The following is a 103377-nucleotide window of genomic DNA, read 5'->3' on the forward strand; positions in this document are numbered from 1 at the left end:
CGCTGAGCAAGCGGAAGGGGCCCGGCGCACTCGCGCGCAGGGCCCCTTCCACGTGCTCCCGCTACTTGTTCAGGCTCGCCCAGAACTCGTCGAAGGAGAGACGCTTGTCCTTGTCGGTGTCCTTCGTGCCGATCACGGCCTCGGCCACCGTCTCGGTGACGTAGAAGTCCCCCATCTTCGCCATGGCCGACTTCCACTCGGCCGCCGTGATGAAGCCGTCGCCGTCCGCGTCGAACTGGTCGAACGTCTTGCGCGCTTCCTCGATGTCCGCCACCGGATCCACCCCTTCTTGGTGCACTACTGACGAGGGTTAGGGTATCGGCCGTCCGGGGACGCGATCGCAAGGAGTACGCCCATGGCCAGCACCCCTGCCACACTCGCGGCGATCCTCGACGCGGCGGCCCACGGGCGGTTCCCGCCGCCCGACGGCACCACCACCGTCGTGCCGCAGCCCTGCCACCGCGACGCGGGCGTGATCGCCTTCACCGCGCACTCGGTGGTCTTCACGGACGAGGACCCCACGTGGGTGCACGACACCCTCGCCGCGCTCGACTGCGATCCGCTGGCCGCCACGATGAACCCCCTGTTCCTCGCCGCCTTCCTGCGGCGGACGGGACGCGCGACGGACACCACCGACCTCCTGACCGTGGCCGACGCCCTGCCGGGCGGGCCCGAACCGGCCCTCGGCCTGCGCGAGCTCGACGACCCGGACCACCCCCGGGTGGCACGGGCCCGCAAGCGCCGCGACGACGTGCGGGTGTGGGCGTCCGCCGAAGGCGGCGTGCTGGTCCTCGGCCGGGGACTCACCGGGCGCTGGGAGGCGGCCATAGAGGTCGACGAGGACGTACGCCACCGGGGCCTCGGCCGCGCGCTCGCCCTCGCCGCCCGCCACCTGGTGCCCGGTGCGTCCCACGTGTGGGCGCAGCAGTCGCCGGGCAACGCTCGCAGCGTGCGGGCCTTCCAGGCGGCGGGGTACCGGCCGGTGGGCGCGGAGGCGCTGTTCGTGGCGCGGTGAGCGCTTCGGCGGTTTCCTCGGCAGCAGGCAGCAGGCAGCAGGCAGCAGGCCTCAGCACTCGATGATGTTCACCGCGAGCCCGCCCCGCGCCGTCTCCTTGTACTTCACGCTCATGTCCGCCCCGGTCTCCTTCATGGTCTTGATGACCTTGTCGAGGGAGACCTTGTGGCTGCCGTCGCCGCGCATCGCCATCTTCGCCGCGGTCACGGCCTTGACGGCCGCCATGCCGTTGCGCTCGATGCACGGGATCTGGACGAGGCCGCCGACCGGGTCGCAGGTCAGGCCGAGGTTGTGCTCCATGCCGATCTCGGCCGCGTTCTCGACCTGCTCGGGGCTGCCGCCGAGCACCTCGGCGAAGGCGCCGGCCGCCATCGAGCAGGCGGAGCCGACCTCGCCCTGGCAGCCGACCTCGGCGCCGGAGATCGAGGCGTTCTCCTTGAAGAGCATGCCGATCGCGCCGGCCGCGAGCAGGAAGCGGACCACGCCGTCCTCGCGCTCCTCCTGGGAGGAGCCGCTGGCCACGAAGTTCATGTAGTAGTGCAGGACGGCCGGGATGATCCCCGCGGCGCCGTTCGTCGGGGCGGTCACGACACGGCCGCCCGCGGCGTTCTCCTCGTTCACCGCCATCGCGTACAGAGTGATCCACTCCATGGCGCGGGCCTGCGGATCGCCCTCGGCGCGCAGCTGGCGCGCGGAGTTCGCAGCGCGGCGGCGGACCTTGAGGCCGCCCGGCAGGATGCCCTCGCGGGACATGCCGCGCGAGACGCACGCCTGCATCACGCGCCAGATGTCGAGCAGGCCCTCGCGGATCTCCGCCTCGGTGCGCCAGGCCTTCTCGTTCTCCAGCATCAGCGCGGAGATGGACAGGCCGGTCTCGTCGGCGAGACGGAGCAGCTCGTCGCCGGTGCGGAAGGGGTGCTTGAGGACGGTGTCGTCCGGCACGATCGGGTTCTCACCGGCCACGGCGTCGTCGTCGACCACGAAGCCGCCGCCCACGGAGTAGTACGTCTTCTCCAGGACGAGGGCGCCCTCACGGTCGTACGCGAAGATCGTCATGCCGTTGGCGTGGTACGGCAGGGCCTTGCGGCGGTGCAGGACCAGGTCCTCGTCGAAGTCGAAGTCGATCTCGTGCATGCCGAGCAGGTTGAGGCGTCCTGCGCTCTTGATCTGCTCGACGCGGTCGTCGGCGAACTCGACGTCGACCGAGCGCGGGGATTCGCCCTCCAGGCCGAGGAGGACCGCCTTCGGGGTGCCGTGGCCGTGGCCGGTGGCGCCGAGGGAGCCGTAGAGCTCGGCCCGTATGGCGGTGGTGTGGGCCATCAGGCCCTCGTTCTTGAGGCGGCTCGCGAAGATGCGGGCGGCGCGCATGGGCCCGACCGTGTGGGAGCTGGACGGGCCGATGCCGATCGAGAACAGGTCGAAGACCGAGAGGGCCACGAGAAACTCCAATGATGGTTGGTAGACGCCGTTGTCTGCCGGGGTGGTGCAGAAAACTACGAACGCGGGGCATGAGCCGGGGCACCGCACTCACTGTCTTCACTGTCCAGTGTGCGCGGTGCCCCGAAGATTCGTACGAAGGAAAGCGTACGAAAATGCTACAGGTTGGGGTACAGCGGGTGCTTGGCTGCCAAGGCCGAGACGCGGGCCTTGAGCGACTCCGTGTCGACGTCGCCCGGCTTCAGCGCCTCGGCGATGACGTCGGCGACCTCACGGAAGTCCTCCTCCTGGAAGCCACGGGTCGCGAGCGCGGGCGTACCGATCCGCAGGCCCGAGGTGACCATCGGGGGGCGCGGGTCGTTCGGGACCGCGTTGCGGTTGACCGTGATGCCGACCTCGTGGAGGCGGTCCTCGGCCTGCTGGCCGTCGAGCTCGGAGTTGCGCAGGTCCACCAGGACCAGGTGCACGTCCGTGCCGCCGGACAGGACGTCGACGCCGACGGCCTTCGCGTCGCCTTGCACCAGGCGCTCGGCCAGGATGCGGGCGCCGTCCAGGGTGCGCTGCTGGCGCTCCTTGAACTCCTCGGAGGCCGCGACCTTGAAGGAGACGGCCTTGGCCGCGATCACGTGCTCCAGGGGGCCGCCCTGGAAGCCGGGGAAGACCGCGGAGTTCAGCTTCTTCGCGAACTCCTTGCTGCGGGCCAGGATGACGCCGCCGCGCGGGCCGCCGAGCGTCTTGTGCGTGGTGGAGGTGACCACGTCCGCGTACGGCACCGGGTTCGGGTGCAGCCCCGCGGCGACGAGTCCGGCGAAGTGCGCCATGTCGACCCACAGGTACGCGCCGACCTCGTCGGCGATCCGGCGGAACTCCGCGAAGTCCAGCTGGCGCGGGTAGGCGGACCAGCCCGCGATGATCACCTTCGGGCTGTTCTCCTTGGCCAGGCGCTCGACCTCGGCCATGTCCACCAGACCGGCCTCGTCGACGTGGTACGCGACCACGTTGAACTGCTTGCCGGAGAAGTTCAGGCGCATGCCGTGGGTGAGGTGGCCGCCGTGCGCCAGGTCCAGGCCGAGGATCGTGTCGCCGGGCTTGGCGATCGCGAAGAGGGCGGCCTGGTTGGCGGAGGCGCCCGAGTGCGGCTGGACGTTGGCGTACTCGGCGCCGAACAGGTCCTTGATCCGGTCGATCGCGATCTGCTCGGTGACGTCGACGTGCTCGCAGCCGCCGTAGTAGCGGCGGCCGGGGTAGCCCTCGGCGTACTTGTTGGTGAGGACCGTGCCCTGGGCCTCCATGACGGCGACCGGAGCGAAGTTCTCCGAGGCGATCATTTCCAGGGTGGACTGCTGGCGGTGGAGCTCGGCGTCGACGGCGGCGGCGACGTCCGGGTCCAGCTCGTGGAGAGGGGTGTTGAGAAGCGACATCAGGTGGTCCCTAGGGGTCTTCGGGGGGCTTCAGCTGCCGGAGAACTCGGTGTACTCGTCCGCGGAGAGCAGGTCCTTCGGCTCGTCCGTGATCCGTACCTTGAAGAGCCAACCACCCTCGAACGGGGCGGAGTTGACCAGCGACGGGTCGTCCACGACGTCCTGGTTCGACTCGACGACCTCGCCGGTCACCGGCGAGTACAGGTCGCTGACCGACTTGGTCGACTCGAGCTCGCCGCAGGTCTCGCCCGCGGTCACCGCGGTGCCGGCCTCGGGAAGGTCGGCGTAGACGACGTCACCGAGCGCGTTGGCCGCGTGCTCCGTGATACCGACCGTCGCCACACCGTCCTCGGCGTTCGAGAGCCACTCGTGCTCCTTGCTGTAACGCAGCTGCTGGGGGTTGCTCATGACCTGAATTCTCCTGTACGCGGGGGAGTGCTGATGAACGAGGCTGTTGTGCGGGGTGTCACTTCTGGCGCTTGTAGAACGGCAGCGCCACGACCTCGTACGGCTCGTGCGTGCCCCGGATGTCCACTCCGACACCCTCGGTGCCGGGCGCCGCGTGCGCCGCGTCGACGTACGCGATGGCGATCGGCTTGCCCAGCGTCGGGGACGGGGCGCCGGAGGTGACCTCGCCGATGACCTTGCCGTCGGCGACGACGGAGAAGCCCGCGCGCGGGACGCGGCGGCCCGAGGCGACCAGGCCCACCAGCTTGCGCGGGGGAGCGGTCTCGGCGCGCTCGGCGGCGGCCGCGAGCGCCGCGCGCCCCACGAAGGTGTCGGACTGCGAGGTCTTCTCGAACTTCACGACCCGGCCGAGACCGGCGTCGAAGGGCGTCAGCCCGGCGGTCAGCTCGTGCCCGTACAGCGGCATGCCCGCCTCCAGGCGGAGCGTGTCGCGGCAGGAGAGCCCGGCCGGGACCAGGCCGACGGGCTTGCCCGCCTCCATCAGCGCGCCCCAGAGCTTCTCGGCGTCGCCGGGGGCGACGAAGAGCTCGAAGCCGTCCTCGCCGGTGTAGCCCGTGCGGGCGATCAGCGCGGGGACGCCCGCGACCGTGCCCGGCAGGCCCGCGTAGTACTTCAGACCGTCCAGGTCGGCGTCCGTGAGTGACTTCAGGATGCCGGGGGACTCGGGACCCTGGACGGCGAGCAGCGCGTACGCGTCGCGGTCGTCGCGGACCTCGGTGTCGAAGCCTTCGGCGCGGGCGGTGAGCGCGTCGAGCACGACCTGCGCGTTCGAGGCGTTGGCGACCACCATGTACTCGGTCTCGCCGAGGCGGTAGACGATCAGGTCGTCCAGGATCCCGCCGTCCTCGGCACAGATCATCGTGTAGCGGGCGCGACCGACACCGACGGAGCCGATGTTGCCGACCAGCGAGAAGTTCAGGAAGTCCACGGCCTGCGGTCCTGTGACCGTGATCTCGCCCATGTGGGAGAGGTCGAAGAGACCGGCCTTGGTGCGGACGGCGATGTGCTCGTCGCGCTCGCTGGCGTAGCGCAGCGGCATGTCCCAGCCCGCGAAGTCGGTCATGGTCGCGCCGAGCGCGCGATGCACGGCATCGAGGGCAGTCAGACGGGGGGCGGTACTCATACGTGGAACTCCCAGGGCATGACGGGCGAGGTCGATCCTCCCCATCTGTCATCGGAACCTGAGAGGTTCACCACGACCCGCTCGTATAAGGGGTCATGACTTGCACCTTGGGTGGAGCCACCGGGGCGGCCCGCTTTTCAGATGTGCCTCGCCCGCGCGGTACGGGGCCTGAGAGATTCAAGGGAGGGACTTGCTCCTTCGGCGCCCCGGGGCGTCGTACGACTCGTACAACGGTGACCGGGAACTCTCCCGCGCGGATTCAAACGGCCTGTATGGAGTTTGCGGGCACATCATTGCACGCGCCTGCGTCACAGGGCAGTGCCAGTCCAGTAATGCCCTTGTGCCGCATTACCTTCTCTTTACACTTGCCGGGGAAGCTGCGGGAAGCAGGTACGTGACCGCTATGGGGAGGCCGATCACGGTGCGCAGGACGAGTGTCTACGCGACCAACACAGGGGTGGCCCTGCCCAAACAGGCCGCCACCCCCACCAGGGAGAGCTGCGGCCCCCTGCCGGCGGCCGTCGTCCGCGACCTGCGGCAGCGGACCGGTCACAGTCCGCATCGCCTCACGTTCGGCGAGGGCGATCTGATCGTCGTCTCCGGGCTGCCGGGCAGCGGCAAGTCCACGCTGATGCGCAGAGCCGTCGCGGGCCCGCGCATCGACTCGCAGGACACCCGCGACCGCTGGGCCCGGCGCATGCCGGGCCTGCTGCCGTACGCGGTGTACCGCCCCCTGGTGCGCCTCGCGCACTACGCGGGACTGCGCAGGGCCCTGCGCTCCGGCGAGAGTGTCGTGGTGCACGACTGCGGAACGCAGGCGTGGGTGCGCCGCTGGCTGGCCCGCGAGGCCGCGCGGCGCGGCACGACGCTGCACCTGCTGCTGCTCGACGTGCCGCCGGACACCGCCATAGAGGGCCAGCTCTCGCGCGGGCGCGGCGTGTCGCGCTATGCCTTCGCGCGCCACCGCAGGACGGTCGGCCGCCTGGTCGGCGCCGCCGAGCGGGGCGATCTGCCGCGCGGCTGCGGCTCGGCGGTGCTGCTCGACCGCACGGCGGCGGGCGTGCTGCGGGGGATCGGCTTCGGCGACTGAGCCGCCCGCCGCCACGTTAGGGTCGTGCCGCAGGCAGAGCGGGACCGAGCAGGGGTTGAAGAGATGGACTTTCCGGCGCAGGCACACGCCCATCCCTACGGAGGATGGCCGGGCAACGAACTCGAAGAGGTGCTCGCGGCATCTCTCGGCACGCCGGGGGCGCCGCAGGCCTCCGCGGGGGCCCGCATCGTCGAGGTGCTCGGCCGCAGCCACGTCTGGGTCCCGCTGCCGAACGGCGGAGCCCCGGACAGCGGCACCCTCGACCTGCCCACGCTGGAGATCGACGGCCAGGCCTACGTCCCCGTCTTCAGCTCCGAGCAGCAGTTCCAGCAGGCCACCGGCGGCCGGATGGGCTGCACCGTGGCGCCCGCCGTGGAGTTCGCGCGCGGCCTGCCCCCGCAGCTGGGCATCGCGGTCAACCCGGACGGCACGATCGGGGTCCCGCTGCCGCCGCCCGCCGTCGCCGAGCTCTGCCGCGCCGGGCGCACCCCGCTGGACGGGCCCGCGAGCGGCGGCCGCGTACGCCTCTTCGAACCGGACTGGCAGGAGGACCCGGTGGACTTCCTGTCCGCCGCCGCCCGTGAGTTCGAGGCCACCGGGGTCGTCCTGAGCGCGCGCCGCTGCCTGGCGAGCGTCGAGGGCGAGGACCCCACGCTGTTCGTCGGCGTCGAACTGACGTCCTGGGAGGGCAACGCGCGCGAGCTGCCGATGGAGGCCGTGGGGCGGGCCCTGGGCCAGGCCCCGGTGGCCTGGCCGGTGAACCTGGTGCTGCTCGACGTGGCCCAGGATCCGGTCGGCGACTGGCTGCGCGAGCGGGTCAGGCCCTTCTTCGGCCGGGGCCCGGGGCACGAGCACGGACATGCGTAAGGACATGTGCAGGTACGTGTGTGAGGGTGCCGTACGTCAAGTCGGTGTCAGGATCGCCGCTTAAGCTGGTTTCATGACCCGGGGCCACCGGGTCAGCGGGTCATCGCGAAGGGGCGGTTAAGGGTGAGTGCGTCGGGCACGGCTGCGGCCGGGCAGGTCGAGCACATGCTGCGCCAGGTGACGCCGGGGCGCTACGACGCCTACGAGGCGCTCCTGCGGGCGCTCGCCGCCGACCAGGTGTGGATGCTGCTCTGGCACGGCCAGGCCGGATCCCCCGACGCGCAGTACGGAAACATGGAGGTCGAGGGCCTCGGGTACGCGCCGTGCGTGACCTCCGCCCAGGAGCTCTCCGCCAGTGGCTGGAACCGCTCGTACGAGGTGGTCAGCGGGCTCGACATCTCCCGCACCCTCTACCCCGACCACTACGGCCTCTGGCTCAACCCGCACGCCCCCGGCGGCGGCGTCGGCATCCCCTGGCTCGACCTGCGGCGCATCGCGTCGGGCCTCGACCTGCTGCCCGCGGGCCCGCTGCGGCTCACCGAGCCGGCCATCGAGATCCCCCAGTTCTACGCCCTGCTCACGCAGAACGCGCACCGCACCCCCGCCGTCCGCTCGCTGCGCCGCGCCTGGGTGCAGCCCGCGCTCGGCGCGCCGTACCTGGCCATCGGCCTCGATGTGTACGACACGTCGCCGTCGTCGGTCGACGGGGTGCGCACGATGATGCAGCAGTCGATCGCCGCCGTCCCCGACGGCCTGCCCGTGTCGACCGTCGCGATGTCCGACGCGTACGACCCGGTGGCCATGTGGCTGCGCGCCAACGTCAGGCCCTTCTACGACCGCGAGGCCCAGCCGGCCCCGGCACCCGCGGGCGGATACGGCTACCCCGCGCAGTACTGAAGCGGCCGAGACGCGGCACCCTCAGGGCCCTGACGGGGTCTTGAAAGGGTCCTGACGGGGCTCTGAAAGGGTCCTGAACCGGCCACCGCGGCTCGTATACCTGCCCCGACCGTCACGATGTCCGTTCTGATGGTGGAGGGGCCCTATGGGCTCCCGTGGCACCTTGCGACCCAACTGCCCCGTGTTCGCCCCTCGTTCACGTGCGTCCGGATAACGGAACACCTCGATCAGCATCACGGTTGCGCATCCATTGGCCGTCAAGGCTGGTAACAGATCGCGACCCCGATGAAGACTCCCGCACCAGGGGCGCTTCGCCCCTGTGTACGACGGACTGATCACATCGCTACAGCGACAAGTGCGGGCCGGTCACCACCGGTTGAGAGGGGTCCCTGCCACGATGACGGCACCATTGCATGACACACCTGCGGACGCGGACCCGACAGCGGACGTCGCTCCCGCAGCTGATGCAGGGGTGAAGAAGGTCGAGGGGCGGTCCCTCAAGCAGATCGCCTGGAACCGCCTGAAGCGGGACAAGGTCGCCCTGGCCGGCGGCATCACCGTGCTCGTCCTGGTCCTTGTCGCCGTCTTCGCACCCCTGATCGTCTCCCTGCTGGGCCACCCGCCCAACGAGTTCCACCAGGACGAGCTGGAAGACCTGACGAACCTGCCCAAGGGCGCGTTCGGCGGCATGAGTTGGGACTTCCTCTTCGGAGTGGAGCCCAACAAGGGACGCGACGTCTTCAGCCGGATCGTCTACGGCGCCCGGATCTCGCTCCTGGTGGCGTTCCTCGCCGCCGTGGTGGCCGTGGTGCTCGGCACCTTCTTCGGGATCATCGCCGGTTACTTCGGCGGCTGGATCGACGCCCTGATCAGCCGGGTCATGGACGTGCTGCTCGCCTTCCCGCAGCTGCTCTTCGTGATCTCCCTGGTCTCGGTCCTCCCCGACGACCTGCTCGGGCTCACCGGCAGCGGCGTCCGCATCGCCGTACTGATCCTGGTGATCGGCTTCTTCGGCTGGCCCTACGTCGGACGTATCGTCCGCGGCCAGACCCTCTCGCTGCGCGAACGCGAGTACGTGGAAGCGGCCCGCAGTCTCGGCGGCGGTCAACGGCACATCCTCTTCCGTGAGTTGCTGCCGAACCTGGTCGCGCCGATCACCGTGTACGCCACGCTCATGATCCCCACCAACATCCTCACCGAAGCGGCACTCAGCTTCCTCGGCGCAGGTGTACGCCCGCCGACGGCATCCTGGGGCGGCATGCTCCGGGACGCGCTCGCGACGTACGAGCACGACCCGATGTTCATGGTCTTCCCCGGCCTGGCGATCTTCGTGACCGTGCTTGCCTTCAACCTCTTCGGTGACGGGCTGCGCGACGCCCTGGACCCCAAGGGAACTCGGTAAACAGCTCCAACTGACTTGCCCCTGCCGCAGCGTCAGGTGGCTCTTCCCATGGTTCTTAAGGCAGTCAAAGCCAAGGACCGCGAATCTCGGAGGATGCGAGAAATGCCCACAGGTTCCTCTAAACGACGGTTGACCGCAGGCGCGGCCCTCGTCGTGGCGGCGCTGGTGACCACCACGGCGTGCGGCGGCGGCAGCGACGACGACGACAGCAAGGGTGCCGGCTACAACGCGGCCATCGGCAAGGTCGCGAACAAGTCGGCGAAGAAGGGCGGAACGCTCAAGTTCATCGCCAAGCAGGACCTGGACTCGGCCGACCCGCAGCGCGCGTACTACGGCATGACGTGGGACTTCATGCGGTACTACACCCGCACGCTGATCACGTACGACACCAAGCCGGGCGCCGCGTCCAACAAGCTCGTCCCCGACCTCGCCGAGTCCACGGCGAAGATCAGCGACGACGGGAAGACCTACACGTACAAGCTGCGTGACGGCCTGACCTGGGAGGACGGCTCGAAGCTGACCTCCAAGGACATCAAGTACGGCATCGAGCGCATCTGGGCCACCAAGGTCATCACCGGTGGTCCCGGCTACCTGAAGTCGACGCTCGACCCCAAGGGCGAGTACAAGGGCCCCTACGAGGACAAGTCCAAGGACAAGCTGGGTCTGAAGGCGATCGAGACGCCGGACGACACGACCATCATCTTCAAGCTGCCCAAGAAGAACGGCGACTTCGAGCAGATGCTCGCGATGCCGTCGGGCACCCCGGTGAAGCAGTCCGAGGACACCGGCGCCAAGTACACCCAGCGCCCGTTCTCCTCCGGCCCGTACAAGTTCCAGAACTACAGCGCGGGCAAGAGCATCACGCTCGTCCGCAACAAGAACTGGAAGAAGTCGTCCGACCCGGTCCGTCCCGCCCTGCCGGACAAGATCTCGGTCACCATCTCGGCGAACCTCGAAGAGAACGACAAGCGCCTGATGGAAGGTGACTACGACATCGACATGAATGGCACGGGCATGACCCAGTCGGGTCGTACCACCGCCATTCAGGATCACAAGGACAACGTCGACAACATGCAGACGGACTTCGTCCGTTACGTCGCCCTGGTGACCAAGACGAAGCCGTTCGACAACGAGGCCTGCCGCAAGGCCGTCTTCTACGCCACGGACTTCGCGAGCCTGCAGAAGACCCGTGGCGGCGAGGTCGCCGCCGGTGAGATCGCCACCAACGTCTTCCCGAAGTCGATCAAGGGTCACGACGACTACGACCCGTACGGCATCAAGGAGCGCAAGGGCAAGCCGGACGTCGCCAAGGCGAAGGCTCAGCTCAAGGAGTGCGGCAAGCCGGGCGGCTTCTCGACCAAGATCTCGGCGCGCACCAACCAGCCGGGTGAGGTGGACGCCGCCACGGCGCTCCAGGAGCAGCTGAAGAAGGTCAACATCAACGCCGACGTCGACCAGATCGACGGCGCCGACTCCTCCAGCATCACCGGCTCTCCCGCGGTGGTGAAGAAGCGCGGCATCGGCATGACGATGGCGGGCTGGGGTCCTGACTTCCCGACCGGCCAGGGCTACGCCCAGCCGCTGTTCGACAGCCGTTTCATCAACGAGAACGGCAACTACAACGAGTCGCAGATCGACGAGCCGAAGGTCGACAAGTACTTCGACGACGCGATCGGCACGGTCGACCCCAACAAGGCCGGTGAGATCTACACCGACCTGGCCCACGAGATCGTGGACAAGGCGTACTGGATGCCCTTCATCTACGAGAAGAACATCTCGTGGCGTTCCTCGCGGGCGACCAACGTCTACTCGTCCGCCGCTTACAGCGGTCGTTACGACTACGTCTCGCTCGGTGTGAGCGACAAGAAGTAGTCCCCGCCGCAAGGCAGCCGCCGCAAGGCAGTCCCACCGCCGAATCCCGCCAGTCCGAAGGGCAGGTGATGGCCCCGGGCGGCGGCCGGGGCCCCTCACAAGGGGGCCCCGGCCACCGCCGGGCCGCGCACAGTGCTTGCTTATCTCATCCGGCGCCTGATCGCCGTTGTCGTCATGGTGCTGGTCGTACTGCTCGCGACCTTCACCGTCTTCTTCATGCTGCCCAAGTGGGCGGGACAGGACATCGCCGTCCTCTTCGCCGGCAAGTCGTCCGGAGCCGAGCAGCTCGCTGGCATCCGGATCAAACTGGGTCTGGACGACCCTCTGCTCGTCCAGTTCTGGGACTTCGTCAAGGGCATCCCGATGGGGCGTGACTACGCCAACGGGGCCGACGTCACCCACTGTCCGGCCCCCTGCTTCGGATATTCCTTCCGTACCGAGGCGCCCGTCTGGGAGACCCTCAAGGACGCCCTGCCCGTCACCGCGGCGCTCGCCGCCGGTGCCTGTGTGCTGTGGCTGGTCGCCGGTGTCGCCACCGGTGTGCTCTCCGCGCTCAAGCGGGGCACCATCTGGGACCGTTCCGCGATGATCACCGCCCTCGGCGGCGTCTCGCTCCCGATCTTCTTCACCGGCATGATCGCGATGGGGCTCTTCGTCCACACGCTCGGCTGGGTGAAGATCGAGGACACCCTCACCACGGACGATCCGATCAACATCTGGTTCGAGACCCTGATCCTGCCCTGGATCGTGCTCGCGTTCCTCAACGCCGCCATGTACGCGCGACTCACCCGCGCCACCATGCTGGAAGTGCTCGGTGAGGACTACATCCGCACCGCGCGCGCCAAGGGGCTCGGCGAGGCCGTCGTCATCAGACGGCACGCGCTGCGCTCCGCCATGACGCCGATCCTCACGGTCTTCGGCCTCGACCTCGGTGTGCTCCTCGGTGGCGCAGTCCTCACCGAGTCCACGTTCAACCTGCCGGGGCTCGGCCTGGAGGCGGTCAAGGCCATCAGCAACAAGGACCTGCCGGTGATCCTCGGCGTGACCTTGTGCGCGTCGCTCGCGATCGCGCTCGCCAACCTCGTCGTCGACCTTCTGTACGCCGTCATCGACCCGCGAGTGAGGCTGGGATGACCGAACTGCACAAGACCGGAGCGGCCGTCGGAGAACCCGTCGCCGATTCGGTCGCTCCCACCGCCTTCCTCGAGGTGCGCGACCTCAAGGTGCACTTCCCGACCGACGACGGCCTGGTCAGGTCCGTCGACGGGCTCAGCTTCCAGCTGGAGAAGGGCAAGACCCTCGGTATCGTCGGCGAGTCGGGATCCGGCAAGTCGGTCACCTCGCTGGGCATCCTCGGCCTGCACACCGCCGGGCAGTACGGCAGCCGCAAGGCGCAGCTGTCCGGCGAGATCTGGCTGAACGGCACGGAGCTGCTCAGCGCGGACCCGAACCAGGTGCGCAAGCTGCGTGGCCGCGACATGGCGATGATCTTCCAGGACCCGCTGTCCGCGCTGCACCCGTACTACTCCATCGGCAAGCAGATCATGGAGGCGTACCGGGTCCACAACAACGTGGACAAGAAGGTCGCCCGCAAGCGTGCCATCGAGATGCTCGACCGGGTGGGCATTCCCCAGCCGGACAAGCGGGTCGACAGCTACCCGCACGAGTTCTCGGGCGGCATGCGCCAGCGCGCGATGATCGCGATGGCCCTGGTGAACAACCCCGAACTGCTCATCGCCGACGAGCCGACGACCGCCCTCGACGTCACCGTCCAGGCGCAGATCCTCGACCTCATCCGGGATCTGCAGAAGGAGTTCGGCTCCGCGGTCATCATGATCACGCACGACCTGGGCGTGGTCGCCGAGATGGCGGACGAGCTGCTCGTGATGTACGGCGGGCGCTGCGTCGAGCGCGGCACCGCCGAGAAGGTCTTCTACGAGCCCCAGCACCCCTACACCTGGGGCCTGTTGGGGTCGATGCCGCGCATCGACCGCGAGGAGACCGACCGTCTCGTGCCGGTCAAGGGCTCCCCGCCCAGCCTGATCAACCTGCCGGACGGCTGCGCCTTCAACCCGCGCTGCCCGTACGCCGACATCCCCAAGGACCAGATCACCCGCCGTGAGCGCCCCGACCTGCACGAGGTCGCACCGGGTCACTTCACCGCCTGCCACATGTCGCAGGGCGAGCGCACCCGCATCTGGACCGAAGAGATTGCGCCGAAGCTGTGAAAGACGATGCGAAAGATCAGGCGAAGGGCCAGGAGATGACGATCCCGGCGCAGACGAAGAGTTCCTCCGAGTCGCCCGAGCCGCTGCTCAAGGTCGACGGCCTGGTGAAGCACTTCCCCATCAAGAAGGGGCTGCTGCAGCGCCAGGTGGCCGCGGTGCAGGCCGTCGACGGTCTGACCTTCGACGTGCGTCCCGGTGAGACGCTCGGCGTCGTGGGCGAGTCGGGCTGCGGCAAGTCGACGATGGGCCGTCTGATCACGCGCCTGCTCGAACCGACCGCGGGCCGCGTGGAGTTCGAGGGCGTGGACATCACGCACCTGAACACCGGCAAGATGCGGCCGCTGCGCCGCGACGTGCAGATGATCTTCCAGGACCCGTACTCGTCGCTGAACCCGCGGCACACCATCGGCACGATCGTCGGTGCGCCGTTCAAGCTGCAGGGCGTCAAGCCCGAGGGCGGCCTGAAGAAGCACGTGCAGGAGATGCTGGAGCGCGTGGGGCTCAGCCCCGAGCACTACAACCGCTACCCGCACGAGTTCTCCGGCGGCCAGCGCCAGCGCATCGGCATCGCCCGTGCGCTCGCGCTGCGGCCCAAGCTGGTCGTGGCCGACGAGCCCGTGTCCGCCCTGGACGTCTCCATCCAGGCGCAGGTGGTCAACCTCCTGGACGACCTGCAGGACGAGCTCGGCCTCACGTACGTGATCATCGCGCACGACCTCTCGGTCATCCGGCACGTGTCGGACCGCATCGCGGTGATGTACCTCGGCAAGATCGTGGAGCTCGCGGACCGCAAGGACCTCTACTCCACGCCGATGCACCCGTACACCAAGGCGCTCCTGTCCGCCGTTCCGGTGCCCGACCCCAGGCGGCGCGGCGTCAAGAGCGAGCGCATCCTGCTGCGCGGTGACGTCCCCTCGCCGATCGACCCGCCCACCGGCTGCCGTTTCCACACGCGCTGCTGGAAGGCGACGGAGATCTGTGCGAAGACCGAGCCGCCGCTGATCGCCCTCGCCTCCGGCCACCAGGTGGCGTGCCACCATCCGGAGAACGCCGAGGACCAGCAGCCGGGTGACACCAAGCTGCTGCAGGTCGCCAAGGAGGCGATCGACGTGGTGTCGGTGGTGAGCAAGGCGGAGGAGACGGCCGAGGAGGCCGCGACCCCGAAGAAGACCGTCACGAAGGACGACGCCTCCAAGGGTGACGTCTCCAAGGGCGAAGTCTCCAAGGATGAAGCCCTGAAGGCCGCTCCGGAAGCGGAAGCCGCGGGTCAGGAGTCAACCGGCAAGTAGTGCCTGATGACTTGGTAAAAATCAGTCACCAGGTCATGTACACGCCCATACGGGAGAGTGCAGAGTCTGCGTGTCCGTTTCATCGGAACATGCGCGAAGGGATGACTCATGGCACTCTCCCGTTCGGCACGTCTGGGGGCGCTGGCCACCGCCGCCGCCTCCTTCTGCTTGATCGCCGCCGCACCCGGCCCCCACCCGGGCTCGGACGGCGTCGGAGACCCGTACTTCCCGCAGCTGGGCAACGGCGGATTCGACGTACGCCACTACGGCCTCGACGTGGCGTACAACCCCGACTCCGACCGCCTGGACGGCCGCACCACGATCACCGCGCGCGCCACCCAGAACCTCTCCTCCTTCGACCTCGACCTCCAGAAGCTGGAGGTGACGAGAATCGAGGTGAACGGAAGACGGGCGCACTTCACGCGCAAGGGCGACGAGATCCGCATCAGCCCGCGCGACAGTCTGCGCAAGAACAAGAACTTCACCGTGAGTGTCACCTACGGCGGCGTGCCCGAACCGCTGAGCGGCCCCATCGTCTTCGGCTCCGACTACGGCTGGATGAAGACCACCGACGGCGTCTTCGTCGCCTGCGAGCCCAACGCCGCCTCCACCTGGTTCCCCTCCAGTGACCACCCGATGGACAAGGCCGCCTTCGACATTCGCATCAAGGCGCCCAAGGGCCTGACCGGGGTCTCCAACGGCCGCCTCGTCGACACGTACGACAAGGGCGGCCAGACCGTCGCCCACTGGCGCGAGTCCAAGCCCATGGCGACCTACCTCGCGACCGCCACGATCGGGAAGTTCGACGTGAAGAAGGGCAGGACCCCGGCGGGGACGCCGATCTACGTCGCCATCGACCCCGTCCTGGAGAACAGCAACAACGTCGATGTGTACGGCGTCACCGCGGAGGTCACCGACTACTGGTCGAAGGTCTTCGGCCCCTACCCCTTCGAGGAGACCGGCGCGATCGTCGACGACATGCCGCAGGCCGGCTTCTCCCTGGAGACCCAGACCAAGCCGGTCTACTCCGCGATCCGCAGCGAGTCGACCATCGCCCACGAGCTCGCCCACCAGTGGTTCGGCGACTCCGTGACGCCCGATAAGTGGAACGACATCTGGCTCAACGAGGGCTTCGCGACCTACTCCCAGTGGCTGTGGAGCGAGCACAAGGGCACCCAGACCGCCCGTGACGCCTTCCTCGCGGGCTACAACTCGCGCCCCGGCGACTCGGCCTTCTGGCAGACGGTCGTCGGCGACCCGCAGCGCGACACGATGTTCGCGTCCGCCGTCTACCAGCGCGGCGCGATGACGCTCCAGGTCCTGCGCGAGCGCATCGGCGACAAGGCGTTCTTCAAGCTGCTCCCGGCCTGGGCCGAGCAGCACAAGTACGGCAACGCGAACACCGCCGACTTCATCCGGCTCGCCGAGAAGATCTCGGGCAAGCAGCTCGACGCGCTGTTCGAGACGTGGCTGTTCACGAAGGGCAAGCCCGCCCTGTAGCCGCCGCGCGGCGCCGCCCTGGCGAGGGCCCCGGCGGCGGGCAGGTAAGAATGTCGCGTGATTCAGGATCTGTTCAGTCCCTCCGTCCAGCACGCGCTCGACATCGTCGGGATCTTCGTCTTCGCGATCTCCGGGGCGCTGCTCGCCGTGCGCAAGAACTTCGACGTGTTCGGCATCGCCGTGCTCGCCGAGGTCACCGCGCTGGGCGGAGGGCTCATCCGTGACGTGGTCATCGGGGCGGTGCCGCCCGCGGCCTTCACCGACCTCGGATACTTCATCACCCCGCTGTTCGCGGCCCTCCTGGTGTTCTTCCTGCACCCCGAGGTGGAGCGCACCCAGCTCGCGGTGAACGTCTTCGACGCGGCGGGCCTCGGCCTCTTCTGCGTCACGGGCACGACCAAGGCGTACGACTACGGCCTCGGGCTCACCGCGTCGGCCGCCCTGGGGCTCGCCACCGCGGTGGGCGGCGGCGTGCTGCGCGACATCATCGCCAACGAAGTGCCCTCACTGGTGCGCTGGGACCGCGACCTGTACGCCGTGCCCGCGATCGTCGGCTCCGCGATGGTCGCGCTCTGCATCAACTACGACATGGTGAACGCCTTCACCAGCAGCCTCGCCGTGGTCACGGCCTTCGTCCTGCGGCTGCTCGCGCTGCGCTACCACTGGCGCGCGCCGCGTGCCTGGCACCGGCGGTCGACCGCGGTGGAGGTGGAGGACGCGTCGTAGGAGTGGCGCGAGGTGCTGCCGCGTCACCAACTGCCCGTACTCCTTCGCTAGTTGAACACCATCAGCCTCTCCTGACCCCTTGGCGCGGCCGCCGGCACCCTCGCGATCATCACTGTCCAGAGCGCCGACGCCGGTCAGGAGCCACCCCTGGCAGGACCGGCCCGAAAGAAAAAGCTACCGCTCAGTAATTAGATGTTGTACGTTGCCGGTATGGCAGAGGCAGCATCCATACCGGCAGCGGTGCCCGCGAGCATCGGCGACAGCGAGTTCGACCGCGACACCGCGGTCACCCGGCGGGAGCCCGGTGTCTATGACATCGAGCTCTCCGCCGGGTGGACGATCATCAACGCCGTCAACGGCGGCTATCTCCTCGCGGTCATCGGCCGTGCGCTGGCCGACGCCCTGCCGCACGCGGACCCCTTCACGGTCTCCGCGCACTACCTCACGGCGTCCCACCCCGGGCCCGCCGTCATCCGCACGGACACGGCGCGGGCCGGGCGGACCCTGTCGACCGGGCAGGCCTCCCTCTTCCAGTACGACGACGAGGGGCGCGAGGTCGAGCGGATCCGCGTGCTCGCCTCGTACGGAGATCTGGCGGGGCTCCCCGACGACGTCCGCACGACGGCCAAGCCGCCCGCCCTGCCGCCGATCGAGCAGTGCTTCGGTCCGCAGGACGCCCCGGACCACCGCCCCGTGCCCGGCAGTTCGGCGATCAGCGACAGGCTCTTCCTGAAGCTGGACCCCTCCACCGTCGGGTGGGCCGTCGGCCAGCCGTCCGGCAAGGGGGAGATGCGGGCCTGGTTCGGCCTCGCGGACGGCCGTGACGCCGATCCGCTGTCGCTGCTGCTCGCGGTGGACGCGCTGCCGCCGACGGCCTTCGAACTTGGCCTCTCCGGCTGGGTGCCCACCGTGGAGCTGACGGTGCATGTGCGGGCCAGGCCCGCGCCGGGTCCGCTGCGGGTGTCCATCACCACGCGGAACCTCGCCGGGGGCTTCCTGGAGGAGGACGCGGAGGTCTGGGACGCGGCCGATCGCCTGGTCGCCCAGTCGCGCCAGCTCGCCAGGGTCCGGCTCTCCTGACGGGGGCCCACAAGACGGGGGCCTGTCCGGCGGGTCGGCGCCGGACAGGCCTTCATTCCCCGGTCAGGGCTTCCTGCCCCGGTCAGGCCGTGAGGACGACCCCCGCGTAGGAAACCCCCGCCACCACCACCCACGCGGAGAGCCCAAGTGCCGCAACGCGCCCGCCCGTTCGGGTGAGCGAGGGCAGATCCACCGCGGCGCCCAGCCCGAACAGGGCTGCCGCGAGGAGGAGTTCCTGGACGTGGCCCGCCAGGTCCAGGACGGATCCCGGCACCCAGCCGGTGCTCCGTACCGCGACCATCCCGAGGAACCCCGCCACGAACAGCGGCAGCACCGGCGGCCTCCGATTCCCCGCGCCAGCCCCCGCCCCGCGCGCGGCGGACCGCGCCCGCAGGGAGAGCCCCACCGCCGCCACCAGCGGCGCGAGCACCGCCACCCGCATCAGTTTCACCAGGACCGCGTCGCCCAGGGCCCCCGCCCCCGCGGTCTGCGCGGTGGCCACCACCTGCCCCACGTCGTGCACGCTCGCACCGGCCCACCGCCCGAACTCCGCGTCGCTCAGCCCCAACGGCCCCTGCAGCAGCGGCAGTACGGCGATGGCGAGCGTCCCGCAGAGCGTCACGAGCGCCACCGAGACCGCCGCGTCCCGCTCCTCGCTCTCGGTCACCTCGCTGACCGCGCCGATCGCGGACGCACCGCAGATCGAGTAGCCGGTGGCGATCAGGAGCGGCTGGTCGCCGGGCAGGCCGAGGCGGCGGCCCAGCCACCACGTGCCGAAGAACGTCGCCGCGACCACTCCGAGCACCATCGCCACCGTCGCCCAGCCGAGGCCAAGGACGTCGTCCAGGCTCAGCTTCAGGCCGAGCAGGACGATGCCGAGCCGCATCAGCCGCTTTCCGGCGAGGGAGAGGCCCGCCCTGCCCCGGCCGCGTACGACAGCGCGCACACCCGGGAGGTGCGCCGCCGCGAGGCCGAGCACCACCGCCGCCGTCAGCATCGGGACGGCGGGCAGCAGCGCATGCGTCGCCCAGGCCGCCGCGACACCGAGGGCCGCGAGAGCGAGTCCCGGCAGGGGGCCGCCGGTGCGGGGAGGCGTGATGGCGGCGGCGCGCGGCCGCTGCCCGAGCAGCGCCATCAGCGGTCGGCCGGCAGCTCGTACACCCGGCGCACGCTGGTGCCCAGGCGGGAGATGTCCGCGCCGTAGACGTGGAGCGAGATGGCCCGCTCCGTACCGGCGTTCCAGACCCGGTGGATGTCGCCGGGCGGCGCGAAGCCGCACACCGTGCCCTGCCCGTTGACCAGGTCCTCCGTGGCGACGAGCCGCGCCGGGGCGCCGGAGGAGGCAGGGACGAGGCGGTAGCGCCGCTCGTGCTCCGCGCCCTCGTGGACGCCGGTGACGCACCAGGAGACGTGGTCGTGGACCGGCGTGTGCTGGCCCGGCAGCCAGACCAGGCCGACCACCGAGAAGCTGCCGTCGCGCTCGGCGTGCAGCAGGTGCTGGCGGTAGCGCTCGTCGTCGCCCTCGCACTGCTCGTCGGTGAGCAGGTCGGCCGCGCCCAGGTGGGGCGCGAGCCGCTCGCCGACGAGGTACGCGGTCAGATCCGGCGGCAGGCCACGGCCGACGGCCTCGCGGACGCCGGCGACGAGGTCGTTCAGGCGCCCGGTGGTGCGGGCTGCGCGGTACGCGGTGGTGGAGGCGCTCATACAAGCAGCGTCCTGCCGCTCTTCCATCACGTCCAACGACAGTTTCTAAGCCTCGCCCCAACTTCTGCTTATGGATCGGGGTGTTCGAGGCGCGGCCGGGCGCTCCGGCGCCTCAGCAGCCCACCCGGTTCGCCGCGACCGCCTTCAATTCCTGGAGGACCAGCGCCGTCGCGGGGATCCGCAGGTGTTCCCGGAGCGCGTACGCCGAGACCTGCCGCCGCGACGCCGGATCGAGGGCCCGGCCCGTCACCTCCCGGTGGCGCAGGAAGTTGAGGACGAGCCCCGGCATCATCGCTATGCCGAGCCCCTCGGCGACCAGGCTCTGGATGACGAGGTTGTCGTCCGTGGTGAAGGCGATGTCCGGCGTGAAGCCCTGCTCGGCGCATTCGTGCAGGAAGTTGGCGCGGCAGCGCAGGCAGCCCGCGATCCAGCGCTCGTCAGCGAGGTCGACGAGCCGGACGGAGCGGCGCCTGGCGAGCGGGTGGCGGGCCGGCATGAGGACCGTCAACTGGTCCTCCATCAGCGGGATCTCCACCACCTCGTCCGGCACGTCCTCGTGCAGGCCGGGGTAGTGGAAGGCCAGCGTGATGTCGCAGTCGCCGTCCACCAGGCGCTGGAGCGACTCGGGCGGTTCGTTCTCCTGGAGTTCGACGCGCACACCGGGATGACTCCTCGCGAGCCCGGCCAGTGCCTCGGGGATGAGGGTGGCATTGGCGCTGGGGAAGGCGCAGATGCGGACGCGTCCGGTGCGCAGGCCCGTGATGGCGTTCATCTGCTGCTCGGCGGCGTTGATGTTCCCGAGGATGATCCCCGCGTGCCGGGACAGCGCCTCGCCCGCCTCGGTCAGCCGCATCCTGCGGCCGACGCGGGTGAACAGGACCGTGCCGACGGACCGTTCGAGCGCCTTCATCTGCTGGGTGATCGCCGGCTGCGTATAGCCGAGCGAGCGGGCGGCGGCGGAGTAGGAACCGGTGCGGACCACTTCATGGAATGACCTGATGTGCCGGGAATCGAACACGCCTGAATCATAGGCAGGCCCCCGGAAGAGCCGACAGGTCCCCCTTCCCGGCGCCACCTGACAGCCGTCGACGGCGTCGTCCGTCATCCTTGGCTGCGTGAAATCCGATCGGCTGCTCTCGATCCTGCTGCTGCTCCAGACCCGCGGGCAGGTCCCCGCCCATGAACTCGCCGACCGTCTCGAAGTCTCCGTACGCACCATCTACCGCGACATCGAGGCGCTCTCCGCCTCCGGCGTCCCGGTGTACGCCGAGCGCGGGCGGCACGGGGGCATCGCGCTCCTGCCCGGGTTCCGCACCGACGTCACGGGGCTCACGGCGGACGAGTCGCGGGCGCTGTTCATCCTGGCCGCCCAGGGCGCGCACGCCGCGCTCGGACTCGGGGACGCGATCGGCTCGGCGCTGCGCAAGGTCATGGCGGCCCTGCCCGCACCGCACCGTCCCGCCGCTGAGTTGACGAGCCGGCGCATCCTCGTCGACGCGGCGCGCTGGATGCCGGGGCCGCGCGGATCGGATCCGGTCACCGCAGACCTCGACGTGCTGCAGGACGCCGTCTTCTCCGACCGGCGGCTGCGGCTGCGCTACCGGCACAGCGGCGACGCGGAGCCGCGCACGTACATGGTGGATCCCTACGGCCTCGTCTCCAAGGCGGGCGTCTGGTACCTGGTCGCCGACCGGCGCGGCGCCCCCCAGCTCTTCCGCGCCGACCGGGTGCGGGCGGCGACCCTCACGGACCTGCCCGTGCAGCGCAGGCCAGGTGTCGAACTCGCCGACGTCTGGCGGGTGCTGAAGCGTCAGGTCGAGGACCGTCCGGTCGGTGTCGACGTGACGGCGCGGGTCTCGCGCGACCGGTTCGCCCAATTCCTGCGCCTGAAAGGTCAGTTCCTCAGCGCACGTCCCGAGGACGACGGGGAGAGCGAGTGGATCACTGTCCGGCTCGGTTTCGGTGACGTCGGTGACGCCCGCACGCTGCTTCCGTTCGCCGCGAGTGTGGAGGTGCTCTCGCCGCCCGAGGTGCGGGCCGAGCTGGAGCGCGCCGCCGCCGCGGTCACCGATCTGTACGCAGGAAGCGGGCGAGCTCGCCGGTGAGTTCGGCGGGCGCGTCCTCCTGTACGAGATGTCCCGCGCCCTCGATCAGACGCAGCCGGGCGCCGGGGATCAGCTCGGCGAGCTCGTGGCCGCGCTCGACCGGGATCCAGGTGTCGTCCGTGCCCCAGCAGATGAGGACGGGCAGCGCCAACTCCCCGTACCGGCCCTGGATCTCATCGGTGAACCGCTGGTCGTTCTGCTCGATCTGCCGGTAGAACGCGGGCCTGCCCTCCTGGGTGCACCAGGGCCCGACCAGGCGGTCGAGCACCGCGGGGTGCAGTCCGCGGTGGCTCGCCGAGGAGACGTACTCGCGCACCAGTGCCTCGTGCAGGGCGGGCGGCAGCTGGGCGAAGACGTCGGCGTTCGCGCCGAGCAGGCGGTAGGCGGGGGAGCCCCAAGGGGCGAGGGCCACCGGGTCGACGACGGCGAGGCGTTCATAGCGGGCGCCGTGCAGGAGGTGGGCGCGCAGGGCGACGCAGCCGCCGAAGTCGTGGGCCACGACGGCGGGTGCGTCGAGGCCCCAGTGCGCGAGGAGTCCGGTGAGGACGCGGGCCTGCGCGGCCAGGGTCACGTCCTGCCCGGAGCGCATCTCCGACGTGCCGTAGCCGGGCAGGTCCCATGCGTACACCCGGTGTTCGCGGGAGAGCGCGCGGGCCACGCCCCGCCAGACGTACGACGAGAAGGGCGTGCCGTGGACCAGGACGACGGGCGGCGCGTCCTTTGGGCCCAGTGCGGTCCAGCGGACGGTACCGGTCGGTCCTGCGAAGGTCTGGTCGAGCGTCCAGTCGCGGTCGGTCGTCATGACCGTAAGGCTAGTAGCTCCTTACGGGGGAGTCGAGGCTCGCGGGGTGCCTGTCGCTTCCCCGGTCACCGCGCGTCCAGCCAGTGGCGCCGGCCGAGCGACACCAGGCGCAGCTGCCGACGGGCACTGGCCGCCACCCGCTCCTCGGTGTCGGGCGACGCCTCCAGGAGCGCGGACGCGGTCATCACCATGTGGTCGACGTACATCCTGGCCAGCATGAGGAGGTCGTCCTCGTCCCAGCCCGCCGACTCGGGCTCCCGGGCGAACTGGTCCTTCACCTCCCGTGCGAACAAGGTGAGTTGATCGCCTATCGCGGTGCGCACGGCCTGGACTCCGCCGTGCTGCTCGCGGGCGATGAAGCGGACGTGCGCGGGGTGGGTGCGCACATAGGCGACGATCAACTCGACCGTGGCCGCGATGCGTTCCTCGCCCTCGTCGTCGCCCTCGCTGTCGCCGGTCGCCGCCAGGAGCGCGACGAGCGTGGTGTGCAGGCTGCTCAGCGCCTCCTCGACCAGGGCCACGCCCAGGTCGGCCATGTCGCGGAAGTGGCGGTAGAAGGCGGTGGGGGCCACGCCCACGGCGCGGGTGACCTCGCGCAGGCCCAGGCTGCTCAGGCTCTGCTCCTCCAGCAGCTGGAGCGCCGCGTCCAGGAGTGCCTGCCGGGTCTTCTGCTTCTGGGCCTGCCGGATGCCGAGAGTGTGACTCATGCCATGCAGTTAACAACTGTTCTCCGAGATTGGGAAGCCGGAGAGGCGGTAGACTCCAGAGTCAGTGAACAGTTGTTACCACAAGCGTTCACCGAATACTCAACGAGAGGCATCCCATGCTGTTCCTCGTCGCCGCTCTCCTGCTGCTCGGTGTGGCACTGGGCTCCGTGGCCCACGCGCCGCTCCCCGTCACCCTCGTCGCCGCCGTCGTCATCGGCGTCTGGCTCATGGTGTTCGCGGTCCGCGAGCGGCACACGCGCCGCCGGTCCTGAGCGTCTCGCCGGTCCTGGGCGCGCCACCACCCCGCTGCGCGTCACCACTGATCCGTACGGCACCTGCAAGGAGTCGCACCATGGAACTCACCACCCTCACCCGCAAGCCGACCACGGCTTCCGCCCCCACCCCTGCCCCCGCCCCCGTCCCCACCGGCCGGCGTGACACCGACGGCATGGCCGTCGCCTCGTTCGTCCTCGGCCTGCTCGGACTGCTCGTCCTCAACCTCTTCCTCGGCCCGATCGCGATCGTCCTCGCGGGCATCGCGCTCGTGCGCGGGACCAGCCGAAAGGGCCGCGCGCTCCTCGGACTCGGGCTCGGTGTGGCCGATCTCGTCGTCCTCGCCGTGCTGATGTCCATGGACAACACCGTGTCGTGGGGTCTCGCGGGCTGACACCGCTTGGACGCGGGGCCCCGCGAGGCTCGTAGAATCGTGCCCACCATGGCCTACCTCGACCACGCAGCGACCACTCCGATGCTCCCGGAGGCGATCGCGGCGATGACCGCCCAGCTCGCCGTCACCGGCAACGCGTCCTCATTGCATGCCGCGGGCCGCCGGGCGAGACGCACCGTCGAGGAGGCCCGCGAGACGCTCGCCGAGTCGCTCGGCGCGCGCCCCAGCGAGACCGTCTTCACCGCGGGCGGCACCGAGGCCGACAACCTCGCCGTGAAGGGCCTGTACTGGGCGCGGCGCGACGCCGACCCCGCGCGCACCCGGGTCCTGGCCAGCCCCGTCGAGCACCACGCCGTCCTCGACGCCGTGCACTGGCTCGGCGAGCACGAGGGCGCCACCGTCGAGTACCTCCCCGTCGACACGTACGGCCGCGTGCATCCCCAAGCGCTGCGCGAGGCGATCGAGCGCAACCCCGACGACGTCGCCCTCGCCACCGTCATGTGGGCCAACAACGAGATCGGCACCCTCCAGCCGATCCGTGAACTCGCCGACGTGGCAGGGGAGTTCGACATCCCGCTGCACGCCGACGCGGTGCAGGCCTTCGGTCAGGTGCCCGTCGACTTCGGCGCGTCGGGCCTCGCCGCGATGACCGTGTCCGGACACAAGATCGGCGGTCCGTACGGCATCGGGGCGCTGCTCCTGGGCCGCGAGTACAGCCCCGTGCCCGTCCTGCACGGCGGCGGGCAGGAGCGTCATGTGCGCTCCGGGACGCTCGACGTGCCCGCGATCGCCGCGTTCGCGGTGGCGGGGCGGCACGCCGCCGGGCAGCGCGAGTGGTTCGCCCGCGAGATCGGCGCGCTGCGGGACGAGCTGGTCACCGCCGTGCGCGAGGCGGTCCCCGGCGCGATCCTGGGGGGAGACCCGGTCGGCCGCCTGCCCGCGAACGCGCACTTCACCTTCCCCGGCTGCGAGGGGGACTCCCTTCTGCTGCTGCTCGACGCCCAGGGCATCGAGTGCTCCACCGGCTCGGCGTGCACGGCGGGCGTGGCCCAGCCGAGCCACGTCCTGCTCGCCACCGGGACCGCCCCCGACCTGGCCCGCGGCACGCTCCGCTTCTCCCTCGGGCACACCTCGACGAAGGCGGACGTGGCGGCGGTGGCCCAGGCGATCGGCCCGGCGGTGGAACGGGCGCGCACGGCGGGGCTGAGCTGAGCCCGGCCCCCTCCGGCCTGAGTCCGGCCCCTCCGGCCTGAGTCCGGCCCCCTCGGGCCTGAGTTCCGGCCCCCTCCAGCGCCGGTTTGGTCCCGGTTCGGGATGACACGTGACGAGGGTGACGCACGACTCGGCTGATCCCGCCCGGAGTTGATGCCGGTTTCGGCCGCTATCGGGCGGACAGGCACAGGAGCGGGATACGGCGCCCACAGTCCGCCGATCTATGCTTGCCGCTCGCGAGTCCGCTCCGCGCGTTCGGGGCTGCACGACAACCCCCCTCTTCGGGGCTGCACGACAACCCCCTCATGGAGTTCACATTGAAGGCGAACCTCCGCTCTCGCATCGCCGCGCGGATCGGGCGCATCTATCTCTCCAGGATCCAGAAGAACGGGATCAGCGCGTCCGCGATCTCGCGGCTGCCCGAGCCCCTGCTGGCCCCGATGCGCCGCGACGGTCTCGACCCGGTGGCCCGGCTCACCGAGCACCAGGCGGAGCAGCCGATCTCGAAGGTGCCGCTGCCGTTCGGCATGGACGCCTGGGTGGTCACCGGCTACGACGAGGTGAAGGCCGTCCTCGGCGCCACGAACGGCTTCAGCAACGACTTCACGAACCTCGCGGGCAACGCGGGCGTGGTCGAGGACCACAACCCCGGCGGCCTCGGCTTCAGCGACCCCCCGGTCCACACGCATCTGCGCCGCATCCTCACGCCCGAGTTCACGATGCGCAGGCTGCGCCGCCTCACGCCCCGGATCGAGGCCATCGTCGAGGAGCGGCTCGACGCGATGGAGGCCGCCGAAGGGCCCGTCGACCTCGTCGAGGCCTTCGCGCTGCCGATCCCGTCGCTGACGATCTGCGAGCTGCTCGGCGTGCCGTACGAGGACCGCCACGACTTCCAGCAGCTGGCCATGGAGCGCTTCGACCTCTTCGGCGGGGCGACCGCGCCCTTCGGGGCGATATCCGCCTCGCTCTCGTACTTCCGGGACGTCGTCAAGAAGCAGCGCGAGAACCCGGGCGACGGGCTGCTCGGCATGATCGTGAAGGAGCACGGCGACACGGTCGACGACGAGGAGCTCGCCGGTCTCGCCGACGGCATCCTCACCGGCGGCTTCGAGACCACCGCGAGCATGGTGGCCCTCGGCTCCCTGCTGCTCCTGCAGGACCCGCGGACCGCCGCACGGCTGCGGGACGACGAATCGGCGGCCGCCACCTTCGTCGAGGAGGCCCTGCGCTACCTCACCGTCGTACAGGTGGCCTTCCCGCGCTTCGCCCGCGAGGACATCGAGATAGCCGGGGTCCTCATCCCCAAGGGCGACCTGGTCCTTTGCTCCCTCAGCGGCGGCAACCGCGACGCCAAGTACACCCCCGACGGCGGCGGCTTCGACCCGCACCGCAAGGCCTCGGGCCACCTCGCCTTCGGCTACGGCATCCACCGCTGCATCGGCGCCGAACTGGCCCGCATGGAGCTGCGCGCCGCCTACCCGGCCCTGGTGAAGCGCTTCCCGGGGATGCGGCTCGCGGTCGACCCCGAGGAGCTCACGTTCCGCAAGCTGTCGATCGTGTACGGGGTGGAGTCGCTGCCGGTGCACCTGCGCTAGCGGCGGCGGGGCTCACCCGAGCGCGGTGCGCGCCTTCCGCACCAGCCGCAGATACCGGTCCCAGTCCCAGTGCGGTCCCGGATCCGTGTGGTCCGTGCCCGGCACCTCCACGTGCCCGATGATGTGCTTGCGGTCCACCGGGATGTCGTACCGCTCGCAGATGCCCGCCGTGAGGCGCGCCGATGATGCGTACATGGCATCGGTGAACGAGGACTTCCGGTCGACGAAGCCCTCGTGCTCGATGCCGATGCTCCGTTCGTTGTAGCCCTTGTTCCCCGCGTGGAACGCCACGTCCAGCTCGCGGATCATCTGGGCGACGTGCCCGTCCTTGCGCACCACGTAGTGCGCCGCCGCGCCGTGCGCCGGGTCCTTGAACACCCTCAGCGCCGTCGCGTACCCGCCCTGCACCACGTGGATGACGACCATGTCGATTCCGTAGTCGTCGGGGCGGTCGGCGCGGCGCCAGTTGTAGTCGGACGCGGCGATCCACTGGGCGCCCCGGGCGTCGACCTCGCCCTCCTTGCGCTTCTTGACGACGCCGGGCAGCCGCCACCACAGGCGGCCCAGCTGGTCCGATGCGAGCGCGGCCGCGCCGACGGCCGCCGCGGCGCCGCCGATCAGGAGCGTCCGACGGTTGACGCCCCGGCGTCCCCGATCCTGCCCCGCCGTCGTGTCCTGTTCTTCCCCCATGTGATCGTCAACGCTTACTCACGGGCGGCTGGTTCCCGCGGGCCCGTACCCTGTTAGAGCTATGACTGAGAACCGGACCCCGCAGCGCCCCCGCCCCCTTCGCGTACTCGCCGCCATGTCGGGCGGCGTGGACTCCGCCGTCGCCGCCGCGCGCGCCGCCGAAGCAGGCCACGACGTGACCGGAGTGCACCTGGCACTCTCGGCGAACCCGCAGTCCTTCCGCACGGGCGCGCGGGGCTGCTGCACCATCGAGGACTCCCGCGACGCCCGCCGCGCCGCGGACGTCATCGGCATCCCCTTCTACGTCTGGGACCTGGCCGAGCGGTTCCGCGAGGACGTCGTCGACGACTTCATCGCCGAGTACGAGGCGGGGCGCACCCCGAACCCGTGCCTCCGCTGCAACGAGAAGATCAAGTTCGCCGCGCTCCTGGACAAGGCGCTCGCGCTGGGCTTCGACGCCGTCGTCACCGGCCACTACGCCACGGTCGTCGTGAACGAAGACGGCACGCGCGAGCTGCACCGCGCCTCGGACATGGCCAAGGACCAGTCGTACGTCCTGGGGGTCCTCGACGACCGCCAGCTCGCCCACGCGATGTTCCCCCTCGGTGACACGCTCACCACCAAGGAGGAGATCCGCGCGGAGGCCGAGGAGCGCGGCCTGGCCGTCGCCAAGAAGCCCGACAGCCACGACATCTGCTTCATCGCCGACGGCGACACCCAGGGCTTCCTCGCGGACCGCCTCGGCAAGGCGGAGGGCGACATCGTCGACGCCGACGGCAACAAGCTGGGTACCCACGAGGGTGCCTTCGGCTACACCATCGGCCAGCGCAAGGGCCTGCGGATCGGCACCCCGGCCCCCGACGGCAAGCCGCGCTACGTCCTGGACATCTCCCCGGTGAACAACACCGTGACGGTCGGCCCGGCCGCCGCCCTGGACGTCACGGCGCTGACGGCCATCAAGCCCCGCTGGTGCGGAGTGGCCCCCTCCGGGCCCGGCACGTACACCGCGCAGCTGCGGGCACACGGCGGCGAGACGCCGGTGCACGCGGAGCTGGTCGACGGCTCGGAGCTGCGGGTCTCCTTCACCGAGCCGGTCCGGGGCGTGGCCCCCGGCCAGGCGATCGTGCTGTACGACGGCACGCGCGTGGTGGGGTCGGCGACCATCGCGACGACGGAGAGGGCCACGGCGGCGGCCTAGGCCCTCCGTCCGCCCCGCGCGCTATGCGGCCGCTTCCACCTCGTACGCGTAGAAGCAGAAGTGGTCCTTGATCTGCGCCACCGCGTCCTTGGGCTCGGGGTAGCCCCACACCGCGTCCTTGCCGTCCTCGGCGCCGGGCAGCGACCAGTAGGACGCCGTTCCCTTGAACGGGCAGTACGTGGTCGTGTCCGAGGGGGTCAGGAGATCGGTGCGCACGTCCTCGGGCGGGAGGTAGTGGCGCACCGGGTAGCCCGTCTCGCGCAGCAGCAGCGGGCGTCGGCTCTCGGCCACGACCTGGCCGTCCCGCACCACCCGTACGTGCTCGGTGCCCTGCTCGATGGTGATCTTGTGTCCTGCTGTCACCGTGGTCTCCTTCCGTGAGCGGCCGCGTCCCACCCAGTCTGTGCCGGATCGTACGGTGAAGCCATGAACATCTGTGTCTTCCTCTCCGCAGCCGACCTCCCCGACCGCTACACGCGCCCCGCGCGTGAATTCGCCGAGCTGCTCGGCAGGGGCGGCCACACCCTGGTGTGGGGCGGTTCGGAGAGCGGCCTCATGAAGGTCGTCGCGGACGGAGTGGAAGAGGCGGGCGGGCGTCTTGTCGGCGTCTCGGTGGACTTCCTCGCCGCCAAGGCCAGGGACGTCTCCGCGCCCGACGAGATGGTGATCGCGCGCGACCTCGCCGAGCGCAAGGCGCTGCTCCTGGAGAAGTCCGACGCAGTCGTGATCATGGTCGGCGGCACGGGTACGCTGGACGAGGCCACCGAGATCCTCGAACTGAAGAAGCACGGCAAGCACACCAAGCCGGTGGTCCTGCTCAACTCGGCGGGCTTCTACGACGGCTTGAAGGAACAGTTCCAGCGCATGGAGGACGAGGGCTTCCTGCCGGTGCCGCTGACCGGTCTCGTCTTCTTCGCCGAGGAGCCGGTCGGCGCGCTCGCCTACCTGGAGGAGGCCATGGGTACGCGCTGACCTGCGCCTGCCGGGGTGCGACGATGGACGCATGGCAACACATGTGATCACCGGGGCGGGCTCCGGCATCGGCGCGGCCGTCGCCCGCCGCCTCCACGCACGCGGCGACGCCCTCGTCCTGCACGCACGGGACGCCGGCCGCGCGAAGGAACTGGCCGCGCAATTCCCCGGGTCGGCCACGCTCGTGGGCGACCTCTCCGACCCGGACAAGCTCTCCTGGGCCTTCGGCCACCAGTCGCTGCCCGACCGGGTGGACTCCCTGCTCCACATCGCGGGCGTGGTCGACCTGGGCCGGGTCGGTGACCTCACCCCCAAGTCCTGGCGCCACCAGCTCAACGTCAACCTCATCGCCCCCGCCGAGCTGACCCGGCACTTCCTGCCCCAACTCCGCGTCGCCCAGGGCCACGTGGTCTTCGTCAACTCGGGCGCGGGCCTGAGCGCGCACGCCGACTGGTCCGCCTACGCCGCCTCCAAGCACGGCCTCAAGGCCCTGGCCGACGCCCTGCGCGCCGAGGAGCACGCGAACGGCGTCCGCGTCACCTCCGTCTACCCGGGCCGCACGGCGAGCGCCATGCAGGCCAAGGTCCACCAGCAGGAGGGCAAGGAGTACGACCCCTCCCGCTTCATCGACCCGGAGTCGGTCGCCACGACGATCCTGATGGCGATCGACCTGCCGCGCGACGCCGAGGTCAACGACCTGACGGTGCGGCCGGGACAGTGAACGCCATCAGTTGGGGCCCGGCCACCGGCATCGGGTCCATGCCGGGCGGCGACGCCCGAGAGGCCGCGAAGACCGTCACCGGCAGTTTCGAGGAGTTCCCGTACCTGGCGGAGCTGCCCGCGCGGGGGCCGGGCGCCGACATGATCGGCCGGACCGCCGGAATGCTGGTCGAGCTCTACGCGCGCGTGGAGCCCAGCGGCTGGCGGATCGGCGACCGGCCCGGACGGGACACGCGCCGCGCGAAGGCGTGGCTCGGCGAAGACCTCGACGCCCTGGAGGAGTTCACCCAGGGGTACGAAGGTCCTGTCAAGGTGCAGGCCGTCGGGCCGTGGACGCTGGCGGCAGCCCTGGAGCTGAGGAACGGCGAGTCCGCGCTCTCCGACCCCGGCGCCTGCCGTGACCTGGCCGGATCCCTCGCCGAGGGCCTGCGTACCCACCTCGCCGACGTACGCCGAAGGATCCCCGGCGCCCAGATCGTGCTGCAGCTCGACGAGCCCTCGCTCGTCGCCGTCCTGCGCGGACACATCAAGACGGCGAGCGAGTACCGCACCCACCGCGCCGTGGACCGGCAGCTCGTGGAGAGCACCCTGCGCGACGTCATCGGCGTCCACGCGGACGGGCCCGCCGTCGTGCACTCCTGCGCGCCCGACGTGCCGTTCGCGCTCCTGCGCCGAGCCGGGGCCGACGCGATCTCGTTCGACTTCTCACTCCTCACCGAGCGTGACGACGAGGCGATCGGTGAGGCCGTCGAGGGGGGTACGAAGCTCTTCGCCGGTGTCGTGGCGGGCGTGGACGGCCCATTGTCAGACCCTGCCGGTAGCGTCATGGGTGTCAGGACGCTGTGGCGCAGGCTGGGGCTGAATCCGGGTTCTCTCGCGGAGTCGGTCGTGGTCACCCCGTCGTGCGGGCTCGCAGGGGCTTCCCCCGCGTACGCGCGCGCGGTGCTCGCCCACTGCGCCAGGGCGGCGAGATCACTCGCGGACAACCCTGAGTAATTGGGTATGACGTAACGGGAGGACGAAACGGTGGCTGTCGAACAGCAAGGCTCTGTGCCCGCCGAGGCACGGGATCAGCACGCCCAGCTGGCCGAACAGATCGAGGAGCACCGCTTCCGGTACTACGTGAACGACCAACCGGTCGTCAGCGACGCCGAGTTCGACAAGCTCCTTCGTTCGCTCGAGGCCCTGGAGGAGCAGTATTCCGAGCTGCGCACCCCCGACTCGCCCACCCAGAAGGTCTCCGGGGCGTACGAGACCGAGTTCACCTCGGTCCAGCACCGCGAGCGCATGCTCTCCCTGGACAACGCCTTCGACGACGAGGAGCTCGCCGCCTGGGCCGACCGCGTGGCCAAGGAGGTCGGCACCGGCGACCACCACTTCCTGTGCGAACTGAAGGTCGACGGCCTCGCCGTGAACCTCACGTACGAGGACGGCAAGCTCACCCGCGCGGCCACCCGCGGCGACGGCCGCACGGGTGAGGACATCACGCCGAACGTCCGCACCATCGCGGACATCCCGGACCGCCTCAAGGGCGACAACATCCCCGCCCTGGTCGAGATCCGCGGCGAGGTCTTCTTCCCCATGGAGAAGTTCGAGGAGCTGAACGCCCGCCTGGTGGAGGCGGGCGACAAGCCCTTCGCCAACCCGCGCAACGCGGCGGCGGGTTCACTGCGCCAGAAGGACCCGCGCGTCACCGCGACGCGCCCGCTGCACATGGTGGTGCACGGCATCGGCGCCCGCGACGGCTTCGACATCGACTGCCTCAGCCACGCCTATGAGCTCCTCCACGACTGGGGCCTGCCCACCGCCCAGCACAACAAGGTAGTCCAAGGGCTCGACGGCGTGCGGGAGTTCATCACGTACTTCGGCGAGAACCGCCACTCCGTGGCGCACGAGATCGACGGCGTCGTCGTGAAGCTGGACGAGATCCCGCTCCAGGGCCGCCTCGGCTCGACGTCGCGGGCCCCGCGCTGGGCGATCGCCTGGAAGTACGCCCCCGAGGAGGTCAACACCAAGCTGGTGAACATCCGCGTGGGCGTCGGCCGCACCGGCCGCGTCACGCCGTACGCCCAGGTGGAGCCCGTGACCGTCGCGGGATCCGAGGTCGAGTTCGCCACCCTGCACAACCAGGACGTGGTGAAGAAGAAGGGCGTCTTCATCGGGGACACGGTCGTCCTGCGCAAGGCGGGCGACGTCATCCCGGAGATCCTCGGCCCCGTCGTCGACCTGCGCGACGGTACCGAGCGGGAGTTCGTGATGCCCGCCGAGTGCCCCGAGTGCGGGACGCCGCTGCGGGCGATGAAGGAGGCCGACATCGACCTCCGCTGCCCCAACGCCCAGTCCTGCCCCGCCCAGTTGCGCGAGCGGCTCTTCTACCTCGCGGGCCGCAAGAGCCTGGACATCGAGAACTTCGGCTATGTGGCAGCCGCCGCGCTCACCAAGCCCCTGGAGCCGTCCGAGCCGCCGATCCTGGACGAGGGCGACATCTTCGACCTGACCATCGAGCGCCTCCTGCCCATCAAGGCGTACGTACTGGATCAGGACAGCGGTCTGCCCAAGCGGGACCCCAAGACGGGCGAGGAGAAGATCGCCACGGTCTTCGCCAACCAGCAGGGCGAGGCCAGGAAGAACGCCCTCTCGATGCTGGAGAACATCGCGGCGGCCAAGGAGCGCCCGCTCGCCCGGATCATCACGGGCCTGTCCATCCGCCATGTCGGACCGGTCGCCGCGGAGGCGCTCGCCCGCGAATTCCGGTCGATCGACCGCATCGAGCAGGCCACGGAGGAGGAGCTCGCCGCCGTGGAGGGCGTGGGCCCGACCATCGCCGCCTCCCTGAAGCAGTGGTTCGAGGAGGACTGGCACCGGGAGATCCTGCGCAAGTGGCGCGCGGCCGGGGTCCGCATGGAGGAAGAGGGCGGGGGAGAGGACGAGGGGCCGCGACCGCTCGAAGGCCTCACCGTCGTCGTGACCGGAACGCTGGAGAAGCACACGCGGGATGGCGCAAAAGATGCGTTGCAGAGCCGGGGAGCAAAGGTCACCGGTTCCGTTTCGAAGAAGACAGCATTCGTGGTCGTGGGCGACAATCCCGGCTCGAAGTACGACAAGGCGATGCAGCTGAAGGTTCCGGTTCTCAACGAGGAAGGCTTCGCCGTCCTGCTGGAACAGGGACCGGACGCGGCGACGGAAGTCGCGCTTCCGACCGAGGAGTAGCGGTTGAAGGCCACCCGTTCAGCGCATACCAGAGGCATACGGGTGGCCGGGTCGCATTCGGGCAACCGTAGTGGACCGCTGCCCGTAGAAGCCTTCTGCGGCCTACTGTTGAGGTGTGCGCCTGCCGTGCCCCGCTGCGATTGGGGTATCCCCTGCTCATCGGGAGCAAGGGAAGGAGTTTCAGACGCGGCTGACTTCTGGACCGAGTCCGCGTGGCGTGGGCACCGCCGGCTGTGAGAGGGACGGGAATGGAACCGACCGAGAGCGCCGCACCGGACTCCCGGCTGCGTGCGCGCCTGCGGCGCGGACCGGGCGCGTGGTTCGGCGAACGCAGAGCGGCACGGGAGGCGCGCGAAGCCGAGAGCAGGCGCCCCGCCGTCCCGAGCACCGCAGTTGAGCGACGCGAACGGGCCTGGAGCACCGTCGGCGGGTACGGCACACAGGAACTCGACGTGGGCGAGGCCTCGGGCGGCAGGGACGCGGCGGGGCCCTGCTCCGCCACGTCCGGCGCCGACGGACGGCGCAGGACGCTCTGGCGCGGCTCCGAGGCGCACGGCCCGGACGACCCGTCCGGCGAGCGCGACCCCTGGCCGGTGCTTCCGGTTGCCGTCGTGGCCGTCGCCGCCGTGGTGCTCGGCACGGGCTTCTTCCACGCGTTCACCGGACGCGGCACGCTCTTTCCCTCCGGCACGGTCGGCTGGTCCCTCGCCGTCCTCACGGGCCTGATCGTCGGCCACCTCGTCGCACTCGGCCGCGACCGCTGGTGGGGCGGCACCGGCTCGGGCGGCGCGCTCACCGTCGCCGTGCTCCTGCTGTACGGCTGGGTGCCCGCCGGAATGGTCAGCCTCACCGTCGTCGTCCTGGTCGGCATCGCGCGCCGTCACCGCTGGCGCCAGGGCATCCTGCACGGCGCCGTCGACATCCTCGGCATCGGCGCGGGCGCGCTCGCCATGGCCGCCTTCGGCACGGCACCGTCGGTGCAGTCGCCCTGGCTCCCCGAGACCTGGGACCTGTACTCGGCCCCCGAGGTGGCGCTCGCCGCGATCGCCTATCTCGTCGTCACCCGCGTCCTGCTCTGGTACGTCCACGCGCCGCGCACCGGCGCCCTGCCCACGGTCACCCGCACCGCCCTGGTCAGACAGGGCCTGGTCGGCGTCGCGCTGCTCGGCATCGCCCCGCTGATCTGCGTGGTCGCGGCCTCGACGCCCATCCTGCTCCCGCTCTTCGCGATCCCGCTCGTCGCCCTCGACTCGACGCTGTGGATCGCGCGGGCCAGGGCCGAGGAGCAGCTGCGTGACCCGCTCACCGGCCTGCCCAACCGGCAGTGGCTCCTCGAACGGACCTGGACGGCCCTGGACGACGCCGAGCGGATCGGGGCGCGCTCCGCCCTGATGCTGATCGACATGGACCGCTTCCGTTCGGTGAACGACACCCTTGGCCACCTCGCGGGCGACCGCCTGCTGCTGCAGATCGCCGACCGGCTGCGCCTCGCCCTGCCACGCGGTGCGGAGGCCGCGCGGCTCGGCGGTGACGAGTTCGCCGTCCTGCTGCCGGTCGCCGACTCCACGACGTCGGCCACCCGCGTGGCCCGGTCGCTCGTCGCGGCACTGGGCTCGCCCCTCGATCTCGACGGCCTGACGCTGGTCCTGGAGGCCAGCGCCGGGCTCGCCGTCTTCCCGGACCACGCGATGGACGCGGAGGGCCTGCTGCGCCGCGCGGACGTCGCGATGTACCAGGCCAAGCGGGACCGCACGGGCGTCGAGGTGTACGAGTCCAAGCGCGACTCCAACACCCCAGACCGGCTCGGCCTGTTGGGCGATCTGCGCCGTGCGCTCGACGCGGGTGACGTCGAGCTCCACTACCAGCCGAAGGTCCAGTTCGACGGTCGCGTCGCGGGGCTCGAGGCGCTGGTGCGGTGGGTGCATCCCGAGCGCGGGAAGGTGCCGCCGGACGAGTTCATCGCCATAGCGGAGTCGTCCGGGCTCATGCCGCACCTGACGGAGTACGTCCTGGAGACGGCGCTCGGCCAGGTCGCGAAGTGGCAGGCGATGGGTCTCAAGGTCCCCGTCGCGGTGAACGTCTCGCCGCGCGACGTGCACACCCCCGGCTTCGCCGGAGCGGTCGCCGCACGCCTCGCCCGGCACGGGGTGCCCGCGGGAGCGCTCCAACTGGAGATAACGGAACACGTCCTTCTTGAGGACCCGCAGCGAGCCGCGGACACGCTGGCCGGTCTGACCGGCCATGGGGTCAAGATGTCGCTCGACGACTTCGGCACCGGGTACTCGTCCCTGGTGCACCTGCGGCGGCTGCCGGTCAGCGAGCTGAAGATCGACCGCTCGTTCGTGGCGCGACTGGCCATCGACAACGAAGACGCGGAGATCGTCCGCTGCACCGTCGACCTCGCGCACTCCCTGGGACTGCTCGTCGTCGCCGAAGGCGTCGAGGACGACGAGACGTGGGAGCGGTTGCGCGATCTGGGGTGCGACGCCGTGCAGGGGTGGCTCGTCGCCGCGGCGATGCCGCCGGACGAGACGACCGCCTGGCTGCGGGCACGGGGCTCGCGCGGCTGGCGCAGGCCGGTGGACGTCGCCGCCGAGGAGGCGGCGGCCGCGGCGGAGGCCGAGACCGGGGCCGACATCGTGAAGTAGCCGCGGGGCGATCGAGCAGGCGGCGGGCGGCGTCCCGCCGCCGGGCGTGAAGAGGCGGCCCGGCGCGTCGGGGACCCCGCGGGGAACCGCCGGGACCCCTGCCAAGGGAATCCGTTTCACGTGCACGGGGTGCGGCCCCATAGGATTGGGCCACAAACCACACACTCACCCCCAGAGGATCGCCGCATGCCTGGCATTACGCGCGAGGAGGTCGCCCACCTCGCCCGCCTTGCACGTCTGGAGCTGAAGGCAGAAGAGCTCGACCACTTCGCCGGACAGCTCGACGACATCATCGGCGCGGTCGCCCGCGTCTCCGAGGTCGCCGACCAAGACGTACCGCCGACCTCCCACCCGCTGCCGCTGACGAACGTCATGCGCGCGGACGAGGTCCGTCCGTCGCTCACCCCCGAGCAGGCGCTCTCCGGAGCCCCGGCCCAAGAGCAGCAGCGTTTCAAGGTGCCGCAGATCCTGGGGGAGGACTAACCCACCATGACGGACAGCAAGATCGACATCATCAGGCTCACCGCCGCCGAGATCGCCTCCAAGATCGCCTCCGGCGAGCTCACGGCCGTCGAGGTCACCGAGGCCCACCTCGCCCGCATCGAGGCCGTCGACGAGAAGGTGCACGCCTTCCTGCACGTCGACCGTGAGGGCGCCCTCGCGCAGGCCCGCGCCATCGACGCCAAGCGCGAGAAGGGCGAGAAGCTCGGCCCGCTGGCCGGCGTGCCGCTCGCGCTCAAGGACATCTTCACCACCGAGGGCGTTCCGACCACGGTCGGTTCCAAGATCCTCGAAGGCTGGATCCCGCCGTACGACGCGACCGTCACGCGCAAGCTGAAGGAAGCCGGCGTCGTCATCCTCGGCAAGACCAACATGGACGAGTTCGCCATGGGGTCCTCCACCGAGAACAGCGCGTACGGCCCCACCGGCAACCCGTGGGACCTCACCCGCATCCCCGGCGGTTCGGGCGGCGGCTCCAGCGCCGCGCTCGCGTCGTACGAGGCCCCCCTCGCCATCGGCACGGACACCGGCGGCTCCATCCGCCAGCCCGCGGCCGTCACCGGCACGGTCGGCGTCAAGCCCACCTACGGCGGCGTCTCGCGCTACGGCATGGTGGCGTTCTCGTCCTCCCTGGACCAGGGCGGCCCCTGCGCCCGTACGGTCCTCGACGCGGCCCTGCTGCACGAGGTCATCGCCGGGCACGACGAGCTCGACTCGACGTCCATCGACGCCCCGGTCCCCTCGGTCGTCGAGGCCGCGCGCAACGGCTCCGTACAGGGCATGCGCGTCGGTGTCGTCAAGCAGTTCGCGGGCGAGGGCTACCAGGCCGGTGTCGTCCAGCGCTTCCAGGAGTCCGTGGCGCTGCTCAAGGAGCTCGGCGCCGAGATCGTCGAGCTGGACTGCCCGTCCTTCGACCTGGCGCTCTCCGCGTACTACCTGATCGCGCCGAGCGAGTGCTCGTCCAACCTGGCCCGCTTCGACGCCATGCGCTACGGCCTGCGCGTCGGTGACGACGGCACGAGGTCCGCCGAGGACGTCACCGCGCTGACCCGCGAGGCGGGCTTCGGCGACGAGGTCAAGCGCCGCGTCATCCTGGGCACGTACGCCCTGAGCTCCGGCTACTACGACGCGTACTACGGAAGCGCCCAGAAGGTCCGCACCCTGATCACGAAGGACTTCGAGAAGGCCTTCGAGCAGGTCGACGTCATCGTCTCGCCCGCGACGCCCACCACCGCCTTCCCGATCGGCGAGCGCGCCGACGACCCGATGGCGATGTACCTCGCGGACGTGTGCACCATCCCGTCGAACATGGCGGGCAACGCCGCCATGTCGCTGCCCTGCGGCCTCGCGCCGGAGGACGGCCTGCCCGTCGGGCTGCAGATCATCGCCCCGGCCATGAAGGACGACCGGCTTTACAAGGTCGGCGCTGCCGTAGAGGCCGCCTTCGTGGAAAGGTGGGGTCACCCGCTGCTAGAGGAGGCACCGTCACTGTGAGTCCCATGACTGCCAAGGCCAAGGGCTTCAAGAAGTCCAAGCCCGGCGCGTACCTGTCGATCGCCACGACCGCCTTCGGCGCGGTCTCCGTCGTCAAGCAGGCCCGCACGGCCCGCAAGGACAACGACACGCTCCGGCTCATCGATGCCGCTGTCTCCGCCGCCGCCATCGTCACCGGTCTTGCTCTGCTCTATCGCGAGCTGAAGAAGCTCGGCGACGACGACGTCCTGCTGGGTTGAGAGGGAAAGTTTCACCGTGACTGTCACGACTGACCTGGTGTCGTACGAGGATGCCCTCGCGACGTACGACCCCGTCATGGGCCTTGAGGTCCATGTCGAGCTGGGCACCAAGACGAAGATGTTCTGCGGCTGCTCCACCGAGCTCAAGCAGGACGCCAACAGCCAGACCTGCCCGACCTGTCTCGGCCTGCCCGGCGCGCTGCCGGTCGTCAACGAGATCGGCGTCGAGTCCGCCATCAAGATCGGTCTCGCGCTGAACTGCGAGATCGCCGAGTGGTGCCGCTTCGCCCGGAAGAACTACTTCTATCCGGACATGCCGAAGAACTTCCAGACCTCCCAGTACGACGAGCCGATCGCCTTCAACGGCTATCTGGACGTCCAGCTGGAGGACGGCGAGGTCTTCCGCGTGGAGATCGAGCGCGCCCACATGGAGGAGGACACCGGCAAGTCCACGCACGTCGGTGGCGCGACGGGCCGTATCCACGGCGCCTCGCACTCGCTCCTGGACTACAACCGCGCGGGCATCCCGCTCATCGAGATCGTCACCAAGCCGATCGAGGGCGCGGGCGAGCGGGCCCCCGAGGTCGCCAAGGCGTACGTCGCCGAGCTGCGCGAGGTCATCAAGGCGCTCGACGTCTCCGAGGCCCGCATGGACAAGGGCCAGATGCGCTGCGACGTGAACCTCTCCCTGCGTCCGCACGGGCGCGAGGAGTTCGGTACGCGTTCGGAGACGAAGAACGTCAACTCGCTCCGTTCCGTGGAGCGTGCGGCGCGCTTCGAGATCCAGCGCCATGCCGCGGTGCTGAACTCGGGCGGCACGATCATCCAGGAGACCCGTCACTTCCACGAGGAGGACGGCTCCACGACGTCGGGCCGCATCAAGGACAACGCCGAGGACTACCGGTACTTCCCGGAGCCCGACCTCGTCCCGGTGGCCCCGGCCCGTACGTGGGTCGAGGAGCTGCGTGCGGGCCTCCCCGAGATGCCGCGCGTGCGCCGCAACCGCCTCCGCGAGGAGTGGGGCGTCTCGGAGCACGACATGCAGTCGATCCTGAACGCCGGTGCGGTCGACCCGATCGTCGCCACCATCGAGGCGGGCGCCGATTCGGCCGCCGCGCGCAAGTGGTGGATGGGCGAGATGGCCCGTAACGCCAACGAGACGGGCAAGGCCCTGGACGAGCTGCCGGTCACCCCGGTGCAGGTCGCCCGGGTCGCCGAGCTCGTCGCCAAGGGCGACCTGAACGACAAGCTGGCCCGCCAGGTCTTCGAGGGCGTCCTGGCCGGCGAAGGCACGCCGGACGAGGTCGTCGAGAAGCGCGGTCTGAAGGTGGTCTCGGACGAGGGCGCGCTGACGACCGCCGTGGACGAGGCGATCGCAGGCAACCCCGCCATCGCGGACAAGATCCGCAGTGGCAAGGTCGCGGCGGCCGGTGCGCTGGTCGGCGCGGTCATGAAGGCGACCAGGGGTCAGGCCGACGCGGCCCGCGTCAAGGAACTGATCCTGGAGAAGCTGGGCGTGGAGGGCTAGCCCCTCCGGCTCGTACGGGATCCAGGGCGGCGCACCTCTCGCGGGTGCGCCGCCCTGCGCGTGCCTGAACCGCCGCGCGCCGGATTCCTTCCCGCCCACTCACCCGATTGCCCCGGAGTGACCGGCTGGGTGGCCACTTACGCTGGGCAGCGTCCGTCCCGCCGAACCACCGCCCCACCCGGGCCACGGAGCCTCCCCTGAACACCGTCGCCGCCGAGATCCTCTCCGTGGGCCTGCTGCTCGCAGTGCTCGCGTTCGCCGTCATACGGCCCAAGCAGTGGCCCGAGGCCGCCGCCGCGCTGCCCGCCGCCGGGATCGTCGTGGCACTCGGGGCCGTCTCGCCGCAGCACGCGCTCGCGGAGGTCCAGAGCCTGCTGCCGGTCGTGGGGTTCCTCGCCGCCGTGCTCGTGCTCGCCCAACTCTGCGCCGACGACGGGCTCTTCGCCGCCGCGGGGGATCTCGTCGCCCGGCTGTGCGGCGGGCGGACCAAGGCGCTGCTCGGCGGCGTCTTCGGTGTCGCCGCCGCGGTCACCGCCGTGCTGAGTCTCGACGCCACCGTCGTGCTGCTCACGCCGGTCGTCTTCGCCACCGCCGCCCGCGTCGGCGCCAGGCCGCGGCCGCATGTCTACGCCACCGCCCACCTGGCCAACTCGGCGTCGCTCCTGCTGCCCGTCTCCAACCTCACCAACCTCCTCGCCCTCACCGCGAGCGGACTGACCTTCACCCGGTTCGCGATGCTCATGGCCTTGCCCTGGCTCGTCGCGATCGGGATCGAGTACGTGGCCTTCCGGCGGTACTTCGCCGCCGATCTGGCCGCGGGCGCCCTTGAGCCCAAGGAGACCGAGCCGACCCCCGTGCCGGTCTTCACCCTGGTCGTCCTCGGCCTCACGCTCGCCGGGTTCGTCGTGACCTCGCTCGCGGGTCTCGAACCCCTGTGGGCCGCCCTGGCCGGTGCGGCGGTGCTCGCGGTCCGTGAGCTGCTGCGCAAACGGACGACCGCCACCCGCATCGTCCGCTCCGCGAGCCCGCTGTTCTGCCTGTTCGTGCTCGCGCTCGGCATCGTCGTCAAGGCGGTCGTCGACAACGGCCTCGGCTCCGGGATCGAGTGGCTCCTGCCGGACGGCGCTTCGCTGCCCGCGCTGCTCGCCGTGGCGGCCGTCGCCGCCGTGCTCGCCAACCTGATCAACAACCTGCCGGCGATCCTCGCGCTGCTTCCCGCCGTCGCCCCCGCCGGGCCCGGCCCCGTCCTCGCCGCGCTGATCGGCGTGAACATCGGCCCGAACCTGACGTACGTCGGCTCGCTCGCCACGCTGCTGTGGCGCCGCATCCTGCACGACCACGGCACGGACGCGGAGTTGGGGACCTTCACGCGCCTCGGCGTGCTGACCGTCCCTGCCACGCTCGCGGCCTCGACGGTGGCCCTCTGGGCGGGGCTCCTGATCGGCTTCTGACCGGCTTCTGAGCCGCGGCGATTTCCGCCCGGCCCATCCGTTCACGTCGACTTCGTCCCCAAGTCTTCACAGGGAAACCAGACTTCACTACCGTCCCGGCGGAGCAGGTCAATGGATCAGCGGAGAACCATTGGCCGTCGACTGGAGGTCGTACGTGTCCCCGGAGATTTCGCGCAGGCGGCTGATGGCAGTCGGCGGTGGCGCACTCGGCGCCGCCGCCGTCGGATCCTTCCTGCCGCCGTCGTTGCAGCAGGCACTGGCACAGGACCGGCACAAACCCGGCAGCGGCGGGCTCGACTCGATCGAGCACGTCGTCATCCTCATGCAGGAGAACAGGTCCTTCGACCACTACTTCGGCGCCCTGCGCGGCGTACGCGGCTTCGGCGACCGCAACGCCATCCGGCTCCCGGGCGGGAAGTCCGTGTTCGAGCAGCCGGGCGTGCTGCGCACGGTCATGCCCTTCCCCGTCCGCGAGGCCGCCGCGGCGCAGAAGAAGGACCTGCAGTACATCGGCGCCCTCGACCACTCCTGGAGCGGCGGCGCCAAGGCCTGGCACGACGGCTGGATGGACGGCTGGATCACCGCCAAGACCGCCGCGACCATGGCGTACTACACGCGTGACGACATCCCGCTGCACTACGAACTCGCCGACACCTTCACGGTCTGCGACGCCTACCACTCATCCATCCACACCTCCACGAGCCCCAACCGCAACCACCTGTGGAGCGGCAAAACGGGCTACGAGGCGAACGGCAAGCGGGCCGTCGAGAACGACGCGTACGCCGAGGGGACGCACCCCGGATACGACTGGGGGACGTACGCCGAGCGCCTGGAGAAGGCGGGCGTGAGCTGGCAGACGTACACCGAGTGGGAGAACTTCACCGACAACCAGATCGAGTTCTTCACCACCTTCAAGGCCATCGCCCGCAAGGTCCTGGCCAAGACCGGCCTGACCTTCATGGAGGCCTTCTACGCCAAGGTGCGCGACGCCAAGGACGACGCCGAGCGCGCGAAGCTGCTCGCCACCCTGGAGGAGGGCGTCGCCACCCTCACCAAGAAGGAGCGCTCGCTCTTCGAGCGCGGCCTGCGGCGCGTGCCCACCGGCAAGCTCGCCGACGAGTTCGCCAAGGACGTCGCGGGCGGCAAGCTGGCGAAGGTGAGTTACCTGGTGCCCTCCGCCCAGGACTCCGAGCACCCCAGCGTCTCCTCGCCGATCCACAGCGCGACCATCGTCTACAAGGTCCTCGACGCCCTCGCCTCGCACCCCGAGGTCTGGCGCCGCACCGCCGTCTTCATCAACTACGACGAGAACGACGGATTCTTCGACCACGTCCCGCCGCCCGTGCCCGGCGGCGACAGCGCCGAGGCGAAGGAGGAGCGCTGGGAGGGGAAGCCCACCGGCCTCGGCGCGCGCGTCCCCATGCTCGTCGTCTCGCCCTGGACCGTCGGCGGCTATGTCTGCTCCGAGGTCTTCGACCACACCTCCGTCGTGCGCTTCCTGGAGAAGTGGACCGGCGTGCGCGAACCCAACATCAGCGCCTGGCGCCGCAAGGTCACCGGTGATCTCACCGGCGCCTTCGACTTCAAGCGCGGCCACCGGCAGCCCGAGGTGGAACAGCCCGGCGCCATCCCGGAGTTCAGCGGCCGCTGGTCCCCGCAGCCGCCCCTGAAGCAGTCCATGCCGGAGCAGGAGCCCGGCACCCGCCGCGCCCGCCCGCTGCCCTACCAGCCCGACGCGTACGTGAAGCCGGGCGAGGGCGGCGCACTGTCGGTGCGGCTGCGCAACGGCGGCCGCTCCAGCGCGCACTTCGCGCTCTATCCGTACGCGGACGAGTTCACGGCCCCGCAGCACCAGGACGTCGTACGCGAGGGCTCCTGGACCGTTCCGGTGGCCAAGGACGCGTACGCCTTCACGATCACGGGGCCGAACGGCTTCCGGCGCGAGTTCGCGGGCGGCAAGGACGGCGGTGCGCAGCTCGCCTCCGCGATCACCCGTCGGGAGATCCACGTCACACTGGCCAACCGGGGCCGCAAGGAGCTCGTCTTCAAGGTCGAGCCTGTCGGATATGTCCCGGAACGTCACGTCAGGTCGCGCACGCGGGTCGTCCGCGTCAAGGCGGGCAGCAGCCGCACGATCGCCTGGCACACGGACGACGAGCACGGCTGGTACGACGTCGAGGTCACGGCGGTGGGCGAGCCCGCCTTCCGGCGGCGCCTGATGGGTCACATAGAGAACGGACGCGCGAGCGTGTCGGGCTGACATCCCCGGTTCCGAGGAGTCCCAGGAAGGTGTGCGAGGTCCCGGTGGGGCCTCGCACGCCTTTTGTGCTCTTGTGAGGAAAGCCACGAAGCGGTCCAACGATCTCCAGGTGCTGCCAAAGTGTCCCTGGCGCTTATGTCATCGCTCATGCGTTCTTTGCGGGCTGTTCAGGTCATTCAAGACTGTTCCCGATAAAGATCCACGAACCACATCAGGGAGCCGGTCAGTGGCAGCACTCGCACGGTGGTGTGTGAAACACCGCCTCCTGGCAGTACTGCTCTGGCTCGTCGCCCTCGGCGGCGCGGCGAGCGCCGCGGCCGTCGCCGGATCCGCGTACTCGAACGACTACGACGTGCCGGGCACCGAGTCGGGCCGCGCGACCCAGCTCCTGAACGAGGGCTTCGAAGGCCTCGGCGGCGACAGCGACACCGTCGCCTGGCGGACCGAGGCGGGCACCACGGTGCGCGCGGCCGACGTCGAGCAGACGATGACCGACGCCCTCGACAAGATCGGGCACATGCCCGCGGTGGCCTCCGTCAGCAGTCCGTACACGGAGCGCGGCGCCGCACAGATCAGTGACGACGCCCGCATCGCGTACGCGAACGTCACCTTCCACGAGCAGGCCGACGCCATCGACAAGGCGGACGCGCAGGCCCTCGTCGACACCGCGAAGGCCGCCGCGTCGGACAGCCTGGACGTCGAGCTCGGCGGCAGCGCCGTCGGCCTCACCGAGTCCAAGAGCGCGCAGACCGCCGAGATCGTCGGGGTCGCCGTGGCCGCCGTCGTGCTCTTCCTCGCCTTCGGCTCGCTCGCCGCCTCGATCCTGCCCATCGCCACGGCGCTGGTGTCGGTCGGCACGGCGTACGCGGGCATCGTGCTGCTCGGGCACCTCATGACCGTCGCGGACTTCGCCCCGATGCTGGGCACCCTGATCGGGCTCGGCGTGGGCATCGACTACGCGCTGTTCATCGTGACCAGACACCGCAAGGGCCTCAAGCAGGGCCTTCCGGTGGCCGTCGCCGCGGAACGGGCGGTCGCCACCACCGGGCGCGCGGTCGTCTTCGCGGGCGCCACCGTGTGCATCGCCCTGCTCGGCATGCTCATCCTGCGGCTCAGCTTCCTCAACGGCGTCGCGATCGCGGGCTCGCTGACCGTGCTCCTCACGGTCGCCGCGTCCGTGACGCTGCTCCCCGCCCTCCTGTCCTGGATCGGGCCGCGCGCGCTCAGCCGCCGCGAACGGCGCGCGCTCGCCGAGCACGGACCCGCTCCGGAGGTGCCCACCGGGCTCGCCGCCCGCTGGTCCGCCTTCGTCGAGCGGCACCCCAAGCTGCTCGGCGGCGTCGCCATCGCCGTGATGGCGCTGCTCGCCCTGCCCACGCTCTCCCTGCACCTGGGCACGTCCGACCAGGGCAACAATCCGGCGTCGGCCACCACACGCCAGGCCTACGACCTGCTGGCTGACGGCTTCGGCCCCGGCGTGAACGGCCCGCTCACGCTGGTCACCGACGTCCACACAGCGGGCGACCGGCTCGCCCTCACCAACCTCGTCCCCACGCTCGAGTCGACCAAGGGCGTCGCCTCCGTCAGCCCCGTCACGTACGACGCCGACGGCACCGCCGCCTACGTCACCCTCGTACCGGACTCGTCCCCCCAGTCCGAGCGCACCAGCGATCTCGTCGACCGGCTGCGCGACGACGTGCTGCCCGTGGCCGAGGCCGACACCTCGCTCGACCTGCAGGTCGGCGGCGTCACCGCGAGCTACGACGACTTCGCGGAGATCATCGTCGGCAAGCTGCCACTCTTCGTGGGCGTGGTCATCGGCCTCGGCTGCGTCCTGCTCCTTCTCGCCTTCCGGTCCATCGGCATCCCGCTGAAGGCCGCCGCGATGAACGTGGCGGCGGTGGCATCGGCCTTCGGGGTCGTCGTCGCGATCTTCCAGTGGGGCTGGGGGAGCGAGCTGCTCGGCCTCGGCGCCGCAGGACCGATCGAACCCTTCCTGCCCGTGATCATGGTGTCCGTCCTCTTCGGGCTCTCCATGGACTACCAGGTCTTCCTGGTCAGCCGGATGTACGAGGAGTGGCTGGAGACCGGCGACAACCGGCGGGCCGTCCGCGTCGGCCTCGCCGAGACGAGCCGCGTGATCAACTCCGCGGCCGTGATCATGATTTCGGTCTTCCTCGCCTTCGTCCTCAGCGGCGACCGGGTCATCGCGATGTTCGGCATCGGCCTCGCGGCGGCCGTCGCGCTCGACGCCTTCGTCCTGCGTACGTTGCTGGTGCCGGCCCTGATGCACATGCTGGGCGGCGCCAACTGGTGGCTGCCGCGCGGCCTCGACCGCTGGCTGCCGCGCATCAGCATCGAGCCGCCGGAATGTCGTTCGAATTCGGTCGTCGTGGGTGCGAGGATCCCGGAACAACGGGAGACGCACGACGCACCGGTCGTGGAGCCGGACGGACTGAAGGAGCGGGATGTTCGCGATATCGCTGGGCGAGGGCGCTGAACTGAGGCCCATCGAGCCGTGGCAGGCGCAGGAGTTCCTCACGCACGTCGATCGGGCCCGTGAGTACGCGGGGCCGTGGGTCCCCCTGACCGCGCTGACGACGGACCTCGCGTCGGCCCGGGAGCGGCTCCAGATCTTCGCCGACAAGCAGGCCGCCGACACCGGGCGGCTCTACGGCATCTGGCTGGACGGCACGCTCGTCGGCGGGGTGCTCTTCCGGATCTTCGACACGGCGAACGAGAGCTGCGAGATCGGCGTCTGGCTGGAGCCATCGGCCGCCGGACGCGGTCTGATCACCAGGGCGAGCCGGGTGCTCATCGACTGGGCCGTGGACACGCGCGGCATGCACCGCGTGGAGTGGCTCGCCTCCTCCGCGAACGCCCCCAGCATCGCGGTGGCCAAGCGGCTCGGGATGACCAAGGACGGGGTGCTGCGGGAGAGCTTCCCCTGGCAGGGGGTGCGGCACGACATGGAGGTGTGGTCGGTGCTCGCGCCGGAGTGGCGGAAGGCGCGCGAGGTGCGCGAGGCGGATGCCGACGCCGGTCGCGCCGCTCGTTAAGAAAGCTCTCAGACTCCGTCCGTACGGTGCGGAGCATGGGAACTAAGACAGAGGACGAGACCGCGGCCGAGGCGGCCGCAAAGCCCGCAGAGCCGGACGCTGCGGACACCACGGACGCCAAGGGCGACACCAAGGACGACACCAAGGCGGACGCCGTCAAGGTGGACAAGTCCACGGCGGCCGACGACGCCGTCGAGGCCGACGATGACGACGACGCCGATGAGCTCGTCGTGGTCGAGGAGGTCGCTCCGGCCAAGTCCGGTGGCGTGTTCCAGGGCGCCGCGGCCGTCGTATCCGCCGCTCTCGGTGTGATCGGTCTGTCCGGCGGCTGGCTCGGCACGGTCGCCGCCGCACGCTCGAACATCGTCGGGCAGCTGGAGACCAAGCAGTCGGCGAGCGTCGCCGACCAGATCCAGGCCCTGTACGGCGACTCCTGGCAGGTCACGGCGCTGATCGCCGGAGCCTTCGCGCTCGCCGCGCTGGTCGTCGGGTTCGTCGTCCTGGTCAGGCCCGCGTTCGGCGCGCCCGACCAGGTCCAGGCGCCGTGGATCAAGTCGGTGGCCTGGGCGGGTGTCGCCCTGGGCGTCATCGGCCTGCTGCTGGCCATCGCGAAGTACTCGGACTTGATTTACGGACTGCCGTCGACGAGTTGATGGCAGCGGAGTGTGCGTACGCCGGTGGGGCTGAGGTCAGCCCCACCGGCGTTCTGCGTGCTGAGGGCCTGCCTTAGGAGGTGGGTAGGGCCTCCCTAAGGCCCCCTCCCGCCTCCCTAAGGCCCCCCACCTCCTCAAGATGCGGCACTCTCCCGATGTGCCACCCCTGCCTGGCAGACGAAAGTAAGGGCATCGCAGAAAGCGAAGCCCCAACCAGAAGCCAGATCGGACCCCGGAGCCCGGACCCCCGGACACCGGACGTCAGATCAGACCAGGGAGTCGACATGTTCGAGTACGAGATGCACCAGCTCCGCGCCGCCGAGCTCGCCCGTGAGGCCGACCGCCGCCGCCTCCTGCGCGAGGCCCGCGAGGCCAAGGCGGCCCGCGCCGAGCGCCGCTCGGCCCGCCAGGAAGCCGAGGGGCGGGTGAGTACCGACCGGCGCAGGACCCGCTTCACGCGGGCCGCGTGATGAAGGCAGGGGCGTCGGCCCGGGTGCTCGGGATATCCGCTGCCGCAAGGCTCGCACCCTGTGCGATGCTCACCGCTGTGGAGACCAGGTCCGTAAGCCCCGTGTTCGTCGGCCGCGCCGATGAGCTGGGCGTTCTGAACGACGCGCTCGCCCGTGCCAAGGGGAGGACCCCCGGCACGGGCGAGCCGCAGGCATTGCTGCTCGGCGGCGAGGCGGGCGTCGGAAAGACCCGTCTCATCGAGGAGTTCACCGCGGCGGCCCGCGCCGAAGGTGCCGTCGTCGCGCTCGGCGGCTGTGTCGAGATCGGCGCGGACGGCCTGCCCTTCGCCCCCTTCTCCAGTGCCCTGCGCTCCCTGCGCCGCCAGCTCCCGGACGAGGTGGACGCCGCGGCCGCCGACCAGGAGGGCGAGCTCGCCCGGCTCCTGCCCGAACTGGGCGAGGCCCCGCAGCGCCGCCGCGGCACCGACGCCCAGCACGACGAGGAAGGCATGGCCCGCCTCTTCGAGCTGACGGCCCGCCTCCTGGAGCGGCTCGCCGCCGACCGCCCCGTGGTCATCGCCCTGGAGGACCTGCACTGGGCCGACGCCTCGACCAGGCACCTCCTCGCCTACCTCTTCCGCACGCTGCGCAGCGGCAGCCTCGTCGTCGTCGCCACCTACCGCGCCGACGACATCCACCGCCGCCACCCGCTGCGCCCCCTCCTCGCCGAGCTGGACCGGCTGCGCACGGTGCGCCGCATCGAACTCGCCCGCTTCAGCAAGGTCGAGGTCGCCCGGCAGATGGCCGGGATCCTCAGCGCCGAGCCCGCGCAGACCCTGGTGGACGACATCTTCGACCGCTCGGACGGCAACGCCTTCTTCGTCGAGGAGCTCGCCGTCGCCTCGCACGGCGGCAGTTGCGCGAGCCTCACCGACTCCCTGCGCGATCTGCTCCTCGTACGCGTCGAGGAGCTGCCCGAGGACACCCAGCGGGTGGCCAGGATCGTCGCCGAGGGCGGCTCGACCGTCGAGTACCCGCTGCTGGCCGCGGTCGCCGGGCTCGCCGAGGACGACCTGATCGAGGCCCTTCGGGCCGCCGTCGGCGCCAACATCCTGCTGCCGTCGCCCGACGGCGACGGCTACCGCTTCCGGCACTCCCTGGTGCGCGAGGCCGTCGGCGACGACCTGCTGCCCGGTGAACGCTCCCGGATCAGCCGCCGGTTCGCCACGGCCCTGGAGGCCGACCCCTCACTCGTCGCCGCCGACCAGCGCGCCGCCCGCCTCGCCAGCTACTGGTACCACGCGCACGACGCGGCGAAGGCCCTGCCCGCCGTCCTGCGGGCCTCCGTCGAGGCCCGCCGCCGCTATGCGTACTCCGAGCAACTGCGGCTCCTCGAACGCGCGATGGAGCTGTGGGACGACGCCCCCGAGGACATCCGCCTCGAACTGCGCCCCCTCGACTACGCCGAGGTCTATCCGCCCTGCGGCTGCGACCCCGCCACCACCCCGCTGCGCTATCTCGACCTCATGGCGGAGGCCGCCGTCGCGGGACGCCTCTGCGGGGAGCGGGAACGCGCCCTGAAGATCACCAAGCGCGCGCTGCGGCTCCTGGAGGAGGAGCAGGATCCCCTGCGCTCCGCCTGGTTCTGGATCCAGCGCTCCCGGCTCACCTCGACGCTCGGCCGCGGTGACGGCTGGGCGGAGATCGCCACCGCCCAGGAACTGGTCCGCGGCCAGCCGCCGTCCGAGGTGCATGCCGAGGTGCTCACCAACGTCGCCTCCTGGGGCATGCTCCACAACCCCGGCGAGGAGACCCTTGCGGCGGCCCAACGAGCCGTCGAATACGCCCGGATGGTCAAGGCCGAGGAGATCGAACTCAACGCCCGGCTCATCTACGGCGGCCTCCTGGTCGACGCGGGCGACGTCGAGCAGGGATTCGCGGAGATGTACGCGGTCAGGGACCGCTGCGTGGCACCACCCGGCCTGGTCTCCCGCATCCCGCACATCCACGTCAACCTGCCCTCCGTGCTCGAAGGCGCGGGCCGTTCCCTGGAGTCCCTGGAGGTCGGCGACCAGGGCCTCGCGCTCTGCCGGAAGTACGGACTCACGGACACCGAGAGCTGGGTCCAGGTCAACAAGGCGGAGACCCTTGAATCCCTTGGCCGTTGGGACGAGGCGGTCGACGCCTCCGAGGCGGCCCGCCGTGGTGCGCTCAGCGTCAAACCACGGGCCGGCGCGGCCCTGCGGCTCGCCTGCATAGCCCTTGCCCGCGGTGACGTGTCCGAAGCCGCCGCCCAACTGGCCGTGGCCCGCAGCGACTACGGCACGCACCACGCCCTCATGCCGCAGTACTCCCTGCCCATGGTCACCGCCGCCCTCGGCATCGCGGCGGCCGACCCCGACCGCGCGGCCGGCGCCGCCGCCGCGCGCGCCGCGCTCGAACAGGCCCTGGCGAAGGGCTTCCCGCCCGGCACCCAGCGCTACACCTGGCCCCTGCTGCTCGCCGCCGCCACCTCGGAGGCCGATACGCGCGGCCTGCCCGCAGCCGAGCCCGGCCGGACCGAGGCCATCGACAGCATCCGCCGAGCCGCCAGGAAACTCCCCTCACCCATGCCGGTCTGGGCCGCCCACGAGACGTGGGTACGCGCCGAACTCCTGCGCGCCGAGGACCGCGACACCCCCGCCGACTGGTCCGCCGCGGTCACCGCGTTCGAACCCCTCGGCCGCCCCTACGACCTCGCCCGCACCCGCCTGCGCCTGGCCGAGTCCCTCCTCGCGACCTCTGCCGGAGCGGGCGCGGGAGCAGCCGCCGAACCGGATCGCGAGCGTGCCGCCGGTCTGCTGCGCCAAGCCCGTGAGGCCGCCGAGCGGCTGGGGGCCCGGCCCCTCGCCGAGTCCGTCGTGGGGCTCGCCCAGCGCGCCCGCCTCACCCTGAACGACGACGAGCAAACCCAGGCCCACGAGACCGCGAGGGCCCGCCTCACCCCGGTCGACCCCGCCGAGGCACTCGGTCTCACCAGCCGGGAGCGGGACGTGCTCCGGCGCGTCGCCGCGGGCCGCAGCAACCGCCAGATCGCCGAGGAGCTCTTCATCTCCCCGAAGACGGCGAGCGTCCACGTCTCCAACATCCTCGCCAAGCTGGGCGTCGCCGGCCGGGGCGAGGCGGCGGCCCTGGCCCACCGCCTGCGGCTGTTCCCTGCGGAACGCGCGGAACGCGCACAGTCGACTGGCTGACCTGGGCTGACCTGGCCTTACCCGGGCTGACCTGCGCTTTCCCAGCCCAGATGGGTTCCGGAGTGCCTCGCTTACGCTGGTAGAAGGAACCCGGCCGCCAGGAGGCGCAGTGTTCAACCCGATCGAGCTTTTCCAGCCCGGCCGCAAACACACGGACGACGAGCAGAAGCGGCTGGAGCTGAGCCGGGTCGACGTGGCCGACGGCGACCCGGGCCGCGGCCCGATAGACCTGACCTCGGGCAAGGTGGTGGTGAGGGTGCCGCAGCAGGCGGAGACGGAGCCCGACCTGGATCCCGCGACGGCCGCCGACGCGAAGATCGCTGACGCGGAGGCGGATCCAGCGGTGGACGCCGGTGCCGAGCCGGATCCTGCGGTGGACGCCGCTCCCGAGCCTGATTCTGCGGTGGACGCCGAGCCGGAGCCTGACCCCTCGTCCCCGCTCTCGCCCTCGTCCGAGAAGTAGCCCGCTCGCCCCCTCGCCCTATTTCACCGTCACCTCAAGGATCTTGTCGTCCCCCTTCTCCGGGGTGCCCCGGGAATCCGTCTCGTTCGTCACCAGCCACAGCTTGTCGCCGCCCGCCGCGACGACCGTGCGCAGGCGTCCGTGCTCGCCCTTCAGGAAGGACTGGGGCTCCACGGTGCCGTCCACACCGCGGACCGGAATGCGCCACAGGCGCTCGCCGCGCAGGCCCGCCATCCAGATCGAGCCCTCGGCGTAGGCGATGCCGCTGGGAGAGGCCTCCGAGGTCTTCCACTGGGCCAGGGGGTCGTGGAAGCCGTCCTTGTCGCCCTTGCCTTCCACCTCCGGCCAGCCGTAGTTGTCGCCGGCCTTGATCTCGTTCAGTTCGTCCCAGGTGTCCTGGCCGAACTCCGCCGCCCAGAGCCGCTTCTCCTCGTCCCAGGCCAGGCCCTGCACATTGCGGTGGCCGAGCGAATAGACGGGGGAGTCGCCGAAGGGGTTGTCGGGGGCCGGCTCGCCGTCCGGGGTCAGGCGCAGGATCTTGCCGCCCAGCGACTTCTTGTCCTGGGCCAGGCCCGTGTCACCCGTCTCGCCCGTGCCCGCGTACAGCATTTTGTCCGGGCCGAAGGCGATCCTGCCGCCGTTGTGCACGACGCCCTTGGGGATGTCCTTGAAGACCGTGTCGGGCGCGCCCAGCTGCTGGCCCGAGGGCTTCTTCTCGTCGTACAGCATGCGGGCGATGCGGTTGTCCGACTCGGTGGTGAAGTACGCGTAGACCATGTGGTCCGATGCGTACGAAGGAGAGAGCGCCAGGCCCATCAGGCCGCCCTCGCCGGCGGGGGAGACGCCGGGGACCGCGCCCAGTTCGGTCTTCTTGCCCGTCTTGCCGTCGACGCGGGTGATGGTCCCCTCGTCGCGTGAGGACACCAGCAGGTCCCCGCCGGGCAGCGGTGCGAGGCCCCACGGCGACTTCAGGTCCTCGGTGAGTGTCTTGGTGACTGTCGCCGATCCCTTTTCCGGTGGGGTGTCGCCGGCGCGCGGCTTTCCCGTGGACGTCCCATCGGACGTGGCGGGGCTCGACTCGGCGCTCTTTCCGTTGTCCGGAGCGTCCGAGCCCCCGGATGAGCAACCGGCCGTGAGCACCAGGGCAGCGGCAGCCAATACGGCTGTGACAGCAGGTCGTTGCACGATCAGGTTCCCTTCGACGCAGCGCTTCTACTGTTCATACACCGCTCGATCCCCACAGGTTCCCAACCCGGCTCCGCCGACTCGGGGACGTCAGTCCCACGAGCGCATGGTCAGTCCCACGATCCCATGGCCGAAGGCAGTGCCGCGATCTCCGCCAGGTCGGCCGAGGTCAGCCGCAGCGCAGCCGCCCCCGCGTTCTGCACCGCCCAGCGCTCCCGCTTGGCCCCGGGGATCGGCACCACGTCGCGCCCCTGCGCGAGCACCCACGCCAGCGCCACCTGCGCCGGCGATGCCCCGTGCCGCTCGGCCACCCGGCGCAGGCCCACCACCAGCGGCTGGTTGGCCGCCATCATCTCGGCGGTGAAACGGGGATGCCGGGCCCGCACGTCGTCCGGCTCGAAGCCCTGCCCCGGCGTCAGCGTCCCCGTGAGGAAACCGTTCCCCAGCGGCATCGCCGCCAGGAAGCCGATCCCGCGCGCCGCGCACCACGGCAGCAGCGTCTCCAGCGCCTCCCGCGACCACACCGAGAGCTCGGCCTCCACCGCGCCGACCGGGAAGACCTGCTGGACCCGCTCCAGCTGCCGGATGGTCCCCTCGTGCAGCCCTCTGCCCTCGCGCCGCGAGGCACGGGCCCCCACCGCGCACAGCCCGAGCGCCCGCACCTTCCCCGCGGCGACGAGCTCGGCCATCGCGCCCCAGGTCTCCTCCACGGGCACCTCGGGATCGGCACGGTGCAACTGGTACAGGTCGATCGTCTCGGTCTGCAGCCGCCGCAGCGACGCGTCGCAGGCCCGCTTCACATAACCGGGGCGGCCGTTGGCGACGATGTGCTGCTCGCCCACCAGGAGCCCGCACTTGGTGGACACGAAGGCCTCGGCGCGCCGCTCCTTCAGCGCCCGCCCCACAAGCAGCTCGTTGGTGAACGGTCCGTACATGTCCGCCGTGTCCAGCAGGGTCGAGCCCTGGTCGAGTGCGGCGTGCACGGTGCGCAGCGACTCCTCGCCCCGCTGCCGTGAGCCGGTGTACGCCCAGTTCATCGGCATGCAGCCGAGACCGACCGCACCCACCTCGAGCGCTGCCGCGCCGATTGTCCTGCGGTCCACCTGGCCGTGCCCTCCCCACCTCATGTCAGAGCGGCCCCCAACGTAACCTCTGCCTCCCGCCACGTGACGTGCGGCCTGTGCGCATTAGCCTCCTGACCATGACGAAAGATGTATGGCTCCCCTACGCCGCGGACGAGATCGAAGGCCTGCCCGGCGCAGCCGATGCCGGGCTCAACTACCGCTTCTGGGACGGCGGCCCGGGCTTCCCCGCGGACCCGGCCGACTGCGCGTTCTACGTGGTGCCCTATCTGGCGGGTGCGGAGATCGCCGTGCGACCGCTGCCCGAGATGACGTCCGTACGCGCCGTGCAGACGCTCTCCGCGGGCGTCGACCAGATGCAGTCCGGGCTCCGGTTCCTCGCGCCCGGCGTGCAGTTGTGCAACGCCCAGGGGGTGCACGAGGCCAGCACGGCCGAGCTGGCGCTCACCCTGATCCTCGCGTCCTTGCGTGGCATCCCCCGGTTCGTGGAGGGGCAGCGGCAGGAGGAGTGGCGCTCCGGGTTCCATCCGGCGCTCGCCGACAAGTCCGTGCTGATCGTGGGATACGGATCGATCGGTTCCGCCATCGAGGACCGGCTCGCCCCCTTCGAGTGCGCGCGGGTGGCGCGCGTCGCGCGCTCTGCACGTGCCACGGAGCGCGGCCCCGTGCACCCGCTCGCCGAACTGCCCGCACTTCTGGCCGACGCGGATGTGGTCGTCCTCTCCACGCCCCTCACCGACACCACCCGTGGCCTGGTGAGCGCCGATTTCCTGGCCCGCATGAAGGACGGCGCCCTGCTCGTGAACGTCGCGCGCGGCCCCGTCGTCGACACCGAGGCGCTCCTGGCCGAACTGGAGAGCGGCCGGATCAACGCCGCCCTCGACGTCACCGATCCGGAACCGCTGCCCGCAGGTCACCCCCTGTGGCACGCTCCTGGAGTGCTCATCAGCCCGCACGTGGGCGGACCGACCTCCGCCTTCCTGCCCCGCGCCAAGCGTCTGCTCGCGGCGCAGCTGACCCGTTACGTCGCCGGGGAACCCCTTGGCAACGTAGTCCTGACGACCGACTAGCGCACCAAGCCGCAGTCGCCCAGGGCTCGTTCGCGCACGCTCCGCACTCGTGTGCGTGCGGCCCGTGTCCGCCGCACCGTCGACAGTCACGGAGCGTAGAGAAGCTATGTCCCTGAGTGACGAGACTGGTGTATCGTCCCGACAGGGGCTGCGCCGTGGACCGTTCGGCGCCGGGGACGAGACATCAGACGCGAGGGGGGCGACGGGCGATGTACGGCCAATGGGCGAACGATCCGACGCGACGAGGCCGCCGGCGGCGACTCTCACGCGCACCGGCTCGCGGTCGGCGCGACGGTTACGCACTCGAAGTCCCGGGGCCGATCAGTCACGGGAGGCGGACGGACACGGGAGCGGCACGGACCAGGGCGGCCCGGTGAGCACCCGTCCGTCGACCGCCACCGCCCTGGAGGGCGGCGGAGGTCTGACGGCGCCGATGCCGCCGGGAGCACCACTGGCCCGGCGCCCCGCATCCGGCGGCGGTGCGGGTCTGGTCTCCCAGATCACGCTCCTCGTGGTCTGCGGCGGCTATGCCACCGGGGCCGCGCTCGGCTGGGGTTCGGCCCGAGTCGCCCTGATCATGGGCGACTTCGGCCTGAGCATCGCGGCGGCGACCGCCGCGGTCTCCTGTTTCCGGTACTCACGCACCCGACGAAGCCGCTTTCGACCCGCGTGGCTGCTGTTCGCGCTCTCCTCCGCGATGGCGGCCCTGGGCAACGGCGTATGGGGCTGGTACGAGGTCGTGCTCGAGCAGCCCGTGCCGAGTCCGGGCCTCGCCGACCTGTTCTTCCTCTGCTTCGCGCCGCCCGCCATCATCGGCCTGCTCGTGCTCGCCAAGCGCCCGGTGACCAAGGCTGGTTGGGTCTGCCTGTCGCTCGACGCCTGGCTCATCGGCGGCTCACTGCTCACGCTCTCCTGGAGCCTGGCGCTCGCGCACACGGCACAGTTCGAGGGCCAGAGCGTCGCGCACGCTGCGCTCTCGCTCGCCTATCCGCTTCTCGACATCGCGTTGGTCAGCATGGTCCTCGCGCTGCACTTCAGACGATCCTCCGCCAACCGCACGGCGGTGAACACGGCGATCGGCGCCCTCGCGCTGACCGTCATGTGCGACGCGATGTTCACCTCGCCCCTGCTGCACGCCAGCTACCGCTCGGGGCAGATGCTGGACGCGGGCTGGTTCGCGGGCTCACTGCTCCTCGCGTACGCGCCCTGGGCGGCCCCCTGGCAGAAGCACGCGGACGACGCGCAGCACGCGCGCGTGGAGCACGACGGCGTCCCGAAGGGTGCGCGGGCCGCCGCCACCCGGCCGATCGCCGGATCGCTGGCCGCGCTCACCCCGTATCTGGCGGCGGCCGTCTGCACGTTGGGGATTCTCTACAACGTGCTCAGCGGCCGCAGCGTCGACGAAGTCGTGCTCTTCACCGCGGGCACGGTCGTGCTCGCCCTGGTCGTGCGCCAGGGCATCATGCTCCTGGACAACATCACCCTCACCCAGGAACTGGCCCAGAAGGAGAACCACTTCCGCTCCCTGGTGCAGGGTTCGAGCGACGTCATCATGATCGCCGCCCCGAACGGCATCCTGCATTACGTCAGCCCGGCCGCCTCCGGGGTGTACGGCCGGGAGGCGGACGAGCTCGTCGGCTCCGAACTGGCCTCGCTCATGCACCCCGAGGACCTGGGCCGCGTGGTCCACGAAGTCCGCAGATTCCTCACCGCGAACCCGATCGAGGAACCCACGACCCGCATCGAGTGCCGCTTCAAGTCCGGCGGCGGCGACTGGCTGAACGTGGAATCCACGGTCAACCGCCACCAGGGCGGCCTCATCTTCAACAGCAGGGACGTCACCGAACGGGTCCGACTCCAGGCGCAGTTGCAGCACAACGCCGAGCACGACCCGCTCACCGACCTGCCCAACCGCGCCCTGTTCACCCGCCGGGTCGGCCAGGCGCTCACCGGCCGCAGAGTCACCGACCGGGGCACGGCCGTGCTCTTCATCGACCTGGACGGCTTCAAGGCGGTCAACGACACCATCGGCCACCAGGCGGGGGACGAGCTCCTCATCCAGGCGGCCCGCCGCCTTCAGGAGGCCGTCAGGTCCGGGGATTGCGCGGCCCGGCTTGGCGGCGACGAATTCTCCGCGCTGATCGTGGGTGACGGCACCCGCGACCAGGCCGCACGCGAGCAGCACATCTACGAACTCGCCGACCGTCTCAGAATCACCCTCTCCCAGCCCTACGCGATCGACGGCAACGACGTGCGTGTGGCGGCGTCCATCGGCGTGGCCTTCGCCGAACCGGGCATCGGAGCGGGCGAGTTGCTCCGCAACGCCGACCTGGCGATGTACCGCGCCAAGGCCGCGGGCAAGGGCCGCGTCGAGCTGTACGCCCCCCAGATGCAGGCCGATGTCGTACGCAAGGCGGAGCTGGCGACGCGCCTGCGCACCGCCCTGCACGACGGCGAGTTCGCGCTGCTGCACCAGCCGGTGGTCTCGCTGGACGACGGGCGCATCACCTCCGTCGCGGCCCAGGCGCGCTGGCGCTCGGCGCAGGGCATCCTCTTCACGCCCGCCGAGTTCCTGCGCGTGGCCGACACCTCGGACTCCCAGGAGGGTGCCCGCACCGCCGAGCTGGGCCGCTGGATGCTGGAGGAAGCCGTCCAGCAGGCCGCGGAGCGCGGGCGCACGGGCCATGCGACGCCCGTCGCCGTCCGCCTCAGCGCGCGGCGGCTCCTGGACCGCTCCATGCCGCTTGGCTCCATCGAGGCGCTCCTGACCCGGCACGGGCTGCCCTCCGGCGCGCTCATCATCGAGCTGGCCGACAGTGACCCACGAGTCCCGCTGGACGATCTGGAGCGCCGTCTGACGTCCCTGCGCAGGCTCGGCGTCCGTATCGCCCTGGACGGCTTCGGGAGCGGCTATGCCGCCATCACCGCACTGCGGAGGCTCCCTGTAGACGTGCTCAAGCTCGACCGCAGCCTCGTTGAAGGAGTGGTCGAGTCCGCGCGCCTGCACAAGATCACCGCCGGTCTGCTGCGCATCGCCACCGATCTGGGGCTGCGCTCCGTGGCCGACGGCGTCGATCTGCCGGAGCAGGTCATCGCCCTGCGCGCGATGGGCTGCACACACGGACAGGGGATGGCGTTCTCCGGTCCGCTCGACGAGTACCGCCTGCGCCGCGCGCTGTCGCTCGGGCACTATCCGGTGCCGCACGGGCCGGTGGAGCCGGTGTTCGCGGGCGCTCCTCCGATGGCGTTCGGAGGAGGCGTCGACTCGTTCGTCCGCTCACATAATGAGACCCCCGTCCCACCTACTTGACAGGCACTGTGCGCCGGGGAGAGGGTCAATGCCATGCGCACCCGAATTCTCGTACTTGGAAAGCGCGTCGGCTGAAGCTGGGACTCACCGGTCCGAACACCGGAATCCCTGCACCCGCTCCGACGCGCTCCCCTCGCCTGCCTCACGGCACGAGGGGTTTTTTGTTGCACTGGCGCCCGCCAAACCCCCGCAAACACCCCGCACAAACCCTCAGCTTCGAGAAGAGAATGCCGATGACCGAGCAGGCCACCGGGGCCCACCATCCGCAGCCGCGGCCCCGATCCTCAGGACAGCAGTCCGCCCCCGTCGAGCACGTCACGGGTGCGCAGTCCCTCATTCGTTCTCTCGAGGAAGTCGGGGCCGACACGGTATTCGGCATCCCCGGCGGCGCCATCCTTCCCGCGTACGACCCGATGATGGACTCCACCCGCGTCCGTCACATCCTGGTCCGACACGAGCAGGGCGCCGGTCACGCCGCCACCGGATACGCGCAGGCCACCGGCAAGGTCGGGGTGTGCATGGCGACGAGTGGCCCCGGTGCCACCAACCTCGTCACGCCGATCGCCGACGCCCACATGGACTCCGTGCCCATGGTCGCGATCACCGGCCAGGTGGCCTCCAAGGCCATCGGCACGGACGCCTTCCAGGAGGCGGACATCGTCGGCATCACGATGCCGATCACCAAGCACAACTTCCTGGTCACCAAGGCCGAGGACATCCCGGCGACGATCGCGGAGGCCTTCCACATCGCCTCCACGGGCCGTCCGGGCCCTGTCCTGGTCGACATCGCCAAGGACGCCCTCCAGGCGCAGACCACCTTCCAGTGGCCGCCGACCCAGGACCTGCCCGGCTACCGGCCGGTGACCAAGCCGCACGCCAAGCAGATCCGCGAGGCCGCCAAGCTGATCACCGGCGCCAAGCGGCCCGTCCTCTACGTCGGCGGCGGCGTCATCAAGGCGCACGCCACCGCCGAGCTGAAGGTCCTCGCAGAACTCACCGGAGCGCCCGTCACCACTACACTGATGGCGCTCGGCGCATTCCCCGACAGTCACGAGCTGCACGTGGGAATGCCGGGCATGCACGGAGCGGTCACCGCCGTCACCGCGCTACAGAAGGCCGACCTGATCGTCGCCCTCGGAGCCCGCTTCGACGACCGCGTCACCGGCAAGCTGGACAGCTTCGCGCCCTTCGCGAAGATCGTCCACGCCGACATCGACCCGGCCGAGATCGGCAAGAACCGCGCCGCCGACGTGCCGATCGTCGGTGACGCCCGCGAGGTCATCGCCGACCTGATCCAGGCCGTCCAGGCCGAGCACACCGCCGGGCAGAAGGGCGACTACACCGCCTGGTGGAACGACCTCAGCCGCTGGCGCGACACCTACCCGCTCGGCTACGACCAGCCCGAGGACGGCTCGCTCTCCCCGCAGCAGGTCATCGAGCGCGTCGGCAAGCTGGCCCCCGAGGGCACGATCTTCGCGGCCGGCGTCGGCCAGCACCAGATGTGGGCCGCTCACTTCATCGACTACGAGCAGCCCGCCACCTGGCTCAACTCCGGCGGCGCGGGAACGATGGGGTACGCGGTCCCGGCCGCGATGGGCGCCAAGGCCGGAGAGCCCGACCGCACGGTCTGGGCGATCGACGGCGACGGCTGCTTCCAGATGACCAATCAGGAACTGACCACCTGCGCCCTGAACAACATCCCGATCAAGGTCGCCATCATCAACAACGGCGCCCTCGGCATGGTCCGCCAGTGGCAGACGCTGTTCTACAACCAGCGTTACTCCAACACCGTGCTGCACAGCGGCCCCGAGGACATCGGCCCCAACAAGGGCACCCGCGTCCCGGACTTCGTGAAGCTGTCGGAGGCCATGGGCTGCGTGGCGCTGCGCTGCGAGCGCCCCGAGGACCTCGACAAGGTCATCGCCGAGGCCAACGCCATCAACGACCGCCCCGTCGTGGTCGACTTCATCGTCCACGAGGACGCCCAGGTCTGGCCGATGGTCGCCGCGGGCACCTCGAACGACGAGGTCATGGCCGCCCGCGGGGTCCGCCCCGACTTCGGCGACAACGAAGACGACTGAGACCGAGAGCGAAAGAGAGACCAAGAGTCATGTCCACCAAGCACACGCTCTCCGTCCTGGTCGAGAACAAGCCCGGTGTCCTTGCCCGGATCACCGCCCTGTTCTCCCGCCGCGGCTTCAACATCGACTCCCTGGCCGTGGGCGTCACCGAGCACCCCGACATCTCACGCATCACCATCGTCGTGAACGTCGAGGGACTGCCGCTCGAACAGGTCACCAAGCAGCTCAACAAGCTCGTCAACGTCCTGAAGATCGTCGAACTCGAGCCGTCCGGCGCCGTGGCCCGCGAACTGGTCCTCGCCAAGGTCCGCGCCGACAACGAGACGCGCTCGCAGATCGTCGAGATCGTCCAGCTGTTCCGCGCCAAGACCGTGGACGTCTCGCCCGAGGCGGTCACCATCGAGGCCACCGGATCCAGCGACAAGCTGGAGGCGATGCTCAAGATGCTGGAACCCTTCGGCATCAAGGAGCTCGTCCAGTCCGGCACCATCGCCATCGGCCGCGGCTCCCGCTCCATCACGGACCGCAGCCTGCGGGCGCTCGACCGCTCGGCCTGAACCAGCCAGAACGGCCCTCCGGGCGCGCCCGCATACCGAGACCGTAAAACTTCCCTCCCCCGCCCGCCGTACGGTGGGTCGCAACACCAGCACACATAGGAGATTTCCAGTGGCCGAGCTGTTCTACGACGACGACGCCGACCTGTCCATCATCCAGGGCCGCAAGGTCGCGGTCATCGGATACGGCAGCCAGGGCCACGCCCACGCGCTGTCGCTCCGTGACTCGGGTGTCGACGTCCGTGTCGGTCTGCACGAGGGCTCCAAGTCCAAGGCCAAGGCCGAGGAGCAGGGCCTGCGCGTGGTGACTCCCTCGGAGGCCGCCGCCGAGGCCGACGTCATCATGATCCTGGTGCCGGACCCGATCCAGGCCCAGGTCTACGAGGAGTCCATCAAGGACAACCTCAAGGACGGCGACGCGCTGTTCTTCGGCCACGGCCTGAACATCCGCTTCGGCTTCATCAAGGCCCCCGAGGGCGTCGACGTCTGCATGGTCGCCCCGAAGGGCCCGGGTCACCTGGTCCGCCGCCAGTACGAGGAAGGCCGCGGCGTTCCGTGCATCGCGGCCGTCGAGCAGGACGCGACCGGCAACGGCTTCGCGCTGGCTCTCTCGTACGCCAAGGGCATCGGCGGCACGCGTGCGGGCGTCATCAAGACGACCTTCACCGAGGAGACCGAGACCGACCTGTTCGGCGAGCAGGCCGTGCTCTGCGGCGGCACCGCGGCGCTGGTCAAGGCGGGCTTCGAGACGCTGACCGAGGCCGGCTACCAGCCGGAGATCGCGTACTTCGAGTGCCTCCACGAGCTGAAGCTCATCGTGGACCTCATGTACGAGGGCGGCCTGGAGAAGATGCGCTGGTCGATCTCCGAGACCGCCGAGTGGGGCGACTACGTCACCGGCCCGCGCATCATCACGGACGCCACCAAGGCCGAGATGAAGAAGGTCCTGACCGAGATCCAGGACGGCACCTTCGCCAAGCAGTGGATGGACGAGTACCACGGCGGTCTGAAGAAGTACAACGAGTACAAGACCCAGGACGAGAACCACCTCCTGGAGACCACCGGCAAGGAGCTCCGCAAGCTCATGTCGTGGGTGAACGACGAGGCGTAAGCCGTACGACGCGAGGGCCGGGACCGCAGTCCCGGCCCTCACGTCCATCCCCGGAAGGGCCAGGGACGACGTCGTTGTCCACCCCGTCCAGCCACGGACGGGTGATCCTTCCACCGAGGCGTAAGACACCCGTCAGTACGCCACTACACTGCTTTCAACATTCGCGTCAGGCCCACAGCGTCGTGCGTCTTCCACGCGGCTGAGCGACACCGAGGAGGGGCAGGCACGCCCCCGAGCCGCCCGGCACGCACTCCCGCCGCACCGGCCAAAGGCCCAAGTAGCTCTGCTACGAGGATCTTCGTCCGGCACGCCGAGAGCACGCACCGAACGACACGGGACCGCACCCGCCCCTCCCCGGTGCCGCTCCCCTCCACCCGCATGCGGCCGTCGGGACGGCCGTCCGCATTGGACTTGTGAGGACTCACGTGAGCACTGCTGCCAACGGCAAACCGGTCGTACTCATCGCTGAAGAGCTGTCGCCCGCCACTGTCGACGCCTTGGGCCCGGACTTCGAGATCCGTCAGTGCAACGGCGCGGACCGCGCCGAGCTGCTGCCCGCCATCGCCGACGTGGACGCCATCCTGGTCCGCTCCGCGACCAAGGTCGACGCCGAGGCCATCGCGGCCGCCAAGAAGCTGAAGGTCGTCGCCCGCGCGGGCGTGGGCCTGGACAACGTGGACGTGTCCGCCGCCACGAAGGCCGGCGTGATGGTGGTGAACGCACCCACCTCGAACATCGTCACCGCAGCCGAGCTCGCCTGTGGTCTGCTCATCGCCACCGCGCGCAACATCCCCCAGGGCAGCCAGGCCCTGAAGGCCGGCGAGTGGAAGCGCTCCAAGTACACGGGCGTCGAGCTCGCGGAGAAGACCCTCGGTGTCGTCGGCCTCGGCCGCATCGGCGCGCTCGTCGCCCAGCGCATGAGCGCCTTCGGCATGAAGGTCGTCGCGTACGACCCGTACGTGCAGCCCGCGCGTGCCGCGCAGATGGGCGTCAAGGTCCTCACGCTCGACGAGCTGCTCGAGGTCTCGGACTTCATCACCGTGCACCTGCCCAAGACCCCCGAGACGGTCGGTCTGATCGGCGACGACGCTCTGCACAAGGTCAAGCCGGCCGTCCGCATCGTGAACGCCGCGCGCGGCGGGATCGTCGACGAGGAGGCGCTGTACTCGGCGCTGAAGGAAGGCCGCGTCGCGGGCGCCGGTCTCGACGTGTACGCGAAGGAGCCCTGCACGGACTCCCCGCTCTTCCAGTTCGACCAGGTCGTCTGCACGCCGCACCTCGGTGCGTCGACGGACGAGGCGCAGGAGAAGGCGGGTGTCTCCGTCGCCAGGTCGGTGCGCCTGGCCCTCGCCGGTGAGCTCGTGCCGGACGCGGTGAACGTCCAGGGCGGCGTCATCGCCGAGGACGTGCGCCCCGGCCTGCCGCTCGCCGAGAAGCTCGGCCGGATCTTCACCGCTCTCGCGGGCGAGGTCGCGGCCCGGCTCGACGTCGAGGTGTACGGCGAGATCACCCAGCACGACGTGAAGGTGCTCGAACTCTCCGCGCTCAAGGGCGTGTTCGAGGACGTCGTCGACGAGACCGTGAGCTACGTCAACGCGCCCCTCTTCGCCCAGGAGCGCGGCGTCGAGGTCCGCCTCACCACGAGCTCGGAGTCCCCGGACCACCGCAACGTGGTCACCGTGCGCGGCACGCTGACCGGCGGCGAGGAGATCTCGGTCTCCGGCACGCTGGCAGGCCCCAAGCACCTGCAGAAGATCGTCGCCATCGGCGAGTACGACGTGGACCTGGCCCTCGCCGAGCACATGGTCGTCCTGCGGTACGCGGACCGTCCCGGTGTCGTCGGCACGGTCGGCCGTGTCCTCGGCGAGGCGGGCATCAACATCGGCGGCATGCAGGTCGCCCGCGCCGACGTGGGCGGCGAGGCGCTCGCCGTGCTCACCGTGGACGACACGGTGCCGCAGCCGGTCCTCAATGAGCTGGCCGCGGAGATCGGTGCGGAGTCCGCTCGCGCGGTGAACCTCACGGACTAGGGCTCCGGAGCCTCGGGCGCCGTCATCACCGGCTGCGCCGCGTTCGTCCTCGAACGCCGGACGGGCTGGAGAACTTCCTCCAGCCCGTCCGGCGTTTTTGTCGTACAGAGGTCTCAGACCAGCGCCTTCTCCGGCTCGGCCTCGGCCGCAGCCTCCGCGGGCTTGATCCTGCGCAGCGTCACCGCCGCCGATGCCGCCGCGATCAGCAGCAGTACCGCCCCGGCGAGCGCGGCGAGATGCATGCCGCTGGTGAACGCCTCCCGGGCCGCTCCGACCAGCGCGGAGGCCGTCCTGTCCGGCAGGTTCTGGGCCAACGCGAGGGCGCCGCCGAGCGTCTCGTGGGCCTCGGCGGGGGCCGCGTCCGGGATCTCGTTGCGGTAGACCGCGTTGCCGATGGAGCCCAGCAGCGCCATGCCGAGCGCGCCGCCGAACTCCTGGCCCGTCTCCAGGAGCGATGAGGCGGAGCCCGCCTTCTCCGCGGGGGCCGAGCCGAGCGCCAGGTCGGTGAGCTGCGAGCCGACGATCACGGCACCGCAGGCGAGGAGCGCGGCGGCGGTGAGTGCCGTCCACATCGAGTCCGTGCCGGTCAGGGTCATCAGGCCGTATCCGCACGCCGAGACGACGAAGCCGGACGAGACGACGTAGGCGCGGTTCACCCCGCGCTGCACCAGGGCCGTGGCGAACGGGGCGGCGAATCCGATGGGGACAGAGGGGAGCAGCGCCCACAGCGCCGCCTCCATGGCGCTCTTGCCGAGGACCGACTGGAGGTACTGCGTCGTGAAGTAGGCCGATCCCATCATGGCCAGTGAGCAGACGAGGTTCAGCAGGACGGCGGGGGCGAAGCCGCGGCCGCGGAACAGCGCGGGGGAGATCAGCGGGGATTCCGTGGTGCGCTGGCGGTGGACGAAGAGTGCGGCGAAGACGAGTCCGACGGCGAGCGAAGCGACGTACGCGGGTTCGAGGCCCTCGGCGGCGATCTCCTTGATGCCGTAGACGACGGGCAGCACGGCGGCCATGGACAGCGGCACGCTGAGCAGGTCGAAGCGGCCCGGGTTCGGGTCCTTGAACTCCGGGATGAGGACCGGGGCGAGGACCAGGAGCAGCACCATCGCGGGCAGATTGACCAGGAAGACCGAACCCCACCAGAAGTGCTCGACGAGGACGCCGCTCATCACCGAGCCGAGCGCGATGCCGGCGACCATCACGCCCGACCAGATGCCGATCGCCTTCGCGCGCTGTCCGGCGTCGCGGAACATCGTGCGGACGAGGGCCATCGTGGACGGCATCAGGGTCGCGCCGCCGATGCCGAGGACCGCGCGGGCCGCGATGAGCAGCTCGGCGCTGTTGGCGTAGGCGGCGGTCAGGGAGGCCGCGCCGAAGGCGGCGGCGCCGAACAGGAGCAGCTTGCGGCGGCCGATGCGGTCGCCGAGCGAGCCCATCGTCATCAGGAGTCCCGCGAGCACGAACGCGTAGATGTCGAAGATCCACAGCTGCTGGGTGCCGCTGGGCTCCAGGTCGGCGCTGATCGCGGGGACCGCGAAGTAGAGGACCGAGACGTCCATCGAGACCAGGAGCAACGGCAGCATCAGGACGGCGAGAGCGGTCCACTCCTTGCGGCCGGCGCGCTCCGGGACCGCCGAATTCGCTTGTTCGTGCGTCGAGTTCGTCATGGCGAGGACTGTACGGGCGTCATAAACGCTTGTCTAGTACGTCTGTATAAAACGCTGGTCTGGGACGGTCGTATGGATCGGGAGTAGGCTGCCCGCATGGGACACCGTGAGGATCTGCTCGAAGGCGCCAAGCGCTGCCTGCTGGAGAAGGGCTTCGTGCGGACGACCGCGCGCGACATCGTGAAGGAGTCCGGGACCAATCTCGCGTCCATCGGCTACCACTACGGCTCGAAGGACGCCCTGCTCGTCGAGGCGTACGTCGCGCTCATCGAGCCCATGGGCGAGGGCTTCGAGGGTGCGGTCGGCACGGCGCGAGCCGCGGAGGGCAGTGGCATCGCGCGGTTCCAGGAGACGTGGGCGAACGTCATCCGCTCGATCCCCGATTCACGGGCGATCTGGATGCTGAGCCTGGAAGTCGTCACGCAGGGGGAGCGGCTCGCGGAGATTCGCGAACTGCTGGCCAAGGCGCAGGTGGAGGGGCGGCGCGGGCTCGCCGCGATGTTCACCGGCATCCCGGAGGCCGACCTGCCCGAGGATGTCGTGGAGACCGAGGGGCGCTTCTATACGACGCTGCTCAACGGCCTGATGGTGCAGTGGCTCTTCGACCCGGATTCGGCGACGAGCGCCGAGCAGCTCACCGAGGGCATGAGGCGTGCGATGGGGAGGGCGTCCGGGGCGTGAGACGCGAAAGGTGCGGGCGGCTTCGATGGCCGCCCGCACCACGTGCTGCGAGGCCCCGGTCAGCAGCTCAGCCTGCCGGTGCCGGTCGCGCTAGGAGAAGTTGAGGCAGGTGATGGGCACGTAACCCGTGGTGTTGCCGTAGGCCACGTAGTACCACTGGTTGCTCGACTTGCCGCAGAGCTTGTAGGCGTCTCCCTTCCACTTCTTGGCGTTGTCGCAGATGTCGCCGCGCTTGCCCTTGGGCCACAGGCCGTACGCCGTGCCGTTCACCTTCGCGGTGGCGCGGATCTTCACGCTCTCCTTCGCGGGCACGCCGCTGAAGCCGTTCCCGCAGTCGTGCGCCGCGGCCGCGGCCATCGGCGCGGAGGGTGTCTGAGCCACGGCGATGCCACCGGTGAGGGTGGTGCCGACGAGCGCCGCGGTGGCGATGGCCGGTCCCAACAACCTGAGATTCATTGAGTTTTCGTGCTCCCCTGTGGAGTGTTTCGAAGGTCAGGGGAGACGCTACCCCGCCATGATCACGACATGAGCCCCCTGTTGCGACGCCTGTAGGGTCCACGGGTTCGTGAGCAACGGCTGACCTTCGACCTGCGGTGTTGCTGGTGGTGCGCATTGTGGTGCGTGGGTGCCGTCGGCAGCCGATGCGCAATCGGAGCCTGTGCGACGGCGTTGGGCGTCACGTTGAGTGAGAGTGTCGCCTGGGTGGGTCAGTTTCGCGGCGTGATTGATGCGGCCGACATGGTGCACCGCCCCGTCATGAGTCGACCAGTGCTCGCTCCGACGAGTGGGGCCCTTATCTGGGGCCGCGCACTAGGGTTTGCGGTCGGACGCAGTGTGTTGGGGGTGGGGGAAATTGGTGGACTGGCGCAGGTCGTGGTCAGAGATGCCGTCGGCGAGTCGCAGGGTCTGCGTGATCCTCTTCCCCCTGGGCATACTGCTTGGCGCTCTAGGTCTGTTGGGGGATTTGGCAGGCTGGTGGGATGATCTCGCCTTCACTACGAATGCGCTCTCTAGTCTGGCTGGCGTGTCAGTGGGTCTCCCTTTTGCTCTGTTTTTTGTGGATCAGTTGACAGTGGCTCGCGCTGAGCTCACGGAGCGGCGAGCAGCGAGTCAACGCGCCGCCCTGGCAGCGGATGACCTTGGTGCGGCTGTGGCTCTCGCCCTGCGACCAGCGCTTCAGCGAGCCGCCCTGGATCATCTGCAGCGGCTCACGGACATCATCGAGGAAGCTCATCAGGTCCTGGAAACACAGCGACGACAGCTTGGCAGCGAGCTGTACCAGTTCATGGAAGACCCAGACCCGCTCATGTTCCCTCTTGAGCTCGAAGCTGGCCTCGTGCGTCGAGAGGTTCTTGAGCCAGTAGAGGAGCGCTATCTGGCGAGTGAGCCGGATTGGACCGCGATCCTTGATCCCGTGATCTCGGAACTTAATAAATGCGGTGGGAAACTAGAAGGTGTAATTCCCTTGCGGGGTGAGGAAAGCTGGCGGCGATGGCGCGAGTATATCGAATTTGAGTGGCAGGCGCTTGAGCGGGACGATCGGCCGCGACTTCTGGTCGCGGGGCTTCTATGGATTTCTCCTGGGCGAGTCGCATCTATCCGTGATGCGCTGAGAATAATCAGTGAGACAAGATTCTTGGAGGAGTTCAACTCTGTCGACTGGAGTGATGGGGCCGTTTGGGAGGAGCGAATTCTCCCTGGCAACGTGCATCGCACCTTTAGCGAACTGCTTTTTCTCGTGGCTAGCGCACGGGAATGGGTCAAAAGTGTTACTACTCTAGCGGAGAACGCTCAGTTTGCGGCGGAATTCTTCAGGCGGCAGGCCCCAGGAAACAGCTGAGATTCCATAACGCGCTACTTAAGCGTATTGATTGCGCGAAGTCGCGGACCCCGGAGTGTGTGGAAGGTCCGCAACTTCATAAGCAGCCCGATTTCTGCTTGCCTTCGGGCAGGTCAGCCGATCGCCGAGCGCGCGAAGGCGACCGTGGCACCGAAGGCGGCTCCGCCGGCGAGCGCTGCGGTGGCCAGCGGACTGCCGGCGGCGTAGGTGAGGAGCCCCGTCGCCGCGGCGGTTTGTAGGCCGATCAGGAGCACGACTGCGGAGCGTAGGCTCAGCAGCGGCTCCTGGGACCTGTCGCTCCTCGCCATCAGTTCGCCCCCGGGATCTGGGCCTTGGCCCGCGCGACGATGTCGTCGCCCAGCCGCAGAAGCTTGCGCCGTACTCGTTCGCCCATGGCGACATCCTGGCCGACCAGTGTGGGTGCTTGGCGCCAGCTGATCGGCGCATTCTCGGCCCAGACGCGTGCCACTCTCTGCTCGGGATCCTTCAAGCGCCCGGTCACAGAGCGGACGTGCCGGTTGTCGAAGTACTCGGCCCAGGGCACAACCGTGGCGATGGCCAGGGACTCCGGCCCGGGGGTGGGAGACAGCAGGTCGATGCCCTCCTCCATGTGGCCGATCTTGTAGCCCATGACCTGGTGGTCGCCGTCCAGGTCGTTGCCTTCCCGAGCGCACTTCCGTAGAGCGGCGCGCACCGCATCGGCGTCCTGGAGGTCGACCTGCTCCTCCCACTCCCGGAGGAACAGCGCCATGGCCAGGGCTTGGGCGTGGTCCTCAGTGGGAGGCCGGAGACGAAGGTGCGTGTGGAGAAACTCGATCATCGGTTCGCGGTCGCCGTGCAGGTAGGCATCCAGAGCAGCCCGTGCCATCCAGACGATCGGCGCCCCAAGATGCTCAAGCAGCCGTGTGATGGATCGCAGCGGCTTCAGCAACCCGTCCGGTAGCCCCCGTAGTAGGCCCGTCAAGCCAGGCATGTCAAAGGCACGGTTGCAGGCCGCAGCCATCGCGTCACCGAATGGATTGAACTCGAGCATCCTCAGGCGGAGCGAAGCCAGGCCGCTGCCCATGAATCCGGTCGAGGTCAGCCGGGCAGCCGGCGTGTCGAACAGCGACAGTCTCTCCAGCGCGAAGGAACCGAGGATCGACACCGGGGACCGGCGGGCGAAGTTGCTCATCGACTCGGCGAAGGTGTCCAGAGCGGTGAGCTGCGTGCTCAGCTGGGCGATGCCCGTGTCGAACAGGGACAGCTCCTTCAACGTGGAGGAGATACCGAACACCGAGGAGTCGGCGAGGCGACTGCCGGCCAGCTTCGCGAACCCGACCGAGGCGATCGCGTCGCCGAACGGGTTGTACTCGGGCAGCTTCACACCGAGCGAGACGAGGCCGCTGCCCATCGCGCCGCTCTTGGCCAGCCGGGTGGCAGGCGTGTCGATGAGGGACAGCTTCTCCAGTGCGGTGGAGGCGATGCTGACCGCCGGTGGGCGGTAAGCCAGCTGCTTGCCGACCGTCTCAACGAGCTGCCCGCTGACGGTCTTCGCGGCGCCCATGGACGCGAGCGCAGACCCCGCAGCGGTGAACTTGAGCGTCGGCGACATGTCGGCCAGCACCTTTCCCAGGCTGGGGGAGGTGGGGACGGTCTTCAGAAGGGGGAACAACGTGGCCACTCGGCCTCCTTGGATCGGAAGTGTTTCTACTTCCTGGTGGCGGGAGCAGGCCGTTCCGGCAAAAAATCTCCATCACGCCAATGTGATCTGCGTCACCATCACGCTGTTGGTCTCGCGGATCTCGGCGTCACGTCTCCAAGGTAACGGTGGTCCCTGACAGTGGTGGCGCTATCGATTCCGAGGAGCGTGCATGCGACTGTTCGAGATAGTTGCCACTTGGCCGATCTATCTGCCACTTAGGGGGGAAGGTGTCCGCTGGTGGTGACCGCCGGACGTGGCTTCCAGGCTGTGTTCCCCGCCAGAACGCCCCCGGTGTCGCTTCGGTGCCCATGGGGTTCGCGGTCGTGGCGAGCAGTACCCGCAAGGGCTCCAGTTCCAGCCGCTGCCGGGCTCGGAACAGCGATGATCGCCGGGACACCTATCACTCGATCCATCGGACCTGGCGGATAAACCAAGGTCAGCATCCCCCGGGAACTCAGCAGAGCAGCCTACGCTCGACAGCTAACACCTCGGCATGGCTCTAGAGCTCGCTCGCTGTCACCGCTCTTGGGCCACCGACTCCAGGGCGATCTCAGGAGCGTTCCGGATGTCGTCCAGAGCGGCCGCCAGCAGGACCGACGGCGGCTGCCGCACCTCCCGGGCGTACTCAGGCGTGAGACCGCGCATGAACCTGCGCTTGAGCCGCAGTACGCGGAAGAACGGGGTCATGTTCTCGCCGATCAGCTCCAGCGCGAGTCCGGTAGAGCGGGCCACGCCCACGCGGGCCGCCAGGTCGGCGAGCGCGAGCGGTCCCGGGCCGAGGGTGGCCTGGGCGGCGAGTTCCGCGCTGGCGCCCTTCTCTCCGCCGATGAGTACGGTGGCGTGCTCGGCTGTCACCAGATGGCTCACCACACACCATTCCAGGGGCCAGGTGCCGGCAAGGTGGCGGTGGATCAGCTCGGCGGCCAGTGCCGGTTGGGACGTGAGCCGCTTCTCAACGAGTCCCCGGTAGGCAACGAGGACCGAGTCGGCGTGGCCGAACTCGACGTAGGCGCCCGCCTGTGCGTCTGCCAGTGCGGTGAACGGGCCACCGGCCTGGCCCGCGGTCTTGAACACCACGTTGACCTGGTCCTTGGTGCGAAGGGTCAGCTCGTTCCGGGCGTCGGGTGCGACCGACGCGGAGTGGATGCCGTGCTCGTCCAGGGAACTGATGGTCACAAGACTTTTGTCCCTCTTCGTGCCGATCTCGCCCAGGACATGGCGCGCCGAAGGGTGCCAGGTCACCCAGTATCCCGGGCCCCATAGGCCGGACAGTTCGCGGATGAAGGAGCGTGTCGGGTCGGGCATCAGTCAACTCCGTAGTGCTGGAAGCAGTCGGTGTAGACGCTGTCGGCGAAGGGCGGGTCGCCGTCGGGGAGTCCGGACGTGCCAAGCCGCTCGGCGGCCTCGGCCCGGGACATCTCGGCCAGCTGCGTCCGGGCCGCGGCCAGCGCGGCCGACGGACGCCCGTCGGCCGCAGTGTAGAAGGCGTTCATCAGTAGGGCCGCCGCCCCGTCGTGCGCCGGCCACAGCGACGCCACTACGTTGCGTGCCCCGGCAACCAGGAACGCGCCGGGAAGGCTGGTGAACTCGCTGGCCCCGTGCAGCCGGGGCAGCCCAGAGTCGCAGGCGGCGAGTACGACCAGGTTGCAGTGCGGCAGGTGGAGCCGCCCACTGATCTGCGCCGCGGTGAACAGCTCCAGGCCATCCACCGCGCGCGGCAGCTGGGCACCGAGCGGATCGCTCTCCACGCCCGCCGTGACCTCCAGTCCGGAACGGTAGACACTGACGGCGTCGAAGTGCCCGTGGCACGCGAAGTGCACACGGCCTGCGGCGGGAAGCGAAGCGAGCAGCGCGTCGGCCCGCGGAGCGCAGGTCTCGTAGCCGAGTTCCTCGGGGATGTCACGGGCCGCGTGGCGCAGGCTCCCCGAGGGGTCCGGCACCGAGAACCAGGGCCGACCCCCGTGGCGGGGCAGGGCCCGCAGCAGCGGCAGCGCCCCGGGGGTGGGCAGGATGCTCACGGCACACCCTGGGAACCTGGTGGCAAGCCGCCAGTAGGGGAGTTGGAAGAGTTCGTTATCGGGGACGATCAGGATGCGCTCGGGAGGCCGTGCGTGGACCGTGCCTACCAGTTCGGCGACGACCGACCACAAGGACGCGTCGAGTTCCGCCAGCGCCCGGTCGGTGTCGGCCCGGATCTCCTCGCGGTCGTCCGGATGCGCGCCCAGCGACTCCCTACGCAGGCGTTTCAGTAAATGCAGCAGCTTCCGGCGTTTCTCCGCCGACCAGACGGCGAACGCCGTGCTCGCCGCCCCTTCGCTGGTCAGGCACGTGACGGCGACGCCCTCCGGCACGGCGAGCAGGTCAAGGAGGACCTCGCCGGGAGTCAGCGAGGCGGTCAGATCCTCCAGCGGTACCGGGGTGGAGCTGACGGTGAGCCGCACCCCGGACCGGGCGGCCCGCTTGGTGAGCGCGGCGGCGGCCCGGTGCCGTTCGGCGATCGGTCCGGTCAGTGGCCGGTGCTCGGCTGCGGCCAGCTGCACCGCGGCTTCCGCCGCCCGCAGCCCGAGCATCACGTCCACGAGCCCGGCCCGGCCGTGGTCCTCGACGCTCCGCCCCACTCGCAGGGCCTCCGTCAGGGTGGCGGCCCGGGCCCGCTGGCCGATCTCCAGCAGAGTGCCGGGCTGCTGTTCGGCCGTCTCGGGGCTATCCCCGGGAGCGGCCGGGCCGGCGGGAGTGAAGGGCGCTGCAACGATGAGTACCGCCATGTCGTACGCCTGAGCCAGTGCCAGAGCGGTGCTCTGGCGCAGTTCCACCGAGACCGGTCGCTCGCGGAGCCGCTCACCGAGCTCGATCGCGGGATGCAACTCGGCGAGTGCCCGGCGGGGCAGGCCGCGGTTCACAAGCATGCGGGCCAGGTTGTTCCGGTACAGGACCTCGCTCAAGTCGTCGCCGTGCCGCTGGGCGAGGGTGATGGCGGAGCGGAAGGACAGCTCGGCTTGCTGTGCCTGTCCCATCGCAGCGAAGGCGAGGGCGAGATGGTGGCGTGCATCCGCTTCGTCCGAGTGGTCGCGCGCCTCCCGTGCCTCTTTAATAAAGTCGCGCAGCAGCGGAACGGCCTCGGCGGCGCGCTCCGGGGGGCCTTTGGCGAGCGCCGAGGCGCGATGCCACAGCGATTGCTCAGAGTCGCTCTCCCTGGCCCCGGCCGTCTCCTCGTCGGGTACGCCGCGCCAGTGCGCGGCCCGGTCGGGGCGGCCCGCCTTCTCAGCCTCGTCGGCCGCCTGCTCCAGGATCCGCCCGCCCCGCTCATGGTCACCGAGCCTGCCCCACGTCATGCCCGTCTCGCTGAGCGCGAAGGCAGCATATGACGGGTCGTCGGCGGCGAGCGCGAACGTCCGGGCATCCTCCAGCGCGCTCAGTGCTTCTTCGAAACGGCCGGCCTGGCGGGCGACCTCGCCATGCCGCCCGGCGAGCAGGTGCGCCTCGGGCATCGGAACCTGGCCCTCGTCGACGTCGCCCTGGCTGATACGCCGTGCGGCGCGGAACGTCTCCGACGCTTCGTCCGGACGGTTGCGCTCGACCGCCGCCTCCGCCTTCTCGGCCAGGGCCCTGCACAGGTAGGCGTCGCTCCCCAGCCGCTCGGCCTCGGCGACGACATCCGGAACTTCACGGTCCAGTTCCTCGTACCTGCCGGCCTGCCGCAGTGCCCGCAGCCGTAACCAACGCGCCCCGGGACGTAGGTCCGGGGAGTCCTCGAAATAGGTGATGGCTCGGTCCAGGTACGCGTGGCCCCAGGACAACGCGTCGCGCTCGTCCAGCAGTTGGCATCCCATGAGCAGGACAAGACCCTGTGTGCGCGGACCGAGCGGCTTGGCGGCGCGCTCGCCGAGTTCGATCATCGTGGTGATGCGCAGCACCGACTGTTCGGCCCTTATGCCTCCGGTCAGTTCCAGCACTTCTTCCAACCGCCAGGCGGCCCAATCCTCGTCGGACTCGTCCGGGTGCTGTTCGAGCAGCAGGCGGGCCTCGTCCCGGGATAGCCGGCCGTCGAGCACGGCGGCCACTGTGGTGGCGAGCGGCTCTTTCCCGTCACGCATCGGACTCGCCGGTCTGTAGCTCGCCGGAGTCCGGGAGCTGGTCCACGAGGGACGAGACGTGAGCGGTGAATCCCTCGAACTCCTCGGGCAGCGAGCCGAAGGCCGTCGCTCGCACCTCGTCCGGGTCATCCCCCAGTAATTTCGCCAGCACCTCCGCGCTGTGCATCGCGTAGGCGGCACTCGCCACAATGGAGCCGTCCCGGAGGTCGAGGAGCTCTCCCTTCCACGCGGAAGGAGGGGCGATGCAGCACAGCCAGACCCGCGTCATCTCGGTCGGCAGCCCGGGGTAGAAGTAGTACAGCAGATAGGGCAGCGCATCGGTGAGCTTATGCATGTACGCCCGAATCTGCGGGACTTGCCAGACCTCGCGCGGATCGTCCGGCGGCACGTCGAAGAGGATGACCACCCGGCCGTGCCGAGACCTGATGCGAGCTACGAGCCCGGGTTCCGCGTCAGGCCCGCGGTGCGAGAGGGCGAGCACGAACGGGTAGATGTCGAGGCCGGCGAGCATCTCGGGAGAGACCGTCATGCCGACGACAGGTAGCGCCTCCTCCTCGCCAGCCCCCTCCCGAGGCTCCTCCGCCAGACGCAGCGGGCCCGCTTGAACCCCACCCGCTTCGAGTTCGGCGGCGACCCACGTGGACAGTGCGTCGTCGTCGAACTCCGACTCGTACCCGGTGGCGATGAGGAACGCGTATCGGGCGTGAGAGTTCGGGGAACCGACTCCGTCGACCGCCAGCGAGGCGAAGGTCCGGCAAGCGGCCACACACTCCTCGGGTGCCTCGCGGACCAGCTTCCGCAGCCCTGCCATGTCCACCTCGCTAGTGCCGTCCCCGCGGGACACGACCAGCGACTCCAGACGCTCCAGAAGTACGTCCCCCGTTATTTCGCCCCGACCCCTCGCACCGGATCCCTGTGGCGTTCCACTGTGCTCGGACATGACGTCCACCCCCGTCTGGGGCCGTGCTGCCCCCGCGCACCCGCCCATGGGGAGAGCCTGCTCCTTCCTCTCCGCCGGGGGAAGGGCGGTTGCGGGGCCCTACGCCCGGTGGTGTAGGACACGCCGGACAAGGCATGCCATACGCCGCGGAGCGGGATCGTGCAGAACCTTGATCCGCCCCCGCCACCGATAGCAACTGGGCAGAATAGTCGGCGTAGGTGTCAACAAAATCGACCTGTTGGTGTCAAGCGGCGCGAAAACTTCGCTACCGAATGCCAGATCACCCCCGTGGCCTTGGTGTCAACTACCTCGAAAGTCGCAGTGCACCGGAGGGCGAGCCGCTGTGGTCGGTCACTCTTGGTGAAGCCGGGCCGTGGGCGATGCGGAGGATCTCGGCGGCTTCGCTGAGAAACTCGCGTCCACGTTCCGTGGGCGCGAGGGGCTTGGCGGAACGGTCGATGATGAGGAACCCGACGGCGTTCTCGACTTCGCTGACTCGTTGTCTGAGGGCGCCGTCGCGTCCGTCGTAGAAAGCGCGGGCCGCAGCGGCAAGGCTGACATGGCCGGGAATGTTCATCATGAGCCGCAGCCGGTCGAGGGCATATCGGCTCAGGGTGACTTTCTGCATGGTGGGTGATGGGGGGTGGGGGAGGTCAAGGTCGGCGATGTCGTTGTGGTGGGCGCCGCCGGGGCGGATCGGGATGTCCCAGCTCCGCGCGAGGAAGATGATGTGGTCGATGGTGATGCCGCGCTGGCGGGCCAGCGCGGTGAGGTTGTTGCGGTTGACGATGTACTCGTTGTGCAGCCAGTCGCGGGTGATGTCGGGGCAGGGAGGGTGACTGCGGCGGCCGCGGGGCCGGATTCCGTTCTGGATGAGGAGTTGGTGCACTGTGCGGGGCCCGCAGCCCGCGAGAGCGGCAATGTGTTCGAGGCTCTTCCTCTGGGTCACGTAGAGGTTCCGCAGCTGAGCGGGGGCAAGGACATCGCGGCGGTCGGTGCTCTTGGGGTTATGCAGGACGATCACAGGGCCCGGGGCCGCTGGCGTAGTGGTGATCTCGCAGTAGAGCCGCAGGTGTTCGGCGCCCATAGGAAGGCGCGTGGCGGCGCCACCCGCGCTCTTGGCGCCTTTGAGGGCGTCGCGGATGGCTTCTGGATCGACGAGGTGAGGGTCGGCGCCGGGCCAGGAGGCCTCGGTCACCCATTCAGCAGGCGGTTCCCAGGTCACGGGTTCGTCGATGCGATGGTGTGTGAGGTTGGACCGAGCTTGCTCGTGCAGAAATCCTCGGAGGGCGGCTGTCGCGCGGAAGCGGAATTCGGTGCAGTGCCGGGTGAAACGGGATGCTGTGCCGCTGGGGGGCGGATGGAATTCGCCGGTCAACAGCATCAGTACGTACCAGCGCAGGATGTGGATGCGGTGCTCGGTTCCGGTCCATGAGCCCTGCTGGGTGCAGAACTTTCTGTAGGCGTCGAGGTCGAGGATGACCGTGGTGTTGGTGAACAGCTCGCGCCGCCTGTTGTAGTCGATTGGCGAGCTGTGCTCGTCGAGGGCGTAGGCGATTTGGGCGAGAGTGGATGCGAGCGGAGCCAGGTCCTGGCCTCCGTAGGTGCGCCGCTCGATGCTGTCCCGGTCGCGATCGATGCTGTGGTTGCTGAGCAGAGGCCCGGCCCGTTCGAAGTTCAGTGTGGGCGGACCGCCGGGCAGCAGAAGGAAGCTGCTGCAGCCGCGGCGGAAGGCGGTGGTCCGGTAGTTGTTCCCGCCTCGGGCCAGGGGAAGGAGCCGCATGGTCCAACTGGGCCAGAGCATCGCGGGAATCATCGTGGCCCGATGGTGAATAGTCTCGGCGTTCAGGGTGGGCCAGCGCGGCTGTGGGGTGGCGCTGGCGTAACGGAGCCGGGCGTGCAGCGTGGCCTCTCGATCCAGTCTGCCCAGGGCGCGCTGGACCAGTTCCGGACCGCTCCACTCCCAGCGTGCGGCCATCGTTCCGATGCTGAACTTCTGTTTCTGCAGGAGCGAGCGATCGGCTTGGAGGATCCACTCGAAGAGCGGCTCGTGCTCGGTGTGGCCCGGGTGCAGAGCGATCAGGGCGAGGGTGGTGCCGACCGCGACGTTGTGCGCATCGGGCCCGACCTCACGGGCCTGGATCTCGGGCAGGCGGCCGCCGCACTCAGCGAGTGTGGTGTGTACGACTTCTGGTGCGAGGCCGAGGACGGTGTGCAGGCCGCGGAGGATGCGCCAGGCCAGCGCGTAGAGCCGCTTGAACTCGGCCAGGGCCGCCGGGCGGCCTGCCCGGTCGGTGCCGAGCAGGGCGGAGATATGCCGCTGGGCGGCCAGGACGGGGCCGTCGCCGGGGAGTTGGAGTGCGGAAGCCTCGGTAAGGCGATAGCCGCAGGGCTGCGTGGTTCCGGTGATGCCCCGCGAGGAGTTGAGCGTGCACGAGCTCGGGCCGCTCGGTCCGAGCCGGCGGGCCTTCCAGTGGTTGGGAAAGCGGTGGCAGGCCGGGCAGAAGTCCACGAGCAGGCATTGGTGTTGCAGACAGGCGAAGGCCCAGGGCAGCCGCCAGAACACGGGGCCACGGCCGTTCTGCTCGGCCAGGCAGGCGGGGCAGAACCGATTGCGGCTGCCGCTGAATCTCCAGGCGACAGCACGGCCCAGCCGACGTTGTCCGGGCATGAAGGAGACGGCGAACCCGTCGTAGGGTTCGAGCGTCATGGAGATCAGCGTCGGCAGCGGGACGCCGGTGGACCGCCCCAGGGCGGCTGCTTCGGAGGGTAAGAGCCGCAGGGCCATGGGTCGGGTGCGGCTTGACGGAAGTCCGGCGAAGCTGAGGAATTCACTGTTGGTTATTCGGAGACGGCGTGCATAGGCGCCGATCCAGCTCTCCAGGGCCTCACCAGGCAGCGGCGCAACCGCGATGGGGATGCGGTCATCTGTCCAGGCACTCACGCCGACTTCCTCTGTGGCGGCTGTGAGGCCGGCCGGGTAGTGAGGAGCCCGGCCTTGATCGCGGCTTCGAGTTCCAACCGGGCTTCCTCGGCTGCGGCATCGTTTTTGACCTGGTTCATCAGGTCCTCGTCGAGGCGTTCGTGGCCGCGACGGATGGCCCGCAGACAGCCGCGGTTGATCAACGACATCAGCGAGGCGAAATGCCCGGTGGAGCGTGCGTAGAGGTAGTCCGAAAGATCCTCGGCCAGCATTCCGGGGAATCTCTCCGCCAGGACCAGTTGCCGTTCGATGGTCTTCAGCAGCGTCCTCCACTCCAGGCGGCCTTCTTCGGTCTCGACCTCGAAGGACCGCAGAGTCAGAGGGGTCGTGCGGCGGCCGAACTGGGCGAGCAGACTTTCCTGTTGGGAGAACCCTTCGCGGAGGATGCCGCGCTGCTGGACCCCGACTCCCACGTAGACCAGCGTGACGGGGAAGACGTTCGAGAGGTACTTGAGCTGGTTGGCCATCCTTGCCGAGTTGCTCTTCGAACCGGCCAGGAAGTGCACATCGTCGACGATGATCGCGCTCGTCTTCATGCTCAGCACCGCGTCGACCGCCCGCTCGGCCAGAGTGTCGGCGTCCCCGGTGACCGGCAGGCCGTAGAAGCGGCAGACCGAGGCGTTCAGCCCGCGGATCTGAGTGTTGCCGCTCAGCGCGATGTAGATGACCGGGACCCGGCGGTCCCCGCTGGGAGCGGTCTCTCCGCGCAGGGCGATCTGTTTGCGGTAGAGGCCGCAGCCGTAGGCCCGCACCGCCGTACTCTTCCCGAGCCCGGGGTAGGCATCCACCAGCGCAGCCGGTTTTGTCTTGTCCCCGTCGTGCCGGTTGGACTCGACGATCTCCTCCAGGTCCTCGTGCAGAGCGACCAGCTGCGGGGTATGGATGGGGCCGATGTTTGCGTGCCAGACCTCGCGGCCGTCGTTGTAGATCAGCAGCCGTTGCGGCGACAGAGCCGCAAGCTGGCGTCGGGTGAGCTGCTCGGGCTGGACACGGTCGGGTCGGTGGACCTCCTGTAGCCATCCCGCCAGACGGGTGGGCGAGTACTGGCGGTCACCACCCTCGAACGGCTCGATGTCTTCCGCCGAGCTCAACGGCTCTCCCAGGTATCGGCGTAGTAGTCGTCTTCCTCGACCGCAACGACTACTTCGTCACCGGGGAAGACGGCCTCGCACTCCTCGTCATCGTCGTCGTCCCCGCTCAGGTCCTCGTCCTCCACCTCGACGATGCGCAGTTCGGGCCCACCGGGCTCCTCCACCGGGCCGGATTCTGGCGTACTCATGGAGGCGATACGCCGGACCGACGGCAGCGAGGCGACCGCGTCCTTGACATCCTGCGGCTCGCCGACCAGCCGCAGCCGGTCCTGGGACAGCCGGACCGCCATCCGCCGCTCGGAGCGGTCCGTGGCAAGCCCGGCGCCCCACCGCTCCAGGAGTTCGATCAGCGCGCGCTTGGTGTCCGGGAACCGGTGAGTTTTCTTGGCGAGTTTGCGAGCGTAGACCAGTGCCTCTCGGCTGACCGGGCCCTTGAGCGCGGGCGCGTGCTCCCAGTCGAGCGTGTGCCAGGTCCGCAGCTTCGGGTCTTGGAAGTACACCTTGGTGATATCGCCGCGGTCCACCGCGATGGGCCACTTGCCCGCATCCACTCCGCGGTAGGAACTCGGCTCGTTGCGGTAGTCGTTCAGGGCGTCCCCGTTGTAACGCAGCCCCTCGATCTCGACCCCGTAGCGCTGGATGGTCGTGCGTTTTTCCTCCAGGAATTCCAGGGCCAGATGGGGGCGGGCCGGGATCCTGAGCGGGCCGGCTCGGGTGACGCCGTGCTCGAACATGTCCAGCGGACTCAGCTTCAGCCCGGGGACCTCCGGGACACACAGTCCGCGGTGATGGCGCCGGTGATAGATCTGAGTGATCCACTCGCGGATGATCGCTTCGAGTTCGTCGATGAAGAAGAACGCCTCGTCCTCGACCTTCTCGCCGCGGCTGTGGACGTCCGAGCCCTTATAGCCGGGCAGGGCGGCCAGCAGTCCCTGGTTGAGGGTGCGGAACCAGCGCTCGACCGGCTTGTCGGTCGGCGTCTTCGGACGGGCCGGCTGCAGCGAGATGTCCAGCTTCGCGCAGACGCTCTGGATGTGGTTCGACAGGTAGACCTTGCCGTGGTCGAAGATGATCGTCTCGGCCGCGACCGTGGGCAGAAGCGGCTGCCCGTCCCGGTCGACTAGCTTGTCCGCGTCGATCACGATGGTGGACGGCACCCCGCAATACGGCAGCAGCTCGTCCCCGTCCGGTGCCTCGCGTGGACGGACCGTCTCGAACAGCACCCCCGCCACGTCGGTCGACTTCGTAGACACCGGAGTCAGCCGCAGCCCGGTGATGCACCGGCTGTAGAGATCCATCGCGACGGTGAGTTCGCACCGCACCCACCGGCAGGTCACCGGCTCCATCGCGAACACGTCCAGACAGTTGGTGTCCAGCACCACGTACTCACCCGGCCGCGTCGCCCGCAGCCTGCCGTAGGTCCCTTTCGGGGCATCCGCGATCGACCGCTTCCCCTTCGTGCTGCCCTCGAAGGCGTTCGTGCCCTTGGCCAGCGCCCGCAGCAGTTCGTAACCCGTCGTGCGGGCCGGGACCGGAACGGTCTCCTTCCCGTACTCCTTGGCCAGACGCTCCTCGATCTCGGCGAGGATCAGATTCCGCACCGGCCGTGAGGACTTCTCGTGCCGTTTGAGCACTGACCGGGCCATCTCCAGCCAGCGATCGTCGGCCCGGTCCAGCACACTTGGCGCCGGGCGCTCACGAACCAGCCCGGCCGGGCCCGAGCGCTTGACCTGCCGTACCCAGTTCCGGATCGTGCTTTCGGCGACCCCGAGCTCCGCTGCCTTGGCCACGTATCGGTGCATCCGTGGCGTGCCGGGCGCGTAGTCGGGCCGTGGCTCGCCTGGAAGGGCCAGTTCCTCGCTGCCGAACTGGTAACCGGTCCGGACTTCTTGAACATGACGGAACTTCCGCGTCAGTTCGTCATCGCTGCTGTCGTCGAGACCGCCCAGGATCGCTGCGGCTGTTGGCTCCTCCTGCGGCGCCGGGACCAGGATCTCGGTGGTGGGATGTGCCAGCAGCATGGAGATATCGAGCTGACGCCACCTCGGCATGCCGACGACCGCAGCCACCGGCCGGAGAAGAATGCGTCGGCCTTCGATCTCGGCGACGGTGAACTGCTCGCCGTCGAAGCTGATCGGGAGTCCTGGTTGCAGAGGCGTCGTCCACCTGGTCACGCGCGCCTCCGCAACACCGACTCACCGGACAACGGCCGGGACAGATCCGTCGCCAGCCGCCCGGACCACAACAGCGCCATCAGCGCCGGTCTTGCCTGTTCAGCGGGTCGGTCCCCGGCCAACCGGCGTTCGGCCAGGGCCAGTTCCTCGCCGTCCACGACCTGCTGCCACGCCCGCTCCACCGCGTCCTTGGGCACCACGCCGGGGCGTCGGTAGCCGGCCAGGAACCGAATGTTCTCCAGCAGCACACGATCGGCTCCGGACCAGACCTCGTAGCCCCAGCCGTGCTGCCGAAACAGCTCCCCCGGCCACGCCAGAGCTTCCGTGATCTTCGCATCCAACAGACGGTCCGCCGGTTTGACGTTGACCACCCGCACCGTCCCCGAGCGCATGACCAGCAGAAAGTCCGGCACATGGTGCCGCACCCGGTCACCGACCCGAGCCGCCAACCGGCACGGCTGAGCGAAGATCCCCTGTACCTCAGGATCAAAGTCCGCCAGTAGCAGCCGGGCCAGCTCCAGACGGCTCTCATAGACCACGTGCCCGCCCGCCGTCGCGGATGCATACTTCCCCGAGTAGTGGGCCATCCCGCGTACCGACCGGACATCCCGCCACGGCTTCGACTCCGAGAAGTCCGCCAACCGCAGCTGCCGCACCGGCACTTCATACACCGACAGGTCCTCATACCGGATCGACACCGTGGGAACCTTGCGGGTATGCCGGGCGCCGCCCGCGCTCCGTACTGCCATGCTGGGGACGCTACGGAGGACGGCCGACGCGCACTCAGAGAAGATCAGAAGAACCCCGACAAGGACCACTACTGAACGTAGTCGTTGTCAACGGGATTGCGGATTTGCTAATCCACTGCTAACGAACTGCCTTCGCTGCTAACGAAGTCGCGGATCCTACAGCCCTTACAGTCGTGACGCTTTCAGGACCATGTGCAGCAGCAGCCGGTCCTCGCCGTCGTCCAGGTCGAGGCCCGTGAGCTGCTCCACGCGTGAGAGGCGGTAGTAGAGCGTCTGGCGGTGGATGCCCAACTCCGCCGCCGTGCGGCCCGCTTGGCCCGCGCAGTCGAGGAACACCTCGGCCGTGCGGGCCAGTTCGCGGTGGGCGGGGGAGAGGAGCGCGCGGGCCACCGGGTCCTGGGCGGCCTCGGCGGGCAGGGACGTGAGCAGACGGTAGGGGCCCACGTCCGACCACTGGGCCACCGGGGCGAAGCGCGGTTCGGCGCGGGCCGCGCGGGCCGCGGTCGACGCCTCCCACCAGGCGGCGCCGAGCTCGTCCAGGCCGTGCCGGGCGCTCGCGATCCCCGCCGACGCGCCCTTCGCCGCCTCCAGGAGCCGCGTGGCCGCGGAGGCCGCGGGGGTGAGCACGTCCGCCGAGCGCAGCCTGACCAGGACGGCGAGGCTCTGGCCCGCCGTGCCCCAGGGCACGGTGCACAGGGCGGTGGCCCCCTGCACCGTACGCACGGACGGTGCGTCGTCCGGGTCGGCGGAGGGCCAGGGGGCCACGCACACCACCGCATGCAGGCCTTCGCCGCGCGGGCCGAGGGCCGTGCGCAGATCGGCCACCGCCATGTCGCGCTGCCAGCCGCGCTCGGCGGTCAGGACGGCCCGGAACTCCCGGGTCAGGTCGGCGCCCGCCTGTGCCTCGTCGGCGAGCAGCGCGCCGATCCGCGTGGCGACCTCCATGGCGGCGGTCAGCTGGGCGTCCGTGGGCCCCGGATCGTCGTCGAGCAGCCATACGTATCCCAGGGCGAACCCCCGATGCCGTACGGGAAGGCAGATCCGCCCGCGGTGGACGCCCGCCTCCGGGGTGGGCGGGATGCGGATCGGGGCCGTCGCGCGGGTGATGCCGAAGCTCTCGAACCAGGTGCGGACCCCGGCCGTGGAGCGGCGCGTGAGGATCGAGCGGGTGCGCACCGGGTCGAGAGCCGTCGCGTCGAAGTCCGTGTCGCCGCCGCTGTCGTGCGCGCCGAAGGCGATCAGCTCGAAATCGCGGTTCTCCAGCGTCGCGGGGGCGCCGAGCAGGGCTGAGATCTCGTCGACCAGTTCCTGGTAATCGCCTTTCACACTGTCCATTCTGACGTACTTCGCCCCCGCCTTCAGACAGATGTCTGAGATCCAGGGCACGGATGCGTGACAGCTGTCGATGGCCCAGGATCGGAGGGATCCTTAAGTTTCACGGTGGTTCTCCGTGCCGTACCGGTTCGTTACGCATATCCAGGTACGGCCCCGTTCTACTCTCCGTGGAGGTGCCCGTGCTGGGTCCCGTGATCCTCGCCGCGTCGCGCAGCGACCAGATGCGCCGTTTCGTCTCGGCGGCCCCGGGCACCAAGCAGGTCGTCGACCGCTTCATCGCCGGTGAGACGGTGGACCAGGTGGTCCCGATCATCACGGACGCCGCCGACAAGGGCCTTGAGGTCACCCTCGACGTCGTCGGCGAGGACATCACCACGCCCGAGCAGGCCGCCGACGCGCGCGACGCCTACCTGGAGCTCGTCGAGCGCCTCAAGGACCTCGGCCTCGGCACGAAGGCCGAGATGTCCATCAAGCTCTCCATGTTCGGCCAGGCCCTGGAGGGCGGCCACGAGCTCGCCCTCGCCAACGTCCGGCCGGTCGTCCGCGCCGCCGCCGCGATCGGCACCACGGTCACCCTGGACGCCGAGGACCACACCACCCTCGACTCGATGTTCGCCATCCACGAGGAGCTGCGGAAGGACTTCCCGCAGACCGGCTGCGTCATCCAGTCCTACCTCTTCCGTACCGAGGACGACGCCCGCCGCCTGGCCGCCGCGGGCAGCCGCGTACGCATCGTGAAGGGCGCCTACAAGGAGCCCGCCGAGGTCGCGTACCAGGACAAGGCGGAGATCGACAAGGCGTACGTGCGGATCATGCGCATCCTGATGGAAGGCGCCGGGTACCCGATGATCGGGTCCCACGACCCGCGTCTGATCTCCATCGCACAGGAGCTCGGTCGCCGTGCCGGGCGCAAACTGGACGAGTACGAGTTCCAGATGCTGTACGGCATCCGCAGCGACGAGCACCTGCGGCTCGCGGCCGAGGGCCACCGGATGCGCGTCTACACCGCCTACGGCACCGACTGGTACGGATACTTCATGCGCCGCCTCGCGGAGAAGCCGGCCAACCTGCTCTTCTTCGCCCGCTCCATCCTCACCAAGGGCTGAGCTCCCTTTCCCCCGACCCCCTCCAAGGAGATACGGAACTCATGGACGCCGTCACCCAGGTCCCCGCGCCGGTCAACGAGCCGGTGCACGGCTACGCACCCGGTTCCCCGGAGCGTGCCCGCCTCGAGACCAAGCTCAAGGAGCTCTCCGAGAACCCCATCGAGCTGCCGATGACCATCGGCGGCGTCAAGCGCCTCGGTGGCGGTGAGCCCTTCAAGGTCGTGCAGCCGCACAACCACCAGGCCGTCATCGGCAACGGCCGCGGCGCCACCTCGCAGGACGCCCAGGACGCGATCGACGCCGCTCTCGCCGCCGCCCCGGCGTGGCGCGCGATGTCCTTCGACGACCGTGCCGCGATCATCCTGCGCGCCGCCGAGCTGCTCTCCACGACGTGGCGCGAGACCCTTGCCGCGTCCACGATGCTCGGCCAGTCGAAGACCGCGCAGCAGGCCGAGATCGACACTCCCTGTGAGCTCGTCGACTTCTGGCGCTTCAACGTCAAGTACGCCCGTGACCTGCTCGCCGAGCAGCCCCCGGCGAACTCGACCGGCGTCTGGAACCGCCTGGACCACCGCCCGCTCGAGGGCTTCGTCTACGCGATCACCCCCTTCAACTTCACCGCCATCGCGGGCAACCTGCCGACCGCCCCGGCCCTCATGGGCAACGTGGTCGTGTGGAAGCCGTCCCCGACGCAGACGCACGCCGCCGTGCTGCTCATGCAGCTCCTTGAGGAGGCGGGCCTGCCCAAGGGCGTCATCAACCTGGTGACCGGCGACGGCATCGCCGTCTCCGAGGTGGCCCTGACCCACCGCGACCTGGCGGGCATCCACTTCACCGGCTCGACCCCGACCTTCCAGCACCTGTGGAAGACGGTCGGCGAGAACATCGCCAACTACCGCACGTACCCGCGCCTGGTCGGCGAGACCGGCGGCAAGGACTTCGTCGTGGCGCACCCGTCCGCGGACCGCGCCGTCCTGAAGACCGCGCTGACCCGTGGCTCCTTCGAGTTCCAGGGCCAGAAGTGCAGCGCCTCGTCGCGTGCGTACGTCCCCGCCTCGATCTGGAACTCCGGCTTCAAGGAGGAGTTCGCGGCCGAGGTGGACGGCATCAAGATGGGTGACGTCACCGATCTGTCGAACTTCATCGGCGCCGTCATCGACGAGCGCGCGTTCGCCAAGAACAAGGCGGCGATCGACCGTGCGGCGGCCGACCCGACCTGCACGATCGTCGCGGGCGGCACGTACGACGACTCGGTCGGCTACTTCGTCCGTCCGACCGTCGTCGAGTGCTCGGACCCGGCCAACGAGGTCTTCACGACCGAGTACTTCGGCCCGTTCCTGGCGATCCACGTCTACGAGGACGACAAGTACGACGAGATGCTGGCCCAGATGGAGTCGGCCTCGGACTACGCCCTGACGGGTTCGGTCATCGCGGGTGACCGCGCGGCTGCCGCCCACACGATGGAGAAGCTCCGCTACGCCGCGGGCAACTTCTACATCAACGACAAGTCGACCGGCGCTGTCGTCGGCCAGCAGCCGTTCGGTGGCGGTCGTGCCTCGGGCACGAACGACAAGGCGGGTGCGCCGCAGAATCTGCAGCGGTGGACGCTGACCCGTGCCATCAAGGAGACGCTGGTCTCGCCGACGGAGTACGGCTACCCGCACATGGGCTGACGCCCCCTGGGCGTCCGCGCCCCCCTTGACCCCGCCTCCGACCTGGGCCCCACCCCGGTCGGGGGCGGTGCTGTTTCCCGGGGGGCGCGTCTGGACGAACGGGCCTTTCCCGCCCACCCGCCCATCACCCCGCATCCGCCCCTGGACGAACAAGCTCTCCCACCCACCCGCCCGATTGCCCCGCATCCGCCCCTGGACGAACAAGCTCTCCCACCCACCCGCCCGATTGCCCCGCGGTGGCATGGGTGGGGGAGGGGGCGGTGGTGATGTGCGGGGTGGGTGGGGCGCGGCGAAGCGGGTGGGGTCTGCCCGGTGGGTGGGGCGCGGCGAAGCGGGGGCCCGGATAGACGGCACGGTGGGGGATCCGGGGATCCGGGGATCCGGGGATCAGTCCTTCGTGGGTGACGTTCCCGATGCCGCCGTGATCACCTCGTCCAGTACGTCCCGCGCCCGCAGCAGCTCCTCCACCATGCCGTCTATCCGGGCCCGCTCCACCGACAACTCCTCCACCAGCCACGGCGTCGCGGTCTCCGAGGGGCCGCCGTCCTTGTCCCGCATGCACGGCAGCAGCTGCACGATCTTCGCGCTGCACAGGCCCGCCGCGAACAGCTCCTGGATGTGGACGACCCGGTCGACCGCCGCCTCCGCGTAGTCGCGGTGCCCGCCCGGTGTGCGGTCCGCGTGCAGCAGGCCCTGCTTCTCGTAGTAGCGGAGGGACCGCTCACTCACCGCGGTACGCTCCGCCAGCTCGCCGATCCTCATGTCACGCGTCCCTCCGCATCTGTCGCATCTGCCGCACCCGTCGCGCCTGCCGCACTTGAATCTGACACCGGTGTCACCTTTTAACGTTCCGGCATGACGAACACCAAGCTCCTCACACCGTATTCCGCACCCACGACCCACGGCCTGCGTCTGCCCAATCGCATCGTCATGGCCCCCATGAGCCGCCACCGCGCCACCGACGACGGCACCCCACTCCCCGTCGTCGCCGATCACTACGCCCAGCGGGCGAGCGCCGGTCTCATCGTCACCGAGGGCATCTGGCCCGCGAGCAGCGGACAGAGCGACTGGCGGATCCCGGGCCTGGAGACTCCCGCCCACATCGCTGGCTGGCGCGCGGTGACCGAGGCGGTGCACGAGGCCGGCGGCAGGATCTACGCCCAGCTCATGCACGGCGGCCGCAAGGGCCACCCCCTGGCCCGGATCGACGGCGACCTTCCCGCGGGGCCGTCCGCGGTGCTCGTCCCGGGCCGTGTCCATGTGAGCGGCGGAGGGAAGGCCGATCCGGTCGTCCCGCGCGCGATGACCCGCGACGAGATCCACACCGCCGTGCGCGATCACGTCACCGCGGCCCGCAACGCCATCGCCGCCGGCTTCGACGGGGTCGAACTCCACGGCGCCAACAGCTACTTGATCCACCAGTTCCTCGCCGACAACACCAACTTCCGCGACGACGAGTACGGCCGGGGCTCGATCGCCGACCGCATCCGCTTCGCCGTCGAGGTGACCCGCGCCGTCGCCGACGCCATCGGCGCCCGGCGCCTCGGCCTGCGCCTCTCGCCGGGCAACCCCCAGTTCGCCATGGCGGAGGCCGACCCCGGCCCCGTCTACCGCGCGCTCCTCGACGAGCTCGACGGCCTGGGCCTCGCCTACCTCCACCTCACCGACAACGCCGACTACCCCGCCCTCACCGACCTGCGCCCCCACTGGCACGGCACCCTCATCGCCAACGTCGGCGAGAACGGCGACCCGACCACCCGTGAGGCGGGCGAGGCGGTCCTCGCCGAAGGCCTCGCGGACCTCGTCTCGTACGGGCGGGCCTTCATCTCCAACCCCGACCTGCCGGAGCGGTTCGCGGTGGGCGCACCGCTCCAGGAGATCGACGCGGCGCACCTCTACACCCACGGGGCCGAGGGATACACCGACTACCCAGCCTTCGAGCGCGAGCTGGTCTCCGCTCAGACCTCCACCAGCACCTGATCCAGTGACTTGCGCACGAGATCGGGTACCTGGCAGTCCGGTGCCGGATAGCCCACGGGGATCACCGCGAACGCCTTCTCGTTCTCCGGACGGCCGAGCACCTGCGACAGGAACCGCATCGGGCTCGGCGTGTGGATCAGCGCGGCGAGGCCCGACAGATGCAGGGCGGACAGCAGCATCCCCACGGCGATGCCGACCGACTCGTCGACGTAGTAGTGCTTGTGCTTGGTGCCGTCGTCGCCCAGCCAGTAGCGCTGCTGGAAGACGACGACGAGCGCGGGCGCGTCCGTCAGATGCGGCTTCACCTCGTCCGTGCCGAGCGGACGCAGGGCGGCGAGCCACTCCTCGCCGAGCCGCCCGTCGTACGAGATCTGCTCCTCGTGCTCCGCGGCCTCGCGGATGAGGCGGCGTACCTCCGGGTCCTGGACCAGTACGAACGTCCACGGCTGCTGGTGCGCGCCGGACGGCGCCGTCGCCGCGCATGCGATGGCGTCCCGCACGACCTGCGGGGGCACCGGGTCGGGCGCGAACTGCCGCACCGTGCGCCGCTCCCGCATCCGGGTGCGCAACTCGGCCGCGTGCGCGAGGGATTCGGCTTCGGACATGCGCTCGGGGCGGTACGGAACGGAGCGGTAGGGCTCGCCGTGGATGGGGGTCCAGGGTCGTTCTGCGGTCTCGTCAGCCATGCTCACGAGTGTGCCCCGGTCAGCTCCATCCCGTCACGATCAATGAGAGTCCGGTCGTGAAACCGACGCCCAGCAAGGCCAGATACAGACCGTAGAACCGCCGGAGCCGGTGCACGAGGAACCCGAAGGCCCCGAAGGCGAGGCCCACCGTGAGGGTGCGGGAGCCGCGGGAGAGGGCCGAGTGGGCCAGCCAGTCCTGCGGCGCGATGTCGGCGCGGCCCGCCTCGCGTGCGTACACCTTGAAGGGAATGCCGTTCCAGGGCTGGTGGCGGACGGCTGCCGCGCCCTCGGCGGCGAGCTCGCCGCGTACCTCCGTGCGCATCCGGTCCGTGGTCAGAGGGTGCGGCAACTGCGCGCCCGCAGCAGCCAGTTGAAGGGCCAGCAGGCCGCCCGCCAGGCTTCCCGCGAGCGCCGTGAGGGACAGCTTCAGGGCCCTGCGCGGCACCGCCACGCAGGCGATCGCCAGGAACAGCTCCGGCATCAGGGGCCAGCTCAGCGCCTCGGCGAAGGCCCAGGCGAAGGCCGCGGCGAGTCCCCAACGGGAGCCGATGACAGCGGCCGTTCGCTTGCGCGTCGCGGAGTCCCTGAGCGGGTCTCCCTCCGTACGCCGATGAAGCTCCGCCACCGCGTCACGCGCCGCCTCCGGTGTGGTGTCCGGCGGCAGCGGGGCCCCGACGCGGACCCTCACCAGGGTGGGGCGGAGCTTGCCGTGCTTGGGCAGGAGGCGGGCCGTGCCGTCGATGGCGACGGGGACGACGGGCACCTGCGCCTGCCGGGCCAGTACCAGGGCGCCCTTGTGGAAGGCCCCCAGTTCGCCCGCCCGTGCGCGGGTGCCCTCCGGGAAGAGGACGACGGCCCCGCCCGCGCGCAGGGCGTCCGCCCTGGACAGCAGGTCGTCCATGCCGCCTCCGCTGCGGCGCACGGGGAAGCCCGCGGCCAGCCGGCTGCAGACGCGGCTGCGCCAGCGGGATGCGAACCAGTAGTCGGCGGCGGCGCCGATCGCGGGCGTGTGGCGGGCGTCGAGCGCCGCGAGGAGCGCTGCGGTGTCCGCGTGGGAGGAGTGGTTCGCCACGACGACGCAGCCCCCGGGCGGGAGTTGACCACGCCGCTCCACACCTCCGGTGAGGGTGAGCAGGGTCCACCAGAGGGCGCGGCGGAGCCGGGCAGCGCCACGCTTAGGGCGCCGCCGGTCACCGGCTTCGCCGAGTCCGTCCGCGGACGCCGCACGGGCTCGATGTGCCGAGCCTGCCCTCGTACTCGTACGGGCCCTCACAGCGTCACCACCATCGTCAGCAGCAGAGCGACCAGCAGCGAGTCGATCCGGTCGAGCAGCCCGCCGAACCCCGGCAGCCAGCGCCCCGCGTCCTTCACTCCCGCCTCGCGCTTGACCATCGACTCCAGAAGGTCCCCGATCACGCAGCCGACGAGCACCGCGGCCCACAGCACGGGGGAGAACGCGCCGACCGCGGCCAGCGCGGCGGCGGTCGCGGCCGCGGCGCCCGCCACGCCCGCCCAGGTCTTGTGGGGGGAGAGGGGAGAGAGCGGCCGGGACAGGAGCCCCCTGCGGCCGAGCGCCGTACCCCCGCACCACGCCCCCACGTCCCCGAACGCCACCGCGACACCCACCGCCAGGGCCGTGTCGCCGAGCAGCACGAGTCCGCTCAGCGAGAGCGGGATCCAGAGGAGTCCGAAGACGGTCCGGCTCGCCCGGGTGAAGCCCTGGGCGGCGTCCCCGGAGAAGAGCGCCACACCGGCGGCGGCGATCAGGAGCACCCCCGCGGTCCGCAGATCAAGGGCGCCGGGCGCGGCCCAGGCGATCCCCGGCACCGCCACGGCGGACACCCCGAGCACCGCCCGCTCGCCCCGCGGCAGCCCCGCCATCCGGGCGTACTCGCCCACGGCGACCACGCCGAGCCCGGCCGCGAGCGCGAACGCCCCCGCCCGGCCGAGAAAGAACGCCCCGAGGAAGAGCGGCGCGGCCAACGCCCAGGTCCGCCACCGCTTGCGCAGCTCGGCCCGCATCCGCACCCGCGAGGGCAGCGCGGCGACGGCCACTCCTCCGGCGCCGAGCACTCCGGCGACCACGGGCACCGCACGCCCGGCGACCTCCCCGGCGACGAACGCGGCGCTCATCGCTCGTCCTCCTGCCGCGTCGGGCCCAACTCGCGCCACAGCCGCGCCAGTCGAAGCCCCGCCGTGAGCACCGAACCCGCGGCGACCACCACGAGCACCGGAACGACCCACCCGGAAGCCGCCGCGAGGACCACGAGGGCGCAGCGCTCCGTCTTGCCGACCGGGCCACTGTTCAGGCGGGGCGCGCCCGCCGCCGCGCCCGCGAGCGACACCCACGAGGGCAGCGTCGCCGCGAGGCCCGCCGTCGCCACCAGCCACAGCGGGGCCAGGGTGAGGAAGCCCGCGAGCATGGCCAGATCGGCGGCCCGGTCGCCCAGTTCGTTCAGGAGCGCGCCGCGACGCGTCGTGCGGCCGGTGTCGCGGGCCAGCGCGCCGTCGAGGTTCGCGAAGGCGAGCCGGGCGGCGAGCAGCACCGCCACGGGAAGCGCGGCGAACGGCACCGGCAGCCAGGCCAGCGCCGCCGCCGCGCCCGCCGCGCAGAGCACACCCGCCACGGTGAGGGTGTCGGGCGACACCTCGCGGCGGGCGAGTGCGCCGCGCACGCCGGACAACCGGTCCGCGTACCAGGGCTTGAGAGCGTAGAGGCCGTTCATGGCACCGACTCTGCCGCCGCCCGGCCGCCCGCAAATCGGCGTGCGTACTCAGATATGGCCTGAGTACGGTGGTGGGGTGACCACGCTGCGTACGGCCCATACCCACGACCTCGATCCCACCGAACTGCGCGCCGCACGCGCCCTGATGGCCGAGGCGTTCGACGGGGACTTCAGCGATCAGGACTGGGACCACGGCCTCGGCGGTGTGCACGCCCTCGTGCACGACGACTCCGGCCTCCTGCTCGCGCACGGCTCCGTGGTGCAGCGCCGGATCCTGCACGACGGCCGTTCGCTGCGCGTCGGTTACGTCGAAGCGGTCGCCGTCCGTCCCGACCGGCAGCGACAGGGCCTTGGCGGGCAGGTCATGGGGGCCCTTGAGCGCGTCATCGACCGTGCGTACGCGTTGGGCGCGCTCTCGGCGTCCGACGAGGGGCAGCGGCTCTACCTCGCGCGCGGCTGGCGGGAGTGGAAGGGCACGGTCGGCACCCTCGGCCCCGAGGGCGTGATCCACATGCCGGACGAGGATCCGCCGCTGCTCTGGGGCGCCGACCTCGACCCGGCGCACGAACTCCTCATCGACTGGCGCGACGGGGACGTCTTCTAGACACCGGGTGCACTAGACACCGGGTGCACTAGGCACCGGGTGCATCGGACGGCGCTCCCGCAGCCCGCACGATGATCTTGCCCCGGTTCTCTCCCCGCAGCATCCCCAGGAACGCGTCCACGATCCCGTCGAAGCCCTCCACCACGGTCTCGTCGAGCCCGACGCGCCCGCTCTGCAGGTGCGGCACCACGAACTCGTACAACTCCTCTTGCACATCACGGTGGTTACGGACCAGGAAGCCCTCCACGCGCAGGCTCTTCTCGACGATGTCGGGGAGGTTGCGCAGGGCGTACGGCGTGTCGGTGCTGTTCTTCTGGGACATCGTGCCGATGCGCACGACTCGCCCGTACTCGCGCAGCGAGGTGATCGCGGCTTCGAGGTGCTCGCCGCCGACGTTGTCCACGTAGAGGTCGATCCCCTCGGGCGCCGCCTTCGCGAGCAGCTCGGCGGTCGGGCCCGTGTGGTAGTCGAAGACCTCGTCGTAGCCGACGTGCTCCGTCAGGTACGCCGCCTTCGCCGCCGTGCCCGCGCTGCCGACGAGCCGCCCCGCGCCCATCAGCCGGGCGAGCCGCCCGGTGGCCGTACCCACGCCGCCGCCCGCCGCGGAGACGAACACGTCCTGCCCCGCGCGGAGTTCGGCGATGCGGGTGAGGCCGACGTAGGCGGTCAGGCCGGTCCCGCCGAGGATGCTCAGGTGCGCGGAGAGCGGTACGCCGTCGAAGTGGGGTACGGGGCGTGCCTCTTCGGGGGTGACGACGGCGTGGGTGCGCCAGCCGTGCCGGTGGAAGACGATGTCGCCCTCGCGGAACGCGGGGTCGCGGGACTCCACGACGCGGCCCAGGGTGCGGCCCTCCAAGGGCGCGTCGAGCCCGAAGTCGCCGTCCATCATCTCGCGGTGGTAGGGGTCGACCGACCAGTAGAGGTTCTCCACCAGGGCCGTGCCCGGGGCGGGTTCGGGCAGCGGGGACTCCACGAAGGCGAAGTGGCCGGGGGTGGGGAGGCCGTGGGGGCGGGCGGTCTGGTGCACGGTGCGTGCGGTCTCGGTCATGGCGGTGACCGTACGGAGGAATGCGGGGGCCGGGCAGAGGGTTGCGCTCATGGAACGGCCCGGCCCATGAAGAGCCCTCATGGAAGCAGGTGGGAACCCCGATGGATGCAGCTGAGAAGACGGCCGCGACCGACCTCGCGCCCCACGAGCTCCGCATCCTCGTCGCCGTCGACAGCGAGCGCGGGTTCTCGGCCGCGGCCAAGGCGCTCGGCCTCACGCAGTCCGCGGTCTCGCACTCCATACGCGGGACGGAACGCAAGGTCGGCGCGGTGCTCTTCGAGCGGGGCCGGAAGGGCGCGACGCCGACCGCGGCAGGTGCCGCCGCTGCCGCCCATGCCCGGCGCGTGCTGCGGCTCCTGGACACCCTGGCCGCCGAGGCCCGCGGCGCCGAGCGGGGCACGGTCGCGGGACCGTTGCGCATCGCCGCCTTCCGCAGTGTGGCCCTGTACCTGCTTCCGCCCGTCCTGGAGCGCCTCACCGCCCGCCACCCGGGCATCGAGCCGCAGGTGCGCGTCGTGCGCGAACTGGGCGCGGGCACCGCGGGCGAGGTGGCGCAGGGGCGCGCGGACGTGGGCATCGCGACGATCGGGGCCACCTCGCCGGTGCCCGCCGGGCTCGTGGGCGATGTACTGATCGAAGAGCCCTACTCGCTGGTGCACCCGGCCGGACATCCCGACCCGCGCTCCCTGCCGCTGGTGGACTGGCACGAGAACTGCGGCTCCTACACCCGGACGTGGTGGGCCGGGCAGGACTGGATCCCGAAGGCGACCGTCCTCACCGAGGACGACGGAGCGGTGCTCTCGATGGTGAGCAGGGGTCTCGGCATGGCGATCATGCCCGCGCTCTCGCTGAACGGAGCACCGGACGGAATCGAGATCACCGATCTCGGTCCGGAGCGCCCGTCACGTTCGGTGGGCTATGTCACCACCCCGGAGCAGGCCGCCACCCTCGCCGTCCGGGCCCTGATCCGCGAGCTCAGGGCGGCCGGAGGAGGGGCCGGGAGTGAAGCCCGTCTCAGATAGTAGGAAGTCCGAGTAATTGTGGAGACAGACGCTCCGTCCTCGCTTAGCTTTGTAGGAGCCGAACGTCTCGCTCGACCAAGCGAATGGCGGTCGTGAGCCGGAGCCCCACGCAGGCAACCCCTGCGGCTCCACCGCTCCCCGCCCCTCCGGCGTCTCGAATACACCCCTTCCCTCAAGGAATGGATCTCTCATGGCCGAGACGACCGCACGCCGAGTCCGCCACACCTCCCGTACGACCGATTCCGAGCGCAAGAACGCCGCAGCGGCCCTGCAGCGCGCACTCGACCGCAGGGACAACGGCGGCGAGACGGGTCACTGACCCGCCCACGCCACCCACAACCGCTACTTACCGCGCACCACCTCGAAGTGGTCCACGCGCTCGCCGCTCTCGGCGAGCGCGGAGACCGTCAGCTTCGGGTTCACGCCGGCCGTCACCTCCACCGCGAGGAACGAGAAGCCGGTGTACCGCACCCGTGACCATGCGACGGTGTCCGGGTCGCGAAGGCGCGCCTTCGTCCAGTGGAACGACAGGATCGACTCCCGGTCCCTGACGTTGCCCTCGAAGCTGTCCTTCACGCCTGCCGGAAAGCTGTAGAGGTCCTTGCCCGCGCCGCCCGCGGTGACGTACACGATGCCGTCGCGCGTCGGATCGGTCGACGCGCCGACCGGCACGGGCTTGCCGACCTCGCCTCCCTTGATCGCGTCGGTGCGCTCGTAGACGTGGTTGTGGCCGTTGACGACCAGATCCACCTGGTGCTTGGTGAACAGCTCCAGCCACGCGTCGCGCACCCCGCCGTCCGAGGCGTGCGTGGCCGTCGAGTACATGCAGTGGTGGAAGAAGACCACGACGAAGTCGACGGACGCGTCCGTCCGCAGCTCACCCAGGCGCTTGTCCAGCCAGGCGGTCTGCTTGCCGTCCGTGTAGCCCTTGTTGGCGGGGATCTCGTACGAGACGTCGTTCGCGTCGAGCGCGACGACGCCGACATTGCCGTACGTGAAGGAGTAGACGCCCGGCGCGTTCCTCGGGTCGAAGCCGTTCCCGGGGAGCGACCAGCGGGCGCTCTGGCCGCCGTAACCGTTGGGGGAGTACCACGCCTCCATGTCGTGGTTGCCGGTCGTGACCATCCACGGGACCGACTTCGCCACGGACTCCGTCTGCGCGAGGAAGGTGTCCCACACCCGCGCGTCGTAGGTGTCGGACTCCTTGCCGTGCCCGGTGCTGTCCGCGTAGCAGATGTCGCCCGCGTGCAGATGGAAGGACGGGTTCTGGCCCAGGATCAACTGGTCGTTGGCGAGCGCGTCGTAGCTCACGCCCTGGTCGCCGAAGGCCGTGAAGACGAACTTCTCCGGTGTCGCGGGTGCCGTGCGGAAGGAGCCGATCGTCGCCATCCGTTCGGGTGACGCCGGGTCGAAGCCCTCGTGGCCGACGCCGTAGTAGTACGTCGTGCCGGGCTTGAGGCCGTCGAGGGCCGCGTGCAGGTAGTACTGCTCGACCGCGGGCAGCTTCTTCGACAGGGAGGGGGTGTGCAGGTCGCGCACCTCCGCCTCGATCTTCCGGCTCAGCTCCCAGGGCTTGAGGCCCACCCGCAGGTAAGGGGACTTGACCGCGAACGGCACCTGCCAGGAGACCCGCATCTGCGTCTTCGGGTCGGCCCCGAAGGCCAGATGCCGGGCGAAGGGCGCCACCAGCCTGCCGTCGACCTTCACGGGCGCGGACGGCGCGGCGAGCGGGCGCGACGCCGACGCGGCCTCGCCGTGGGCGCTGCCCGAGCTGCCGGCGAGCAGGCCGATGCCGCCGACCGTGCCTGCGGTGGCGAACGAACTGGCCAGGACCTTGCGGCGGGAGAACTTCCGGCGCAGATACGCGTGCTGCTCGGGCATGCTCATCCCGGCCGCGAGCTGCTCCGGTATGCCGACCTCGGGGGTGTCCATGGAAGGAGAACTTCCCAGTGGGTGCCAACTCCCACCAGGCCTGCGGGTGAAGAGGGAGTGGCCATGTGGTGGCCTGCCCGTGGCGTGACCAGGGGTGTCCGCATGCCGGACTGCGCGTGTCATCCCGTGGGACGGGGCGTAGGGTGCCCGTATGTCTCGCAGCATCAATCTCGCAGTGATCCCCGGTGATGGAATCGGCCAGGAAGTCGTGGCCCAGGGGCTCAAGGTCCTCAATGCCGTCCTCCCGCAGGATGTGAAGCTGGAGACCAAGGAGTTCGACTTCGGCGCCAAGCGGTACCACGCCACCGGTGAGACCCTCACCGACGCCGACGTCGAGGCCCTCAAGCAGTACGACGCGATCCTCCTCGGCGCGATCGGCGACCCCTCGGTCCCGTCCGGCGTCCTGGAGCGCGGCTTCCTGCTGAAGCTCCGCTTCCTCTTCGACCACCACGTCAACCTGCGGCCGTCGAAGCTCCTTCCGGGTGTCTCCACTCCGCTCGCGGGGCAGCCGGAGATCGACTTCATCGTCGTACGCGAAGGGACCGAGGGCCCGTACACGGGCAACGGCGGCTCGATCCGCACCGGTACCCCGCACGAGGTCGCCACCGAGGTCTCCGTCAACACCGCGTTCGGTGTGGAGCGCGTGGTCCGTGACGCCTTCGCCCGCGCCCAGGCCCGCCCGCGCAAGAAGCTGACGCTGGTCCACAAGAACAACGTCCTCGCGTACGCCGGTCACCTCTGGACGAACGTCTTCAACGAGGTGGCGAAGGAGTTCCCCGACGTCACCACCGACTACATCCACGTCGACGCCGCGACGATCTACCTGGTCACCGACCCGGGCCGGTTCGACGTGATCGTCACCGACAACCTCTTCGGCGACATCATCACCGACCTCGCCGCGGCCGTCTCCGGCGGCATCGGGGTCGCGGCCTCGGGCAACATCAACCCGAGCCGCGAGTTCCCGTCGATGTTCGAGCCCGTGCACGGCTCGGCGCCGGACATCGCGGGCCAGGGCAAGGCCGACCCGTCGGCCACCGTCCTGTCCGTCGCCCTGCTCCTGCGTCACCTCGGGTACGAGGACGAGGCGGCGCGCATCGAGACCGCCGTCTCCGCCGACCTCTCGGAGCGCGGCGACACGGTCCGCACCACCGAGCAGATCGGCGACGCGCTCGCCGTACGAGTAGCGGGCTGACCCGGTAGCTCGTTCTTACGACACAGAAGCCGCCGGGTCTGGTTCACGGACCCGGCGGCTTCTCGTATGCGGCTCCGGGTGCCACCATCGACCCCTGGGCCGCATTCACGCTGTTTCTTCCTCGGCGCCACGCGAGCGATAATCGAACGTGGGGCCGCGGAATGCAGGGAAGCTCGGACGTCCTAGTACACGATGTACAGGCGTGAGCGCGGTCCGTCACCATCACACCGTGAAGGACTAGTACTCATGACGACGACGCCGACACCCACGATCGAGCTCAAGCCCACCGCGAACCCGCTGTCCACGGCGGAGCGCGAGGCGATCCTGGCCAACCCCGGGTTCGGCCGCCACTTCACCGATCACATGGTGACGATCAAGTGGACGGAGGGCCGCGGCTGGCACGACGGTCAGCTCGTGCCGTACGGCCCGCTCTCCCTCGACCCGGCGACCAACGTCCTGCACTACGCGCAGGAGATCTTCGAGGGCCTGAAGGCCTACCGCCAGCCCGACGGCACGGTGGCCTCCTTCCGTCCCGAGGCCAACGCGGAGCGCTTCCAGCGGTCGGCGCGGCGGCTCGCGATGCCGGAGCTGCCGGTCGAGACGTTCATCGAGGCGTGCGACGCGCTGGTGAAGCAGGACAAGGCGTGGGTGCCGGCGCACGGTGGCGAGGAGTCGCTGTACCTGCGTCCGTTCATGATCGCGAGCGAGGTCGGGCTCGGCGTGAAGCCGGCCAATGAGTACCTCTTCATCGTGATCGCCTCGCCCGCGGGCGCGTACTTCCCCGGTGGCGTCAAGCCCGTCTCGATCTGGCTGTCGGAGGACCGCGTGCGGGCGGTTCCGGGCGGCGTGGGCGACGCCAAGACCGGCGGCAACTACGCGGCGTCCCTGCTGGCGCAGGCCGAGGCCGCGGAGAAGGGCTGCGACCAGGTCGCGTACCTGGACGCCGTGGAGCACAAGTGGGTCGAGGAGCTCGGCGGGATGAACCTGTACTTCGTGTACGGGGACAAGATCGTGACGCCGACGCTGACGGGCTCGTTGCTGGCCGGCATCACCCGGGACTCGCTGCTCACGGTCGCCCGTGACCTCGGCTACTCCTCGGAGGAGTCGCGGGTGTCGATCGACCAGTGGCAGGCGGACACGTCCGAGGGCACGCTGACGGAGGTCTTCGCGTGCGGTACGGCGGCGGTGATCACTCCGGTGGGTACGGTCAAGTGCCGCTCGGGCGAGTGGACGCAGAGCGGCGGCGAGCCGGGCCCGGTGACGATGAGGCTGCGGGAGGCGCTGCTGGATGTGCAGCGGGGGACGGCGAAGGACCGGCATGGCTGGATGCATGACCTCGGCTGAGGGCTTAGCGGGGCTTGAGGCCGGGCCGGGGGTTCGCCCCCGGGCCCGGCCTTTGTGGTGTCCGGGGCGGGGTGGGGCGGTGCCTGGTGCGGTGCGGGTGCGTCTGGGGTGCGGGGCCGTGCCGGTATGTCCGTCCTCGCTATCGTCCGGTGGCCGCGGGGCTGCTGCGGTGGGGGAGCGCCGGGAACCGTGCTCCGGGCGGACATACCGCCACGTCCCCTCGCGTCTCGCTGCCGACTGCGGCTAGTCGATGGTGCTGCGGGGCAATCGGGTGGGGAAGGGGTGTTCGGTGCGGGACAGTGGGGGGATGTTGCGTGGGATTTTTGATGGGGATGCCGAGTTGTATGACCGGGTTCGGCCGCGGTATCCCTCCGGGCTGGTGGACGCGCTGGTCGCGCAGGCGCAGCTCAGCCCCCGCAGCAGAGTGCTGGAAGTGGCCCCGGGTACGGGGCAGTTGAGCGTGCCGCTGGCCCGGGTCGGCGGGGTTCTCACCGCCGTGGAGTTGGGGCCCGCCCTCGCCGCGGTGGCGCGGCGCAACCTCGCCCCGTATCCCCGGGCCCACGTCGAGGTGGCCGAATTCGAGGCCTGGCCCCTGCCCCCGGAGCCGTACGACCTGGTTGTCTGCGCCACCGCCTTCCACTGGCTCGATCCAGCCGTGCGGGTGCCCAAGATGCGGGCGGCGCTGCGGGGTGGCGGGACCCTTGCCGTTGTCACCACTGAGCATGTCGCCGGGGGGAGTTCCGGCTTCTGGGTGGAGGTCCAAGGGTGTTATGAGCGGTGGGACCCCGACGCCACCGAGCCCGGCCTGCGGCTGCCCGAGGAGAGCACCGTCCGGACCGATGTCGGCGAGATCGAGCAGACGCACGGCCTCGGCCCCGTCACCGTGCTCCGCTTCGCGCGGGACATCACCTACACCGCCGATCAGTACATCGACGTGCTCCGCACCTACTCCGGGCACCGTGCCCTCGATCACGACACCCGCGAGGGACTGCTCGGATGCGTGAGGGAGTTGATCGACGGCACGTACGGCGGCGTCATCGTCAAGCGGTATCTGCATGAGCTGATCACGGCGTCGGCACACTGACCGCCGGGCCGTCCTCCCGCGTCGGCTCGGGAGCCTTCCCCCGCTCCAGGATCACGTACGCGAGGCCGCCCACCACGCCCGACAGCAGGAAACTGCAGTCCACCCCGCCGGTGAGGGAGAGCAGCGGTCCTTCGTAGGAGGGCAGCGAGACCGCCGCGAGGCCGACCACTGCGCCCAGCGCCCAACTCGCCGCCGCCGGGACGTTCCAGCCCGCGCGGTACCAGTAGATCCCGCCCCTGGAGCGGCGGTTGAAGACCTGGAGCGCCTCCGCGTCGTACACGCCCCCGCAGCGCGCGAAGCCGATCAGGGTGATCACCGCCCACGGTGTGCCGATCGCCGTGAGGAGCAGGACGAAGGACGTCATCGCGTCCTGCGCCTCCCACGCGTAATGGCCCACGAACACGCACCCCGTGGCCACCACCGCCACCGTGTACGTCGCCCGCGCCCGCGAAGCCCGCGGCAGGATCGCGTCCAGGTCCAGACCCATCGAGTACAGCATCAGACCCGCGTTGCCGACCGAGCCCGCCGAGGCGGCCAACAGGAGCGGGATCAAGTACCAGGCCGGGGACGCGGACACCAGCGGGCCCGCGTAGTCGAGCGCAGCGCCCGCCGCGTACGCCGTGAACGTACCGAAGAGCTGGGGGACGAGGAGCCCGGCCAGCAGGCCGATCCACGATGCCCGCAGGACCGTCCGCGAGCTGTGGCGCGTGGGCGAGACGTAGCGCGTGTAGTCGCCCAGGAGCGTGATGAACGCGATCGGGCCGCTCAGGCCCGCCGCCACCAGGGCGAGCAGCCACGTCGGCCAGAAGGAGCCGAGGAGGTAGCCGCCCGCGTCGGGGAGTGCCGACGTCGTGAAGTCGGGGGCGTAGGCCACCGCCCCGAGGATCAGGAGTGCCGTCATGCCGACGGCGAGGACGCGGGACAGCTTCAGCAGGACCCGGTAGCCGTAGACCGCGCCCGTCACCGTGGCGGCGGCCAGGAGCGCGTACACGATCCCGTAGGACAGGCCGCCCGCCGGAAGTCCGATCAGGCGGTGCAGGACGCCCACCATGACGTCGCCGCCGATCCAGATGGTCAGCGCGGTGTAGCCGAGGGAGAGCAGGAGGCCGACGATCGAGCCGACCAGACGGCCCCGCACGCCGAACTGCGCTCCGGAGGATGTGGAGAGGTTCGTGCCCGTGCGGAGCGAGACCAGGGCGAGGGGGGCCGTGAGGGCCGTGCCGATCACCGTGCCCGCCACCACGGAGGTGACCGACGCCCACCAGCCGAGGCCGAACGACACCGGCAGCCAGCCGAAGACGATCACCCCGAGACAGAGGTTGGAGCCGAGCAGGATCGAGATGAGATCGCGGGGGCCGCTGGTGCGTTCCCCGTCCGGGATGGTGTCGACTCCGCGCTGTTCTATCGGCATGAGGGTGCCCCTGACGCTCGATCGTGGCGGCCTGCGCACACAGGCCGCCGTTCGACTGTTTGAGTGCCGCTCAATGTGACCTGAGTCAAGCTCGCACGTCAATGTTTCCGTCGGATCAATCTCATGGTTAGAGTGTTGTTCAAACGATGGAGGTGTGGTGGCGTGCGGCTTACCCCCACGGAACGCGACCGGCTGCTGCTCTTCGGGGCGGCCGAGCTGGCCAGGGCCCGCAAGGCGCGCGGCCTCAGACTCAACGTCCCCGAGGCGACCGCGCTGATCGCGGACACGGTGTGCGAGGCGGCCCGCGACGGGGCCAGGCTCGCCGAGGCGATCGAGCGGGCACGCTCGGTCCTCGGGCCCGACGACGTCCTGCCGGGCGTCGCGGACGTGGTGACCGAGGTGCATGTGGAGGCCGTCTTCGACGACGGCTCCCGGCTCGCGGTCGTCTCGCAGCCCATCGGGGCGGGGCTGGGGAGTGCGGCTCCGGGGGCACTGCTGCCCGGTCCCGAGCACGCGGAGCTCGCGCCCGTCGCGACGCTCACCGTGCACAACACCGCGTCCGTGCCCGTCTCCGTCACCTCGCACTTCCATCTCTTCGAGGCCAATCCCCGGCTCGACTTCGACCGCGCGGTCGCCTATGGGATGCGGCTCGCGGTTCCCGCCGGGTCCTCCGTGCGCTTCGGCCCCGGCGAGAGCGTCGAGGTCGGGCTCGTGCCGATCGGCGGGGAGCGCATCGCGATCGGCTTCGCCGGTCTGGTGGACGGCGCGCTCGATGCGCCCGGCGCCAAGGAAGAGGCCCTGCGCAGGGCCGTGGCCTGCGGATATCTGGGAGCTGACCGATGAGCATCGATCCGTACGCGTACGCCGCCACCCATGGGCCCCGTGCGGGCGACCGGGTCAGGCTCGGGGACTCGGGCCTGGTGGTCCGGGTGGAGTCCGACTCGCAGGAGTACGGCGAGGAGTTCCTGGCCGGGTTCGGCAAGACGGCCCGTGACGGGCTGCATCTGAAGGCCGCCGCCGTCCGCGAGACCTGTGACGTCGTGATCAGCAATGTGCTGGTGATCGACGCCGTGCAGGGCATCCGCAAGGTGTCCGTCGGCATCAGGGAAGGCCGCATCCACGCCATAGGGCGGGCCGGGAACCCCGACACCCTCGACGGCGTCGACGTCGTCGTCGGCACCGGCACGTCCATCGTGTCGGGCGAGGGGCTCATCGCCACCGCCGGGTCCGTGGACACGCATGTCCATCTGCTGTCGCCGCGCATCATGGAGGCCTCGCTGGCCTCCGGTGTCACGACGATCATCGGCCAGGAGTTCGGGCCCGTGTGGGGCGTCGGGGTCAACTCGCCCTGGGCGCTGAAGCACGCGTTCAACGCCTTCGACGCCTGGCCCGTCAACATCGGCTTCCTGGGCCGTGGTTCGTCCTCGCACGACGCCCCGCTGATCGAGGCGCTCGCCGAGGGCGGTGCGTCGGGCTTCAAGGTGCACGAGGACATGGGCGCCCATACGCGCGCGCTCGATACGGCGTTGCGGGTGGCCGAGGAGCATGATGTCCAAGTTGCCCTGCACAGCGATGGGTTGAATGAGTGTCTGTCCGTCGAGGACACCTTGAAGGTGCTGGAGGGGCGGACCATTCACGCCTTCCACATCGAGGGGTGTGGTGGCGGGCATGTGCCGAACGTGCTGAAGATGGCGGGCGTGCCGAATGTGATCGGCTCCTCCACCAATCCGACGTTGCCCTTCGGCCGGGATGCGGTGGCCGAGCACTACGGGATGATCGTCTCGGTCCATGATCTGAAGACGGATCTGCCGGGTGACGCGGCGATGGCGCGTGACCGGATCCGGGCCGGGACGATGGGCGCGGAGGACGTGCTGCACGACCTGGGCGCCATCGGGATCACCTCCTCGGACGCGCAGGGCATGGGGCGGGC

Annotated in this window: 89 protein-coding genes and 2 riboswitches (1 of these 91 running past the window's edge); of the genes, 55 read left to right on the top strand and 34 right to left on the bottom strand. The window is 70.1% G+C overall.

Annotated elements, in window-relative coordinates:
- On the top strand, positions 1–6 hold the 3' portion of the coding sequence (locus AC07AG_RS15285; RefSeq protein ID WP_478755354.1) for an ABC transporter ATP-binding protein. It extends 792 nt beyond the left edge of the window; the window shows 6 of its 798 coding nt (coding positions 793–798); its start codon lies off the left edge, out of view; its stop codon occupies positions 4–6.
- Positions 7–61: 55 nt separating this feature from the next.
- Here AC07AG_RS15285 and AC07AG_RS15290 read toward each other — a convergent pair whose 3' ends face one another.
- A complete protein-coding gene (locus tag AC07AG_RS15290) occupies positions 62–274 on the bottom strand; it encodes an EF-hand domain-containing protein (protein WP_249587621.1) in 213 nt (70 codons plus the stop codon).
- An 81-nt stretch (positions 275–355) separates the two neighbouring features.
- On the opposite strand from AC07AG_RS15290, the gene AC07AG_RS15295 reads away from it, so the two are divergent.
- The gene (locus AC07AG_RS15295; protein WP_478755356.1) at positions 356–1015 is read left to right on the top strand and encodes a GNAT family N-acetyltransferase; all 660 of its coding nucleotides are present in this window, start codon (positions 356–358) and stop codon (positions 1013–1015) included.
- Between the two features lie 51 nt (positions 1016–1066).
- Here the strand turns inward: AC07AG_RS15295 and AC07AG_RS15300 are convergent, their stop codons facing one another.
- The 4 genes from AC07AG_RS15300 to gcvT all read right to left on the bottom strand — a co-directional run bounded on the left by AC07AG_RS15300 (position 1067) and on the right by gcvT (position 5464).
- A complete protein-coding gene (locus AC07AG_RS15300; RefSeq protein ID WP_478755586.1) occupies positions 1067–2452 on the bottom strand; it encodes an L-serine ammonia-lyase in 1386 nt (461 codons plus the stop codon).
- Between the two features lie 158 nt (positions 2453–2610).
- Positions 2611–3873 carry a serine hydroxymethyltransferase gene (gene glyA, locus AC07AG_RS15305; protein WP_478755358.1) on the bottom strand — a complete coding sequence of 421 codons (1263 nt, stop codon included), beginning with the start codon at positions 3871–3873 and terminating at the stop codon, positions 2611–2613.
- A gap of 30 nt (positions 3874–3903) precedes the next feature.
- The gene (gene gcvH / locus AC07AG_RS15310; protein ID WP_478755360.1) at positions 3904–4281 is read right to left on the bottom strand and encodes a glycine cleavage system protein GcvH; all 378 of its coding nucleotides are present in this window, start codon (positions 4279–4281) and stop codon (positions 3904–3906) included.
- A gap of 58 nt (positions 4282–4339) precedes the next feature.
- Positions 4340–5464: a glycine cleavage system aminomethyltransferase GcvT gene (gene gcvT / locus AC07AG_RS15315; protein ID WP_478755362.1), complete on the bottom strand. Its 1125-nt coding sequence runs from the start codon at positions 5462–5464 to the stop codon at positions 4340–4342.
- Positions 5465–5499: 35 nt separating this feature from the next.
- Positions 5500–5611, bottom strand: a riboswitch (glycine riboswitch).
- Positions 5612–5726, bottom strand: a riboswitch (glycine riboswitch).
- 141 nt (positions 5727–5867) lie between these two features.
- Between gcvT and AC07AG_RS15320 the strand changes: the two genes are divergently transcribed.
- The 11 genes from AC07AG_RS15320 to AC07AG_RS15370 all read left to right on the top strand — a co-directional run bounded on the left by AC07AG_RS15320 (position 5868) and on the right by AC07AG_RS15370 (position 18415).
- A complete protein-coding gene (locus tag AC07AG_RS15320) occupies positions 5868–6554 on the top strand; it encodes an AAA family ATPase (protein ID WP_478755588.1) in 687 nt (228 codons plus the stop codon).
- 63 nt (positions 6555–6617) lie between these two features.
- Entirely contained in the window at positions 6618–7421 is an 804-nt protein-coding gene (locus tag AC07AG_RS15325) for an enhanced serine sensitivity protein SseB (RefSeq protein ID WP_478755364.1), read from the top strand.
- Positions 7422–7544: 123 nt separating this feature from the next.
- On the top strand, positions 7545–8318 hold the full coding sequence (locus AC07AG_RS15330) for an enhanced serine sensitivity protein SseB C-terminal domain-containing protein (protein ID WP_249587615.1): 774 nt from the start codon (positions 7545–7547) through the stop codon (positions 8316–8318).
- A gap of 397 nt (positions 8319–8715) precedes the next feature.
- Positions 8716–9720: an ABC transporter permease gene (locus tag AC07AG_RS15335; RefSeq protein ID WP_249587614.1), complete on the top strand. Its 1005-nt coding sequence runs from the start codon at positions 8716–8718 to the stop codon at positions 9718–9720.
- 102 nt (positions 9721–9822) lie between these two features.
- Entirely contained in the window at positions 9823–11592 is a 1770-nt protein-coding gene (locus AC07AG_RS15340; protein WP_478755366.1) for an ABC transporter substrate-binding protein, read from the top strand.
- Between the two features lie 132 nt (positions 11593–11724).
- The gene (locus AC07AG_RS15345; protein ID WP_249592822.1) at positions 11725–12726 is read left to right on the top strand and encodes an ABC transporter permease; all 1002 of its coding nucleotides are present in this window, start codon (positions 11725–11727) and stop codon (positions 12724–12726) included.
- Entirely contained in the window at positions 12723–13820 is a 1098-nt protein-coding gene (locus AC07AG_RS15350) for an ABC transporter ATP-binding protein (protein ID WP_478755368.1), read from the top strand. Before AC07AG_RS15345 ends, AC07AG_RS15350 begins: the two co-directional genes overlap by 4 nt.
- 35 nt (positions 13821–13855) lie before the next feature.
- On the top strand, positions 13856–15109 hold the full coding sequence (locus AC07AG_RS15355; protein ID WP_478755370.1) for an ABC transporter ATP-binding protein: 1254 nt from the start codon (positions 13856–13858) through the stop codon (positions 15107–15109).
- A gap of 108 nt (positions 15110–15217) precedes the next feature.
- On the top strand, positions 15218–16609 hold the full coding sequence (locus AC07AG_RS15360; protein WP_478755371.1) for a M1 family metallopeptidase: 1392 nt from the start codon (positions 15218–15220) through the stop codon (positions 16607–16609).
- A 57-nt stretch (positions 16610–16666) separates the two neighbouring features.
- Positions 16667–17335: a trimeric intracellular cation channel family protein gene (locus AC07AG_RS15365; RefSeq protein ID WP_478755372.1), complete on the top strand. Its 669-nt coding sequence runs from the start codon at positions 16667–16669 to the stop codon at positions 17333–17335.
- Positions 17336–17545: 210 nt separating this feature from the next.
- A complete protein-coding gene (locus tag AC07AG_RS15370) occupies positions 17546–18415 on the top strand; it encodes a thioesterase family protein (RefSeq protein WP_249587608.1) in 870 nt (289 codons plus the stop codon).
- Positions 18416–18497: 82 nt separating this feature from the next.
- Here AC07AG_RS15370 and AC07AG_RS15375 read toward each other — a convergent pair whose 3' ends face one another.
- The 3 genes from AC07AG_RS15375 to AC07AG_RS15385 all read right to left on the bottom strand — a co-directional run bounded on the left by AC07AG_RS15375 (position 18498) and on the right by AC07AG_RS15385 (position 21137).
- Complete coding sequence (locus tag AC07AG_RS15375; protein ID WP_478755374.1) at positions 18498–19550, bottom strand: YeiH family protein; 1053 nt, start codon at positions 19548–19550, stop codon at positions 18498–18500.
- Positions 19550–20119: a cysteine dioxygenase family protein gene (locus AC07AG_RS15380; RefSeq protein WP_478755376.1), complete on the bottom strand. Its 570-nt coding sequence runs from the start codon at positions 20117–20119 to the stop codon at positions 19550–19552. Before AC07AG_RS15380 ends, AC07AG_RS15375 begins: the two co-directional genes overlap by 1 nt.
- 112 nt (positions 20120–20231) lie before the next feature.
- Positions 20232–21137, bottom strand: coding sequence for a LysR family transcriptional regulator (locus AC07AG_RS15385; protein ID WP_478755377.1), 906 nt, complete (start codon positions 21135–21137; stop codon positions 20232–20234).
- 97 nt (positions 21138–21234) lie between these two features.
- Here AC07AG_RS15385 and AC07AG_RS15390 point away from each other — a divergent pair, with 97 nt between their 5' ends.
- A complete protein-coding gene (locus tag AC07AG_RS15390; protein WP_478755379.1) occupies positions 21235–22224 on the top strand; it encodes a helix-turn-helix transcriptional regulator in 990 nt (329 codons plus the stop codon).
- Here the strand turns inward: AC07AG_RS15390 and AC07AG_RS15395 are convergent.
- Positions 22184–23026: an alpha/beta fold hydrolase gene (locus AC07AG_RS15395; protein WP_478755381.1), complete on the bottom strand. Its 843-nt coding sequence runs from the start codon at positions 23024–23026 to the stop codon at positions 22184–22186. The genes AC07AG_RS15390 and AC07AG_RS15395 overlap by 41 nt on opposite strands.
- A gap of 65 nt (positions 23027–23091) precedes the next feature.
- Positions 23092–23733 (bottom strand): TetR family transcriptional regulator, encoded by a 642-nt coding sequence (locus AC07AG_RS15400; protein WP_478755383.1) that lies wholly within the window; start codon positions 23731–23733, stop codon positions 23092–23094.
- Between the two features lie 116 nt (positions 23734–23849).
- Between AC07AG_RS15400 and AC07AG_RS15405 the strand changes: the two genes are divergently transcribed.
- The 4 genes from AC07AG_RS15405 (at position 23850) to AC07AG_RS15420 (ending at position 27207) form a co-directional block, all read left to right on the top strand.
- Positions 23850–24005 carry a hypothetical protein gene (locus tag AC07AG_RS15405; RefSeq protein WP_478755384.1) on the top strand — a complete coding sequence of 52 codons (156 nt, stop codon included), beginning with the start codon at positions 23850–23852 and terminating at the stop codon, positions 24003–24005.
- An 80-nt stretch (positions 24006–24085) separates the two neighbouring features.
- A complete protein-coding gene (locus tag AC07AG_RS15410; RefSeq protein ID WP_478755386.1) occupies positions 24086–24400 on the top strand; it encodes a DUF4190 domain-containing protein in 315 nt (104 codons plus the stop codon).
- A 48-nt stretch (positions 24401–24448) separates the two neighbouring features.
- Positions 24449–25612, top strand: coding sequence for a cysteine desulfurase family protein (locus tag AC07AG_RS15415; RefSeq protein WP_478755388.1), 1164 nt, complete (start codon positions 24449–24451; stop codon positions 25610–25612).
- Between the two features lie 305 nt (positions 25613–25917).
- A complete protein-coding gene (locus AC07AG_RS15420; RefSeq protein WP_478755390.1) occupies positions 25918–27207 on the top strand; it encodes a cytochrome P450 in 1290 nt (429 codons plus the stop codon).
- 12 nt (positions 27208–27219) lie between these two features.
- Here the strand turns inward: AC07AG_RS15420 and AC07AG_RS15425 are convergent, their stop codons facing one another.
- Positions 27220–27897, bottom strand: coding sequence for an N-acetylmuramoyl-L-alanine amidase (locus AC07AG_RS15425; RefSeq protein WP_478755392.1), 678 nt, complete (start codon positions 27895–27897; stop codon positions 27220–27222).
- A gap of 61 nt (positions 27898–27958) precedes the next feature.
- On the opposite strand from AC07AG_RS15425, the gene mnmA reads away from it, so the two are divergent.
- A complete protein-coding gene (gene mnmA / locus AC07AG_RS15430) occupies positions 27959–29095 on the top strand; it encodes a tRNA 2-thiouridine(34) synthase MnmA (protein WP_478755394.1) in 1137 nt (378 codons plus the stop codon).
- A 21-nt stretch (positions 29096–29116) separates the two neighbouring features.
- Here mnmA and AC07AG_RS15435 read toward each other — a convergent pair whose 3' ends face one another.
- Positions 29117–29458: a DUF427 domain-containing protein gene (locus AC07AG_RS15435; protein WP_478755395.1), complete on the bottom strand. Its 342-nt coding sequence runs from the start codon at positions 29456–29458 to the stop codon at positions 29117–29119.
- A 63-nt stretch (positions 29459–29521) separates the two neighbouring features.
- Between AC07AG_RS15435 and AC07AG_RS15440 the strand changes: the two genes are divergently transcribed.
- The 17 genes from AC07AG_RS15440 to AC07AG_RS15520 all read left to right on the top strand — a co-directional run bounded on the left by AC07AG_RS15440 (position 29522) and on the right by AC07AG_RS15520 (position 51975).
- Positions 29522–30067 carry an LOG family protein gene (locus AC07AG_RS15440; RefSeq protein WP_478755396.1) on the top strand — a complete coding sequence of 182 codons (546 nt, stop codon included), beginning with the start codon at positions 29522–29524 and terminating at the stop codon, positions 30065–30067.
- Positions 30068–30098: 31 nt separating this feature from the next.
- Positions 30099–30788 carry an SDR family oxidoreductase gene (locus AC07AG_RS15445; RefSeq protein ID WP_478755398.1) on the top strand — a complete coding sequence of 230 codons (690 nt, stop codon included), beginning with the start codon at positions 30099–30101 and terminating at the stop codon, positions 30786–30788.
- A complete protein-coding gene (locus AC07AG_RS15450) occupies positions 30785–31783 on the top strand; it encodes a methionine synthase (RefSeq protein WP_478755400.1) in 999 nt (332 codons plus the stop codon). The genes AC07AG_RS15445 and AC07AG_RS15450 overlap by 4 nt, the downstream gene beginning before the upstream one ends.
- A gap of 30 nt (positions 31784–31813) precedes the next feature.
- Entirely contained in the window at positions 31814–33997 is a 2184-nt protein-coding gene (ligA, locus tag AC07AG_RS15455; protein ID WP_478755402.1) for an NAD-dependent DNA ligase LigA, read from the top strand.
- 248 nt (positions 33998–34245) lie between these two features.
- Positions 34246–36645 carry a putative bifunctional diguanylate cyclase/phosphodiesterase gene (locus tag AC07AG_RS15460; protein WP_478755403.1) on the top strand — a complete coding sequence of 800 codons (2400 nt, stop codon included), beginning with the start codon at positions 34246–34248 and terminating at the stop codon, positions 36643–36645.
- A gap of 186 nt (positions 36646–36831) precedes the next feature.
- Complete coding sequence (gatC, locus tag AC07AG_RS15465) at positions 36832–37128, top strand: Asp-tRNA(Asn)/Glu-tRNA(Gln) amidotransferase subunit GatC (RefSeq protein WP_010984178.1); 297 nt, start codon at positions 36832–36834, stop codon at positions 37126–37128.
- Between the two features lie 6 nt (positions 37129–37134).
- Entirely contained in the window at positions 37135–38640 is a 1506-nt protein-coding gene (gene gatA / locus AC07AG_RS15470; protein WP_478755405.1) for an Asp-tRNA(Asn)/Glu-tRNA(Gln) amidotransferase subunit GatA, read from the top strand.
- Between the two features lie 5 nt (positions 38641–38645).
- Positions 38646–38879 carry a hypothetical protein gene (locus tag AC07AG_RS15475; protein WP_478755407.1) on the top strand — a complete coding sequence of 78 codons (234 nt, stop codon included), beginning with the start codon at positions 38646–38648 and terminating at the stop codon, positions 38877–38879.
- A 16-nt stretch (positions 38880–38895) separates the two neighbouring features.
- Positions 38896–40407, top strand: a complete 1512-nt coding sequence (gatB, locus tag AC07AG_RS15480) for an Asp-tRNA(Asn)/Glu-tRNA(Gln) amidotransferase subunit GatB (RefSeq protein WP_478755409.1) — start codon at positions 38896–38898, stop codon at positions 40405–40407.
- A 197-nt stretch (positions 40408–40604) separates the two neighbouring features.
- Positions 40605–41858 carry an SLC13 family permease gene (locus AC07AG_RS15485; protein WP_478755590.1) on the top strand — a complete coding sequence of 418 codons (1254 nt, stop codon included), beginning with the start codon at positions 40605–40607 and terminating at the stop codon, positions 41856–41858.
- 154 nt (positions 41859–42012) lie between these two features.
- On the top strand, positions 42013–44118 hold the full coding sequence (locus tag AC07AG_RS15490) for a phosphocholine-specific phospholipase C (protein ID WP_478755411.1): 2106 nt from the start codon (positions 42013–42015) through the stop codon (positions 44116–44118).
- A 226-nt stretch (positions 44119–44344) separates the two neighbouring features.
- Positions 44345–46618 (top strand): MMPL family transporter, encoded by a 2274-nt coding sequence (locus AC07AG_RS15495; RefSeq protein ID WP_478755413.1) that lies wholly within the window; start codon positions 44345–44347, stop codon positions 46616–46618.
- On the top strand, positions 46587–47177 hold the full coding sequence (locus tag AC07AG_RS15500; RefSeq protein ID WP_478755415.1) for a GNAT family N-acetyltransferase: 591 nt from the start codon (positions 46587–46589) through the stop codon (positions 47175–47177). Before AC07AG_RS15495 ends, AC07AG_RS15500 begins: the two co-directional genes overlap by 32 nt.
- 35 nt (positions 47178–47212) lie before the next feature.
- Entirely contained in the window at positions 47213–47830 is a 618-nt protein-coding gene (locus AC07AG_RS15505) for a hypothetical protein (protein WP_478755417.1), read from the top strand.
- 284 nt (positions 47831–48114) lie between these two features.
- Positions 48115–48300 (top strand): hypothetical protein, encoded by a 186-nt coding sequence (locus AC07AG_RS15510; protein WP_478755419.1) that lies wholly within the window; start codon positions 48115–48117, stop codon positions 48298–48300.
- Between the two features lie 65 nt (positions 48301–48365).
- Positions 48366–51512: a helix-turn-helix transcriptional regulator gene (locus tag AC07AG_RS15515; protein ID WP_478755421.1), complete on the top strand. Its 3147-nt coding sequence runs from the start codon at positions 48366–48368 to the stop codon at positions 51510–51512.
- Between the two features lie 109 nt (positions 51513–51621).
- The gene (locus AC07AG_RS15520) at positions 51622–51975 is read left to right on the top strand and encodes a DUF6191 domain-containing protein (RefSeq protein ID WP_478755423.1); all 354 of its coding nucleotides are present in this window, start codon (positions 51622–51624) and stop codon (positions 51973–51975) included.
- Positions 51976–51993: 18 nt separating this feature from the next.
- On the opposite strand, the gene AC07AG_RS15525 is transcribed toward AC07AG_RS15520, so the two are convergent.
- Both AC07AG_RS15525 and AC07AG_RS15530 read right to left on the bottom strand, forming a co-directional pair.
- Complete coding sequence (locus AC07AG_RS15525) at positions 51994–53166, bottom strand: PQQ-dependent sugar dehydrogenase (RefSeq protein ID WP_478755592.1); 1173 nt, start codon at positions 53164–53166, stop codon at positions 51994–51996.
- Positions 53167–53270: 104 nt separating this feature from the next.
- Complete coding sequence (locus tag AC07AG_RS15530) at positions 53271–54263, bottom strand: aldo/keto reductase (protein WP_478755425.1); 993 nt, start codon at positions 54261–54263, stop codon at positions 53271–53273.
- 98 nt (positions 54264–54361) lie between these two features.
- Here AC07AG_RS15530 and AC07AG_RS15535 point away from each other — a divergent pair, with 98 nt between their 5' ends.
- The 6 genes from AC07AG_RS15535 to serA all read left to right on the top strand — a co-directional run bounded on the left by AC07AG_RS15535 (position 54362) and on the right by serA (position 64398).
- Positions 54362–55312, top strand: a complete 951-nt coding sequence (locus AC07AG_RS15535; protein ID WP_478755427.1) for a 2-hydroxyacid dehydrogenase — start codon at positions 54362–54364, stop codon at positions 55310–55312.
- Positions 55313–55745: 433 nt separating this feature from the next.
- Positions 55746–58622, top strand: a complete 2877-nt coding sequence (locus tag AC07AG_RS15540; protein WP_478755594.1) for a putative bifunctional diguanylate cyclase/phosphodiesterase — start codon at positions 55746–55748, stop codon at positions 58620–58622.
- A gap of 233 nt (positions 58623–58855) precedes the next feature.
- Complete coding sequence (locus tag AC07AG_RS15545) at positions 58856–60703, top strand: acetolactate synthase large subunit (protein ID WP_478755429.1); 1848 nt, start codon at positions 58856–58858, stop codon at positions 60701–60703.
- 29 nt (positions 60704–60732) lie between these two features.
- Positions 60733–61260: an acetolactate synthase small subunit gene (gene ilvN, locus AC07AG_RS15550; RefSeq protein WP_478755431.1), complete on the top strand. Its 528-nt coding sequence runs from the start codon at positions 60733–60735 to the stop codon at positions 61258–61260.
- A gap of 109 nt (positions 61261–61369) precedes the next feature.
- Positions 61370–62368: a ketol-acid reductoisomerase gene (ilvC, locus tag AC07AG_RS15555; protein WP_451216236.1), complete on the top strand. Its 999-nt coding sequence runs from the start codon at positions 61370–61372 to the stop codon at positions 62366–62368.
- A 425-nt stretch (positions 62369–62793) separates the two neighbouring features.
- Positions 62794–64398, top strand: a complete 1605-nt coding sequence (gene serA, locus AC07AG_RS15560; RefSeq protein WP_478755433.1) for a phosphoglycerate dehydrogenase — start codon at positions 62794–62796, stop codon at positions 64396–64398.
- Positions 64399–64511: 113 nt separating this feature from the next.
- Here serA and AC07AG_RS15565 read toward each other — a convergent pair whose 3' ends face one another.
- On the bottom strand, positions 64512–66068 hold the full coding sequence (locus tag AC07AG_RS15565) for an MFS transporter (RefSeq protein ID WP_478755435.1): 1557 nt from the start codon (positions 66066–66068) through the stop codon (positions 64512–64514).
- A 96-nt stretch (positions 66069–66164) separates the two neighbouring features.
- Between AC07AG_RS15565 and AC07AG_RS15570 the strand changes: the two genes are divergently transcribed.
- Entirely contained in the window at positions 66165–66749 is a 585-nt protein-coding gene (locus tag AC07AG_RS15570; RefSeq protein WP_478755437.1) for a TetR/AcrR family transcriptional regulator, read from the top strand.
- Between the two features lie 90 nt (positions 66750–66839).
- Here AC07AG_RS15570 and AC07AG_RS15575 read toward each other — a convergent pair whose 3' ends face one another.
- Positions 66840–67205, bottom strand: a complete 366-nt coding sequence (locus tag AC07AG_RS15575) for an SH3 domain-containing protein (protein WP_478755439.1) — start codon at positions 67203–67205, stop codon at positions 66840–66842.
- A 454-nt stretch (positions 67206–67659) separates the two neighbouring features.
- On the opposite strand from AC07AG_RS15575, the gene AC07AG_RS15580 reads away from it, so the two are divergent.
- A complete protein-coding gene (locus AC07AG_RS15580; protein ID WP_478755441.1) occupies positions 67660–68589 on the top strand; it encodes a hypothetical protein in 930 nt (309 codons plus the stop codon).
- Between the two features lie 113 nt (positions 68590–68702).
- Here AC07AG_RS15580 and AC07AG_RS15585 read toward each other — a convergent pair whose 3' ends face one another.
- The 10 genes from AC07AG_RS15585 to AC07AG_RS15630 all read right to left on the bottom strand — a co-directional run bounded on the left by AC07AG_RS15585 (position 68703) and on the right by AC07AG_RS15630 (position 83639).
- Complete coding sequence (locus AC07AG_RS15585) at positions 68703–68843, bottom strand: hypothetical protein (RefSeq protein ID WP_478755442.1); 141 nt, start codon at positions 68841–68843, stop codon at positions 68703–68705.
- A 53-nt stretch (positions 68844–68896) separates the two neighbouring features.
- Positions 68897–70252: a hypothetical protein gene (locus AC07AG_RS15590; RefSeq protein WP_478755444.1), complete on the bottom strand. Its 1356-nt coding sequence runs from the start codon at positions 70250–70252 to the stop codon at positions 68897–68899.
- Positions 70253–70789: 537 nt separating this feature from the next.
- Complete coding sequence (locus AC07AG_RS15595) at positions 70790–71578, bottom strand: hypothetical protein (RefSeq protein ID WP_478755446.1); 789 nt, start codon at positions 71576–71578, stop codon at positions 70790–70792.
- On the bottom strand, positions 71578–74367 hold the full coding sequence (locus AC07AG_RS15600; RefSeq protein WP_478755447.1) for a CHAT domain-containing protein: 2790 nt from the start codon (positions 74365–74367) through the stop codon (positions 71578–71580). Before AC07AG_RS15600 ends, AC07AG_RS15595 begins: the two co-directional genes overlap by 1 nt.
- Positions 74360–75178 (bottom strand): hypothetical protein, encoded by an 819-nt coding sequence (locus AC07AG_RS15605; protein WP_478755449.1) that lies wholly within the window; start codon positions 75176–75178, stop codon positions 74360–74362. Before AC07AG_RS15605 ends, AC07AG_RS15600 begins: the two co-directional genes overlap by 8 nt.
- A 433-nt stretch (positions 75179–75611) precedes the next feature.
- Entirely contained in the window at positions 75612–78251 is a 2640-nt protein-coding gene (locus AC07AG_RS15610; protein WP_478755451.1) for a TniQ family protein, read from the bottom strand.
- A complete protein-coding gene (locus AC07AG_RS15615) occupies positions 78248–79381 on the bottom strand; it encodes an ATP-binding protein (RefSeq protein WP_478755453.1) in 1134 nt (377 codons plus the stop codon). The genes AC07AG_RS15610 and AC07AG_RS15615 overlap by 4 nt, the downstream gene beginning before the upstream one ends.
- Complete coding sequence (locus tag AC07AG_RS15620) at positions 79378–81555, bottom strand: Mu transposase C-terminal domain-containing protein (RefSeq protein ID WP_478755455.1); 2178 nt, start codon at positions 81553–81555, stop codon at positions 79378–79380. The genes AC07AG_RS15615 and AC07AG_RS15620 overlap by 4 nt, the downstream gene beginning before the upstream one ends.
- Positions 81552–82304: a TnsA-like heteromeric transposase endonuclease subunit gene (locus AC07AG_RS15625; RefSeq protein ID WP_478755457.1), complete on the bottom strand. Its 753-nt coding sequence runs from the start codon at positions 82302–82304 to the stop codon at positions 81552–81554. The genes AC07AG_RS15620 and AC07AG_RS15625 overlap by 4 nt, the downstream gene beginning before the upstream one ends.
- 165 nt (positions 82305–82469) lie before the next feature.
- Positions 82470–83639, bottom strand: a complete 1170-nt coding sequence (locus AC07AG_RS15630; protein WP_478755459.1) for a PucR family transcriptional regulator — start codon at positions 83637–83639, stop codon at positions 82470–82472.
- 179 nt (positions 83640–83818) lie between these two features.
- On the opposite strand from AC07AG_RS15630, the gene AC07AG_RS15635 reads away from it, so the two are divergent.
- Both AC07AG_RS15635 and pruA read left to right on the top strand, forming a co-directional pair.
- Positions 83819–84745 carry a proline dehydrogenase family protein gene (locus AC07AG_RS15635; protein WP_478755461.1) on the top strand — a complete coding sequence of 309 codons (927 nt, stop codon included), beginning with the start codon at positions 83819–83821 and terminating at the stop codon, positions 84743–84745.
- A gap of 41 nt (positions 84746–84786) precedes the next feature.
- Positions 84787–86418, top strand: a complete 1632-nt coding sequence (pruA, locus tag AC07AG_RS15640; RefSeq protein WP_249587570.1) for an L-glutamate gamma-semialdehyde dehydrogenase — start codon at positions 84787–84789, stop codon at positions 86416–86418.
- Between the two features lie 387 nt (positions 86419–86805).
- Here the strand turns inward: pruA and AC07AG_RS15645 are convergent, their stop codons facing one another.
- Positions 86806–87180 carry a MerR family transcriptional regulator gene (locus AC07AG_RS15645; RefSeq protein ID WP_478755463.1) on the bottom strand — a complete coding sequence of 125 codons (375 nt, stop codon included), beginning with the start codon at positions 87178–87180 and terminating at the stop codon, positions 86806–86808.
- Positions 87181–87273: 93 nt separating this feature from the next.
- Here AC07AG_RS15645 and AC07AG_RS15650 point away from each other — a divergent pair, with 93 nt between their 5' ends.
- Positions 87274–88398: an alkene reductase gene (locus tag AC07AG_RS15650; protein WP_478755465.1), complete on the top strand. Its 1125-nt coding sequence runs from the start codon at positions 87274–87276 to the stop codon at positions 88396–88398.
- Here AC07AG_RS15650 and AC07AG_RS15655 read toward each other — a convergent pair.
- From AC07AG_RS15655 to AC07AG_RS15670, 4 genes are read right to left on the bottom strand one after another with little or no spacing between them, the layout of a single operon-like run.
- Positions 88377–89084, bottom strand: coding sequence for a nitroreductase family protein (locus AC07AG_RS15655; protein ID WP_478755467.1), 708 nt, complete (start codon positions 89082–89084; stop codon positions 88377–88379). The genes AC07AG_RS15650 and AC07AG_RS15655 overlap by 22 nt on opposite strands.
- 19 nt (positions 89085–89103) lie before the next feature.
- Entirely contained in the window at positions 89104–90357 is a 1254-nt protein-coding gene (locus tag AC07AG_RS15660; protein WP_478755468.1) for a lysophospholipid acyltransferase family protein, read from the bottom strand.
- Entirely contained in the window at positions 90354–91217 is an 864-nt protein-coding gene (locus tag AC07AG_RS15665) for a phosphatidate cytidylyltransferase (RefSeq protein WP_478755470.1), read from the bottom strand. The genes AC07AG_RS15660 and AC07AG_RS15665 overlap by 4 nt, the downstream gene beginning before the upstream one ends.
- Entirely contained in the window at positions 91214–91810 is a 597-nt protein-coding gene (locus AC07AG_RS15670) for a CDP-alcohol phosphatidyltransferase family protein (RefSeq protein ID WP_478755472.1), read from the bottom strand. Before AC07AG_RS15670 ends, AC07AG_RS15665 begins: the two co-directional genes overlap by 4 nt.
- Between AC07AG_RS15670 and AC07AG_RS15675 the strand changes: the two genes are divergently transcribed.
- Positions 91809–92414 (top strand): GNAT family N-acetyltransferase, encoded by a 606-nt coding sequence (locus tag AC07AG_RS15675; RefSeq protein WP_478755474.1) that lies wholly within the window; start codon positions 91809–91811, stop codon positions 92412–92414. The genes AC07AG_RS15670 and AC07AG_RS15675 overlap by 2 nt on opposite strands.
- A gap of 28 nt (positions 92415–92442) precedes the next feature.
- Here AC07AG_RS15675 and AC07AG_RS15680 read toward each other — a convergent pair whose 3' ends face one another.
- Entirely contained in the window at positions 92443–93462 is a 1020-nt protein-coding gene (locus AC07AG_RS15680; RefSeq protein ID WP_478755476.1) for an NADP-dependent oxidoreductase, read from the bottom strand.
- Positions 93463–93563: 101 nt separating this feature from the next.
- Between AC07AG_RS15680 and AC07AG_RS15685 the strand changes: the two genes are divergently transcribed.
- Positions 93564–94484, top strand: coding sequence for a LysR family transcriptional regulator (locus AC07AG_RS15685; protein ID WP_478755478.1), 921 nt, complete (start codon positions 93564–93566; stop codon positions 94482–94484).
- 190 nt (positions 94485–94674) lie between these two features.
- Complete coding sequence (locus tag AC07AG_RS15690) at positions 94675–94803, top strand: hypothetical protein (protein WP_478755480.1); 129 nt, start codon at positions 94675–94677, stop codon at positions 94801–94803.
- Positions 94804–94826: 23 nt separating this feature from the next.
- Here the strand turns inward: AC07AG_RS15690 and AC07AG_RS15695 are convergent, their stop codons facing one another.
- Positions 94827–96416, bottom strand: a complete 1590-nt coding sequence (locus AC07AG_RS15695) for a purple acid phosphatase family protein (protein ID WP_478755482.1) — start codon at positions 96414–96416, stop codon at positions 94827–94829.
- Between the two features lie 151 nt (positions 96417–96567).
- On the opposite strand from AC07AG_RS15695, the gene AC07AG_RS15700 reads away from it, so the two are divergent.
- From AC07AG_RS15700 to AC07AG_RS15710, 3 genes are all read left to right on the top strand, one after another.
- Complete coding sequence (locus AC07AG_RS15700; protein ID WP_478755484.1) at positions 96568–97608, top strand: 3-isopropylmalate dehydrogenase; 1041 nt, start codon at positions 96568–96570, stop codon at positions 97606–97608.
- A gap of 246 nt (positions 97609–97854) precedes the next feature.
- Positions 97855–98952, top strand: coding sequence for a branched-chain amino acid aminotransferase (locus AC07AG_RS15705; RefSeq protein WP_478755486.1), 1098 nt, complete (start codon positions 97855–97857; stop codon positions 98950–98952).
- A gap of 307 nt (positions 98953–99259) precedes the next feature.
- Positions 99260–100036: a class I SAM-dependent methyltransferase gene (locus AC07AG_RS15710; RefSeq protein WP_478755488.1), complete on the top strand. Its 777-nt coding sequence runs from the start codon at positions 99260–99262 to the stop codon at positions 100034–100036.
- Here the strand turns inward: AC07AG_RS15710 and AC07AG_RS15715 are convergent.
- The gene (locus tag AC07AG_RS15715) at positions 100017–101447 is read right to left on the bottom strand and encodes a cytosine permease (RefSeq protein WP_478755490.1); all 1431 of its coding nucleotides are present in this window, start codon (positions 101445–101447) and stop codon (positions 100017–100019) included. The two genes, AC07AG_RS15710 and AC07AG_RS15715, sit on opposite strands and share 20 nt — an antisense overlap.
- 162 nt (positions 101448–101609) lie before the next feature.
- Between AC07AG_RS15715 and ureA the strand changes: the two genes are divergently transcribed.
- Entirely contained in the window at positions 101610–102290 is a 681-nt protein-coding gene (gene ureA / locus AC07AG_RS15720; RefSeq protein ID WP_478755492.1) for an urease subunit gamma, read from the top strand.
- On the top strand, positions 102287–103377 hold a 1091-nt coding region (locus tag AC07AG_RS15725), incomplete at its 3' end, for an urease subunit alpha (protein ID WP_478755493.1). The genes ureA and AC07AG_RS15725, both read left to right, overlap by 4 nt.

The sequence above is a fragment of the Streptomyces sp. NPDC044044 genome (assembly GCF_056434405.1).

Excerpts from the sequence above, each read along its gene's own strand:
- AC07AG_RS15295 (WP_478755356.1), top strand. The coding sequence starts at position 356 with ATGGCCAGCACCCCTGCCACACTCGCGGCGATCCTCGACGCGGCGGCC.
- glyA (WP_478755358.1), bottom strand. The coding sequence starts at position 3,873 with ATGTCGCTTCTCAACACCCCTCTCCACGAGCTGGACCCGGACGTCGCC.
- gcvH (WP_478755360.1), bottom strand. The coding sequence starts at position 4,281 with ATGAGCAACCCCCAGCAGCTGCGTTACAGCAAGGAGCACGAGTGGCTC.
- gcvT (WP_478755362.1), bottom strand. The coding sequence starts at position 5,464 with ATGAGTACCGCCCCCCGTCTGACTGCCCTCGATGCCGTGCATCGCGCG.
- AC07AG_RS15320 (WP_478755588.1), top strand. The coding sequence starts at position 5,868 with ATGGGGAGGCCGATCACGGTGCGCAGGACGAGTGTCTACGCGACCAAC.
- AC07AG_RS15325 (WP_478755364.1), top strand. The coding sequence starts at position 6,618 with ATGGACTTTCCGGCGCAGGCACACGCCCATCCCTACGGAGGATGGCCG.
- AC07AG_RS15335 (WP_249587614.1), top strand. The coding sequence starts at position 8,716 with ATGACGGCACCATTGCATGACACACCTGCGGACGCGGACCCGACAGCG.
- AC07AG_RS15340 (WP_478755366.1), top strand. The coding sequence starts at position 9,823 with ATGCCCACAGGTTCCTCTAAACGACGGTTGACCGCAGGCGCGGCCCTC.
- AC07AG_RS15350 (WP_478755368.1), top strand. The coding sequence starts at position 12,723 with ATGACCGAACTGCACAAGACCGGAGCGGCCGTCGGAGAACCCGTCGCC.
- AC07AG_RS15355 (WP_478755370.1), top strand. The coding sequence starts at position 13,856 with ATGACGATCCCGGCGCAGACGAAGAGTTCCTCCGAGTCGCCCGAGCCG.
- AC07AG_RS15360 (WP_478755371.1), top strand. The coding sequence starts at position 15,218 with ATGGCACTCTCCCGTTCGGCACGTCTGGGGGCGCTGGCCACCGCCGCC.
- AC07AG_RS15370 (WP_249587608.1), top strand. The coding sequence starts at position 17,546 with ATGGCAGAGGCAGCATCCATACCGGCAGCGGTGCCCGCGAGCATCGGC.
- AC07AG_RS15375 (WP_478755374.1), bottom strand. The coding sequence starts at position 19,550 with ATGGCGCTGCTCGGGCAGCGGCCGCGCGCCGCCGCCATCACGCCTCCC.
- AC07AG_RS15380 (WP_478755376.1), bottom strand. The coding sequence starts at position 20,119 with ATGAGCGCCTCCACCACCGCGTACCGCGCAGCCCGCACCACCGGGCGC.
- AC07AG_RS15395 (WP_478755381.1), bottom strand. The coding sequence starts at position 23,026 with ATGACGACCGACCGCGACTGGACGCTCGACCAGACCTTCGCAGGACCG.
- AC07AG_RS15400 (WP_478755383.1), bottom strand. The coding sequence starts at position 23,733 with ATGAGTCACACTCTCGGCATCCGGCAGGCCCAGAAGCAGAAGACCCGG.
- AC07AG_RS15405 (WP_478755384.1), top strand. The coding sequence starts at position 23,850 with ATGCTGTTCCTCGTCGCCGCTCTCCTGCTGCTCGGTGTGGCACTGGGC.
- AC07AG_RS15410 (WP_478755386.1), top strand. The coding sequence starts at position 24,086 with ATGGAACTCACCACCCTCACCCGCAAGCCGACCACGGCTTCCGCCCCC.
- AC07AG_RS15415 (WP_478755388.1), top strand. The coding sequence starts at position 24,449 with ATGGCCTACCTCGACCACGCAGCGACCACTCCGATGCTCCCGGAGGCG.
- AC07AG_RS15420 (WP_478755390.1), top strand. The coding sequence starts at position 25,918 with ATGGAGTTCACATTGAAGGCGAACCTCCGCTCTCGCATCGCCGCGCGG.
- AC07AG_RS15425 (WP_478755392.1), bottom strand. The coding sequence starts at position 27,897 with ATGGGGGAAGAACAGGACACGACGGCGGGGCAGGATCGGGGACGCCGG.
- mnmA (WP_478755394.1), top strand. The coding sequence starts at position 27,959 with ATGACTGAGAACCGGACCCCGCAGCGCCCCCGCCCCCTTCGCGTACTC.
- AC07AG_RS15440 (WP_478755396.1), top strand. The coding sequence starts at position 29,522 with ATGAACATCTGTGTCTTCCTCTCCGCAGCCGACCTCCCCGACCGCTAC.
- AC07AG_RS15445 (WP_478755398.1), top strand. The coding sequence starts at position 30,099 with ATGGCAACACATGTGATCACCGGGGCGGGCTCCGGCATCGGCGCGGCC.
- AC07AG_RS15460 (WP_478755403.1), top strand. The coding sequence starts at position 34,246 with ATGGAACCGACCGAGAGCGCCGCACCGGACTCCCGGCTGCGTGCGCGC.
- gatC (WP_010984178.1), top strand. The coding sequence starts at position 36,832 with ATGCCTGGCATTACGCGCGAGGAGGTCGCCCACCTCGCCCGCCTTGCA.
- gatA (WP_478755405.1), top strand. The coding sequence starts at position 37,135 with ATGACGGACAGCAAGATCGACATCATCAGGCTCACCGCCGCCGAGATC.
- AC07AG_RS15475 (WP_478755407.1), top strand. The coding sequence starts at position 38,646 with ATGACTGCCAAGGCCAAGGGCTTCAAGAAGTCCAAGCCCGGCGCGTAC.
- AC07AG_RS15500 (WP_478755415.1), top strand. The coding sequence starts at position 46,587 with ATGTTCGCGATATCGCTGGGCGAGGGCGCTGAACTGAGGCCCATCGAG.
- AC07AG_RS15505 (WP_478755417.1), top strand. The coding sequence starts at position 47,213 with ATGGGAACTAAGACAGAGGACGAGACCGCGGCCGAGGCGGCCGCAAAG.
- AC07AG_RS15510 (WP_478755419.1), top strand. The coding sequence starts at position 48,115 with ATGTTCGAGTACGAGATGCACCAGCTCCGCGCCGCCGAGCTCGCCCGT.
- AC07AG_RS15515 (WP_478755421.1), top strand. The coding sequence starts at position 48,366 with ATGCTCACCGCTGTGGAGACCAGGTCCGTAAGCCCCGTGTTCGTCGGC.
- AC07AG_RS15535 (WP_478755427.1), top strand. The coding sequence starts at position 54,362 with ATGACGAAAGATGTATGGCTCCCCTACGCCGCGGACGAGATCGAAGGC.
- AC07AG_RS15540 (WP_478755594.1), top strand. The coding sequence starts at position 55,746 with ATGCCGCCGGGAGCACCACTGGCCCGGCGCCCCGCATCCGGCGGCGGT.
- AC07AG_RS15545 (WP_478755429.1), top strand. The coding sequence starts at position 58,856 with ATGACCGAGCAGGCCACCGGGGCCCACCATCCGCAGCCGCGGCCCCGA.
- ilvN (WP_478755431.1), top strand. The coding sequence starts at position 60,733 with ATGTCCACCAAGCACACGCTCTCCGTCCTGGTCGAGAACAAGCCCGGT.
- AC07AG_RS15565 (WP_478755435.1), bottom strand. The coding sequence starts at position 66,068 with ATGACGAACTCGACGCACGAACAAGCGAATTCGGCGGTCCCGGAGCGC.
- AC07AG_RS15570 (WP_478755437.1), top strand. The coding sequence starts at position 66,165 with ATGGGACACCGTGAGGATCTGCTCGAAGGCGCCAAGCGCTGCCTGCTG.
- AC07AG_RS15575 (WP_478755439.1), bottom strand. The coding sequence starts at position 67,205 with ATGAATCTCAGGTTGTTGGGACCGGCCATCGCCACCGCGGCGCTCGTC.
- AC07AG_RS15595 (WP_478755446.1), bottom strand. The coding sequence starts at position 71,578 with ATGCCCGACCCGACACGCTCCTTCATCCGCGAACTGTCCGGCCTATGG.
- AC07AG_RS15600 (WP_478755447.1), bottom strand. The coding sequence starts at position 74,367 with ATGCGTGACGGGAAAGAGCCGCTCGCCACCACAGTGGCCGCCGTGCTC.
- AC07AG_RS15605 (WP_478755449.1), bottom strand. The coding sequence starts at position 75,178 with ATGGCAGGGCTGCGGAAGCTGGTCCGCGAGGCACCCGAGGAGTGTGTG.
- AC07AG_RS15625 (WP_478755457.1), bottom strand. The coding sequence starts at position 82,304 with ATGGCAGTACGGAGCGCGGGCGGCGCCCGGCATACCCGCAAGGTTCCC.
- AC07AG_RS15630 (WP_478755459.1), bottom strand. The coding sequence starts at position 83,639 with ATGGACAGTGTGAAAGGCGATTACCAGGAACTGGTCGACGAGATCTCA.
- pruA (WP_249587570.1), top strand. The coding sequence starts at position 84,787 with ATGGACGCCGTCACCCAGGTCCCCGCGCCGGTCAACGAGCCGGTGCAC.
- AC07AG_RS15645 (WP_478755463.1), bottom strand. The coding sequence starts at position 87,180 with ATGAGGATCGGCGAGCTGGCGGAGCGTACCGCGGTGAGTGAGCGGTCC.
- AC07AG_RS15650 (WP_478755465.1), top strand. The coding sequence starts at position 87,274 with ATGACGAACACCAAGCTCCTCACACCGTATTCCGCACCCACGACCCAC.
- AC07AG_RS15655 (WP_478755467.1), bottom strand. The coding sequence starts at position 89,084 with ATGGCTGACGAGACCGCAGAACGACCCTGGACCCCCATCCACGGCGAG.
- AC07AG_RS15665 (WP_478755470.1), bottom strand. The coding sequence starts at position 91,217 with ATGAGCGCCGCGTTCGTCGCCGGGGAGGTCGCCGGGCGTGCGGTGCCC.
- AC07AG_RS15675 (WP_478755474.1), top strand. The coding sequence starts at position 91,809 with ATGGCACCGACTCTGCCGCCGCCCGGCCGCCCGCAAATCGGCGTGCGT.
- AC07AG_RS15670 (WP_478755472.1), bottom strand. The coding sequence starts at position 91,810 with ATGAACGGCCTCTACGCTCTCAAGCCCTGGTACGCGGACCGGTTGTCC.
- AC07AG_RS15680 (WP_478755476.1), bottom strand. The coding sequence starts at position 93,462 with ATGACCGAGACCGCACGCACCGTGCACCAGACCGCCCGCCCCCACGGC.
- AC07AG_RS15685 (WP_478755478.1), top strand. The coding sequence starts at position 93,564 with ATGGATGCAGCTGAGAAGACGGCCGCGACCGACCTCGCGCCCCACGAG.
- AC07AG_RS15690 (WP_478755480.1), top strand. The coding sequence starts at position 94,675 with ATGGCCGAGACGACCGCACGCCGAGTCCGCCACACCTCCCGTACGACC.
- AC07AG_RS15695 (WP_478755482.1), bottom strand. The coding sequence starts at position 96,416 with ATGGACACCCCCGAGGTCGGCATACCGGAGCAGCTCGCGGCCGGGATG.
- AC07AG_RS15700 (WP_478755484.1), top strand. The coding sequence starts at position 96,568 with ATGTCTCGCAGCATCAATCTCGCAGTGATCCCCGGTGATGGAATCGGC.
- AC07AG_RS15705 (WP_478755486.1), top strand. The coding sequence starts at position 97,855 with ATGACGACGACGCCGACACCCACGATCGAGCTCAAGCCCACCGCGAAC.
- AC07AG_RS15710 (WP_478755488.1), top strand. The coding sequence starts at position 99,260 with ATGTTGCGTGGGATTTTTGATGGGGATGCCGAGTTGTATGACCGGGTT.
- AC07AG_RS15715 (WP_478755490.1), bottom strand. The coding sequence starts at position 101,447 with ATGCCGATAGAACAGCGCGGAGTCGACACCATCCCGGACGGGGAACGC.